The sequence below is a fragment of the Actinomyces haliotis genome, from assembly GCF_015355765.1.
Classification (GTDB): domain Bacteria; phylum Actinomycetota; class Actinomycetes; order Actinomycetales; family Actinomycetaceae; genus Actinomyces; species Actinomyces haliotis.
In genome coordinates, this window is sequence record NZ_JACWNA010000006.1 from 1 (window position 1) to 115,343 (window position 115,343).

83 protein-coding genes and 3 tRNA genes are annotated in these 115,343 nt (G+C 72.0%); 59 read left to right on the forward strand and 27 right to left on the reverse strand.

Annotated features, from left to right (window positions below; translation table 11 throughout):
* The first annotated feature begins 196 nt into the window (after positions 1-196).
* The 4 genes from IXW69_RS04490 to IXW69_RS04505 all read left to right on the forward strand — a co-directional run bounded on the left by IXW69_RS04490 (position 197) and on the right by IXW69_RS04505 (position 3,961).
* Entirely contained in the window at positions 197-583 is a 387-nt protein-coding gene (locus IXW69_RS04490; RefSeq protein WP_194785177.1) for a RidA family protein, read from the forward strand.
* A gap of 222 nt (positions 584-805) precedes the next feature.
* Positions 806-1,693: a DUF5926 family protein gene (locus IXW69_RS04495; RefSeq protein WP_194785178.1), complete on the forward strand. Its 888-nt coding sequence runs from the start codon at positions 806-808 to the stop codon at positions 1,691-1,693.
* A 220-nt stretch (positions 1,694-1,913) separates the two neighbouring features.
* Positions 1,914-2,837: an SDR family oxidoreductase gene (locus tag IXW69_RS04500; protein ID WP_194785179.1), complete on the forward strand. Its 924-nt coding sequence runs from the start codon at positions 1,914-1,916 to the stop codon at positions 2,835-2,837.
* 236 nt (positions 2,838-3,073) lie between these two features.
* Positions 3,074-3,961: a fructose bisphosphate aldolase gene (locus IXW69_RS04505; protein WP_194785180.1), complete on the forward strand. Its 888-nt coding sequence runs from the start codon at positions 3,074-3,076 to the stop codon at positions 3,959-3,961.
* A gap of 139 nt (positions 3,962-4,100) precedes the next feature.
* Here the strand turns inward: IXW69_RS04505 and IXW69_RS04510 are convergent, their stop codons facing one another.
* Together IXW69_RS04510 and IXW69_RS04515 are read right to left on the reverse strand one after the other, a co-directional pair.
* Complete coding sequence (locus IXW69_RS04510) at positions 4,101-4,757, reverse strand: MAE_28990/MAE_18760 family HEPN-like nuclease (RefSeq protein WP_194785181.1); 657 nt, start codon at positions 4,755-4,757, stop codon at positions 4,101-4,103.
* Between the two features lie 25 nt (positions 4,758-4,782).
* Positions 4,783-5,871: a DUF262 domain-containing protein gene (locus tag IXW69_RS04515; RefSeq protein WP_194785182.1), complete on the reverse strand. Its 1,089-nt coding sequence runs from the start codon at positions 5,869-5,871 to the stop codon at positions 4,783-4,785.
* A 160-nt stretch (positions 5,872-6,031) separates the two neighbouring features.
* On the opposite strand from IXW69_RS04515, the gene IXW69_RS04520 reads away from it, so the two are divergent.
* From IXW69_RS04520 to IXW69_RS04530, 3 genes are all read left to right on the forward strand, one after another.
* Positions 6,032-6,280: a hypothetical protein gene (locus IXW69_RS04520; protein WP_194785183.1), complete on the forward strand. Its 249-nt coding sequence runs from the start codon at positions 6,032-6,034 to the stop codon at positions 6,278-6,280.
* A gap of 105 nt (positions 6,281-6,385) precedes the next feature.
* A complete protein-coding gene (locus IXW69_RS04525; protein WP_194785184.1) occupies positions 6,386-6,655 on the forward strand; it encodes a phospholipase D-like domain-containing protein in 270 nt (89 codons plus the stop codon).
* A gap of 448 nt (positions 6,656-7,103) precedes the next feature.
* Complete coding sequence (locus tag IXW69_RS04530) at positions 7,104-7,862, forward strand: HNH endonuclease (protein WP_194785185.1); 759 nt, start codon at positions 7,104-7,106, stop codon at positions 7,860-7,862.
* Here IXW69_RS04530 and IXW69_RS04535 read toward each other — a convergent pair.
* Positions 7,859-8,827, reverse strand: coding sequence for a DNA cytosine methyltransferase (locus tag IXW69_RS04535; RefSeq protein WP_194785186.1), 969 nt, complete (start codon positions 8,825-8,827; stop codon positions 7,859-7,861). The two genes, IXW69_RS04530 and IXW69_RS04535, sit on opposite strands and share 4 nt — an antisense overlap.
* A gap of 1,041 nt (positions 8,828-9,868) precedes the next feature.
* Between IXW69_RS04535 and IXW69_RS11875 the strand changes: the two genes are divergently transcribed.
* A complete protein-coding gene (locus tag IXW69_RS11875; protein WP_194785187.1) occupies positions 9,869-10,546 on the forward strand; it encodes a YdhK family protein in 678 nt (225 codons plus the stop codon).
* A 225-nt stretch (positions 10,547-10,771) separates the two neighbouring features.
* Positions 10,772-11,533, forward strand: coding sequence for a glycosyltransferase (locus tag IXW69_RS04545; protein ID WP_323745183.1), 762 nt, complete (start codon positions 10,772-10,774; stop codon positions 11,531-11,533).
* 112 nt (positions 11,534-11,645) lie between these two features.
* Here IXW69_RS04545 and IXW69_RS04550 read toward each other — a convergent pair whose 3' ends face one another.
* Positions 11,646-14,414: a hypothetical protein gene (locus tag IXW69_RS04550; protein WP_194785189.1), complete on the reverse strand. Its 2,769-nt coding sequence runs from the start codon at positions 14,412-14,414 to the stop codon at positions 11,646-11,648.
* Positions 14,415-14,494: 80 nt separating this feature from the next.
* On the opposite strand from IXW69_RS04550, the gene pheA reads away from it, so the two are divergent.
* Positions 14,495-15,466 (forward strand): prephenate dehydratase, encoded by a 972-nt coding sequence (gene pheA / locus IXW69_RS04555; RefSeq protein ID WP_194785190.1) that lies wholly within the window; start codon positions 14,495-14,497, stop codon positions 15,464-15,466.
* A 172-nt stretch (positions 15,467-15,638) separates the two neighbouring features.
* Here pheA and IXW69_RS04560 read toward each other — a convergent pair whose 3' ends face one another.
* The 4 genes from IXW69_RS04560 to IXW69_RS04575 form a co-directional block, all read right to left on the reverse strand.
* Positions 15,639-17,348: an MFS transporter gene (locus tag IXW69_RS04560; protein ID WP_194785191.1), complete on the reverse strand. Its 1,710-nt coding sequence runs from the start codon at positions 17,346-17,348 to the stop codon at positions 15,639-15,641.
* Positions 17,349-17,760: 412 nt separating this feature from the next.
* Positions 17,761-18,633, reverse strand: coding sequence for an endonuclease domain-containing protein (locus tag IXW69_RS04565; RefSeq protein ID WP_194785192.1), 873 nt, complete (start codon positions 18,631-18,633; stop codon positions 17,761-17,763).
* A 679-nt stretch (positions 18,634-19,312) separates the two neighbouring features.
* Complete coding sequence (locus tag IXW69_RS04570; RefSeq protein ID WP_194785193.1) at positions 19,313-20,314, reverse strand: diacylglycerol/lipid kinase family protein; 1,002 nt, start codon at positions 20,312-20,314, stop codon at positions 19,313-19,315.
* Between the two features lie 70 nt (positions 20,315-20,384).
* Positions 20,385-21,311, reverse strand: a complete 927-nt coding sequence (locus IXW69_RS04575) for a LysR substrate-binding domain-containing protein (RefSeq protein ID WP_194785194.1) — start codon at positions 21,309-21,311, stop codon at positions 20,385-20,387.
* A gap of 278 nt (positions 21,312-21,589) precedes the next feature.
* Here IXW69_RS04575 and serS point away from each other — a divergent pair, with 278 nt between their 5' ends.
* The 12 genes from serS to IXW69_RS04635 all read left to right on the forward strand — a co-directional run bounded on the left by serS (position 21,590) and on the right by IXW69_RS04635 (position 36,135).
* Positions 21,590-22,861 (forward strand): serine--tRNA ligase, encoded by a 1,272-nt coding sequence (gene serS / locus IXW69_RS04580; protein WP_194785195.1) that lies wholly within the window; start codon positions 21,590-21,592, stop codon positions 22,859-22,861.
* Between the two features lie 29 nt (positions 22,862-22,890).
* Positions 22,891-24,012, forward strand: coding sequence for an HAD family hydrolase (locus tag IXW69_RS04585; protein WP_323745175.1), 1,122 nt, complete (start codon positions 22,891-22,893; stop codon positions 24,010-24,012).
* On the forward strand, positions 24,009-25,664 hold the full coding sequence (locus tag IXW69_RS04590; protein ID WP_194785196.1) for an ABC transporter substrate-binding protein: 1,656 nt from the start codon (positions 24,009-24,011) through the stop codon (positions 25,662-25,664). Before IXW69_RS04585 ends, IXW69_RS04590 begins: the two co-directional genes overlap by 4 nt.
* Before the next feature lie 96 nt (positions 25,665-25,760).
* Positions 25,761-27,107 (forward strand): AGE family epimerase/isomerase, encoded by a 1,347-nt coding sequence (locus tag IXW69_RS04595; protein ID WP_194785197.1) that lies wholly within the window; start codon positions 25,761-25,763, stop codon positions 27,105-27,107.
* Positions 27,108-27,155: 48 nt separating this feature from the next.
* Positions 27,156-27,241 (forward strand) — tRNA-Ser (locus tag IXW69_RS04600).
* Between the two features lie 213 nt (positions 27,242-27,454).
* Positions 27,455-29,014: an SLC13 family permease gene (locus IXW69_RS04605; RefSeq protein ID WP_194785198.1), complete on the forward strand. Its 1,560-nt coding sequence runs from the start codon at positions 27,455-27,457 to the stop codon at positions 29,012-29,014.
* 146 nt (positions 29,015-29,160) lie between these two features.
* A tRNA-Ser gene (locus tag IXW69_RS04610) sits at positions 29,161-29,247 on the forward strand.
* A gap of 275 nt (positions 29,248-29,522) precedes the next feature.
* A complete protein-coding gene (locus IXW69_RS04615) occupies positions 29,523-32,780 on the forward strand; it encodes a S8 family serine peptidase (protein ID WP_194785199.1) in 3,258 nt (1,085 codons plus the stop codon).
* A 166-nt stretch (positions 32,781-32,946) separates the two neighbouring features.
* Positions 32,947-33,022, forward strand: a tRNA-Arg gene (locus tag IXW69_RS04620).
* Between the two features lie 148 nt (positions 33,023-33,170).
* Positions 33,171-33,584, forward strand: a complete 414-nt coding sequence (locus IXW69_RS04625) for a hypothetical protein (RefSeq protein ID WP_228524788.1) — start codon at positions 33,171-33,173, stop codon at positions 33,582-33,584.
* A 209-nt stretch (positions 33,585-33,793) separates the two neighbouring features.
* Positions 33,794-34,564, forward strand: coding sequence for an aquaporin Z (gene aqpZ, locus IXW69_RS04630; RefSeq protein ID WP_194785200.1), 771 nt, complete (start codon positions 33,794-33,796; stop codon positions 34,562-34,564).
* Between the two features lie 125 nt (positions 34,565-34,689).
* Complete coding sequence (locus IXW69_RS04635; RefSeq protein WP_194785201.1) at positions 34,690-36,135, forward strand: GuaB1 family IMP dehydrogenase-related protein; 1,446 nt, start codon at positions 34,690-34,692, stop codon at positions 36,133-36,135.
* Between the two features lie 116 nt (positions 36,136-36,251).
* On the opposite strand, the gene IXW69_RS04640 is transcribed toward IXW69_RS04635, so the two are convergent.
* Entirely contained in the window at positions 36,252-37,481 is a 1,230-nt protein-coding gene (locus tag IXW69_RS04640) for a PLP-dependent transferase (RefSeq protein WP_194785202.1), read from the reverse strand.
* Positions 37,482-37,670: 189 nt separating this feature from the next.
* A complete protein-coding gene (locus tag IXW69_RS04645; protein WP_194785203.1) occupies positions 37,671-39,002 on the reverse strand; it encodes a MalY/PatB family protein in 1,332 nt (443 codons plus the stop codon).
* A gap of 609 nt (positions 39,003-39,611) precedes the next feature.
* On the opposite strand from IXW69_RS04645, the gene IXW69_RS04650 reads away from it, so the two are divergent.
* The 7 genes from IXW69_RS04650 to IXW69_RS04680 all read left to right on the forward strand — a co-directional run bounded on the left by IXW69_RS04650 (position 39,612) and on the right by IXW69_RS04680 (position 56,483).
* Positions 39,612-41,741 (forward strand): ABC transporter transmembrane domain-containing protein, encoded by a 2,130-nt coding sequence (locus IXW69_RS04650; RefSeq protein WP_194785204.1) that lies wholly within the window; start codon positions 39,612-39,614, stop codon positions 41,739-41,741.
* Positions 41,738-43,525 carry an ABC transporter ATP-binding protein gene (locus IXW69_RS04655; RefSeq protein ID WP_194785205.1) on the forward strand — a complete coding sequence of 596 codons (1,788 nt, stop codon included), beginning with the start codon at positions 41,738-41,740 and terminating at the stop codon, positions 43,523-43,525. The genes IXW69_RS04650 and IXW69_RS04655 overlap by 4 nt, the downstream gene beginning before the upstream one ends.
* A 64-nt stretch (positions 43,526-43,589) precedes the next feature.
* Entirely contained in the window at positions 43,590-44,318 is a 729-nt protein-coding gene (locus IXW69_RS04660; RefSeq protein WP_194785206.1) for a TetR/AcrR family transcriptional regulator, read from the forward strand.
* A gap of 304 nt (positions 44,319-44,622) precedes the next feature.
* Positions 44,623-47,937, forward strand: a complete 3,315-nt coding sequence (locus IXW69_RS04665) for an alpha-amylase family glycosyl hydrolase (protein ID WP_194785207.1) — start codon at positions 44,623-44,625, stop codon at positions 47,935-47,937.
* A 236-nt stretch (positions 47,938-48,173) separates the two neighbouring features.
* Positions 48,174-52,115 (forward strand): pullulanase-type alpha-1,6-glucosidase, encoded by a 3,942-nt coding sequence (gene pulA, locus IXW69_RS04670; protein WP_323745176.1) that lies wholly within the window; start codon positions 48,174-48,176, stop codon positions 52,113-52,115.
* Positions 52,116-52,470: 355 nt separating this feature from the next.
* On the forward strand, positions 52,471-55,362 hold the full coding sequence (gene pulA, locus IXW69_RS04675) for a pullulanase-type alpha-1,6-glucosidase (protein ID WP_194785208.1): 2,892 nt from the start codon (positions 52,471-52,473) through the stop codon (positions 55,360-55,362).
* A gap of 260 nt (positions 55,363-55,622) precedes the next feature.
* Entirely contained in the window at positions 55,623-56,483 is an 861-nt protein-coding gene (locus tag IXW69_RS04680; protein ID WP_194785209.1) for an SMP-30/gluconolactonase/LRE family protein, read from the forward strand.
* 87 nt (positions 56,484-56,570) lie between these two features.
* Here the strand turns inward: IXW69_RS04680 and IXW69_RS04685 are convergent, their stop codons facing one another.
* Complete coding sequence (locus IXW69_RS04685; RefSeq protein WP_194785210.1) at positions 56,571-58,010, reverse strand: replication-associated recombination protein A; 1,440 nt, start codon at positions 58,008-58,010, stop codon at positions 56,571-56,573.
* A gap of 295 nt (positions 58,011-58,305) precedes the next feature.
* Between IXW69_RS04685 and IXW69_RS04690 the strand changes: the two genes are divergently transcribed.
* From IXW69_RS04690 to IXW69_RS04700, 3 genes are all read left to right on the forward strand, one after another.
* Positions 58,306-63,534 carry a DEAD/DEAH box helicase gene (locus tag IXW69_RS04690; RefSeq protein WP_323745177.1) on the forward strand — a complete coding sequence of 1,743 codons (5,229 nt, stop codon included), beginning with the start codon at positions 58,306-58,308 and terminating at the stop codon, positions 63,532-63,534.
* A 43-nt stretch (positions 63,535-63,577) separates the two neighbouring features.
* Positions 63,578-64,255 (forward strand): membrane protein YczE, encoded by a 678-nt coding sequence (yczE, locus tag IXW69_RS04695; RefSeq protein WP_194785212.1) that lies wholly within the window; start codon positions 63,578-63,580, stop codon positions 64,253-64,255.
* 140 nt (positions 64,256-64,395) lie between these two features.
* Positions 64,396-65,232, forward strand: a complete 837-nt coding sequence (locus IXW69_RS04700) for a uracil-DNA glycosylase (protein ID WP_194785213.1) — start codon at positions 64,396-64,398, stop codon at positions 65,230-65,232.
* A gap of 161 nt (positions 65,233-65,393) precedes the next feature.
* Here the strand turns inward: IXW69_RS04700 and IXW69_RS04705 are convergent, their stop codons facing one another.
* The 4 genes from IXW69_RS04705 to IXW69_RS04720 all read right to left on the reverse strand — a co-directional run bounded on the left by IXW69_RS04705 (position 65,394) and on the right by IXW69_RS04720 (position 69,907).
* Positions 65,394-65,987: an MFS transporter gene (locus IXW69_RS04705; protein ID WP_194785214.1), complete on the reverse strand. Its 594-nt coding sequence runs from the start codon at positions 65,985-65,987 to the stop codon at positions 65,394-65,396.
* A gap of 64 nt (positions 65,988-66,051) precedes the next feature.
* Entirely contained in the window at positions 66,052-66,792 is a 741-nt protein-coding gene (locus IXW69_RS04710) for an MFS transporter (protein ID WP_194785215.1), read from the reverse strand.
* Between the two features lie 105 nt (positions 66,793-66,897).
* Positions 66,898-69,411 carry a (Fe-S)-binding protein gene (locus IXW69_RS04715; protein ID WP_194785216.1) on the reverse strand — a complete coding sequence of 838 codons (2,514 nt, stop codon included), beginning with the start codon at positions 69,409-69,411 and terminating at the stop codon, positions 66,898-66,900.
* Between the two features lie 205 nt (positions 69,412-69,616).
* Positions 69,617-69,907 carry a DUF4235 domain-containing protein gene (locus IXW69_RS04720; protein ID WP_194785217.1) on the reverse strand — a complete coding sequence of 97 codons (291 nt, stop codon included), beginning with the start codon at positions 69,905-69,907 and terminating at the stop codon, positions 69,617-69,619.
* Between the two features lie 332 nt (positions 69,908-70,239).
* Between IXW69_RS04720 and IXW69_RS04725 the strand changes: the two genes are divergently transcribed.
* The 9 genes from IXW69_RS04725 (at position 70,240) to IXW69_RS04765 (ending at position 83,057) form a co-directional block, all read left to right on the forward strand.
* Positions 70,240-71,319 carry a thiamine ABC transporter substrate-binding protein gene (locus tag IXW69_RS04725; RefSeq protein WP_194785218.1) on the forward strand — a complete coding sequence of 360 codons (1,080 nt, stop codon included), beginning with the start codon at positions 70,240-70,242 and terminating at the stop codon, positions 71,317-71,319.
* Positions 71,316-73,172, forward strand: a complete 1,857-nt coding sequence (locus tag IXW69_RS04730; RefSeq protein ID WP_194785219.1) for an ABC transporter permease — start codon at positions 71,316-71,318, stop codon at positions 73,170-73,172. The genes IXW69_RS04725 and IXW69_RS04730 overlap by 4 nt, the downstream gene beginning before the upstream one ends.
* Positions 73,169-74,365 carry an ABC transporter ATP-binding protein gene (locus IXW69_RS04735; protein ID WP_194785220.1) on the forward strand — a complete coding sequence of 399 codons (1,197 nt, stop codon included), beginning with the start codon at positions 73,169-73,171 and terminating at the stop codon, positions 74,363-74,365. Before IXW69_RS04730 ends, IXW69_RS04735 begins: the two co-directional genes overlap by 4 nt.
* A gap of 242 nt (positions 74,366-74,607) precedes the next feature.
* Entirely contained in the window at positions 74,608-75,681 is a 1,074-nt protein-coding gene (locus tag IXW69_RS04740) for an ABC transporter permease (RefSeq protein ID WP_323745178.1), read from the forward strand.
* Positions 75,678-76,664: an ABC transporter permease gene (locus IXW69_RS04745; protein WP_194785221.1), complete on the forward strand. Its 987-nt coding sequence runs from the start codon at positions 75,678-75,680 to the stop codon at positions 76,662-76,664. Before IXW69_RS04740 ends, IXW69_RS04745 begins: the two co-directional genes overlap by 4 nt.
* Before the next feature lie 100 nt (positions 76,665-76,764).
* Positions 76,765-78,438 carry an ABC transporter substrate-binding protein gene (locus tag IXW69_RS04750; protein ID WP_194785222.1) on the forward strand — a complete coding sequence of 558 codons (1,674 nt, stop codon included), beginning with the start codon at positions 76,765-76,767 and terminating at the stop codon, positions 78,436-78,438.
* The gene (locus IXW69_RS04755; RefSeq protein WP_194785223.1) at positions 78,438-80,150 is read left to right on the forward strand and encodes a dipeptide ABC transporter ATP-binding protein; all 1,713 of its coding nucleotides are present in this window, start codon (positions 78,438-78,440) and stop codon (positions 80,148-80,150) included. Before IXW69_RS04750 ends, IXW69_RS04755 begins: the two co-directional genes overlap by 1 nt.
* A 503-nt stretch (positions 80,151-80,653) precedes the next feature.
* Complete coding sequence (locus IXW69_RS04760; protein WP_194785224.1) at positions 80,654-81,934, forward strand: hypothetical protein; 1,281 nt, start codon at positions 80,654-80,656, stop codon at positions 81,932-81,934.
* Positions 81,935-82,178: 244 nt separating this feature from the next.
* Entirely contained in the window at positions 82,179-83,057 is an 879-nt protein-coding gene (locus tag IXW69_RS04765) for a glutathione S-transferase family protein (protein ID WP_194785273.1), read from the forward strand.
* 215 nt (positions 83,058-83,272) lie between these two features.
* Here IXW69_RS04765 and IXW69_RS04770 read toward each other — a convergent pair whose 3' ends face one another.
* Both IXW69_RS04770 and IXW69_RS11550 read right to left on the reverse strand, forming a co-directional pair.
* Positions 83,273-84,613, reverse strand: a complete 1,341-nt coding sequence (locus IXW69_RS04770) for a DUF4921 family protein (RefSeq protein WP_194785274.1) — start codon at positions 84,611-84,613, stop codon at positions 83,273-83,275.
* Positions 84,614-84,660: 47 nt separating this feature from the next.
* A complete protein-coding gene (locus IXW69_RS11550; RefSeq protein ID WP_228524791.1) occupies positions 84,661-84,951 on the reverse strand; it encodes an MFS transporter in 291 nt (96 codons plus the stop codon).
* A gap of 208 nt (positions 84,952-85,159) precedes the next feature.
* Here IXW69_RS11550 and IXW69_RS04780 point away from each other — a divergent pair, with 208 nt between their 5' ends.
* The 13 genes from IXW69_RS04780 to IXW69_RS04835 all read left to right on the forward strand — a co-directional run bounded on the left by IXW69_RS04780 (position 85,160) and on the right by IXW69_RS04835 (position 97,895).
* Positions 85,160-86,959 (forward strand): cation:proton antiporter domain-containing protein, encoded by a 1,800-nt coding sequence (locus IXW69_RS04780; protein ID WP_194785226.1) that lies wholly within the window; start codon positions 85,160-85,162, stop codon positions 86,957-86,959.
* 174 nt (positions 86,960-87,133) lie between these two features.
* Positions 87,134-87,346: a Na+ dependent nucleoside transporter N-terminal domain-containing protein gene (locus IXW69_RS11555; RefSeq protein ID WP_323745179.1), complete on the forward strand. Its 213-nt coding sequence runs from the start codon at positions 87,134-87,136 to the stop codon at positions 87,344-87,346.
* A gap of 30 nt (positions 87,347-87,376) precedes the next feature.
* On the forward strand, positions 87,377-88,450 hold the full coding sequence (locus IXW69_RS04785; RefSeq protein ID WP_323745180.1) for a nucleoside transporter C-terminal domain-containing protein: 1,074 nt from the start codon (positions 87,377-87,379) through the stop codon (positions 88,448-88,450).
* 17 nt (positions 88,451-88,467) lie between these two features.
* On the forward strand, positions 88,468-89,418 hold the full coding sequence (locus IXW69_RS04790; RefSeq protein WP_194785227.1) for a nucleoside hydrolase: 951 nt from the start codon (positions 88,468-88,470) through the stop codon (positions 89,416-89,418).
* A gap of 56 nt (positions 89,419-89,474) precedes the next feature.
* A complete protein-coding gene (locus IXW69_RS04795) occupies positions 89,475-93,113 on the forward strand; it encodes a DEAD/DEAH box helicase (RefSeq protein ID WP_194785228.1) in 3,639 nt (1,212 codons plus the stop codon).
* A gap of 60 nt (positions 93,114-93,173) precedes the next feature.
* Positions 93,174-93,734, forward strand: coding sequence for a GNAT family N-acetyltransferase (locus tag IXW69_RS04800; RefSeq protein ID WP_194785229.1), 561 nt, complete (start codon positions 93,174-93,176; stop codon positions 93,732-93,734).
* Positions 93,735-93,950: 216 nt separating this feature from the next.
* Complete coding sequence (locus IXW69_RS04805) at positions 93,951-94,274, forward strand: DUF4244 domain-containing protein (protein WP_228524793.1); 324 nt, start codon at positions 93,951-93,953, stop codon at positions 94,272-94,274.
* Between the two features lie 116 nt (positions 94,275-94,390).
* On the forward strand, positions 94,391-94,702 hold the full coding sequence (locus IXW69_RS04810) for a TadE family type IV pilus minor pilin (RefSeq protein ID WP_194785230.1): 312 nt from the start codon (positions 94,391-94,393) through the stop codon (positions 94,700-94,702).
* A gap of 29 nt (positions 94,703-94,731) precedes the next feature.
* Positions 94,732-95,088, forward strand: coding sequence for an Rv3654c family TadE-like protein (locus IXW69_RS04815; RefSeq protein ID WP_323745181.1), 357 nt, complete (start codon positions 94,732-94,734; stop codon positions 95,086-95,088).
* Between the two features lie 527 nt (positions 95,089-95,615).
* Positions 95,616-95,987: a thioester domain-containing protein gene (locus IXW69_RS04820; protein WP_194785231.1), complete on the forward strand. Its 372-nt coding sequence runs from the start codon at positions 95,616-95,618 to the stop codon at positions 95,985-95,987.
* Positions 95,984-96,916 carry a SpaA isopeptide-forming pilin-related protein gene (locus IXW69_RS04825; protein WP_194785232.1) on the forward strand — a complete coding sequence of 311 codons (933 nt, stop codon included), beginning with the start codon at positions 95,984-95,986 and terminating at the stop codon, positions 96,914-96,916. The genes IXW69_RS04820 and IXW69_RS04825 overlap by 4 nt, the downstream gene beginning before the upstream one ends.
* A gap of 137 nt (positions 96,917-97,053) precedes the next feature.
* Complete coding sequence (locus IXW69_RS04830; RefSeq protein ID WP_194785233.1) at positions 97,054-97,476, forward strand: TetR/AcrR family transcriptional regulator; 423 nt, start codon at positions 97,054-97,056, stop codon at positions 97,474-97,476.
* A 41-nt stretch (positions 97,477-97,517) separates the two neighbouring features.
* Entirely contained in the window at positions 97,518-97,895 is a 378-nt protein-coding gene (locus IXW69_RS04835) for a hypothetical protein (RefSeq protein ID WP_194785234.1), read from the forward strand.
* Between the two features lie 65 nt (positions 97,896-97,960).
* On the opposite strand, the gene IXW69_RS04840 is transcribed toward IXW69_RS04835, so the two are convergent.
* On the reverse strand, positions 97,961-100,657 hold the full coding sequence (locus IXW69_RS04840) for a DEAD/DEAH box helicase (RefSeq protein WP_194785235.1): 2,697 nt from the start codon (positions 100,655-100,657) through the stop codon (positions 97,961-97,963).
* 260 nt (positions 100,658-100,917) lie between these two features.
* Here IXW69_RS04840 and IXW69_RS04845 point away from each other — a divergent pair, with 260 nt between their 5' ends.
* On the forward strand, positions 100,918-101,394 hold the full coding sequence (locus tag IXW69_RS04845; protein ID WP_194785236.1) for a VOC family protein: 477 nt from the start codon (positions 100,918-100,920) through the stop codon (positions 101,392-101,394).
* Positions 101,395-101,515: 121 nt separating this feature from the next.
* Here IXW69_RS04845 and IXW69_RS04850 read toward each other — a convergent pair whose 3' ends face one another.
* Positions 101,516-102,286, reverse strand: a complete 771-nt coding sequence (locus tag IXW69_RS04850) for a DUF1801 domain-containing protein (protein WP_194785237.1) — start codon at positions 102,284-102,286, stop codon at positions 101,516-101,518.
* A gap of 245 nt (positions 102,287-102,531) precedes the next feature.
* On the opposite strand from IXW69_RS04850, the gene IXW69_RS04855 reads away from it, so the two are divergent.
* The gene (locus tag IXW69_RS04855; protein WP_194785238.1) at positions 102,532-103,032 is read left to right on the forward strand and encodes a helix-turn-helix domain-containing protein; all 501 of its coding nucleotides are present in this window, start codon (positions 102,532-102,534) and stop codon (positions 103,030-103,032) included.
* Positions 103,033-103,039: 7 nt separating this feature from the next.
* The gene (locus IXW69_RS04860; protein ID WP_194785239.1) at positions 103,040-103,618 is read left to right on the forward strand and encodes a PIN domain-containing protein; all 579 of its coding nucleotides are present in this window, start codon (positions 103,040-103,042) and stop codon (positions 103,616-103,618) included.
* 166 nt (positions 103,619-103,784) lie between these two features.
* Here IXW69_RS04860 and IXW69_RS04865 read toward each other — a convergent pair whose 3' ends face one another.
* The 3 genes from IXW69_RS04865 to IXW69_RS04875 are packed head-to-tail and all read right to left on the reverse strand — an operon-like array spanning position 103,785 to position 105,886.
* Positions 103,785-104,588 carry an SGNH/GDSL hydrolase family protein gene (locus tag IXW69_RS04865; protein ID WP_194785240.1) on the reverse strand — a complete coding sequence of 268 codons (804 nt, stop codon included), beginning with the start codon at positions 104,586-104,588 and terminating at the stop codon, positions 103,785-103,787.
* A gap of 32 nt (positions 104,589-104,620) precedes the next feature.
* On the reverse strand, positions 104,621-105,385 hold the full coding sequence (locus tag IXW69_RS04870) for a hypothetical protein (RefSeq protein ID WP_194785241.1): 765 nt from the start codon (positions 105,383-105,385) through the stop codon (positions 104,621-104,623).
* A gap of 3 nt (positions 105,386-105,388) precedes the next feature.
* Entirely contained in the window at positions 105,389-105,886 is a 498-nt protein-coding gene (locus IXW69_RS04875) for a hypothetical protein (protein WP_194785242.1), read from the reverse strand.
* A gap of 564 nt (positions 105,887-106,450) precedes the next feature.
* Between IXW69_RS04875 and IXW69_RS04880 the strand changes: the two genes are divergently transcribed.
* Together IXW69_RS04880 and IXW69_RS04885 are read left to right on the forward strand one after the other, a co-directional pair.
* The gene (locus tag IXW69_RS04880) at positions 106,451-108,382 is read left to right on the forward strand and encodes a ribonucleoside triphosphate reductase (RefSeq protein ID WP_228524795.1); all 1,932 of its coding nucleotides are present in this window, start codon (positions 106,451-106,453) and stop codon (positions 108,380-108,382) included.
* 89 nt (positions 108,383-108,471) lie between these two features.
* Positions 108,472-109,221 (forward strand): anaerobic ribonucleoside-triphosphate reductase activating protein, encoded by a 750-nt coding sequence (locus tag IXW69_RS04885; RefSeq protein ID WP_194785243.1) that lies wholly within the window; start codon positions 108,472-108,474, stop codon positions 109,219-109,221.
* Positions 109,222-109,486: 265 nt separating this feature from the next.
* Here IXW69_RS04885 and IXW69_RS04890 read toward each other — a convergent pair whose 3' ends face one another.
* From IXW69_RS04890 to IXW69_RS04910, 5 genes are all read right to left on the reverse strand, one after another.
* Entirely contained in the window at positions 109,487-110,146 is a 660-nt protein-coding gene (locus tag IXW69_RS04890; protein ID WP_194785244.1) for a malonic semialdehyde reductase, read from the reverse strand.
* Positions 110,147-110,268: 122 nt separating this feature from the next.
* Positions 110,269-112,155 carry an FUSC family protein gene (locus IXW69_RS04895; RefSeq protein WP_194785245.1) on the reverse strand — a complete coding sequence of 629 codons (1,887 nt, stop codon included), beginning with the start codon at positions 112,153-112,155 and terminating at the stop codon, positions 110,269-110,271.
* Positions 112,156-112,213: 58 nt separating this feature from the next.
* Positions 112,214-112,855, reverse strand: a complete 642-nt coding sequence (locus IXW69_RS04900) for a hypothetical protein (protein ID WP_194785246.1) — start codon at positions 112,853-112,855, stop codon at positions 112,214-112,216.
* An 84-nt stretch (positions 112,856-112,939) separates the two neighbouring features.
* Positions 112,940-114,256, reverse strand: coding sequence for a bifunctional glycosyltransferase family 2/GtrA family protein (locus IXW69_RS04905; RefSeq protein ID WP_194785247.1), 1,317 nt, complete (start codon positions 114,254-114,256; stop codon positions 112,940-112,942).
* 1 nt (position 114,257) lies between these two features.
* Positions 114,258-115,319 (reverse strand): phosphodiester glycosidase family protein, encoded by a 1,062-nt coding sequence (locus IXW69_RS04910; protein WP_194785248.1) that lies wholly within the window; start codon positions 115,317-115,319, stop codon positions 114,258-114,260.
* Positions 115,320-115,343 lie beyond the last annotated feature (24 nt).

Sequence of the window (115,343 nt, forward strand, 5' to 3'; positions counted from 1 at the left end):
CGCGCATTAGAGTGAGTCACGAGGACCTCCGTTTGAGTTGGTGTGACCGTCGACAAGCCACACCCAACGGGGGTCCTCCCCACTACGTCAACCCTTCCCAGTGTCACCAACCTGTCTGCCACCAACACCTAGGGTGGGGCCGAGCCCACGCGGGGCGCGCGGCGCCCCGGGAACCAGTCGAGCTGAAGGACCGGCCATGACCGCCACCCGCATCGCCACCGAGAACGCCCCCGCCGCCGTCGGCCCCTACTCGCAGGCCGTCGAGGCCGGCGGAACCGTCTACGTCTCCGGCCAGATCCCGCTCGTGCCGGCCACCGGTCAGATCGTCGAGGGCGGCATCGAGGCGCAGGCCGAGCAGTCCCTCAAGAACGTCGGCGCGATCCTCGAGGCCGCGGGCCTCGGCTACGGCGACGTCGTCAAGACGACCGTCCTGCTCGCCGACATCAACGACTTCGTCGCCGTCAACGAGGTCTACGCCCGCTTCTTCAGCGGCGAGGTCCTCCCTGCGCGCGCCGCCTTCGGCGTGGCCGCCCTGCCCAAGGGTGCCGGCGTCGAGATCGAGGCCGTCGCCGTCCGCTCCTGAGCCGCCCGGCGGCGGTTCGGCCGCCCCGGATGGTGCTCTGAGCGGGTCAGAGCCCGGAGGCCCGGTGCCGGCTGCACGAGGATCCGCATGACTCCGCGGATACCGCCCGGCGCGTCCGACGCTCCGGAGTCCCTGACCCGCTGAGAGCGCCAGAACGGCCGCCGCGTCGGCTCCTCCGTGGCGGCCGCAGGCGTAGCCGGGCGTGCCGGTACGCTGGCGCGCATGTCGAAGAAGAAGCGCCAGCAGCGCCGTCGTGACACCGCCGCGGACGCGGCTCCCAAGGCCCCCAAGAAGAAGCCGATCCCCTTCGTCGCCCGCCCCTTCGAGGGCCTGGCCGCGGAGGAGGACCTCGTCGCGATGGCTCAGATCATCCCGGCTGCCACCGCCCGCGTGCGCCTCGACGAGGCGCACGGCGGCCAGGAGGTCCAGATCGTCACGCTCCTGCCCGAGCTCGCGCAGGGCATGAAGCGCGCCGACGGCGAGGTCCTCGTCGCGCTGCAGACGACCATGCACTCGGGTGACGCCAGCCGCGACGTCGCCGCCGCCCTGCTCTCCACCCTCGAGCTCGAGGACGGCAAGGGCCTCATGATGGAGGGCCTGCCCGAGCCCGGCGAGCGCCTCCAGGACGTCCTCGACCCCGACTTCACGCCGCAGGTGAGCGTCCGCGAGTCCTTCGACTTCTGGCTCTCCGAGGAGCAGAAGGACGACGCGAACGCCGTCAAAGCCATCGAGGACGCCAAGGACGAGATCGCCCCGACCGTCCCCGTCCCGGGCGTCGAGCACGCCTACTGGTGCCGCATGAACGGCAAGGAGTTCGTCCGCTGGGTGCGCGGTGAGGACGAGGACGTCTTCTTCAACGCCTTCGCGAAGGTGCACGCGGCTCGTCAGTCGTCCCTCGAGGAGGGCGCGGACTTCATCGGCGCCTTCCGCGCGCTCGGCCTCGCGATCCCCGTGTGGGAGCTCAACCGCGGCACTGAGGCCGACGAGCTGACCAAGCCCCTGCAGGACCTCGGCGAGCGCCTCGACGCCGCGCTCGCCGACAACGCCCCGCTGGACGCCGCCGCCCGCCGCGCGAAGGCCGGGATCATCTCACGGCAGGTGAACCTGTGAGCGCTCGCGGCTGAGGGCACGGCGCCCTCGAACGTGGACGGTGCCCGCCGTCGGAGTCCCGACGGCGGGCACCGTCGCGCCTGGTCGGAGCCGGTTTCCGCTGCCAGCGGCATCAGGCGGCTCAGCGCGCGCCTGCTCCGCCGCACCCTTAGAGTCGAGTAGCGAGCGCTTCGCGAGCGTCGGGATCTCGACGCCGGGAGTGCCGCAGTGAGGAGGAGCCATGAGCTCGCAGGACTCGAACCACGAGACCACTGACCAGCTGACGTTCCAGAACCCCGTCACGCGATACCCCAAGATCGAGCCGCCCGAGCAGCACCAGCCCGAGCCCGGCCTCGATGCGAGGCTCGCCCCGAAGGCCGACCTCGGCGCAGAGTCGTACCGCGGCACGGGTCGTCTCCAGGGCCGCAAGGCGCTCATCACCGGAGCCGACTCCGGCATCGGCGGCGCGGTGGCGATCGCCTTCGCCCGTGAGGGTGCGGACGTCGCCCTCACCTACCTGCCCTCCGAGCAGGAGGACGCCGAGGCCGTGCGCGACGCCGTCAAGGACACCGGGCGCACGATCGTCCTCCTGCCCGGCGACCTGGCCGACCGCGAGTTCTGCGTGCAGGTGGTCGACGACGCCGCCAAGGCTCTGGGCGGTCTGGACGTCCTCGTCAACAACGCCGGACGGCAGATCGCCGTCGAGGGCGGGCTCGAGGAGCTGACGGACGAGCAGGTGGAGGACGTCTTCAACGTCAACATCCTCGCGATGTTCCGCGTGACCAGGCAGGCGCTGAAGTACCTGAAGCCGGGCTCCTCGATCGTCAACTCGACGTCGATCCAGGCCTACGACCCCTCGCCGGAGCTGCTGGACTACGCCTCGACGAAGGCCGCGATCAACAACTTCAGCAAGGGGCTGGCCGAGGAGCTGGCCCCCAAGGGCATCCGCGTCAACGCGGTGGCGCCGGGGCCGATCTGGACGCCGCTGCAGGTCTCGGACGGGCAGCCGAAGGAGGACCTGCCGGAGTTCGGGCACAGCACGGGGCTCGGCCGCGCCGGGCAGCCGACCGAGCTCGCGCCCGCGTACGTGTTCCTCGCGTCCAGCGAGTCGAGCTATGTCATCGGGGAGACGCTCCACGTCAACGGCGGTCGCGCGACGCCGTGATCAGTGAGCCGGCCGCCAGTCGGCCGTGGGGACTGAGGTGCCCGCCGTCGGAGCTCTCCGACGACGGGCACCGTCGCGTTCTGGGCGGAGCGTTCGGGCCGTCGTCGTCGAGTGGGGTCCTGGCAGGGTGACAGAACTTACCAAATGAGAATGGTTCACACCTATAGTGGTGGGTGACGGGCCGGCCAGTCCGGCCCCGCGGTCAGTACCGCGGCAGTCCCACTGAAGGAGCGACCATGAACGAGCAGCAGCTCGAGCGGATGCGGAACGGGAAGGGCTTCATCGCGGCCCTCGACCAGTCGGGCGGCTCCACCCCCAAGGCGCTCGCGGCGTACGGCGTCGGCGAGGACCGGTACTCCAGCGAGTCCGAGATGTTCGACCTCGTGCACGCCATGCGCACCCGCGTCATCACCGACCCGGCTTTCACCAAGGACCGGATCCTCGGCGCGATCCTCTTCGAGCGGACCATGAACAGCCGCGTGGAGGGCCGTCCCACCGCCGAGTACCTGTGGGAGGAGAAGGGCGTCGTCCCCTTCCTCAAGATCGACAAGGGCCTGGAGGAGGAGCGCGACCACGCCCGCCTCATGAAGCCCATTCCGGGTCTCGCGCTCACCCTCGAGGAGGCGCGCGGCAAGGGGATCTTCGGGACGAAGGAGCGCTCGGTCATTCTCGACGCCGACCCCGCCGGCGTGCGCGCCGTCGTCGACCAGCAGTTCGAGCTCGCGTGGAAGGTGGTGGGCGCCGGACTCGTGCCGATCATCGAGCCCGAGGTCGACATCCACGCGCCGCGCAAGGAGGAGGCCGAGCAGCTGATCCTGGAGGAGATCTCCCGCCACCTCAGGGCCCTGCCCGAGGGATTCGACGTCATGCTCAAGCTGACGATCCCGAGCGTCGACGGCTTCTACTCCGAGCTCATGAAGAACCCGCACGTGGTGCGGATCGTCGCCCTGTCCGGCGGCTACGAGCGCGATGACGCCGATGAGCGCCTCGCCCGCAACCCCGGACTCATCGCCAGCTTCTCGCGCGCCCTGCTCGAGGGGCTCGCCGACCAGCAGACCGACGAGCAGTTCCACCGGACGCTCGACGCCTCCATCGAGGAGATCTACCGGGCCAGCATCGTCTGACCGGTCGATCGGACCTCTGGGTGGCGCCCCGAGTCAGTGGTGCACCGCCGCACGTACGGCCGCCGTCGGGATGGGAGCCCCGGCGGCGATCGTACCTCCCCTATTCCCCCTCCCCTGTTCCCTGAAGTTAGTGATGAAATTAGGCATGAGCGACCGGAAACGAAGTTTCCAGAATGTATGATTTTTGAATCACCGCGTTTTCGATAGAGGATGTAAATGCGTCCAACATCATCAGAACCTTGTCGTAAATCTCGTCGAAATCTTCAATAGTGAGAGTCTCGTACTCTCCGTGAGCTATTGAATTACGTTTTGCCACCAAGCGCGTGTCGATTAGATTGGCCTCCGTCTGATACAACGATGAGTCCAGGCCGAGTCGATCGACGATATTTAGAAGTACACTGCTGCTGAGGTTCGACTCCGTGTCGACTAGGTTCACGTCAAGATTTACGGGAGCTGACAGTCCTGATCTGATTAGCGTCGCGAACGTTGTGTGAGGTCTCGGCGCCTTGGCTTTCGATAATTCCGTCATGCGACTCTTGAGTGCAAACCCTAAAAGGGGGTCGGAGAGATCGCAGCAGCGCAATTTCTGTTGGTTTAGGAAGTCGACGTAGTTGACGGAGATCGCCTTGATCCACCCTTCCCAGTGTGCGTACAGCAGCGCTGTGGCGGCGCGGACAGTAATCTTCTGGTGACTGCGCCTGGCGTTGTGGACGGCGAACCGGATCGTTGTCAATTCCTGCTTCCGCCAGGAAGTCTCCCGAGTAATGGCGTCAACAAAGTTCTCGGATGTGCGCAATTTAGATGACATGTCACGGCTTAAATTACTTTGACGCGAGGAGTTCTCGACCCTTGGGGATCATCATCGCGAGCCGCTGGTCCGTGGACTTTCCAGTGGCGAAACGGGTGGTCATGTCTCCCTGCATCCAAAGCTCCTTCGCGGCCTCGAGAGTGTCGGTTCTGTACGGCTGGTCTGCCTGAATAAGATAGCCAAGGCCGAGTGCGATGACTTCGTAGGCAGTATTTAAGAATCCACCTTTGAAACGCCCTGAATCGGGATACCATCGCCGAAAAATGTCAGGACTCTCAGACTGATCAAGCAGGTCGAATGTCGCTTTGAATGCCTTTTCGTAGGGTTCCCGAATCTCGTTGTAGTGCTCAGCCATGTGACGCGCGTTCTTCTCGAGCTTCTCTTGAAAGTTAGTTAATGCGCCTGGAACGTCCTCCTCTTGATGAAGCCAGAAGAATCGAAGAACAAGCTCCTCGTCATACTTGGTTGAGATATTTGAGTCAGATAGGCGCGTCGTGTTTACGAAAGGCTCGTACTTCGCCAGTTCGGACACCCAAGAAACGAAGTCGGAATTGATTGAAACTAGGGTCGCGTTACGAATTTCTTGTGGCGTGAGTGACGATCCAAAGCTATTTAGCCTCTGGAACAGGTCATACTTTGCCTCACCCTTGGATGAACGCTTGATGATCTTGATGTCGAATTTTGCTCGCTTAATGTCTCGCCGTTGTGCCGGTGTCAGACTGGGGGCATCTTCAGTCCTCCAGCGCAGTCCGTTGAGGGATGGTAGCAACTCGGTGCCGCGAAGTTGGAGAGGCGGTTCGTCGTCCAGCAAGTCCTGAAGTTGCAGTAAGGTTGAGACGCGCTGAAGGCCGTCGACCAGTTCCCAACGACCATCGTCATCTTGGGATACGAAAATAGAGGGAATGGGAATTCCTAAAAGGATACTTTCGATAAGTCGAGACTTTTGCTGATCATCCCATCGAAACAGTCTCTGAAATGCAGGCGAAATCACAAGGTCGCCTTCTTTGTAAAGGTTGGTTATTTCCCCGATGCTCATGGGGTATCCGTCGGTTTGGATGTCTTTGCGTGCCTGATCCAGCTCTTGTTCAAGTTCGTTGGTCATGGGGGCTCCTTCAGGATGAGGTATAGACGACAGCTCCAGGGTACTCCTGAACGGGGCTGTGCAGGAGACGGCAGCTCGCGTAACTCGTTATGATCAGGTTGAGGGGCGTTGCGGGCGGGGCGGTCGTCTGATTAGGGGACATGGCCGCTAGGTTTCTCGCATGGTATGGGCCCTTGAAGTCGGCACTACTGAATGGCTGCTCAGGGCTCCTTGGAACGTGAACTCGCTCGGCATAGCGATGCCGCTCGTCGCACAGATCGGCGACGCCGAGGTACCCGAACGTCTCTCGCAGCATGTCAATGCGGTGGTGGCTCGTCGTCTGGAGGGCCTCAAGGATGAGGCCGGGGTAGAGGGTGTACGGGGGATTCTGGGGGAGATTGGCGAGTCTGCGAAAACACCTGCAGGGTAGCGTGGTGAGGTTCTCGGCATCATGCCTGCGAATAGGCTCTTCGAGGAGTCGTATGTCCGCACGTGTCCGTAGCCACCGCTCAACGACGCGGCTCTCCTGACGAATGTGCGCCACGATCCGTCACTTACCGGCGAGGTTCGCGCCGAACTCGCGTCAGCAGAAGCCGTTGACCTACTCTGTGCCTTCGTGAAGTCGAGCGCGCTTCAACTCATCGACGACGAGTGCGTTGTGTTCAAGCGGCGCGGTGGCCGATTCTGTGTCATCACGACGACGTCCATCGGTGCCACCAAGCGCGATGCACTTGATCGCCTCGTTTGCGAGTTCGGTGCACAGCGAGCACATCGAATCGTGTCGGTGTTTCCCGACCAAACTTGAACAGACTGCGGGTCGCAACCGAAAGGAAGGTGGCACCTAAGCCTGACGGGAGCGATCGAACATATTCACAGAATATGAATCACGGCAGAGCTGTTCTGCTAGCTGGGCCCGGTGCGCGATCGGGAGTCCGCCGGTCATGGGGTGGTGAGGCCCTGGCGCCCTCGCAGGTAGGATGCCCAAATTGCAACCGACAAGCGGTCGGTCAACCTCTCCCATTCTCGGTCGACATGGGGTAAGATGCGCCTCGCGAGACAACGGCCCATGCCAGTAGTGGCCTGGTGAATGAGCTGATGACCTATATGAGCGATGGGGAAATATCACGGGGATATGTCTCGCGATTGGAGTGGTGATATAGGGGAGGACAACGACGAAGGTTCTGATCAGTGAGAGGTTTAGTTGGTAGGTGGTCGCGACGTTCCTCGCGGCGGATATTTGAAAGAAAAGTCTTATGGTTGATTATCCAAGCAGCGCCGTGGCGCCCGACGGAAAACTTTGGTGGGACGAGCATGATCAGAAGATCGTTCCTGGCACGAAAGGTGCGCTGCCGAGAATGGCAGCCTGGTTGCGCTGGAACGTGAAGCCCGGCGAGCGATTTAGTACGCGGGAGCTTCGGTCGGTGCTCGGTGGGATGACGCAGGAACATTTCCAGCGTCGTCAACGCGAGCTCCGTGACTATGGGTGGAAGTATCTTTCGGCGAAGGAGGATCCATCGCTTGGAGAGGAGTGTGAGCTCCTGGAATATGGATGGTGGCCTGGGGAGGGCCGACGACCTGGCCGCAGCTCCATCTCAGCGAAGCTTCGCCGTGAGGTCTTTGAACGCGATGGGCGTCGTTGCGTGATCTGTGGCCGTGCGGCGGGCGAAGAGTACGAGGATGGTGGGCGAGTTGTCTTGACCGCCGGTCATGTTGTGGCGAACTCGCACGGTGGGGTGGCGTCGCTGGACAATCTGCAGACCGAGTGCCGTCGTTGCAATGAGTCGGCCCGTGCCGACACGGGTACGCCGCTCGATCCAGCGGCAGTGCTCGAGGCTGTGCGCAATCTGAAGCGTGCCGAGAAGAGTACCTTGCTTGACTGGCTCAGCCAGGGGCAGCGGACGCGGAGCAAGCTGGATGCTGTTTACGATCAAGTAAGGCTTGGGGGACCTCAAGTTCGTACGGCCGTGGTCGACTACCTGATGGAGCTGGAAGCTCGGAGCTCGCGCGGTTAGGGACGTTGGCCCGTATCTGAGAGCTCAAATGCGTTCCGGATGTGGTTTCCCACTGCCTGGGCGACAGGCGGGGGGAAAGCATTTCCGATCTGTCGGCATGCGTTGGTCTTGCGACCTGTGATCTTCCATGAGTCGGGGAATCCCTGGATACGCGCCATCATCTTGGGTGTCAGGCGAGGTGTGCCTTCGAAGTCGGGTGCCGGGGGCTCGTCAGCAATGGTATTGCCAGTGACCCCCAACGCAGCCCATGCCTTTCGAGCACGGGTCGGCCCCAGATCCGGCCCCCCATGCCTCTTGGAGCCCCCGACGAGAGTCGGGGCGATCTTGTCGGCTCCTGCAGCCCAGGCTTCCGCGCCTGGCCAACCGGCTGCTCCCATCAGGTCGATCAGCGTTGTGCCCACGGTGGGCGTGTCCTCGGGGTGAGGCGCTGGCCAGCTGAAGTTGGCAAAGTCCATAGGCTGGAGGGCGACAAGGATGGCGCGCGGTCTGAGCTGGGGAACTCCGTAGTCGGATGCTTGGATGAGCTTCCACTCGCCCTGGTATCCGAGACTGCCGAGATGCTCGAGAATCTCGGCGCGATAGCTGTCGAACTTCGGGTCGAGTAGGCCTCGGACGTTCTCGATCATGACGCCGCGTGGCTCGAGTTCTGCGACGAGGTTGATCGCGCGGTCGAAAAGGTTTCGCTCGTCGTTCTTACCGAGCTGGCGGCCGGCGACGGAGAACGGCGGACAAGGGACGCCGCCGGCGAACAGATCCACGGCGTGTAGAGACTGATCAGGTTCCCACATGTTGAGGTCGCCCTGGATGACGTTCCAGTTGGGGCGATTGTGCCGGAGGGTGCGGCAAGCCCAGTCCTCCAACTCGACCAGAGCCTTGTGCTCGAAGCCGGCGAGCTCGAGTCCGAGAGCCTGGCCGCCTGCGCCTGCGCAGACCTCCACCGATGTGTAAGGGGTAGTCGTGCTCAAGCGATGTCTCCCCGGGTCGTTGGGCTGATGCTAATGGAGTCAACCCTGAATCTACTGGCGATCTTCCCGCTCTTCCGATCGCTGTGCGGTGATGTCTGACTCCAGCCCCGGCCCCCGGGTGTCCGATTCTGCATGACGAGGCCCGCGTGCCCGGTTGTCTCTCCGGGCCCGCGGGCCTTCGTCGCTGAGGCGACTCGCCGCGGGGCTCCCAAACCCGGCAGGTGCCTGCCTCCTTCGCCAGAGCGAGGAGCCCGGGCTCCCTAGGACCCGCGCCCTCTCGGTCCGGACAGGTCGTCGGGTTCCCCAACCCTCGCTGCCCGTTCCGTCTGGCGGCAGGAACGAGATAACCCGCCGTCCCTGGGAGGTCACCCGGAAAGAACCTGTGGGAACCGTAGGAGTGCGGCGGGACGCCGTCCGGCATCGCTCCCACGGCCAGCGCGCCGGAGGACGCGCCCTCCCCAGGGCGGGGCGACCAGGTGTGTCGCTGTGCGCGCGGGCGGACGTTGCTGGGTTGTCGAGCGTGCCCGCCCCGCCGGGACGGCTCGTGGTCAGGGGAGGAACCTGTCGCCATTGACGGGCCCTCGCCCCCAACAATGGCATGACTTGCGCCTTGTGAGGGTGACCTAGGTCATGTGTGCGGGAGCGGCCGCCCCGAATGCCAGCAACGGTGCGGCCCCGACCGCTCGAGCTCGGCGCGTCGCGTGCGGGCGCGCAATTTTCCGCGTGATTCATCGTGAAAATGTCCGTGTCAGCCTTTCCGCAGGCCCGGGGCTGGTTCGGCCTCTCTCGGGCTCTTCGAGGGCGGCTCAGTGAGCTCCTGCGAGCCTGGGACAATGGCCCCGGGTCGTCAGCTCATCCGGAATGGCTCACGTCCGTGGCGTGGCGCGGGCGTACGCCGAGATCGGCGTCGGGCTCGGCTCGCACCCGCGCCGCTCACGGCTGGGCTCGGAGATGCCCGTGCAGGCCCCGGCTTGCGGATCGTCCTCATGAGGCGCACAGTGGGGGGGCGACAGATACCCCCCACCCGTATATGGAGCTCTCATGAAGCGCACCCTGACCGCCGCTGCGGCCCTCGCCCTGTCCCTCACCCTCGCCGCCTGCTCCGGCTCCGCGACCGACGCCTCCTCCTCCGCCGCGACCGACGCCTCCTCCTCCGCGACGGCCACGCAGATGGCCACCGACATGAGCAGCACCATGGCCACCCCCATGGACGAGGAGTCCGCCCCCAGCATGTCCAGCGCCGGCGCCACGGACGGCTCCACCTCGATGTCCGGCACGGGCGAGATGGGCTCCTCCGACGGCTCCGTCCCCGCCGGCCTCGAGACGGCGACCAGCCCCACCTACCCGGTGGGCACCACGGTCACCATCACCGCCACCCACATGGACGGCATGGAGGGAGCCACCGGCACCGTCGTCGGCGCCTACACGACCACCGTCTACGCCGTGGACTACACGCCCACCACCGGGGGCGCCGAGGTCAAGGACCACAAGTGGGTCATCCAGCAGGAGATCAAGGACGCCGGCTCCCAGGACTACGCCGTCGGCGACGAGGTCACCCTCACCGCGGACCACATGGAGGGCATGGACGGAGCCAAGGCCACCATCGCCGAGGTCAGCCACGAGACCGTCTACATGGTCGACTACACGCCCACCACCGGGGGCGCCGAGGTCAAGAACCACAAGTGGGTCGTCGAGTCCGAGCTCCAGCCGGCAGCGTGATCGCACGGGTGCCGGGTACCAGGCGGGCGCCCGCCGCACCCTGCACCCGGGTGAAAGCCCCGACGCACCCGCACCGCCCCGGCCCGGCACGGTCACGTCGACCGCCTGGGCGGCTAGCCTGGGCGCGTGAACGCGTCCGACACCCCTCAGAGCGACACCCCTCAGGGCGGAGACCGGAAGCCCGGTCGGGAGCAGGCGCGGGCCTCCGAGCAGAAGGTCGCCGTCATCATTCCCGCCAAGGATGAGGCTGAGCGCATCGCCACCACCGTGCGAGCCTGCCGCGCGATCCCGCGCGTCGACCTCGTCGTCGTCGTCGACGACGGCTCGGCCGACGGGACCCAGGACCATGCGCGCGCCGCCGGCGCCGTCACCGTCCGCCACTCCGTCACCCGCGGCAAGGCCTCCGCCATGGAGACCGGCGCCAGCGTCGTCGGCATGCGCGACTACGTCGACGGCCCCTCCCGCCTCCTCCTCTTCATCGACGCCGACCTCGGCGAGTCCGCCGCCGCCTGCGCGGACCTCGTCCCGCCCGTCCTCGACGGCGCCGCCGACATGTCGATCGCCGCACCGCCCAAGCAGGCCGGTGCGGGAGGCCACGGTCGCGTCGTGCGCGCCGCCCGGACCGCCATCGCCACCGCCACCGGCTGGGCGCCTGTCGCGCCCCTGTCCGGCCAGCGCTGCCTCACCCGCGCCGCCTACGACGCCGCCGCCCCCCTCGCCCCCGGCTGGGGCGTCGAGGTCGGCCTGTCCATCGACGTCCTCGTCGCCGGCCTCGCCGTCATCGAGGTCCCCTGCGACATCACCCACCGCGTCTCCGTCAACGACTCCGCCGGCCGCATGCACCGCGCCGCCCAGTACCGCGACGTCATACGCGCCGTCACCCACCGCAGGCTCCACGGCGTGCGTGTGCGCCCCCACGTCTTCGAGGCCGCCGTCCGCGACGAGGCGCCCTTCCGCCCCTACCGCGCGGTCCCCGAGCGGGCCTGACGGGCGCCGGGCCGCTGGGACTCCTCAGCGGTTCCCCCGCGGCCCGAGCACGCCGCCGCACCCCACTGCTCACTCGCGGAGCGTCCCACGGGGGCCGTGCGGCCCCACAGGCTCAGGTGCGGGACGGGTCCGGCGTCCCGGCCAGCCGCGCGGCGCCGAGCGCCAGCAGCAGCGGCGCGGCGGCCGCGGCGGAGAGGACCGCCATCGAGCCGCCGGAGTCGTTGACGAGGACCTCGACGACGAGCAGCACCCCGAGGCTCTTGAGGACGGGAACGAACCAGCCCGGCACGAGCGCTGCCCCGCGCGGGACCGGCCCCGCCCACGGCGTTCCCCCGGGCGCCGGCTCGGTGACGGGGTCGCCTGTCTCCCGCGGCGTGGCGGCGCCGTCGGTCACGGGGCAGTGCGCCGTCGTCGGCTCCGGGCCGACGAGCGGCGCGTAGCCGGAGCGTCCCGCCCGCCAGGCGCGCAGCTCGCGTCCGAGCCACCACAGGAGCGAGCCCACGACGGCGAGCGTCGCCACGCCCGCCGCCAGGGCCAGCGGGTTCGAGATGAAGGGCGCCACCACCGCGGTCGCCTTCCGGAGGATCGTCGTGCCGGCGGTGCCGTCCTGGAGCTGCCCGATGAAGCGTCCCAGGTGCGTGCGCGAGCCGGTCGCGTGGTCGATGAGGCCGAAGAGCCCCACGGTCGCTAGGGCGATGACGGCGATGCTCAACCAGCGCTTCCAGCCGACGCGGCCGCCCGCCAGCGTCGAGGCCAGGGCGATGAGGACGGCGACGAGCGTGATCGCGCCCCCGACGTCGGCGCCGAGCGTGGGGAGCCCGTCGACGAGGAGCGCCAGCGCGCCGGGGAGGAGGACGCCGACGACAGCCGCGGTGCGCCGCGAGCGGCGAGTGCGCTGCTCCGCCACCCACGTGCCCGCCGCCGCTCCCAGACCCACCGTGAGGGCGGCGGCGGCCAGGGCGAAGGCCGTGTTCGAGACGCCGTAGAAGCGGCCCGCGAGGACGGCGTCCATGCCGAGCGTGCCGTCGAAGGCGAGGGGGGCGCCGGCGGCGGCGTCGGCGAGGATGAGGGCCGGGGTGCACAGGGCGAGCAGGAGCGCCGTGAGGGCGAGGGCGGTTGGGACCGCGCGCGGCGCTGGCGGGCGCAGGGCGTCAGGGAGCGGCGACGGCGTGGTCGTGACCTCGGTGCCCTCCTGGGCGCCGTCGGGCGCGGGGCGGAGCGCCTCGTCGGACTCGTTGGCGGGACGGCGCTCCTGACGGGCTCGAGCCGCCTCCGCCATCTCGACCCGGTGCCTGCCCACGAGCAGCCGGTCCCGCAGGGCGACGATGACGCGCGACAGCCCGTGCAGGACCCCCGCGAGGACGAGCGCCAGCGCCGCCGTCGTGCCGACCGCGACGAGGGAGGACCACGCTGAGGGGGCGTCACCCTCCGCGCCGACGCGCCACCACGGCACCACCGAGGCCAGCCACGCCCCGCCGGGCAAGGCCGCCACCGCCGTCGCGGCGAGGGCCGTGCCGTGCAGGCGGGCCCGGCCGCGGGGTCCCCGGAGGACCTGCGACGCGATGACGACGAGCGCCAGCGCGGACAGCACGATGAGCAGGGAGACCGGCAGCGTCGAGTCCTTCGAGGCTCGGGCTCGCAGGGCGTCGTCGACGAGGGCGCTCACCCGCGCGGGCACGGACGTGCTCGACGCCGAGTCCGTGCCGCTCCCGGATCGCAGCGTCCCGTCCATGCCGCGCTCCCTCAGCGCCGTCAGCCCGGAGCCACCGGTCGACGGAAGCGTGAGGGCACCGCCGGTGACCGCCGTCGGCACCTCGCTCGTGAGGTCCTGAGAGAGCGTCGCCGTGAGGTCCGTGGTCTGGACGAGACCGCGGCGGTGCGTCGAGGGGCTCGCCGGCAGTGGTGCGTCCGCGGCCGCGGAGCCGGAGGTGCCGGCCGAGCCCTCCGCCCCGTCGTCACCGCTCGTGCCGGCGGGGAGGATCGCCGCCTGGAGGCCGGCCGTGGCGGGGTCGGCGAGGGAGACGACGATGACTCTCGCGTCGTCGGGCAGCTCGCCGAGGGCCGCGAGGACCGCGTGCGCCGAGGCGGCCGCGGTCGGCAGCGCGTCGGCGTCGGCGGAGCCGGACCCCGCCGCGGAGGAGGCGCTCGCCGTCGGGCTCGCCTCGGCGGTCGCGTTCGCCGAGGCCAGGGCGGAGGAGACCGAGCTGTCAGTGAGGTCGACGACGGTGAGCGCCGGGAAGCCGGAGGCGGAGAGCGCCCCGAGGGTCGCCTCCTCGCGCGGCGCCGTGCCGGTCGAGCCTGTGAGGGCGAGGACGGCGCCCCGACCGACGGCCGCGTAGCCGACACCCGCCGCGGTGAGGGCGTCGGCCAGCGCACCGGGCTCCGCCCCGTAGCCGGCGGCCTGCGACTCGTCGGCGGCCTCACGCCACGAGGAGGGCCAGCCGCAGGTGGCGGAGGCGTCGTCGGAGGCGGGCAGGGCCCGTGTGCGCGCGCCGGCGCCCAGGGTCAGCCAGGCGTCGGCGGGGCAGGTGCGTGTGCCGGCGGTGCGCTGGACGAGGTTGACGGGGACCTGCGACGAGGAGACCTCGAGCAGAATGCGGGCGTCGGCGTCGCCGGACTCGGCCGCGTCGACGAGGTCCGCCCAGGACAGCCCCGTGGTCGCGAGGACGACGAGCGGGGAGCGCGAGGCGCTCGCGGACGACGCCGTCGTGCTCGTGAGGCGCTGCGCCGTCGTGCCCGTCGTCGTGGCGGCGTGAGCGGGCTCGGCCCAGGCGGTGCCGACCATCGCCGCCACCATCCCGATGACGGTGAGCAGCACGATGACGTAGACGACGACCCGCACGAGGTGCTTCTGCCTGCCGCGGCGAGGATCCTGGCTCACGCGCCCAGGCTACCGGTGGGGTGCGAGGGGAGGCTGAGACGCACGGCGGGGTCGGACGGCCCGCCCAGTACGCTCGCCGCATGACGTCGCAGAGCTCGCCGACCGCGCAGGCCGCGCCCACCTGGTCCTTCCTCGGCCCCGCCGGCACCTTCACCGAGATGGCCCTGCGGCAGGTCGCCCCCGACGACGTCGTCCTCGACCCGTGCCAGGACGTGCCCACCGCCCTCGACCGCGTGCGCGACCGCACCGCCGACGCTGCCGTCGTGCCCATCGAGAACTCCGTCGAGGGCGGGGTCAACGCCACCCTCGACAACCTCGTCGTCGGCGCGCCCCTCGTCATCGCCGCCGAGATGGCCGTCCCGATCACCTTCGTCCTCGCCGGGCGCGAGGGCGCCGCGCTCGCCGACGTCACCGGCATCTCCACCCACCCGCACGCCTGGGCGCAGTGCCGCGGCTGGGTCCACCAGCACCTCCCTGAGGCCTCGTACGTCGCCGGCACCTCCACCTCCGCGCCCGCCAAGGCGCTCGCCGCCGCCGAGGACCCGGGCCGCCTCGACTACCAAGCCGTGCTCTGCAACCCGCTCGCCGCCGAGCAGTACGGCCTCACCGTCATCGCCGGGGGAGTGGCCGACAACCCCGGCGCCGTCACCCGCTTCGTCAAGGTGACCCGTCCGGGCGCCGTCGGGCCGTCCACCGGGGCGGACAAGACGACGCTCCTCGTCCAGGCCCCCGCCGAGCGCGCCGGCGCCCTGCTCACGATGCTCCAGCAGTTCGCGACGCGCGGCGTCAACCTCACGCGCATCGAGTCCCGCCCCACCGGGGACGCCCTGGGCCGGTACCGCTTCTCCATCGACGTCGAGGGGCACATCCGCGACGAGCGGGTTCAGGCGGCCTTCATCGGGCTGCACCGCACCTGCCCCTTCGTGCGCTTCCTCGGCTCCTACCCGCGGCTCGACGGCGCCCAGGTGGTCGTCCCCGCGGGAACGAGCGACAAGGACTTCATCGTGGCCCGCTCGTGGGTCGACGACGTCCTCGGCGGCCGCACGCTCTGAGGCGCGCACCCTGCCAGGAGCCCGCCAGCGCGTCCGCCGAGTCTGACGGTTTCCGGTCCGGACCGACGGCGTACCCGTCAGTCTCGGCGGGAAGGCGCGGGCCTCGGTGGGCGGCTTCGGCGGGAAAGCGCGGCTCGCAGCGGGTGGGCTCTGACTGGGCAGGGCGGTCGGGTCACGCGGCGGCGTCGCCGTCCTGCTCGGCGGAGACCCAGCGACGGCGCGGCAGGCGCGTCGTCGCCAGCACCCCCAGCGCGAGGAAGGCCGTCCCCACCCACAGGGGCGTGCGCGACCCGCGCGTGAAGTCCGCGCCGAGAACCTCCGCCACCTCCGGCCGTGCCGACGCCGGGATCGCCGCAGCCTCCCCCTGACCCGAGCGGACCGCGTCGATCACGGACCCGGCCGACGGCGCCAGAGCAGCCTCGATCCCCGCGGCGGCCCGCTCGGGAATCCCCGTGCTCGCCAGCGACCCCGACGCCGCGGAGGCCACCGAGCTCGCCAGGACCGTCGCGATGACGGCCACCCCCAGTGCCGAGCCGAGCTGGCGGACGGTCGACTGCGTCGCCGAGCCCTGGCCGGACCTCTCGGTCGGGACGTCCACGAGGACCGTGCCCGTCAGCTGGGCCGAGGCCATGCCGAGCCCGACGCCGTAGACGACGAGCGGGACGACCACCCGCCACAGTCCGCCGTCGGCCTGGATGAGGACCGCCAGCAGCGCCACGCCCGCCGTCTCGAGGACGAGGCCCGTGGTGGCGACGGTCGCCGGCGTCGTCGCCCGGGCGAAGGGACCGGCCGCACCGCCGGAGGCGAAGGCACCCAGGGCCATCGCGGCGAGCACCCAGCCCGCACCGATCGGGCTGAGGGCGCGCACGTTCTGGAGGTAGAGCGGCAGCACGAAGAGCAGCCCGAACTCGCCCATCGCGACAACGAGCGCCGCCACGTTGCCCCAGGCGAAGGACGGCAGGCGGAACAGGGACATGTCGAGCAGGACCTCGGCGCCCGCGGCGAGGCGCCGCAGCTCCAGGACGACGAAGGCTACGAGGGTGACGCCGCCCAGGACCAGGCCCAGTCCGGCGGGCGACACGGGCCAGTCGTGCGCCCACCCGGAGGCCAGCGGAGCCCACCAGCCCAGGGAGCGGCCCTCGATGAGCCCGAGGACGACGCCGCCCATGCCGATCGCGGACAGAGCCAGGCCACCGCCGTCGAAGCCTCGACGGGCCGCCTCCTCGCCGCGCGTCTGGGGCACCCACATCCGGGTTCCGACGGCGAGCAGCGCGGCGATCGGCAAGTTGATCCCGAAGACCCACCGCCAGGAGAAGGAGGTGGTGAGCCAGCCGCCGAGCAGCGGGCCGACGGCGGCGGCGCCGGAGATGGTGGCGCCCCAGACGCCGAAGGCGCTGGCGCGCTCGCGCCCGCGGAAGGTCGCGTTGACGGTGGACAGGGTGGAGGGCAGGACGAAGGCTCCGCCCAGGCCCTGGACGGCGCGGGCGACGATGAGTGTGACGGCGCCGCCGGCGAGTCCAGCCATGACGGATCCCGCGGTGAAGAGCGCGAGCCCGATGGTGAGGGTGGTGCGCCGTCCCCAGCGGTCCCCGAGGTCGCCGGTGGTGATGAGGAGGGCGGCGAAGATGAGGTTGTAGAGGGTGGTGACCCACTGGGCCTCGGTGTAGGTCAGGGGCAGGGAGGTCATCATCGTCGGGAGGGCGACGTTGACGATGGTGCCATCGATGACGATGAGCGAGACGGAGCCGGCGAGGACGCCGAGGGCCTTCCAGCGGTTGGGGGAGGGGGTGTCGTGAGGAGGCGTGCGCGTGGTCGCTTCCGTCCTCGGTCGTGACTGCGTGCTCACGGTGCCTCCCGCGTGCGGGATGGTCGTATCTGACATGATGTCAGTAAGGATATGACGCGGCGTCGCGAAAAGACCCGGACAGTTCACCCGGATCCGTCATCACCCCCCCCGCGAGAGGGGCATGACCGCCGAATCTGACGGTTTCCGCTCGACGTCGCCGTCCTAGCCGTCAGCCTCGGTGGGAAACCGACGTCCGCGGCTGGTGCGGAGCCGGATGCGCAGAGTCGGATGTGCGCGACGCCGTGGTTGGCGCTTCAGCCACGAGTGCCGGTGCCGGCACGGGCATTGGTATCGCACCGCTCCACACTGACGGTTTCCGGCCGACGGTGACGGTGTAGCCGGCAGTCTCGGCTGGAAACCGTCAGTCTCGGTGTCGCGGGTGTGGAGAGGAGCGCGGGAGCGGGGCTGGGGCCGAGCCTGCGTGGGCGCAGGAGTGGGCGTGAGCCGCCTACTCCCACAGGCCGCGGACTGACGGCGACCGGCGCAGCCGCCCCTCCCCGCCCAGCGCGGCTCGCAGACGTCGCAGCACGGCGTCCGGGTCCCGCAGCTCCCGCCACTCGACCCGCAGGACCCGCCAACCGTGCCGTCGCAGCACCATCTCGCGCGCCTTCTCGGCGCGAAGGTCCGCCCGTGAGGTGTACTTCGCGTACCCATCGAACTCCACGCCCAGCATGGCGTCCGGCCACGCGAGGTCGAGGTAGGCGTGGGTCCCGGAGCGGACGTCGTGAACGTGCTCCTGCTCCGTCGGTGACGGCAGCGCGCCCGCGGCCACGATCCACCGCAGGACGCTCTCGCCTGGTGACTCCGACCACGGACTCATGAGCGCGAGTGCTGCCCGAGCCCGCCGCACGCCTCGACGTGACCCCATGCTGGCGAGCCGTGCCGTGAGCTCCTCGCGCAGCTTCTCGGGGTCGCGGCCAAGGCACGCTCCCAGCCGGCGGCTCGGCGCGCACAGGGCCCTCATGCCGCCATCCAGCACGCAGACGGACTCGCGCACCGGAAGGTCGAGGGCGCAGTCCAGCATGGTGCGCTCGAGCGTGGTCACGCGCAGGCCGGAGACCATCGTTGTCTCGTCGTCGGCGAGGTCGCGATGTCGGCGGACGATGCTCGCGCCACGGCCCTTGAGCCGGCGGTCTCCCGCAGCGTATGAGACCCGCGGGAGGGGAGTCCGTGGGCGTGGGGCACGCGCCCGAGAGATGACCTGGACGTCCGGCTCCTGCTCCCAGCAGGGCAGTCCGTGGACGATCGCCGCGCACTCGTGGGACAGGGCCGGCGTCGACGGGCTCGCGAGAAGGGCTCCTGCGCACCTGGCAAGTGTCACCTCTCGCTTCTGCTCCCAAGGCTCGAGCCCTGACGTCGGTAGCAGGTAGACGCCGCGCGCGATCCGGAGCTCACCCGGGCGGCAGCCGCGATCCGAGTGGGACGAGGCGGCAGCGAGGCGCAGGCGCGGGAGCGGAGGGGGCTCTGGGTAGTCACTCACGGGCTCAGAGTGAGCGGGGTGGGGGTTGGCGCGTGGTCCGTGGTGGCCGGGTTGTGGAGCGGGGCGTCACGGGCTGGCCTGTGGAGCACGGCCCTGAGCAGCTGCGTCGACGTCGTCGGTGCTCTGGCGCCGCCCGCTGGCCTCGCCCGTGTCGCCTCGCTCGAGTCTGACGGTTCCCTGTCGGCGACGACGTCGCTGCTGTCAGTCTCGGCGGGAAAGTGACCTTGTACGTGGGTGCGGCACGGTTGGACGGGCGTGACGTCGTCGTCGGTGGCGCCCAGGCGCTGGCCTCGCCTCGCCCGTGTCGCCTCGCTCGAGTCTGACGGTTCCCGGTCCGCGATGACGGCGGTGACGACGGTCCCGGTGGGAAACCGTCAGACTCGGCGTTGGCTGGGGTGCTGGGGTGCTGGGATGCTGGGGTGGCGCTGCTCGGCGGGCGCAGGCGTCGATCGCACCCAGCCGGCTGGGCGCGAGCGGGCCGGCTCGTCGCTGCGGGCGCAGCGGTGCAGGGCAGCCCGCGTCAGGCGGGCCTGCGCACCAGCAGCGCGCCGGCGTCCAGCCGCACGCGCACGTCCCGCGTCGGCGGAAGCAGGTCGCCGTCGACCTCCACCATCGCCGGGGTGTCCAGCCGCACCCGTGCCTCGACGCCGCGGCGCAGACGCACCCGCCCGAGCGAGCGCTCCGGGCGCGAGTACGTGGCGGCGAAGGGAGGCAGCACCTGACGCGCCAGCGAGGTCCAGCCCGCCAGCCCGGCGACCGTGTCGATCGCCGCGAGATCCATGACGCCGTCGTCCATCGTGGCCGAGCGCATGAGCGTGATCCCGCCCGGCAGGCGTCCGCCGTTGGCGAGCAGGAGCGTGCGCGCGGTGAGCAGCTCGGTGGTGCGCTCACCGTCGGTGCCGGTGAGGTCGAGGGTCATCCCGAGCCGCGGCGACCACAGGTTCGCCATCGCGGCGACCGCGTAGGCGCCCCACTTGATGCGCGCCTTGAGCCGCGGCCGCGTCGAGGCGACGAGCCCGGCGTCGAAACCGATGCCGGTGACGATGATGCAGGCGTGCTCCGCCCCGAGCGTCGGCCGCGCCCATCCTCCCGGGGGTGTGCGCACAGCGGCGAGGGCCTCCGGGTCGGGCGCGCCCGAGCTCACCCAGGCCAGGTCCGCGGGTCGGGCCTCCCCGTGCGCCGCGGCATGGATGAGCGCGTCGAGGTCTCGCACGGGCAGTCCGAGGTTCCTCGCGGCCAGGTTGGCGGTGCCCAGCGGCAGGACGCCCATCTCGATGCCGGTTCCGGCCAGGGCCGCGGCGACGGCGCGCACGGTGCCGTCGCCGCCTACGGCGACGACGAGCTGCGCCCCGGAGGCGACGGCGAGGCGCGCCTGGGTGGGGCCCGGCTCGGCGAGGCTCGTCTCGAGCAGGTGCGTGCGGTAGCCGGCGCCGGTGAGCTTCCGCTCGACGCGCTCGAGCACCTGCGGGGTCACCGAGCGCTTGGCCGGGTTGACGACGACGCAGGCGAGCGGGCGGGGCATGCCGCCAGGGTAGGGGAGCGGTGGGTCCCCGTCAGCGCTTCCGGCAGCGTCTGCGGCCGGGGGGAAGTCCTCAGGCGAGCGGGAGCATCGGCAGGCCGGCGCCGCGCGCGAGCTCCGTGATGACGCTCGCGAGGTGCTGGAAGTCGCCGGTGCGCGAGGAGGAGCTGCGGTGGACGAGGCCGATGCGGCGGACGGCGGCGTTGTCGGCGAAGTGGGCGACGCCGTGCTCGTCGTCGTTGAGCAGGCCCAGCGCGCCCTCGGGGATGACCGTGACGCCGGCGCCGTGGGCGACCATGCGCACGACCGTGGACAGCGTCGTCGCGACGGCGACCGGCGGGTTGGTGCCGTAGCGCTGGCAGAGGGCGAGGGTCTGGTCGCGCAGGCAGTTGCCCTCGTCGAGGAGGAGGAGCTTCTCGTCGTCGAGCTCGGCGGGGCTGACGTCGCTGCGGCCGGCCCAGGGGTGGTCCTTGGGGGTGAGGACGACGAGCGGCTCGTCGTACATGGGGACGGCGGCGGCGCGGTGGAGGTCGACGTCGATGGCGATGACGGCGGCGTCGAGGCGGCCCTGGTTGAGCAGGTCGAGGACGTCGTTCGTGACGAGCTCGCGCAGCTCGGGCTGGAGCTGGGGGAGCTCGCGCGGCAGGCCGTCGAGCACGATGGGCGCGAGGTAGGGGGCGAGCGTCGGGATGAGGCCGAGGCGCATGGTGCCCGTGAGGGCGGCGCCCTGGTTGTTGACGGCCTCGGAGAAGGACTCGGCGGCGAGGACGGCCTCGCGGGCGTAGGGCAGGAGGGTCTCGCCGAGCGGCGTGACGAGGACGCGGCGCGTCGTGCGCTCGACCAGCTCACCGCCGACGCGCTTCTCGAGGGCGGTGATGGCCTGCGACAGGCTGGGCTGGCTGACGCCCAGGTTGGAGGCGGCCTCCCCGAAGTGCTGGTGGTCGCAGAGGGCGACGAAGGCCCGCAGCTGCGAGAACGAGGGCAGTGAGGAGGTAGGCATGAGAGGAGGTTCCCTGGTGAGGCCCCGGCCCCGCGCGGCTCGCGGGGCGCATGATGAGCGCTATATGGGTTCTGACTATAGGTCGTCGCAGTTCGAAAAGGAACTTCCGGTCATTACCTGATCATCACGATGTGTCCCAGAAGGAAGGGCTCTCGGCCCGGGTGGAGCCGGTCCCGGCCCGTCGTGGGCCGTGTGACACCGCACGCACGCCGCTCGACGGCGTCCACGCCCGCGAGCGGCGCCGCCCGCGGCCGCAGCGCGTCGCTAGACTCACCGGCATGATCGATCTCCGTGACCTCCGCGAGAACCCCGAGACCTACCGCGCCAGCCAGCGCGCCCGCGGCGCCGACGAGACCCTCGTCGACCGCATCATCGAGGCCGACGAGTCCCGCCGCGCCGACCTCGGCGCCTTCGAGTCCCTGCGCGCCGAGCAGAAGACCGTCTCGAAGTCCGTCGGCAAGGCCTCCCCGGAGGACCGCCCCGCCGTCCTCGCCCAGGCCAAGGAGCTCGCCGAGCAGGTCAAGGCCGCGGAGAACCGCGCCAAGGGCTCGGAGGCGACCCTCGACGAGCTCGCCCACCAGTTCCAGAACCTCATCGTCGGAGCCCCCTCCGGTGGCGAGGAGGACTTCGTCGTCCTGCGCCACGAGGGGCCCGAGATCCGCGACTTCGCCGCCGAGGGCTTCGAGCCGGCGGACCACCTCGCCCTCGGTGAGGGCCTCGACATCATCGACACCAAGCGCGGCGCCAAGGTCTCCGGGGCCCGCTTCTACTACCTCAAGGGCTGGGGCATGCGCCTCGAGCTCGCCCTCATGACGGCGGCGCTGGACAAGGCCGCCGAGCACGGCTTCACCCCGATGATCACGCCGACGCTCGTCTCCCCGCAGATCATGTCCGGCACCGGCTTCCTCGGCCTGCACGCCGACGAGATCTACTACCTGCCCACCGACGACCTCTATCTCACCGGCACCAGCGAGGTCGCCCTGGCCGGCTACCACAGCGACGAGATCCTCGACCTCACTGACGGCCCCAAGCGCTACATGGGCTGGTCCACCTGCTACCGCCGTGAGGCCGGCGCCGCCGGCAAGGACACCCGCGGCATCATCCGCGTCCACCAGTTCAACAAGGCCGAGATGTTCGCCTACGTCCGTCCCGAGGACGCCGAGGCCGAGCACCAGCGCCTGCTCGCGATGGAGGAGGAGATGCTCCACCTGGTGAACCTCCCCTACCGCGTCATCGACACCGCTGCCGGGGACCTGGGCTCCTCCGCCGCCCGCAAGTTCGACTGCGAGGCGTGGCTGCCCACCCAGGAGCGCTTCATGGAGGTCACCTCCACCTCCAACTGCACCACCTACCAGGCGCGCCGCCTGTCCATCCGCGAGAAGCGCGACGGCAAGACCTCACCGGTCGCCACCCTCAACGGCACGCTCGCCACGACCCGCTGGATCGTCGCCCTCCTGGAGAACAACCAGCAGGCCGACGGCTCCGTCGTCGTGCCCGAGGGCCTGCGCCCCTACATGGGCGGCCTCGAGGTCATCGAGCCCGTCGCCTGAGCACCCACCCCGAGCGGATCAGCGCGCCCGTGACCCCCGACGCCACCCCCGACGACGACCGCCTCCCGGTCGGGACGAGCCCCGTCTTCGGCGGCCCGACCCCCGACGACGGGGACGGCCGCCAGGCGGGGCGCGCCACCCGCGCCTCGGAGACCGTCGTCGCCGGGCCCGCCGGCACCGGCTCGGGCGCGCTGCCCGAGGGGGCGCTGGGCGGCTCGCCGGAGTACGTCGACGGCGGGTGGCCGGCCCGGCTCGGCCACGACGACTACCACGCCCTCGTCCGCGAGCGCGTCGCCGACCTCGACCGCCTCGACCCGGAGCGCGAGCGCCTCGTCCCGGGGCCCCGCCTCCTCGTCGCCCTCGACGTCGACGGCACCATCCTCGACATGGCCGGGCGGGTCTCCGAGCGCGTCATGGCGGCCGTCGCCCGGCTGCGCACCTACGGCGCCCAGGTCGTCATCTCCACCGGACGCGGCATCGAGGCGGCTCTGCCGGTCGCCCGCCACGTCGGCCTCACGGACGGCTGGATGATCTGCGCCAACGGTGCCCTCACGCTCCGGATGGATCCTGACGCCCCGGGCGGCTACGAGGTCGTCGAGTCCCTCACCTTCGACCCGGCGCCCGCCATCGACCTGCTCCACACGGCCCTGCCGGACGCCATCCTTGCCACTGAGGACCTCGAGCACGGCTTTCGCGGGTCGCGGCGCTTCCCCGAGGGCGAGCTCATCGAGGCCCAGACCGTGGTCGGGCTCGAGGAGCTGAGGGCAGAGCCCGTCACTCGCATCATCCTGCGCGCCCCCGGCGTCCCCGTCGAGGAGTTCACGGCCGCCGTCGACGCCGCCGGCCTCGAGGGCGTCGAGTACGCCATCGGCTGGACCGCCTGGCTCGACGTCGCTCCCGGCGGCGTCACCAAGGCCAGCGCCCTGGAGTCCCTCGCCGCACGCGTCGGCTCGGACTCCTCCCGTGCCGTCGCCGTCGGCGACGGCACCAACGACGTCGCCATGCTCACCTGGGCCGGCGTCGGGGCCGTCATGGGCTCCGCCCCGCAGGAGGTCAAGGACGTCGGAGACCTCGTCACCGCGGACGTGTGGCGCGACGGCTGCGCCGCCGTCCTCGACGCCATCATCGAGAGGACGCGAGACCTCGCATGACCCCTACCTCCTCCGGCTCTCTCACCCCCACCCGCACGCGGCTGCGTCGCGCCGGCGCGCTCGCCGCCGCCCTCGCGCTGGCCGGGAGCGGCCTCGTCGCCTGCTCCGGCTCGGCCCCCTCCGGTGACGCCACCGCAACGATCACCGGCTGCGCCGACCTCGACGGCGTCTCCGGCGTGTCCGGTCAGAAGGTCACCGTCGCCACCTCCTTCACCGGGGTCGAGGCGCAGCGCTTCGACCAGTCGCTCACCCGCTTCGAGTCCTGCACCGGTATCGACGTCGTCCAGAAGGGCTCCGACTCCCTCGAGTCCGACATGCGCGCCCTCGTCGAGCAGGTCGACGCCACCGGTACCGCCACGGCGGGTGCCAGCGCCACGAGCACCGCGGCGGCCACGACCGCCGACGCCGGAGCCGACGTCGCCGTCCTCCCGCAGCCCGGGCTGGTGGAGGACATGGCCGACGCCGGTCTCCTCAAGGCCCTGCCGAACTCCGTCAACGCCAACATCGAGGCCGGCTGGGACCGCTCCTGGGCGGAGGTCGGCACCGTCGACGGCACCGCGTACGCCATCCCGCTCCAGACCAGCGTCAAGTCGATGGTCTGGTACTCGCCGACCGCCTTCAAGGCCGCGGGGTACCAGGTTCCCACCACCTGGGCCGACCTCGTCGCCCTCACCGACAAGGTCGTCGCCGACCACCCCGACGGCTCCGTCACCCCGTGGTGCCTGGGGCTCGCCGACGGCAGCTCCACCGGCTGGGCCATGAGCGACTGGCTCGAGGACACCATCCTGTCCACCGAGGGCCCGGGCGCCTACGACAAGTGGGCCTCCCACGAGGTCGCCCTCGACGACACCACCGGCGTCAAGGCCCTCGACGCCGTCGGCTCCCTCGTCCTCGCCGACGGGCACGTCGACGGCGGACGCGAGGGCGCCGTCAAGGCCACCGTGAACGACGCCGCCGCGGACCTCGTCGTGGGCAAGTGCCTCATGCTGCACGGTTCTTCCTCCCTCGAGACGCTCCTGCCCGACGGCACGTCCGTCACGGACGCCGAGGGCGCGGGCGCGGTCGACGTCGGGGCCTCCGGCGAGACGGCCGCCTCCGGGACCCCGACGGCGGGCACCGACGCCTCGGCAACCGGCACCGCCTCCGCCACGTCGACCTCCGGTCCCGTCTCCACCGGTGACGCCGTGTCCGCCTTCAGCCTGCCCAGCGACGACGAGACCACCTCCCCGCTGCTCGTCGGCGGCGACTACGCGGTGGCCCTGCGCGGCTCCTCGGCCGACGAGAAGGCCGTCGAGGCCGTCCTCGACTACCTCTCGAGCACCGAGTGGTCCCAGACCCGCGTTCGACTCGGTGGCGTCGCCACCGCCAACCGCGGCGTCGACGCCTCCACGATCCGGTCCGCCGTCAGCCGGCAGGCCACCGAGCAGCTTCAGTCGCGCCAGTCCGTCATCCGCATGGACGCCTCCGACTCGATGCCCTCGCAGGTCGGCACCGACGCCCTGTGGGGAGCCCTCATGAAGTACGTCAACGGCGAGCTCAGCTCGAACCAGGCGCTCGCCGAGGCGGAGGACGCCTGGCCGAAGGACGACGCCGGCGTCACCTCGAGCGACGGCGCCGAGTCGACCGCGACGCCCAGCGCCGAGGAGCACTGAGTCGTCGCCGGTCCAGCCCACCCGGTCCAGTCGCCCCGTGCGGTAGCCTGCGGCCACGGGCGACGGGGCACCGCCGTCGCCGTCGAGGAGGACACCATGGGGCTGGGCTGGATCGGCGCCCCCGAGCACAACCGCTGGCTGTCCGACGAGACGCACGCGCTCCTGCGCTACGCACGCGCCGCCACCGTGCCCGCGGGATTCGGCTGGATCGGTGAGGACGGCGTCGTCGACGAGTCCCATCCCGTCGAGCTGTGGATCACCGGCCGCATGACCTTCGCCTTCTCCCTCGGCGTCCTCATGGGGATCCCCGGCTGCCGCCGCTACGCCGACCACGGGGTCCGGGCCCTCAGCACCGCCCTGCGCGACCACGAGCACGGCGGCTGGTTCTCCGCGATCCGGCACGAGCTCGACGCCGACGACCACGGCGTCCCCGCCGACCCCGACGGCCGCAAGGAGTGCTACCAGCACGCCTTCGTCCTCCTCGCCGCCGCCACGGCCACCGCCGCGAACCGGCCCGGCGCCACCGAGCTCCTCCGCGACGCCATCGAGTGCCAGGACCGGTACTGGTGGGACGAGGACTTCGGCATGCCGATCGAGTCCTACTCCGCGGACCTCACCGACCCCGAGGACTACCGCGGCATCAACGCCGCCATGCACACCGTCGAGGCCTACCTCGCCACCGCCGACGTCACCGGCGACGAGCGCTGGCTCGCCCGCGCCGTCCAGGTCATCGACTTCGCCGTCAACGTCCAGGCCCGCGCCAACGGCTGGCGGATCCCCGAGCACTACGACACCTCCTGGCGGCCCCTCCTCGACTACAACCGCGACCAGCCGGCCCACCCCTTCCGCCCCTACGGCGTCACCCCCGGGCACGGCCTGGAGTGGTCCCGCCTCACCGTCCAGGTGCGCGCTTCCCTCCTCGCCCGCGGCCTGCCCACCCCCGACTGGATGCTCGACGCCGCCGAGGAGCTCTTCGACCGCGCCCGCACCGACGGCTGGCGGGTCGACGGCGGTCCCGGCTTCGTCTACACGACGGGTTACGACGGCGAGCCCATCGTCCACGAGCGCATGCACTGGGTGGTCTGCGAGGGCGTGAGCGCCGCCGCCGCGATCCGGCGCGCCCTCCTCGACGACGGCCGCGGCGAGATCGAGGTCGAGCACTACGAGCACTGCTACCGCTCCTGGCTCGACTACGCCGAGCAGTACCTCATCGCCGAGCCCGGCACGTGGTGGCACGAGCTGGACCAGGGCAACGCGCCGTCGAGCCGCACCTGGGCCGGGCACCCCGACGTCTACCACGCGCTCCAGGCGACGCTCATGTCGCGGCTGCCCGTCGCGCCCGCGATCGGGCAGGCGCTGGCCGAGGGACGGCTCGACGACCCCGCCGCGCCGCTGCGCCCCCGCAGCGAGGCGCGCCGCCGCGGGCTGTTCGGGCGCGGCTGAGCGGGCGTCCCTGTACCGGCGCCTCCGGTGGTAAGGTTTTCCGCGCATGGAGAGGTGGCAGAGCGGCCGAATGCGGTGGTCTTGAAAACCGCTGTGCGCCTGGCGCACCGGGGGTTCGAATCCCTCCCTCTCCGCCGCTGACGGGGTCCCCGTCCTCCTCCGGGAGGGCGGGGACCCCGTTCGACGTCTGACTTCCATGTCGGTTCAGTCGTTCTCAGGACAAAGGTCCTGACCCGCGTTACCGTGACCTGGATCGCATCTTCGCCGATGACGTCGCGGTCCCGCCGCGACTGGCGAGGGAGGTCGCGCGCGCACCCCGGCGCGCCCTTGACGACGTGAGGTCCCCCATGAGCACACCCGTTCTCCACCAGCCCTCCAGCCTCTCCGAGGGGCAGCGCGCCACGCCGCCCTCGACCGGCGAGCGCCGACGCCGCGCCGTCGGGCTCGCCGTCGGCGTCGTCCTCGCCGTCGCCGCGTACCTCGCCATGCCGGCCGACGCCCTCAGCACCGTCACCGCCGTCGCCGCCCCCGAGGAGTCCGCCTCCATGACGGAGTCCGGCCTGCGCCTCACCGCCGCCGTCGCCATCCTCATGGGCGCCTGGTGGATGACCGAGGCCATCCCCCTGGCCGCGACCGCGCTCGTTCCCCTCGTCCTCTTCCCGGTGCTCGGCGCCGACACCTTCAAGGACACGGCGGCCCCCTACGCCTCGGGCACGATCTTCCTGTTCATGGGCGGGTTCATGCTGGCCCTCGCGATGCAGCGCTGGAACCTGCACCGGCGCATCGCCCTGCTCACCGTGCTCGCCGTCGGCACCCGGCCCAAGATGCTCGTGCTGGGCTTCATGCTCGCCACCGGCTTCATCTCCATGTGGGTGTCGAACACCGCGACCGCCGTCATGATGCTGCCCATCGGCACCTCGATCCTCGTCCTGACCGGACAGCTCGAGGATGAGAAGGACGGGACACAGACGCGCTTCGCCACCGCGCTCATGCTCGGCATCGCCTACGCCGCCTCCATCGGCTCCCTCGGCACGATCATCGGCACGCCGCCCAACACGCTCCTCATCGCCTACCTCAAGGAGACCTTCGACATCACCATCGGCTTCGGCCAGTGGATGATGGTGGGCGTCCCGCTCGCGCTCGTGTTCCTCCTCGTGTGCTGGTGGCTGCTCACCAGCGTCCTGTTCAAGCCCGAGATGGAGGAGATCCCCGGCGGCAAGGAGGTGATCCGGGAGGAGCTGCGCAAGCTGGGGCCCTGGAACGGTGGGGAGATCGCCGTCGCCGTCATCTTCCTCGCCGCCGCGCTGTCCTGGTCCCTCGCCCCGACCCTCCTGCCGGACTCCGGGCTCACTGACGAGACCATCGCGATGATCGTGGCCCTCATGCTCTTCCTCGTCCCCGCGCCCGGCCGCGGCGGCGTCCGCCTGCTCGACTGGGCCACCGCGAAGGACCTGCCCTGGGACGTCCTCCTCCTCTTCGGCGGTGGCCTCGCCCTCTCCTCGGAGTTCTCCAAGCAGGGCCTGTCCCTCTGGATCGGTGAGATGGCCAAGGGCCTGTCCGTCCTGCCCGTCGTGCTCGTCGTCGTCGCCGTGGCCGCGATGGTCATCTTCCTCACCGAGCTCACCTCGAACACGGCGACGGCGGCCGCCTTCCTGCCGATCATGGGCGGCGTCGCCGTGGGCATCGGGATCGACCCCCTGCTCCTCGTGGTCCCCGTAGCGCTCGCGGCCACCTGCGCCTTCATGCTGCCGGTCGCCACGCCCCCCAACGCGATCGCCTTCGGTTCGGGCTACGTCTCGATGGGGTCGATGGTCAGGGCGGGCATCTGGCTCAACCTCATCGGGATCGTCCTCATCGGGCTCACCGTCTTCCTGCTCGGCGTGCCCGTGCTCGGTATCAGCCTCTGAGCGGCCCGTCTGGGGCGGCGGCGCCGCGTCACTCGGGAGACGGAGCGCGGCTCTGGCTGCGTCCGTCCCGGGGGCGCCGCGCCGTCGCCGACCTTTTGCCTCGCGGCCTCGCGCTGGGGTAACCTGCGCAGGCCGACAAGGCGTCTGGAGACGTCGCATAGTGGCCTAGTGCGCTTTCCTGCTAAGAAAGTTGGGGATAAAACCCCTCGGGAGTTCGAATCTCCCCGTCTCCGCTGGATGACCCCGGAACCGTCCAGGTTCCGGGGTTCTTCGCGTCCGGGGACGGCAGGGCGGGTAGTACGGCGGAACCGGCCGTCGCCGGGCCACGGACCTGGGGTGACGTCCCGCACGGTCTGCATGCGGATCCGCCGGGATGCATGAGGTCACAACCCCGTAACGTCACGGACGGATAACGTCTCCTGCGATCGGGAGCACCCCGCCCCGTCATCCCCTGCCCGGAGCGCCACGTCGACGTGCGACCCGGGCGTCCGTCTCACAGGAGGACACCGTGCGCCTGCACATCCCAGCACGGCGTGGGCTCGCCGTCGGCGCCGCCGCCATCACCCTGGCGGCGCTCGTCGCGCCCACAGCCGCGGCCGCGCCGACCACCACGTCGGACACCGACCCGTCGGCCAAGATCACGACGAGCCTCACGCTCTCCGACGGCAGCAAGGCCGAGAACGTCCCGAACCGCTGGTTCGTCGAGCTCTCCTCGCCGTCCGAGTCCGAGGGCACGCCGGCGTCGACCATCAAGCACGAGCAGAACGAGCTCAAGGACGCCCTCAAGGACGCTGACATCGACGCGACCGTCACGCACGCATACGGCGAGCTGTGGAACGGTGTCTCCCTGTCCGTCTCCGACGACGACGTCGACGAGCTCGCGGCCCTCCCCGAGGTCCAGTCCGTCCAGCCCGTCGTCGTCATCCCCGATTCCAAGGACGTCGTCGCCGACGACGGCGTCACCGCCGCCGAGCAGGTCGAGGGCGTCTCCGCCCCCCAGATGGTGAACGCTCTCGACATGACCGGCGCCGGCGTCGCCCAGTCCCAGCTCGGCCTCACCGGCAAGGGCGTCAAGATCGGCATCATCGACTCCGGCATCGACTACGACCACAAGGAGTTCGGCGGCTCCGGTGTCTCCGGGCCCGAGCCCTCGAACCCGAGCTGGGACGGCTCGACCGTTTTCCCGACCTCCAAGGTCAAGTGGGGCTACGACTTCGTCGGCAACGCCTACGGCGACAAGTCCCTCCCCGAGGGCCAGGTCTACACCGCCCACCCCGACGCCTTCCCGGACGACTGCGGCGGCCACGGCACGCACGTCGCCGGTATCGCCGCCGCGGACGGCGCCGAGGGCACCGACGAGATCCGGGGCGTCGCCCCCGACGCCGAGCTCGGCGCCTACCGCGTCTTCGGCTGCGAGGGCTCCACCTCCTCCGACGTCATGGCCGCCGCCATGCAGATGGCCGCCGACCAGGGCATGGATGTCGTCAACATGTCCATCGGCGCCGACTACGTCGTCTTCTCGGGCTACCCGACCGCCGTCTCCGCTGACGCCATGGCTGACAGGGGCATCGTCGTCACCGTCGCCCAGGGCAACATCGGCGACAAGGGCCGCTGGACGATGGGCGCCCCCGGCTCCTCCAACAAGGTCATCACCGTCGGCAGCGTCGACAACGTCATCGAGACGAACTACTACCTCACGGTGAGCACCAACGAGGGCGGCAAGTACGCCTACGCCACGGCCTCCGGCTCCACCGCCGACGTCGTCCGCGACGACGCCGCCCAGTTCCCGCTCGTCGCCGCCGGCGACCCCGCCACCGACCCCGCCGCCGCCGAGCTGTGCGACCCCGTCGCCGACGGCTCCTTCACCGGCAAGACCGTCATCGTCCGTCGAGGCGACTGCACCTTCCGCCAGAAGGTCCTCAACGCCCAGGCCGCCGGCGCCACGGGCGTCATCATCGACAACAACACCGACGGCGTCATCTCCACCGACCTCTCCGGCACCGACGGCCAGACGATCTCCATCCCCGTCGCCTCCATCTCCCAGGCCGACGGCGACGCCATCCGCGCCGCCCTCACCGACAGCTCGACGCTGACCTTCACCACCGAGCACACCGAGTTCCCGGTCGCCACCGCCGGCAAGGTCTCCGACTACTCCAGCTGGGGCCTCAACTCCGACCTCAACCTCAAGCCCGACGTCGCCGCCCCCGGCGGCCTCATCTGGTCGACCTGGCCCCTCGACCACGGCGGCCCGTACAAGACCATCTCCGGCACCTCGATGGCCACCCCGTACACCGCCGGCTCCATCGCGCTCATCCTCCAGGCCCACCCGGAGATCAAGGACCTCCAGGGGACGGCCGCCAAGGACGCCGTCGCCTGGCGCCTGCACTCCACGGCGACGCCGCTCGCCTGGACCGGCGGCGACGACGCCTCCAAGCTCGAGCCCCTCGCCCGCGAGGGCACCGGCCTCATCGCAGTCGACAAGGCGATCGAGGCCACCACCGAGGCCTCCCCGAGCGTCCTCAACCTCGGCGAGTCGAAGAACGGCCCGACGACGACCTCGGTCACCATCACCAACCACGGCGCCAAGCAGACGACCTACGACCTCGCGCACACCGACGCCGTGACGGTCACCGGCGTCTCCGCCACCCCGACCGAGGGCACGACCGCCCCGGCGACCGTCTCCACCGACGGCACCTCCGTCACCGTCAAGGCCGGCGCCACCGCGACCGTGAAGATCACCATCACCGCCCCCGAGGGCGTCACCGACGGCGACTTCTACTCCGGCTGGGTCACCCTGACCCCGCACACCAACCCGTCCAACATGGACGAGGTCGGCGACGTCATCCGCATCCCGTACTCCGGCGTCGGAGGCAACCTCGCCAGGGCCGACGTCTTCGGCGTCCAGTCCGGCTTCGGGCCCTACCTCGCCGACCTCAAGGGCGACCAGATCGACCCGACCTCCTACGTCTACGGCGACTCCGCCATGGACGACCAGGGCGCCTACGAGGACCTCCCCGTGCTCCGCTTCGGCTACGACATCCCGATCCAGAAGTCCCGGCTCTCCGTGTCCAAGGTCAACGAGGACGGCTCGCTCGGCGAGTCCCTCGGCCTGGTCGACTTCTCCGACGACTGGCACGCCCGCACCGAGACGAGCTACTACCTCTGGCACGGCTCCTACACCAAGGGGGGCAAGACCCTGCAGGCGCCGTCGGGCCGCTACGCCCTCACCCTGGAGGCCCTGCCCGTCGGCGGCACGGCGTCGGTCGACTCCGACTGGGCGACCTGGACCTCGCAGCCCTTCTCGCTGACGTGGAAGACCGACGGGTACCTGCCCCAGTCCCAGCTCAAGGTGACGAGCCCCAAGGGCGCCGAGGCGCTCACCGATGACAACATCTTCACGGACGCCACCGTGCAGGGGGCTGACGCCACCTACCGGGTCGACCTCGGCGGCACCTACAAGGCGAGCTCCGTCCAGCTGACGCAGAGCCTGAGCGAGCTCGACAACCGGGTCTCGTCGGTCACGGTCTACGCCTCGACGAACGGGAAGACCTACAAGCGGGTCATCGCCGCGGACCTGCCGACGGTGGACGACAACGGGCCGGACGACTCCGAGTCCGATCCCTTCGTCATCACCTTCAACAAGCCCGTCAGGGCCAGCTCCCTCAAGATCGTCGCCAGCAACGACTCTGACGGCGCCACGGCGACCTCGATCGCCGAGCTGCGCGTCGCCGGGACCGCGGTCAAGCACGGCAAGAGCGGCAAGTGAGCGCGCGCTGAGCCGTCAGTGAGAGCCCGGGACGGGCAGGTTCGGCCTGCCCGTCCCGGGCTCACGCTCGGTAGCGCCCCCCGGCCCGCTGTGCTGAGCCTCACGGGATCTCGATTTGGCGGCGGATCCGGCCGCGAGTAGGGTTCCTGTTTGTCGGCAACGACATGCGCCAGTAGCTCAATGGATAGAGCATCTGACTACGGATCAGAAGGTTGGGGGTTCGAGTCCCTTCTGGCGCACCAACGCCCCGTCATCGGCTGAACAGTCGGTTGCGGGGCGTTTTCCATGCTAGGGGGCGGTTCACAGCGAGGCGGGCCAGCCGCGAGGGCTGCTCCTCCGCCGTCGGGCCACGGCGCCCGGCCGGGAGCGCCGGTGCGGGACAATGACGCCATGCGCGACATCACCAAGGACACCCGCCTGTGCATCTCCCTGTCGGCGCGTCCGACGAACATCGGCACCCGCTTCCACAACTACCTCTACGAGAAGCTCGACCTCGACTTCGTCTACAAGGCCTTCAGCGCGACCGACATCCGTGACGCCATCGCCGGCGTGCGCGGCCTGTCCATCCGCGGCTGCTCCGTCTCCATGCCGTGGAAGGAGGACGTCATCGCCCTCGTCGACGAGATGGCCCCCTCCGCCAACGCCATCAGCTCGGTCAACACGATCGTCAACGACGACGGCCGCCTCACCGCCTACAACACCGACTTCATCGCCCTCCAGGCCACCGAGCAGTTCGCCCTCTACACGGGAGTGCGTCCCACGCCGGAGCAGGTGGCCGAGGCCTCGGCCTACTCGCGCGCCTGAGCGCACCCACCGGCCGCGAGGTGCCGCCGAAGTGTTATCGGCCCCCCCCCTGCGTCGGGGGCCCGTACTCATAGGTTCGGGGTGCACGATGCGGAGGGACGCGATCGGGATGCCGTGGTCCCCGGCGCCCCCTCGGGACGCTGCCAGGCATCCCGATCGCCGTGTCCGCGCCCGACCTGAGGCGCGCTCCTCCACGTGAAAGGCCTTCCATGGCACCCCTGTCCAAGCGCCTCGGCGCCGAGTTCCTCGGCACCTTCTGGCTCGTGTTCGCCGGCTGCGGCTCCGCCGTCCTGGCCGCCACCGCCACCACCGACGCCGGCTTCCCCGTCGGCATCGGCTACGTCGGCGTCGCCCTCACCTTCGGCCTGTCCGTCGTCACGATGGCCTACGCCGTCGGCTCGATCTCCGGCGGCCACTTCAACCCCGCCGTCACCCTCGGCCTGGCCGTCGCCGGCCGCTTCGAGTGGAAGGACGTCCTTCCCTACTGGTGCACCCAGATCGTGTCCGGCCTCGTCGGCGGCGGCGTCCTGTACGCCATCGCCTCCGGCACCGACACCTTCGACGTCGCCAAGAACGGCTTCGCCGCCAACGGCTACGGCGCCCACTCGCCGTCCGGCTACGGCCTCGGCGCCGCCTTCCTGTGCGAGGTCGTCATGACCTTCATCTTCCTCATCGTCATCATCGGCACGACCGACTCCCGGGCGAACGCGGGCTTCGCCCCGCTCGCCATCGGCCTCACCCTCACGATGATCCACCTGGTCTCCATCCCGGTCACCAACACCTCCGTCAACCCGGCCCGCTCCATCGCCGTCGCCTTCGAGGCCGGCAACGGCGCGGTCGGCCAGCTCTGGCTCTTCATCGTCGCCCCGCTCATCGGTGCGGCCATCGCCGGCGCCGCCTACGCCTTCCTCGTCGGCAAGGACCCGGAGCAGTCGCCGGTCAAGCCGGTCGCCGAGGCCCAGGAGATCGACAACGTCTGACGCGAGCCAGCGTCGGCGCGGGTCTCCTGCACCACAGCACCGCCGCGTCGTTCGCCTCCCCGAGCAGGAGAGGCGGGCGCCGTCGTCGTCGGGGAGGGGCTTGCGGGCGCCGGTAGGCTTCCACGGTGAAGTTCCTCAACGGCCTGCAGCCCACCTTCGACCTGACCTACGACGACGTCTTCATGGTCCCGTCGCGGTCCGCCGTCGGCTCCCGCACCGGCGTCGACCTCACCACTGACGACGCCACCGGCACCACGATCCCGCTCGTCGTCGCCAACATGACCGCCGTCGCCGGCAAGCGCATGGCGGAGACCGTCGCACGCCGCGGCGGGATCACGATCATCCCGCAGGACATCCCCGTCGACGTCGTCATCGACACCGTCGCCAAGGTCAAGGCCGCGTCCCTCGTCTACGACACCCCCGTCACCGTCAAGCCGCACCACACCTGCGGCTACGCGCTCGGCCTCATCCCCAAGCGCGCCCACGGCGCCGCCGTCGTCGTCGACCCGGACACGAACCGCCCCGTCGGCATGGTCGACCTCTCCGACGTCACGGACGTCGACCGCTTCACCCAGGTCCGCGAGGTGATGAGCACCGAGCTGCTCACCCTTCCCGAGGGCGTCGACCCGCGCGAGGCCTTCGACCGCCTCCGCGCCGCCCGCCGCAAGCTCGCCCCCGTCGTCGACGCCGACGGCCGCCTCGTGGGTCTCCTCACCCGTTCCGGCGCCGTCCGCTCCACCATCTACACGTCCGCCACCGACGCCGACGGGCGCCTGCGCGTCGGCGCCGCCATCGGTATGAACGGCGACCCGGCCGGCAAGGCCGCCGAGCTCGTCGCCGCCGGTGTCGACGTCATCGTCGTCGACACCGCCCACGGTCACCAGGAGCGCATGATCGAGGCCGTCCGCGCCGTGCGCGCCGCCCTCCCCGACGGCTTCCCGATCGCCGCCGGCAACGTCGTCTCCGCCGACGGCGTCACCGACCTCGTCGAGGCCGGCGCCAGCATCGTCAAGGTGGGCGTCGGCCCGGGCGCCATGTGCACGACCCGCATGCAGACCGGCGTGGGCCGCCCGCAGTTCTCCGCCGTCCTCGAGTGCTCCGCGCAGGCCGCCCGCCTCGGCGCGCACGTCTGGGCCGACGGCGGGGTGCGCCACCCGCGCGACGTCGCCCTCGCGCTCGCGGCCGGCGCCTCCAACGTCATGATCGGCTCCTGGTTCGCCGGCACGCACGAGTCCCCGGGGGACATGCAGTACGACGCCGACGGCCGCGCCTACAAGGAGTCCTTCGGCATGGCCTCGATGCGCGCCGTGCGCAGCCGCACCGAGGGGGAGGACGCCTTCGACCGCGCGCGCAAGGCCCTCTTCGAGGAGGGCATCAGCGCCGGACGCATGTACATCGACCCGGCGCGCCCCGGCGTCGAGGACCTCATCGACTCGATCATCTCCGGCGTGCGCAGCTCCTTCACCTACGCCGGCGCCGGTGACATCCCGGCCTTCCGCGAGCGGGCGGTCGTCGGGCTGCAGTCCGCCTCCGGCTACCGCGAGGGCGCACCGGTGCCAGTCAGCTGGTGACGTGTCCACGAGGGCGCGTCAGAACGCTGGTCGGGGCGCCTCTGCGTTTGGCGAGGGTGTGCCGACAGGGCTCTGACGCGCCCTCGTGGACAGCGTCCGGCCGTGCGCGGCCGGGCTCAGGCGGCGCCGGTCTCGAGGGCCTGGCGCAGGTCCTCGACGAGGTCCTGGGCGGTCTCGATCCCGACGCTGAGGCGCAGGAGCCGGTCCGTGAGGCCGTACTTCTCGCGGGTCTCCGGCGGCACGTCCGCGTGGGTCTGCACGCTCGGGCAGGTGACGAGCGACTCGACGCCGCCGAGGGACTCGGCGAAGGTGAAGACCCGCACGGACTCGAGGAAGACCGCGATGTCGACGTCCTCGGCCAGGTCGAAGGAGATCATCCCGGACTTGCCCGGGTAGAGGAGGCGGGTGACGTGCTCGCTCGCCTCGAGGAACGCGGCGACCTTCTTCGCGTTGGCCTCGTGACGCTCCATGCGCAGCGCGAGGGTCTTCATGCCGCGCAGCAGCAGGAAGGAGCTGAAGGGGTCGAGCGTCGCGCCGGTCGTGTTGATCCGGTACTGGAGCCGCTCGCCCAGGGCCGGGTCCGAGACCACGATCGTCCCGGCGGAGACGTCGTTGTGCCCGCCCAGGTACTTCGTGCCCGAGGCCAGGGAGACGTCCGCCCCGTGCTCGAGAGGGCGCAGGTTGACCGGCGTGTAGAAGGTGTTGTCGACGGCGAGGAGCGCCCCGGCGGCGTGCGCGAGCTCGGCGACGGCGTCGACGTCGAAGGTCGCCATCATCGGGTTCGTCGGGGTCTCGATGAGGACGAGGGAGGCGGGGGACTGCAGAGCCGTCCGCAGCTCGTCCTCGCCGAAGACGAAGTCGACGTCGTAGGAGCCCTCCGCCTTGAGGACCTGCAGGTAGCGGAAGCTTCCGCCGTAGAGGTCCTCCAGGGCGACGATCCGCGAGCCGTGCGGGGCGAGGGCCTCGACGACGAGCTGGACGGCGGCCATGCCGGTCGCGGTCGCGAAGCCTGCGACACCGCCGTCGAGCCGGGCGAGCGCGTCCTGGAGGACGTCGCGCGTCGGGGTCGAGGTGCGGGCGTAGTCGTAGCCGGTGGACTGGCGCAGCCCCGGGTGACCGAAGGCGGTCGAGAGGTGGATCGGCGTCGTGATCGCGCCGGTGGTGGGGTCGGTGAGGGTGCCGACGTGGGACAGGACGGTCTCGATGCCCCACTGCGGGGACTCGTCCGACCAGGAGGGGTGGTGGTGCACCGGGACGGCACGGATCGCGGAGCGGTCGTCGTAGGCGGGGATCGCCGCCTCGGGGGAGTCGGGACAGGCGGGGACGGGGTTCTCGTGCGTGGTCATCGTGTGCTCCTGAACGTGTCGTGCGGTGCCAGTGGGGTGGTGGGGAGGGGACGGGGACGGGGTGTCGGAGGACCGGCGTGCGGTCGGGCTGACGGCTCGGTCGGCTCAGCGCGTGGATGTCCCGATCTCGAGGTCGGGAGGTCCCGATCTCGTGGTGCGGGGGCGGCTGCCCCACGTCAGGCGCCGACGTCAGGCGGCGGGGACGGCCGCGGCGCAGGCCCCGCCGGCGCGGGTCTGGTTCGCCTGGCGCGCCAGCAGGGCCTCGACGCCGGCGGCGAGCCGGTCGAGGGCCTCGTCGAGCGTGGCGCGGGGGCAGGCGACGTTGATGCGCGTGAAGCCCTCACCGCCGACCCCGAAGATCGCGCCGTCGTCGAGCCACAGCCCGGCCTCCTCGAGGATGAAGGAGTCGAGCTCGCAGTAGTCCAGGCCGGCGTCGTCGAGCAGCCCCGAGCAGTCGAGCCACAGGAGGTAGGTGCCCTCGCAGGGTGCGACCTCGATGCCGGGCACCGAGGCGAGTCGCTCCTCGACGTGGGCGCGCGCGGCGGCGACGTGCTCGCGCAGCTCATCGAGCCAGGCGTCGCCGGACTCGTAGGCGGCGCGGCAGGCGACCAGGCCCAGGGCGTTGGGCTGGGAGTAGCCGAAGCGGTTGACCTCGGCCCGGAAGCGGGCGCGCAGGCCGTCGTCGGCGATGAGGATGTTGGCGTTCTGCAGGCCGGCCAGGTTGAAGGCCTTCGACGGCGAGGTGCAGCTGATCGTGCGCGCCAGCGCGTCCTCGCTCACGGAGGCGAAGGGCGTCGTCCGGTGGCCCGGGAGGGCGAGGTCCGCGTGGATCTCGTCGGCGACGACGATGACGTCGTGACGGCGGGCGATCTCCGCCAGCTCGGTCAGCTCCTCGCGGGTCCACACGCGCCCGACGGGGTTGTGCGGGTTGCACAGGAGGAGGACCTTCGCGTCGGTGCGCTCGAGGGTCTCCTCGAGGGCGGCGGTGTCGCGACGGTAGACGCCCTCCGAGTCGCGGGTCAGCGGGGCGGCGGCGACGACGCGGTCGTTGTCCTCGACGACCTCGCGGAAGGGGTAGTAGACGGGCTCCTCGATGACGACGGCGTCGCCGGGCTCCGTGTAGGCGCGGACGGCGAGGGCGAGGGCGGGGACGACGCCGGGGGTGACGACGTTCCACCCCGGGTCGATCTCCCAGTCGTAGCGGCGGGCGAACCAGCCTGAGAGCGCGGCGTCGTAGGCGCCGTCGGGGTCGGAGTAGCCGAAGATCCCGTGACGCACCCGCCACAGCAGGGTCGAGGTGACGCCGGGCGCCGTCTGGTGGTCCATGTCCGCGACCCACAGGGGCAGGACGCCCTCAGGACGGCCGCGCTGCGCGGTGAAGTCCCACTTGAGGGAGGCGGTGCCGCGGCGGTCGTGGACGAGGTCGAACTGCGAGAAGTCGCTCGCGCCGCGGGAGCCGATGAGCGGGGTCCCGACGGGACAGTAGGGGTCGACGACGGAGTCGAAGGTGATCGAGGGCATGGCTGGTCCTTTGCCTCCAGGCGTGGTGCCTGGTGGGCGGCCGGGCGCGCGTGCGGGTCGGCTCCGGGCACCTCGTGGGGTCCGGACGGCGACGCGGGAAGGGATGCTGCGCGCGTGGGTGACGGTGGTGTCGACGCGGGACGTCGGGTGGGTCCTGCGGAGCCTGCGAGCGGCGGGCTACCGGGCGCTCTGCTCTGACCGTTTCGGGGCTACAGCGACGGCTGGCGCTGTCAGCACATGCACATTCGACGCATGACCAGGGCACGCAGCAGCGCGGTGCGGGTCGTGGGCGTCGAGGCGATCATGGGGTGAGGGTAAGCCCGACCAAGCGGTCGGCGTCAAGACGCGTCCGGCCGGTGGCCCGCCCCCCGCGCGTGCCTCTTGCCGCACCCGAGAGGCTTCGCTTATGGTGACACCATGTTCATCACGCTCGTCATCGATAAGTGACCGGCGCTCCGGTCCCCGCCGGAGCCGCCACCCGCCCGTCACGCACCTGAACGGCCACTGCCCGTTCTCTCAAGGCGCCTGACGGAGGTCATTCCCGCACCGCGCACGCTCGATCCCCGCTCGCGTCGCGCCGGTGCCCCACGCTGACGAGACGAGACACCCATGACCGCGCGCACCTCTGCGCACCCTGCCGCCTCCGTGCCCGACGACGGGCCGCGCCTGGCCCGCCACCCGCACCGCTGGCCCTCCTTCCTCACCATCACACCCGCCCCGCGCCCCGCCCTCACCGGCGACTTCGCCGAGCGCCCCGGCGCCTGGGTGCGCGCGCTCCTGCGCGGCTCCTGGCTGCCGCTGACCATCGCCGCCGTCCTGTCGAGCCTGTCCTACCTGGCGGCCGGCCTCATCTCCCCGGTCATCGGCGCCGTCGTCGACCACGGTCTCGATCACGGGCTGTCCACTGACCTCCTACCCGGGCTCCTCGCGCTCGCGGGCCTCGGGATCGGTGGTGGGATCATCGGCGGCCTCACCGAGATGTTCTCCATGGGCGCCTGGGCCACCGGCTGGCAGCCGAGCGCCCGCGGCGCCGCGCACCGCCTCGGCGACAGGCCCCGCGCCGTCACCCGCCAGATCGCCTCGGGCGACGTCGTCTCCACCGTCACCGCGGACTCCGACTCCATCGGCGCCCTCATGTACTTCGTCGCCAACGTCGTCGGAGCGCTCGTGTCCACCGTCGTCGTCGGCGTCCTCATGCTGCGCATGGACGCCGGGCTCGGACTGCTCGTCCTCCTCGGCCTGCCCGTCGTGCTCCTCCTCGTCGGCGCGCTCCTCAAGCCGCTCAACAAGCGCATGAGCGTCCAGCGCGAGGAGCAGGGGCGGCTCACGACCGTCACCACCGACGTCGTCGCCGGGCTGCGCGTCCTGCGCGGCATCGGCGGCGAGGACGTCTACTCCGCCCGCTACGCCGAGCAGTCAGCCAAGGTCCGCGACGCCGGCATCAAGGTCGCCTCCACCCAGGCGCTCCTCGCCGCGATCCGTGCCGGCGCCCCGATGATCCTCACCGCGGCCGTCGTCGGCGCCACCGCCCAGGCCGCCTTCTCCGGGCGCATCACCGTCGGCGACTTCGTCACCTTCTACGGCTACACCACCTACCTCATCTGGCCCCTCGGGTCGCTCGCCGACCTCATGCAGTTCATGACGCGCGCGTGGGTCGGGGCGAAGAAGGTGACTCGCGTGGCCGCCGTCGAGCCCCTCACCACCGACGACGCCGTCGACCCCTCCGCCGTCATCGACGCGCGCGGCGACCTCGTCGACGCCACCAGCGGGGTGCGCCTGCGCGGCGGCGCCATGACGGCGTTGGTGTGCGCGGTCCCCGGCGCCTCCGCGGCCCTCGCCGAGCGGCTCGGGCGGCCCGACGACGTCGCCGCGGTGACGCTCGGCGGCACCGACCTCCGCCGCGTCCCGGTGAGCACGGTGCGGCGGACCGTCGTCGTCTCCGGCGCGCACGCCGAGGCCTTCGCCGGGCCGCTCGCCGCCGAGGTCCTCGGCGACGACGTTCCCCTGGCCGAGACGCGCGTGCTGCCCGAGCTCCTCCGCACGCACGCCGGCCCCCTGCGCCCCGACGCCACCCGCGCCGACGTGGCGCTCACCGCCGAGCAGGAGGCGGCGGCCTCGCACGCCCTCGAGGTGGCCGTGGCCGGCGACGTCGTCGACTCGCTCGGGGGCCTGGGCGGCCAGCTCACCGAGAAGGCGCGCAATCTCTCCGGCGGACAGCGCCAGCGCCTCGCCCTGGCGCGCGCGGTCGCCCGCCGCGCACCCGTGCTCGTCCTGGTGGAGCCGACGAGCGCGCTCGACTCCCACACCGAGGACCTCGTCGCCCAGCGGCTGCGCGCCGAGCGGGCCGGGGCCACGACCGTCGTCGTCACGCCCTCGCCGCTGCTGCTCTCCCGCTGCGACGAGGTGGTCCTGCTCGCCACCGAGGGCGAGGGGCCGGACGCGTCCGTCCGCGAGCTCGCCCGGGGCAGCCACCACGAGCTCTCCGCGCTCGCGGCCTACCGGGCCGTCGTCGAGCGCGGGGCCGACGCCACCGAGGCGGGTCAGGAGACCGCACAGGACACCGCCCAGGCCGTCGCACCCGCCCCCTCGCCGAGGTCGGTCGTTACCCGTGCCGAGGTCGGCTCACGGTCCACGGGCGACCGACCTCGGCGCGCGGATCAACCGACCTCGACGGTAATAGCGTCCGACCTCGGCGGGAACGGTGAGCGGGAGCAGATGCCGAAGGAGACCGACCGATGAGCGCCGTCCGTCTGCCCGTCGCCAGCTCCGCCCAGGTCCGACGCCGCTTCGGCACCCTCCTGGCCGACCACAAGCTCGCCTTCGCCCTCGTCACCGTCACCCAGCTCGCCGCAGCGGTCGCCTCCGTCGCGATCCCTCGGCTCCTCGGGTCGATGGTCGACCTCGTCGAGACCGCCGGCCGCTCAGGCCTGTCCCACGCGGCCGCCTCCGGTCGCCTCCACGGCCTCATCGCCGTCGTCATCGCGCTCGCCTCCCTCAACGCCCTCCTCACGGGCGCGGGGGAGTACCTCGCCCGCATCCTCGGCGAACGGGTGTTCGCCGAGCTGCGCGAGCGCCTCGTCGGCGCCGCCATGCACCTGCCGCTGAGCGTCGTCGAGTCCGCCGGCACCGGCGACCTCCTCGGCCGCACGAGCCACGACCTGGAGTCCATCCGCTTCGTCGTCCAGCGCGGCGTCTCCCAGATCCTCGTCATCGTCCTCACCATCGTCTCGGTGACGGTCGCGGCCCTCGTGACCTCGCCGCTCCTCGGCGTCTGCATGCTGACGAGCGCGGTCATCGCCGTGCCCGTCGGCCGCTGGTACCTGCGCCACGTCGTTCCCGGGTACAAGGCGATGAACGCCCTGTGGGCCGAGGTCGACGGCGTCGTCGCCGAGACCGCCGACCAGGCCGACACCGTCGACGCCCAGGCCCTCGGCGCGCGCCGCAACCGAGTCCTCGACCGCGCCCTGCGCGAGGTCTGGGCCACGGAGCAGTACACGCTGTTCCTGCGCTGCGTCCTCATCAGCGGGCTCGGCGTCGCCGTCATGCTGCCCCTCATCACCACGGTGCTATGGGGCGGGTGGCTCGTCGGGCACGGCACCGTCACCCTCGGCGCCGTCACCGCCGTCGCCCTCTACGCGGTCCAGCTGCGCGGGCCAGTCAGCGACGTCACCTTCTGGCTCGACTCCCTCCAGTCGGCGTCGGCGGCGCTCGCCCGCATCGTCGGGGTCGAGCTCGTGGAGCCGGACCGAGAGGCCGTCACCGACGCCGTCGTCCCTGACCCGCCGCGCGTCCGCGGCGTCTCCTACGCCTACCGCGAGGGGCACGACGTCCTCCACGACGTCGACCTCGAGATCGTGCCGGGGGAGAGACTCGTCCTCGTCGGGCCGTCCGGCTCGGGGAAGTCGACGCTCGGGCGGATGCTCGCCGGCGTCCACCCGCCCACGCGCGGCCGCGTCACCGTGGGCCACGGCGGTCCCGACGGCGAGGGCACCGACCTCACGGCGCTGACCGAGTCGGCCCTGCACCGCGAGGTCGCCCTCGTCACCCAGGAGCACCACGTCTTCGCCTGCTCCCTCGCCGACAACCTGCGCATCGCGCGGGCCGACGCCACCGACGCCGAGATCGCGCAGGCCCTCGACGTCGTCGGCGCCGGGCCGTGGGTCGCCGGGCTCTCCGACGGGCTCGCCACGCTCGTCGGCGCCGGCGGGGTCGTGCTCGACCCGGGGCAGGCGCAGCAGGTCGCGCTCGCCCGCATCGTCCTCACGGACCCCGCCACCCTCATCCTCGACGAGGCGACGAGCCTCCTCGACCCCGCCGTCGCGCGCTCGGCCGAGCGCGCCATCGACGCCGTCCTCGCGGACCGCACCGTCATCGCCATCGCGCACCGCCTCGACACGGCGGTGGTGGCGGACCGGGTCGCCGTCGTCATCGACGGGCGGATCGTGGAGCTGGGGCCGCACGACGAGCTGGTGGCCGCGGGTGGCGAGTACACGAAGCTCTGGGAGGCCTGGAGCAGCCGCTGAGCCTGGCGTGCTCATGTGGCGGCGAACCTGAACGTCGGGTGTGAGAGCGGGCTACGGTACTTGCATGCCCAAGGACCCTGAGGACCTCCTCGCCGCCGTGGGGGCCCGCATCTCCGGCCGCCGTGCCGCGGTGCGTCGCGTCATCGCCGGAACTCCCAGTGAGAAGCGCGCCCAGACCCAGGCGGCGCTCCTGGCCGCCGGCCGCGACGTCGTGGCCGAGAAGGGGATCGGCGCCATGAGCGTCGGCGACCTGTGCGGCCGCGCCGGCTTCACCCGGGGCGCCTTCTACTCGAACTTCACGGACATGGACCACTTCGTCCACCGCCTCGCGGAGGTGCAGTGGAACCAGATGGCCGACTTCGTCCACGACCTGGTCGCCTCCGCCATCGACGAAGGGACGCACCGCGCCGAGTCGCACACCGACGAGGAGGTCACCGACGCCGTCGCCGACCTCGCCGACCGCTTCCTCGCCTCCCTCCCCATGAGCCGCGACTTCTACCTCCTCCAGGAGGAGTTCGCCGCCTACGTCATCCGCGACGAGGAGCACGCCCCGAGCCTCGGCGCCGCCTACGCCTGCTTCACGGCCTCCCTCACCGAGATCCTCGTCGCCGGCCTGGGTGCCCTCGGCCGCGAGTGCCTCCTCAGCCCCGAGGACACGACCGAGATCATCTCCGCGGCGGCCGAGCGCTCCATGCGCATGGCCCTCATGAACGGCGACGACGTCCTCACCGGGCTCCTCGACAGGACCCTGCCCGAGCTCCTCGCGCGCCTGTCCGTCCCGACCGCCGACTGAGCGCAGCCTTCGAGCCCCACGGGCTCCCCGAGGCCGCTGGCCCGACGTCGTTCGCGCGCCCCGTGGGAGGGTGCCGCCCCACTCACGTCCGGGGCTCGCCCATGCCCTCTGCTCCTGCCCGTCCGCCTCGCGACGCCGGGCGCTCATCGTCGCGCGCACCCGCAAGGCATCTGTACGGCTTGCAGGTCTTGCAGCCGTCGAGACGGAACCGTAACCTTCGTCTCATCCCATCCTGGCGCGGAACGACCCGCGTACCTCCGGGTTCCCACAGGCCCGGAGCGGAAGCGCAGACGAAGGAGTCTCCATGCGCTTGCACCTCTTGCACGCCGTCCCAGCGGCGTCGGGACACCGCACCGATGGCGCCCGCCCGAGCAGCGCCCGCGCGCCCCGCACCCGCACCCGCCGCGCCACCGGCGTCGTCGCCGCCGCGGCCCTCGCCCTCACGGGCACGGCCGCCGCCGGCCTCGGCTCCACAGCGAGCGCCGCCGACGCCGCCTCGCCGAGCTCCGTCACCGTCGTCGGCTCCCTGCAGGACGAGCTCGGCTGCGACGCCGACTGGGCCCCCGCCTGCACCACCACGGCGCTCACGGACCCCGACGGCGACGGCACCTGGACCTACACCGCGACCGTCCCCGCCGGCTCCTACGAGGTGAAGGCCGCCCTCAACGGCACCTGGGACGTCTCCTACGGCAAGGACGGCGCCGAGGGCGGGGACAACATCCCGCTCGTCCTCCAGCAGCCCGCCTCCCTCACCTTCGCCTGGAACCAGGACACCCACCGTCTCGCCCTCGCGAGCGACGACCTCGCTGGCTCCTACACGGCCTCCGACGACTCCCTCGTCTCCGCCCCCGTCCGCCAGGGTGGGAACGAGCAGTTCTACTTCATCATGACGGACCGCTTCGCCAACGGGGACACCTCCAACGACACCGGCGGCCTCACAGGCGGCCGCAGCGTCACCGGTCTCGACCCCACCGACGAGGGCTACTACCACGGCGGCGACATCCAGGGGATCATCGACCACCTCGACTACATCCAGTCCCTCGGCACCACCGCCGTGTGGCTCACCCCCTCCTTCACGAACAAGCCCACGCAGGGCGAGGGCGCCAACGAGTCCGCCGGCTACCACGGCTACTGGGTCACCGACTTCACGAGCATCGATCCCCACCTCGGCGGCAACGCCGCCCTCGCCAAGCTGCGCGACGCGCTCCACGCCCGCGGGATGAAGCTCTACCTCGACATCATCACCAACCACACCGCGGACCTCATCGACTACGAGGAGGGCCAGTACTCCTACGTCGACACGGCCACCAAGCCCTACACGGACGCCGCCGGGAACACGATCGACATCTCGGCCCTCGCCAACAAGGACGGCTTCCCGACCCTGTCCGCGACGAGCTCCTTCCCGTACACGCCCGTCCGCAAGGGCACCGTCATCCCCGACGCCCTCAACGACGTCACGCTGTACCACAACCGCGGCAACTCGACGTGGACGGGCGAGTCCGTCACGATGGGCGACTTCGACGGGCTCGACGACCTCATGACGGAGAACCCGAAGGTCGAGAAGACCTTCGAGAACGTCTACGAGACGTGGATGGACTTCGGCGTCGACGGCTTCCGCATCGACACCGTCAAGCACGTCAACTTCGACTTCTGGAAGACGTGGACGACCGCAGTCGACGCCCACGCCGCCCAGACCAACCCCGACTTCTTCACCTTCGGCGAGGTCTACGACGCCGACGCTACGAAGACGAGCCCCTACGTCCGCCAGACGGGCATGGACGCCACCCTCGACTTCGCCTTCCAGGCCGGCGCGCTCAACTACGTCAAGGGCTACACCGCCGGCGGGCTGTCCCAGCTCTTCGCCTCCGACGACTACTACACGACCGTCCACTCGAGCGTGTACGCCGAGCCAACCTTCCTCGGCAACCACGACATGGGCCGCCTCGGCTACCTCCTCAACGGCGGCACCGGCTCCGCGGAGACCCTCAGGCGTGACGAGCTCGCCCACGAGCTCATGTTCCTCACCCGCGGCCAGCCCGTCGTCTACTACGGCGACGAGCAGGGCTTCGCCGGCTCCGGCGGTGACAAGGCCTCACGTCAGGACATGTTCGGCACCCAGGTGAGCGCCTTCGGCACCGAGCAGCTCGTCGACGGCACCACCGAGGGGACCTCCGACCACTACGACACCTCCTCGGCGCTCTACCAGCGGATCTCCGGGCTCGCGACGCTGCGCCGCAGTAGCAAGGCCCTGTCGACCGGGTCCCAGATCGAGCTCCACGCCGACGACGGCGCCGGCGTCTACGCCTTCGCCCGCGTCGACCGCGACGAGAAGGTCGAGCACCTCGTCGCCCTCAACAACGCGACCGAGGACCGCGCCGCCACCTTCACGACACTCACCCCCGGTTCGACCTACACGCCTCTGTACGGCACGCAGACCCCCGTCACCGCCGACGGCGACGGCACCGTCACGCTCACCGTGCCCGCCCTGTCCGCCGTCGTCCTCAAGGCCGACCGCACCGTGGTGGCGAGTGACGCCAACGCCCCCACGATCAGCCTGGACCTCGCCGACGGCTCCAGCCTCTCGGGCACGGCCGCCGCCGTCTCCGCGACGACCGCCTCCCACCGCTGGGCCGAGACCACCTTCTCCTACCGGCCCCTCGGCTCGACTGAGTGGACGACCATCGGCACCGCCGAGGACGACACCCCGCGCGTCTTCGCCGACGTCTCCGGCCTCGCCGACGGCACCGTCCTCGAGGTCCGCGCCGTCACCACCGACGCCGCCGGGAACCGCGCCGCGGACTCCGCCCTCGCCGTCGTCGGCGCGGACCTGAGCGGTCAGGTCTCCACCACCAGCGACACCACCGGCCTGGTGACCGTGCCCGGGAGCCACAACGCGGCCATGGGGTGCGCCAGCGACTGGATGCCCGCCTGCACCCAGGCGGCCCTCACCCTCGACCCCGCCACCGGCCTGTACACCGGGACCTTCACGATCCCGGCCGGCACCTACGAGTGGAAGGTCGCCGTCGGCGGCTCCTGGGACGAGAACTACGGCGCCCACGGCGTCGCGGGCGGCGACAACATGACCTACACGACGACGGGCGGCCAGGTGGCCTTCACCTACGACCCGACGACGCACAAGGCCTGGACCTCCCTCGACGGCGCGAGCACCGAGCCGACCGCTACGCCCAGCGCGACGGCGTCGGCCGAGCCCAGCGGGGAGCCCAGCTCCACGCCGACGGCGACGCCCACCCGCTCCGGCAGCGTCATCGATCCCGAGCCGACGGCGAGCCCGACGGCTTCCCCGACGACCGAGCCGAGCGCCCCGGCGAGCGCGTCGGCCATCCCCACGGCGAGCCCGTCCGCCTCGAGTCGGCCCACGGCGTCCGCGAGCGCGACCGCCACGCCGAGTCGGGGATCCGCGCACCCGGGCAAGGGACACGGCTCGACGCACTCCGGGAAGGGGCACGGCTCGACGCACTCCGGGAAGGGGCACGGTCACCAGCCCGGCGGCCCTGGCCGGGGCAGGGGCCGCGTCCCCGGCCCCTGGGGATGGTCCGGCTCCCAGGCGCGCAGCACCGCCTGGCCCGGCCTGCACCTGGGCTGGAGCTCCCGCCCCTGAACCCAACCGACCGCCGCTGACCGGCCGCTGACCGGTCGGCGACGACCTGCCGCCACCGACCCGGCGCCGACCCGCCTCCCGCGGGCGCCGCCGCCAGCGCCCCGCCGCTCGCCGACCGCACGGCCGTCGAAGGGCGGGGCCGCCGGGCCGCCGCCCGGCATCGTCGTCCGGGCCCCCGGCACACCGCCGGGTGTCCGCCCGGTACCCCACCTCCCAGCACAGACGAAGGAGTCCCCGTGTCCACCCACCTGCGCACCACCAGGGCGCCCGGCCGCGGCAGGCGCCGCCTCGCGAGCGTGCTCGCGGCCGCCGCGCTCGCCCTCACCGGAACGAGCCTGGCCGCCGCGGTCGCCCCCGCCGCCGCCGACGACGCGACCCCGGCAGCCACTGCGACCGCCGAGGCCACGCGGACGGCCGTCGCCGAAGCAGCGGACGCCGCCGCGGACTTCGCCGTCACCGTCCCCGGCAGCCACAACACGGAGATGGGCTGCGGCTCCGACTGGGACGTCTCCTGCACCCGGGCCGCCCTCACCTACGACCAGGCCTCCGGCCTCTTCACCGGCACCTTCGACCTGCCCGCCGGCACCTACGAGTACAAGGTCGCCGTCGGCGGGACCTGGGACGAGAGCTACGGCGCTGACGGCGTCTCCGGCGGGGACAACATCAGCTACACGACCACCGGCGGCAAGGTCACCTTCCTCTACGACCCCGTCAGCCACGTCTCCTGGACCAACGCCTCCGAGCCGATCATCACGCTCGCCGGCTCCTTCCAGGCCGCCCTCGGCTGCGGCTCCGACTGGGCCCCCGACTGCCTCGCCGCCGCCATGCGACCCCAGGGCGACGGCACCTGGACCTTCACCACGAACAAGATCCCGACCGGCTCCTACCAGGTCAAGGTCTCCGAGTCCCTTTCCTGGGACGTCAACTACGGCGTCGACGGCAAGGCCGGCGGCGACAACTACTCCTTCTCGGCGACCGCCGGCAAGGACGTCACCTTCACCTACACGCGCGACACCCACGTCCTCACCATCGCCGTGACCGACCCGCAGGCCGCCGGCGTCGGCGAGCAGGACGCCTACTGGATCGACGCGACTACCCTCGCGTGGCCTACCTCCCTCCTGCCCTCCGGCGTCTCCCGCACCGACCTCGTCGCCGACGACGGCGCCCCGGCGGCGGACGCCCCCGTCTCCTACGCGCTCGTCACCAGCCACGACGCCACCGCCGCCCTCACCGACGGCGCCGTCACCGGCGGCACCGAGACCGCCCTCCGCGTGGCCGGGAACCTCCCCGACGACGTCCTCACCGCCCACCCGAACCTCAAGGGCTACGTCGCCCTCAGCCTCGAGTCGGCCGACGGCGCCGCCGCCCTCAGCCACGACGAGGTCGTCACCGCCCTCGAGGGGCAGGTCGACGTCGTCCAGCGCGGGACCGGCACCGCCGGCGCCGAGACGACCGTCTCCGCCTTCACCGGCGTCCAGACCGCCATCGCCGTCGACTCGCTCTACGGTCAGGCCGCCCAGAAGGGCGACCTCGGCGCCACCTTCGAGACCGGCCTCCTGCGCTCCCTCGCCGTCTGGGCCCCCACCGCCCAGAAGGTCACCCTGCTCACCTGGGCCACCGGCGACCCCACCGGCTCCGTCCCCGAGGTCTCCGGCGACGCGGTCCGCCACGACGCCGTCCGCGGCGACGACGGCCGCTGGGTCGTCGACAACGCCGACGGCGCCATCACGGCCGGCTCCCAGTACCTCTGGGAGGTCACCGTCTACGCGCCGAGCACCGGGAAGATCGTGACCAACACGGTCACCGACCCCTACTCGCTGGCTCTCACGCTCGACTCGACGCGTTCCGTCGCCGTCGACCTCTCCAACGCTGCCCTCGCCCCGCAGCAGTGGGCGACGACGGTCTCCCCGAAGGTCGCTAACAACGCCTCGCGCACCATCTACGAGCTCCACGTCCGCGACTTCTCCGCCTCCGACAAGACCGTCCCGGCTGACGAGCGCGGCACCTACCTCGCCTTCACCGAGAAGTCCTCCGACGGCATGAAGCACCTCGCCCAGCTGGCGAAGTCGGGCGTCGACACCGTCCACCTCCTGCCGACCTTCGACATCGCCTCGATCGAGGAGGACCGCTCCAAGCAGGTCACCGCGACCGTCCCGGACGCCGGTGCGGCGAGCGAGGAGCAGCAGGCCGCCGTCGCCTCGACGGCGGAGACCGACGCCTACAACTGGGGGTACGACCCCTGGCACTACACGACGCCCGAGGGCTCCTACGCCACCGACGGCAACCAGGACGGCGGCGCCCGCACCTACCAGTTCCGAGAGATGGTCGGGGCGCTCCACGCCACCGGCCTCCAGGTCGTCCTCGACGAGGTCTTCAACCACACCGCCGCCGCCGGCCAGGCCGACAAGTCGGTCCTCGACAAGATCGTCCCCGGCTACTACCAGCGCCTCGACGCCACGGGCGCCGTCCAGACCTCGACGTGCTGCTCGAACACGGCCACCGAGAACGCCATGGCCGCCCGCCTCATGATCGACTCCGTCGTCACCTGGGCCCGCGACTACCACGTCGACGGCTTCCGCTTCGACCTCATGGGCTACCACTCCGTGGCGACCATGAAGGCCCTGCGCGCCGCCCTCGACTCCCTCACCGTCTCCAAGGACGGCGTCAACGGCAAGGCGATCTACCTCTACGGCGAGGGCTGGGACATGGGCGAGATCGCCAACAACGCCCTGTTCACCACCGCCACCCAGGGGCAGCTCGACGGCACCGGCATCGGCACCTTCAACGACCGCCTGCGCGACGCCGTCCACGGCGGCGGCCCCTTCGACTCCGACCACCGCACCTACCAGGGCTTCGGCACCGGCCAGTACACCGACCCCAACGGCCTGTCCGACCGCACCGACGCCGAGGAGCTCGCCAACCTCCAGCACAACACCGACCTGGTGAAGCTGGGGCTGGCCGGCAACCTCAAGAGCTACTCCTTCACCACCTCCGACGGGACGATCAAGAAGGGCTCCGAGATCGACTACAACGGGGCGGCGGCCGGCTACGCCTCCAGCCCCGAGGAGACGATCAACTACGTCGACGCGCACGACAACGAGACCCTCTACGACCTCGGGATCTACAAGCTCCCGACCTCGACCTCCATGGCGGACCGGATCCGCATGAACACGCTCTCGCTCGCCACCGTGGCCCTCGGTCAGTCCCCGTCCTTCTGGGCGGCCGGCACCGAGATGCTGCGCAGCAAGTCGCTCGACCGCGACTCGTACAACTCCGGCGACTGGTTCAACGCCATCGACTGGTCCGGTCAGACCAACGGCTACGCCAAGGGCCTGCCCATGGCCTCCTCGAACTCCTCGAAGTGGGAGATCATGAAGCCGCTCCTGGAGAACGGGGCCCTCAAGCCCGCTGCCTCCGACATCGCGACCGCTGACACCCAGGCCGAGACGCTCCTGCGCCTGCGCAAGTCGACGCCGCTGTTCTCCCTCGGTACGGCCGCGCTCATCCAGTCGAAGGTCTCCTTCCCGGACTCCGGCACGAACTCGACCCCGGGCGTCATCGACATGCTCATCGACGACACCGCCGCTAACGCCGACGGCTCGGTGACCGACGTCGACAAGAAGCTCGACGGCGTCCTCGTCGTCTTCAACGCCTCCAACAAGGCGACGACGCAGACGATCAGCTCGATCAAGGGCCGCGACTTCGCGCTCTCCTCGATCCAGGCGGACGGCTCCGACTCGACCGTCAAGGGCGTCACCTACGACGCGGCGACCGGTGCGGTCACCGTCCCGGCGCGCACCGTCGCGGTCCTCACCGACCCGCAGGGCGGCGCCGGTGACCAGCCGACCGCTCAGCCGACCGAGCAGCCGACCGAGCAGCCGACGGCCCAGCCGACGGCGGCCCCGACGGCTGAGCCGAGCGCTGAGCCCACTGGCCAGCCGACGGCGTCGGCCTCCGTCGCCCCCACGGCCACGGCCTCCGCGAGCCCGACGGCCAAGACGACCGCGACCGCGGGGGCCACGGCCAAGGCGACGAAGGGCCACGGCAAGGCGAAGGGGCACCAGACGCCGAAGCCCGGCAAGGGTCACCAGAAGCCCAAGCCCGGCAAGGTCCGCCCCTGGAACGCCTGGAACCCGTCGCACCACGGCGTCCCCGGCCCCTGGTGGTCCGGCCGCTGAGAGGTTGAGCTGCGCCGGCTGCGCCGTCCGCTCAGCCCTCGCGCTACCCCGGCTGCGCCGTTCGCTCGCCCTCGCACCCGCACCCATGCCTTGCACCCTGTGCGCGCCCCTGACACGTCTCGATGGCGCGCACAGGGTGCGAAGGCGTGCGGTGGGTGCGAGGAGGCGCGGGGGTGCGAGGAGGTGCGGGGGATGCCGAGCGAATACGCACCGGCCGCACGGCGCGACGCGCAGCGCTGTCGGCACCGGCTGTCCGACCTCCGCACGTCCCCCCCGCGCCGACCACGACGGACCCCCACCACGGGGCCGGCGTCGTGGGAGAGTTGACCCCGAGCAACCAGGAAGGTGGCCGACCATGACCACGCCCACCCGCACCAGCGCGAGCACCCCCTCCGGGCACTCCGCCGGCACGCCGTCCCAGCCGCCCGCCCACCACGAGGCCCCCGCCCTCGTCGCCGTCCCCGGCTTCGGAGGAGCACACGCCTACTGGGTCGACGAGACCACCCTCGCCTGGCCCTCCGACCTCCTGCCCCGCGGCGTCGCGCGCGCCGACTGCGTCGGTCCCGACGGCGGGCGCCCCCTCCGCGCCCCCGACGTCGGCTTCGGCCTCGTCGTCAGCCCTGACGGCCAGGCGCGCCTCGAGAACGGGATCATCCACCGCGGTGAGCGTGGCTACGAGGTGCCCCTCGGCGTCGTCGGAGAGCTCGAGCCCTCCCTCGTCGCCGCCCACCCCCAGCTCGCCGGCTACCTCGCCCTCACCACCGCCGACGAGTACGGCGGCCCCCGCCTCGCCCGCGAGGACGTCGAGGACCTCATGCGCTGCCGCCTCAGCGTCGTCCAGCGCTCCGACGCCGCCACCGGCGGCTGGATCACCGCCTTCACCGGCGTCCAGACCTGGCCCCTCATCGACCGGCTCTGGGGCGAGCGCGCCGCCGTCCGCGACGGCTCCGCCCCCCTCGGCGTCACCTTCCACGAGCACACCGCCCCCCAGGGCGGCACCGCCCCGCGCACCCCCTCCTTCGCCGTGTGGGCCCCCACCGCCCGCGACGTCACCCTCCTCAGCTGGGAGACCGGCGACCCCACCGGATCCGTCCCCACCGTCGACGGCGAGCCCACCCGGTCCCGGGCCGAGCGGCGCGACGACGGCCGCTGGGAGGTCCCCGACGGCGTCGTCGGCTCCGGCGCCCAGTACCTCTGGGAGATCGAGGTCCTCCTCCACACCACCGGCGAGATCGTCACCAACCGCGTGACCGACCCGTACTCTCTCGCCCTCACCGTCGACTCGACGCGCTCCGTCGCCGTCGACCTCGACCAGCACGCCCTCAAGCCCGCGGCCTGGACCGAGAACCTGGCCCCCGACGTCGTCTCCGACGCCGCCCGGAGCATCTACGAGCTCCACGTCCGCGACTTCTCCGCCGCCGACACCACCGTCCCGGAGGAGCTGCGCGGCACCTACGCCGCCTTCGGGCTCGACTCCGCGGGCACCCGCCACCTGCGCCGCCTCGCCGCGGTCGGCATCGACACCCTCCACCTCCTGCCGGTCTTTGACTTCGCGACCGTCCCCGAGGACCGGGCCCGCCAGCGCGTCCCCGAGATCCCCGAGGGGACCTCGCCCGCCTCGCGCCGCCCGCAGGCCGCCGTCGCCGCCGTCGCCGACGAGGACGCCTTCAACTGGGGCTACGACCCCTTCCACTACCAGGCGCCCGAGGGCTCCTACGCCACCGACGGGCACCAGGACGGCGGCGCCCGCACGGCCGAGTTCCGCGGGATGGTCGGAGCCCTGCACGGCATGGGGCTCCAGGTCGTCCTCGACCAGGTCTACAACCACACCTCGGCCGCAGGCCAGGACCCCCAGTCCGTCCTCGACCGCATCGTCCCCGGCTACTACCACCGGCGCGACGCTGCGGGCGACATCGAGATGAGCACCTGCTGCAACAACGTCGCCACCGAGCACGCCATGGCCGAGCGGCTCATGATCGACTCCTGCGTCAGCTGGGTGCAGCGGTACCACGTCGACGGCTTCCGCTTCGACCTCATGGGCTACCACTCCGTCGACACGATGAACCGGCTCCGCGAGGCGCTCGACGCCGTCGCCGAGGAAGCCGTCGGCCACCCGGTCTTCCTCTACGGCGAGGGCTGGAACATGGGCGAGGTCGCGAACAATGCCCTCTTCACCCAGGCGATCCAGGGGCAGCTCGGCGGCACCGGCGTCGGCACCTTCAACGACCGCGTCCGCGACGCCGTGCACGGCGGCACCCACTTCGACGCCGACCCGCGCACCGCTCAGGGCCTCGGCACCGGCGAGCTCACCGACCCCAACGGCCGCGACGATCGCGACGAGGGCTCCCTGCGCGCCGACCTGGCCTGGCGCACCGACCTCGTGCGCCTCTCCCTGGCCGGGAACCTGCGCGACATGGTCCTGCGCACCGCCGACGGCGAGCACCGCCGCGGCGAGGAGATCCGCTACGGCGACCAGGCCGCCGCCTACGGCACGGAGCCCGTCGAGTCCATCGCCTACGTCGACGCCCACGACGACGAGACCCTCTTCGACCGCCTCACCTACAAGCTGCCGATCGGCACGTCGATGGCGGACCGCGTCCGCATGAACACGGTCTGCCTCGCCTGCGTCACCCTCGGGCAGACGCCGTCCTTCTGGGCGGCCGGCACCGAGATGCTGCGCAGCAAGTCCCTCGACACCGACTCCTACAACTCCGGCGACTGGTTCAACGCCATCGACTGGACCGGGCAGGACAACGGCTGGGGCAGGGGCCTGCCACCCGCGAACCGTAACTTCGACCAGTGGATCTTCCAGGCCGAGCTCCTCTCCCACGAGGAGCTGCGCCCCGACGCCCACGACATCGCCACCGCCACCGAGGCCGCCCTCGACCTCCTCCGGCTGCGCCGCTCCAGCCCCCTGTTCACGCTGGGGTCCGCCGAGCTCGTCCTCGAGCGCGTCTCCTTCCCCGTGGGCGGGGACCAGGCGCAGCCCGGCGTCATCCTCATGGTCGTCGACGACGGCGCCGGTGAGGCCGACCTCGACCCGGCCCTCGACGGGCTCGTCATCGTCATCAACGCGACCCCGAACGAGGTGGAGCAGCAGTGCGACGACCTCGTGGGCCGCTTCCTCGAGCTGAGCGACGTGCAGGCCGAGGGCTCCGACGAGGTGGTCCGCCGCACGACCTTCGACCGGGCGACGGGCACCGTGCGCGTGCCCGCGAGGACCGTCGCCGTGCTCGTCGAGCACTGACGGGCTGCGGCAGGAGCCGTCCGACACCCGCCTCTCCCAGCGCTCGTGCTCCACTTCTCGCGCTTTGGACCACCGCGCTGAATCTGGACCTCCGCAGCCAGTGGCTCCGGTGGTCCAGACCCAGCCACGTGGTCCACTTTCACGTCGGTGGTCCAAGCGACGGCGGCCGACGGCGCGCCCCTCCACCGAGGTCGGTCGGTCTCCGCGTCGAGGTCGGTCGTTGTCCCCGTCGAGGTCGGTTGGATCCGTAGGCTGCTCCCATGAAGGCAGAGCGCGTCTCAGACTCGATCACGTACCACGGCGAGGGTCCCTGCTGGTGGGAGGCCACCGGCCGTCTGCGCCTCGTCGACATGCTCGCCGGCGTCGTCGTCGAGCTCGACGACGACGTCCGACCCACTCGCCTCGACGTGCCCTCCGCCGTCGCCTCCGTCATCCGGCCGCGCGTCGGCGGCGGCGCGATCGTGGCCACCGAGCACGGGGTGGCCCTGGGCCGAGCGGAGGACCTCTCCGACCTGCTCGAGGTCACCACCCTTCTCACCGACCCGGGCATCCGCACCAACGAGGGCGGCTGCGACCCCGAGGGCCGGTTCTGGGTCGGCACCATGGCCTACGACCAGGCGGAGGGCGCCGCCGTCGTCTACCGCTGGGACGGTCCGGACGCGAAGCCCGTCACCGCGTGGGGCGGCGCCACCATCTGCAACGGCCTTGGCTTCAGCCCGGACGGGACGCACGCCTACTGGACGGACACCCCGACGGGCACCATCACGCTCCTCGACTACGACGCCGACTCCGGGCTCGTCAGCCCGCGCCCCTTTGTGACGATCGATCCTGAGGACGGGCACCCGGACGGACTCACGGTCGACGCCGAGGGCGGCGTGTGGACCGCGCTCAACGGTGGCTCAGCCGTGCGCCGCTACGCCCCCGACGGCACCCTCGACGCCGTCGTCGAGCTGCCGGTGCGGCAGGTGACGGCCTGCTCCTTCGGGGAGTCCGGCCTCGGGACGCTGTTCGTGACGACGTCTCGCGAGAACCTGCCCGACGACGTCGAGCCGGCGGCCGGCTCCGTGTACGCCGTCGACGCCGGGGTGCGGGGGACGGCGCCCCTGCCGTTCCGGGGCTGAGCGCGCGGCCGAGGCGCCGTCACGTGAGCGAACAAGACCTCCCTGGACGAGCACGACGCCGGCGGCGCCCCGCTCGACCAGGGAGGTCTAGCTCGTGGCTCCGGGGCGCTGAGTCGGTGCGTCCCCCGCGGCCTCTGCCCGCTTGCGCTCGCGCAGCTCCTCCCAGTAGGCGAGGCGCTCGCGGACGAGGTGCTCGTGTCCGAGGTCCGTCGGCTCGTAGAAGCGCTCCCGCTCCTCCGGGGCCGGGTAGCCCACAGGCATGTAGTCCGCGCCGGAGAAGCCGTCCTCGGTGTCCGGGTCGTACTGGTAGCCGGCGCCGTAGCCGAGGTCCTTCATGAGGCGCGTCGGGGCGTTGAGAATGTGGGCCGGCGGCATGAGGGAGCCCGTGCGCTGCGCCGCCTTCCACGCCCGGTTGAAGCCCCGGTACACGCTGATCGACTTCGGCGCGGTGGCCAGGTAGACGACCGCCTGAGCGATCGCGAGCTCGCCCTCAGGGTGCCCGAGCCGCTCGAAGGTCTCCCACGCGTTGAGGGCCACCTGCAGTGCCGCCGGGTCCGCCACGCCGACGTCCTCGCTGGCGAAGCGCACGACGCGTCGGGCGATGAAGAGCGGGTCCTCCCCGCCCAATAGCATCCGGGAGAGCCAGTAGAGGGCGGCGTCAGGGTCGCTCCCGCGCATGGACTTGTGGAGCGCGGAGATGAGGTTGTAGTGCTCCTCAGAGGTCTTGTCGTACAGCGGCGCCCGCGAGGCGACGACGGCGGTGAGCGCCTCCGCGTCGAGCAGCCCGGGCGCGCTGCCCGGGGCGGCCCCTCCCGCGTCAGGTGAAGGCTGCAGACCGCCAGGCGCCGTGGCCTCGAGGACCTGCTCGACCATGCCCAGCAGGTAGCGTCCGTCGCCGTCGGCCATGGCGAGCAGGGCCGCGCGGCCGTCTGCGGTGAGCGGCAGGGAACGCCCGGTGAGCGCCTCGGCGCGCTCGAGCAGCTCGGCGAGGGCGTCGTCGTCGAGCCGGCCGAGGACGAGCACCTGGCATCGCGACAGGAGCGCCCCGTTGAGCTCGAAGGAGGGGTTCTCCGTCGTCGCGCCGACGAGCACGACCGTCCCGTCCTCGACGTAGGGCAGGAAGGAGTCCTGCTGGGCGCGGTTGAAGCGGTGGATCTCGTCGACGAAGAGCAGCGTGCCCTGGCCGATCTCCCGGCGTCGGGCGGCGGTGGCGAAGACCTTGCGCAGGTCCGCGACGCCGGAGAAGGTGGCGCTCACCTGCTCGAAGACGAGGCCCGTGCGCTCGGCCAGGAGACGGGCGATCGTCGTCTTCCCGCAGCCTGGCGGGCCCCACAGGATGATCGAGGAGAGCCGGCCGCGCGCCACCATCCGGCCCAGCGGGGCGTCGTCGGCGAGCAGGTGCGACTGGCCGACGACCTCCTCGAGGCTGCGGGGGCGCAGCCGGTCCGCGAGAGGGCGTGTCGGGTCGTCGACGACGGCGCCGCCGTCCTCGGCGGCCGCGTCGAAGAGGCTGGGGGAGGAGGTCATGCCCCCACGCTACGGCGGAGGTACGACGTCATGGCGGTGGGTGCGTGGCTGCCCCCCCGGAGCGGCGGGAGCCACGCTCCGGTTACGGACCACCGAGCGCGGTCTGGACCACCTGGGACGACGTCGTGGGTGGTCCAGATTGAGCGAGGTGGTCCAGACGCGGGCTGGTGGTCTAAAGAGGTCGGGCGGGAGGGGCGGCTGCCGGCCGCGCCCCCGACCGACCTCGGCGAGGGAAGTGCGCCGCGGACGTGGGCCGGGGCGCGTTCGTGTCGGACCGTGCGGTCATACTGGCGCCGTGACTGAGGGGATCGAGCGGCGCGACGGGGCCGACCAGCCGGCGGACTTCGCACCCGCGACGAGGGCCTGGTTCTCGCGCGCCTTCTCCGGCCCCACCACGGTCCAGACCCGTGCCTGGGAGGTTATTGGTCGCGGCGAGAACGCGCTCGTCATCGCGCCGACGGGCTCTGGCAAGACCCTCGCGGCCTTCCTCTCCGCGATCGACCGGCTCGGGCGTGGAGGGACGGCGTCCGGCGGTGCGGCCGGGGCCGATGACGCCGCACCGTCCGCTGGTGCCTCCGGATCCGGGTCTGGTCGCAAGAAGGGCCCGGCGCGCGGAGTCCGCGTCCTCTACGTCTCCCCGCTCAAGGCCCTCGGCGCCGACGTCGAGCGCAACCTCCGCCGTCCGCTCGCCGGAATCGCCGAGGCCGCCGCCGAGCTCGGCGAGCGCTGGGCCCCGGTCAGCGTCGGCGTCCGCTCCGGGGACACTCCCGCGCGCGAGCGCCGCCGCCTCGCCGCCCACCCGCCGGAGGTCCTCATCACGACACCCGAGTCGCTCTACCTCATGCTCACCAGCAAGGCACGGGAGAGCCTGCGCACCGTCGAGACCGTCATCGTCGACGAGATCCACTCCTTCGCCGGGGAGAAGCGCGGCACGCACCTCGCCCTCTCCCTCGAGCGCCTCGACGACCTGCTCGCCAGTCCCGCGCAGCGCGTCGGCCTGTCCGCCACCGTCTCGCCGCGCGAGGAGATCGCCCGCTTCCTCGGTGGCACGCACCCCGTCACGATCGTCGCCGACGACGCTCGGACCCTGCCCGAGCTGCGCGTCGCCGTCCCCGTGGACGACATGGCCCACGTCCCCGCCACCGAGGACCGCCGCACCCGCATGGACCGGGCGCTCGCGGCTCCCGTCCGGCAGGGACGCTCCCGCGACGTCGCGCCCGCACGCCCAGGGCGCGGCGACGGCGCGAGCGCGTGGCGCTCCGACAAGGCGCTGAGGCGGCACATGGCCGGCGGCGGAGGTGCTGCAGGTGCGGGACGCGCGGCGGGCGCCGTGGCCGGGCGGGCCGCCGCTGCCTCCCACGTGACCGCGTCGATCTGGCCGCACATCGAGGAGGCCGTCCTCGACGAGGTCCTCGCCCACCGCACCACCATCGTCTTCGTCAACTCCCGCGGCGTGTGCGAGCGCCTCACCGCCCACCTCAACGAGGCCTACGCGATCCGCCTCGCCCAGGCCGCCCGGCCCCTCGACGTCGACGGCGGGGCTGGGGCTGACGGCGCTGGCCCCGCGTTTCCGCCGTCGGCCGAAGGCCCGGCGCTGCCCGCCTTGGCCGGCGGACCCGCGTTTCCGCCGTCGGCCGGCGGCTCCGCCGAGGACCCCTGGGCGGTCGACCCCGCCCTCCACCGCGAGTCCTGGGAGATGGGGGACAACGCCCACGCACAGGCCCTCCCGCCCGAGGCCCCCGTCATCGCCCGCGCCCACCACGGCTCCGTCTCCAAGGAGCAGCGTCTCGAGGTCGAGCGGCTCCTCAAGGCCGGGGAGCTGCGCTGCGTCGTCGCCACCGCCTCCCTCGAGCTCGGCATCGACATGGGCTCCGTCGACCTCGTCCTCCAGGTCGCCCCGCCGCCGTCAGTCGCCTCCGCCCTCCAGCGCGTCGGCCGCGCCGACCACCGCGTGGGAGGCCGCCCCACCGGCACCCTCTACCCGGTCCAGCGCACCCAGCTCGTCGACGCTGCCGTGGTCTGCGAGGGCGTGCGGGCCGGCCGCATCGAGGAGACTGTCCTCGTCACCAACGCCCTCGACGTCCTCGCGCAGCAGACGGTCGCCGCAGCGTCCATGGGGGACCTCGGCGTCGAGGACTGGTACGCGACCGTCCGTCGCGCCGCCCCCTACCGCGACCTGCCGCGCCGCGCCTACGAGTCCGTCCTCGAGCTCCTCGACGGCGCCTACGCCACCGCCGAGCTCACCGACTTCGCCCCGCGCCTCACCTGGGACCGCGGGTCGGGCACGCTTGCCGCACGTCCCGGCGCCCAGCGCCTCGCCGTCGGAGCCTCCGGCACCATCCCCGACCGCGGTATGTTCCCCGTCGTCCTGCCGGAGGGCGAGGCCGACGCCGGGCGCCGCCGAGTCGGCGAGCTCGACGAGGAGATGGTCAACGAGACCGCCGTCGGCGACGTCATCACGCTCGGCACCTCCTCGTGGCGGGTCCGCGAGATCACGGGGGACCGCGTCATCGTCGACGCCGCCCCGGGCCGCTCCTCGCGCCTGCCCTTCTGGCACGGCGAGGGCCCCGGGCGGCCCGCCGCGACCGGCGCCGCCAAGGGCGCCTTCCTGCGGGAGGTCTCCGCGGACCTGCCGGAGCTGCAGGCTGTACCCAGTCCGGGCGGCGAGGAGGTCCCTGGACCGCTGACCGACCGTCTCACCGAGGACGGCCTCGACGCCGCCGCCCGCCGTAACCTCACCGCCCTCCTGCGCGAGCAGCGCGCCGCCACCGGAGTCGTGCCGAGCGACCGCACCCTCGTCCTCGAGCGCACCCAGGACGAGGACGGCTCGTGGCGACTCATCCTCCACAGCCCCTGGGGCCGGCGCGTCCACGAGCCCTGGGCCATGGCCATCCGCGAGCGGGCCCGGACGCTGCTCGGCATCGAGCCCCAGATGGTGGTCGCCGACGACGGGATCGTCCTGCAGCTCCCCATGACCGAGGAAACCCCGCCCGGGCTCGAGCTCGTCGTCCTCGACGGCGACGAGGTCACCCGCCTCGTGACCGCGAGGATCGGGGAGACGGCGCTCTTCGCCGCGCGCTTCCGCGAGTGCGCCGCCCGCGCGCTCCTCATGCCCGCCGCACAGCCCGGCCGCCGCACGCCGCTCTGGCTCCAGCGGCTCAAGGCCGGCCAGCTCCTCGAGGCATCGCGTCAGCTCGAGTCCTTCCCGGTCTCCGTGGAGGCCGCCCGCGAGTGCCTCCAGGACGTGTACGACCTGCCCGTCCTCGCCGCGCTGCTGCGTCGGATCGCGGCGGGGGAGGTGCGCGTCGTCGACGTCACCACCGAGTCACCGTCCCCCTTCGCCGGGCCCCTCGTCTTCGGCTACACCGCGTCGCTGCTCTACCAGGGGGACCTGCCGCACGCCGAGCGCACCGCCCACCTCCTTTCGCTCGACCCCGACGTCCTCGCCGAGCTCATGGGAGACGACGGCGTCGCCGGGCTCCTCGACGACGACGTCCTCGCCCAGGTGGAGGCCGAGCTGCAGCGCCTCGCGCCGGAGCGTCGGGCACGGGCGGACGGTGAGGGCGTGGCCGACCTGCTGCGCGAGCTCGGCCCGCTCAGCGTCGAGGAGGTCGTCGAGCGGTGCGCGGCGGACGGCGAGGAGGACGCCGCGGCCGCGCTCGACGAGCTCGCTGCGCACCACCGGGCCCTGCAGGTCAACGTCGGCGGCACGCAGCGGTGGGCGCGCGTCGAGGACGCCCCCGACCTCCACGAGGGTCTCGGCACCGCCGTCCCCGACTGGGCCCTGGAGCGCGACGCCGGCACCGTCCTCCGCGTCCGTGAGGGTGCCCGGTCCCCGCTCGGCAGCCTCGTCCTGCGCCTTGTCCGCTCCCACGCCGGTCTCACCGCTGGCGACGTCGCCGACCGTCTCGGCCTCGGCATGGCCACCGCCCGCGAGACCCTCGTGAGGCTCGCCGACGACGATGACGTCCTGCGCCTCGGCGGGCAGAGCGAGCGCTGGATGGCGCCCGCCGTCCTGCGGCGCGTCCGCAACCGCTCCCTCGCCCGTGCGCGCTCGGCGATCGAGCCCGTCCCGGCCGAGACCCTGCAGGCCCTCGTGCTGGAGCGGGCCGGTCTCGACGAGCCGCGGTCGGGTGCCGAGGGCCTGGCCGAGGTGCTCGCCGAGCTCGAGGGCGTCTGGCTCCCCGCCCCGCTCTGGGAGGAGGTCGTCCTGCCCGCGCGGGTCGACGGCTACCGGCCCGCCATGCTCGACGAGCTCCTCGCCTCCGGCGACGTGCTGTGGGTGGGGCGCAGCCGGCGGGAGGACACAGACGGGGCCCCGGAGGCTGCGGCGTCGACGTCGGGTCCAGCCGGGAGGCCAGCGGCCTCAGCCGGAGCCGCAGGGACCGGTTCGGGATCGCCCGCCGCCCCCGACGAGATCGCCTTCCTCCCCTCCGACTCGCCCTTCGCTCCCCTCGACGCGGGCCCCGCGGACACGACCGACCCGAACGCCCTGTGGGACCTCGCCCTCGACGGCGGCGCGACCGCCGCCTCCTTCGAGCCCGTCCGCCGTGCCCTGCACCCGACGTCGCGCGTCACCGCCCAGCCCGCGCGCCGCGTCCGCTCGCGGCGTGGGCGGAGCCGATACGGCTCGCTCACCGGGGGCCGCTCCCTCGCCTCGGCGCTCCGTGACGAGGCAGCGCGGGCAGGCCAGAGCGAGTCGGCGCGAGGCGGCCGGGACGTGACGGCGCTGGGAGGCACGGCGGGCTCTGCCGTCGTCGCAACGGCGTCGGTCACCGCGCCCCTCACGGGCTCAGCCCCCGGCTGGCGCCGCCTCGAGCCCTCCGACGTCACCCCCGAGGAGGACGCCCTCGCCCTCGTCGAGTCCCTCCTCGAGCGTTACGCCGTCGTCTCCCGCGAGGTCGCCCTGGCGGCCGGGGTCCCCGGCGGCCTCGGTCCGCTCGTCCCCGTGCTTCGACGCATGGAGGACACCGGTCTGCTCCTGCGCGGCCGCTTCGTCGCCGGTCTCGGTCCCTCACAGGTGGCCGAGCGGGAGACCGTCGACCTTCTGCGCGAGCGCCCGAACCGCTCCGCCGGCGTCGCCCTCGCCGCGGGTTCGCGCCCCGTCGTCGTCGACCTCAAGGACCCCGCCTGCCTGGTCGGGCGCGCCGTCCCGTGGCCTGAGCCCGCCCTGCCCGAGGGGATCAGCGACCGCGAGCGCGAGGACACTGGCGCGCCCGCACGCCGCCAGGGAGCCTCCGTCGTCCTGCTCGAGGGCCGACCGGTCCTCCACGCCACCGAGAGGCTGCGCGCCCTCACGTCCTACACCGCCGACCGCGCCGTCCTCGAGGCCGCGCTCACGGCACTCGTCCAGCACGAGCGTGAGCTCATGGGACGCGAGGAGCGCCCGCCCAGGCGCGTCGTCGAGAACCTGGGCGGCGTGCCCGCCCTCGACCGCGGGGTTTCCGCGCTGCTCGCCCAGGCCGGCCTCGAGCGCGAGCCCCGCGGCATGGTGCTCCGGCCCGACCCCTACGGCCGCCGCTGAGACGGGTCATCCCGCCCCAGGTCCCGGCGCGCATCATGGCGCCGTGCCCGCTCTCGCCGACCTCAACCCGATCGACCAGCTCCGCGCCGGCCGGCTTCCGCGCCGCCTCGTCCAGCTCGTGGCCGGCCTGTGGCTCTTCGGTGCTTCCGAGGCGCTTATGGTCGCCACGCGCCTTGGCAACGCACCGTGGGACGTCTTCCACCAGGGCGTCGCGCTCCACACCGGCGTCAGCATGGGAACGGTCGTCATCCTCACCGGCGTCGTCGTCCTGCTCCTGTGGATCCCGCTGCGCCAGTGGCCGGGCCTCGGAACCGTCGCCAACACCGTGCTGATCGGGATCGCGCTCGACGCGACCCTCGCCCTCCTGCCGCCCGTCCACGGCCTCGGGGCGCGCGGTGGGCTGCTCGCCACCGGGATCGTCCTCAACGGGCTCGCGGGCGGCCTCTACATCGGCAGCCAGCTCGGCCCCGGACCGCGCGACGGCCTCATGACGGGGCTCAACCTCCGCACCGGCGTCTCCCTGCGGCTGGCGCGGACCAGCGTCGAGGTGCTCGTCCTCGTCGTCGGGTGGCTGCTCGGCGGCACGCTCGGGATCGGCACCGTGCTCTACGCGCTCCTCATCGGGCCGCTCACACAGGCCTTCCTCGGCCCGTGCGTCGTGCCGCTGTCCACGAAGGCCGCCCCCACAGTTGCGCCCGTCCGGGGTGACGACCCGTTCTGAGGCCGACGCGCCGGAGGATGGTGCCCTCAGCGGGTCAGAGCTTCTGCGTCGCGCGCCGGCAATGCTCTGACCTGCACAGACATTCTCTGGCACAAGGTCGCGGGCGGCTCTGACCCGCTCGGGGCACCAGAATGACCGATATGGCAGACCCGCACCCGATCACCGGACAGCTCTTCGAGTCCCCGGTCCCGCCCGGCACCGGCTGGCCCGGCGACCCCGCGACGGCCAGTACCCCGGTGGCGCGCACCCCGGCCGGCGTCGCCCGGCTCGCCCGCACCCGCGACCTCGCCGAGCTCGACGCCCGGATCAGCGTGTGCCGCGCCTGCCCGCGTCTCGTCTCCTGGCGCGAGGAGGTCGCCACGACCGGACGCCGCGCCGCCTTCGCCGACCAGCCCTACTGGGGACGTCCCGCCTTCTCCCTCGGTCCCGCGGACGCCCCGATCTACCTCATGGGACTCGCGCCCGCCGCCAACGGCTCCAACCGCACCGGGCGCGTCTTCACCGGTGACAGGTCCTCCGACTGGCTGTGGGCCGGGCTCCACCGAGCCGGCCTCGCCAGCCGCGGCACCTCCGAGGCTGCCGGCGACGGCACCGCCCCGATCAACGTCCGCATCGGCGGGGCCGTGCGCTGCGCCCCGCCCGGCAACCAGCCGTCCACGGCGGAGAAGACGACCTGCCGCCCGTGGATCACCCGCGAGCTCGAGCTCCTCCCGGACCTGCGCGTCATCCTCGCCCTCGGCGGCATCGCGTGGACCACGGCCCTCCAGGTGGCGCGCGCCTCCGGCTGGACCGTGCCCCGCCCCGCGCCGCGCTTCGGGCACGGCGCCGAGGCGATGCTCGCGCGCCCGGACGGCACCCCGGTGACGCTGCTCGGCAGCTACCACACGAGTCAGTACAACACCTCGACCGGCGTCATGACCGTCGAGATGCTCGACTCCGTCCTCGCCCGGGCCAAGGAGCTCGCCGGGCTCGGCTGAGGGACGGGAGGCTGTCCACCAGGACGCGGCAGAGGGTGGCACACGAGCCGAAACGGATGCCGCCCCGGCCTGAGACGGCGGAATGGTGCGGGAATCGTCTGGCAGCCACTCCGCTGCGCGAGTCCTGACGCTCCCGCATGGACAGCATCGCGAGCTCGTCCTCAGGCCTCGGCACCGCCGTCGAGGATCTCGTGGACGTCCGGGAGGCGCGGTGCGGCGGTGGCGCGCCGGATCGGCGTCATGGCGATCAGGCCGATGGCGAGCGCCGTCGCGGCGAAGCCTGCGAGCGTGAGGAACCCTCCGTGGGAGCCCATGACGTCGACCATCCGCCCGGTCACGAGGTTCGACAGCGCCATGCCGATGACGAACATGGCTCCGAGCATCGCCATCGCCTCCGTGAAGCGGGACGCCGGCGTCATGCGGATGAGGAGCTGGTTGACGTTCACGACGGTCGGTGCCTGCGCGAGCCCCGCGACGAAGAGGACCGCGGCGGCGGTGACGAGGTGGTGCGTGAGGAGCAGCATCGAGGAGCCGACCGTCACGATGACCATGCCGACGTAGAAGCGCAGCCACAGCGGGCTCGTCCACGTCCGTGCGCCGTAGCCGATCGCCCCGAGCATGGAGGCGCCGGAGAACGCGGCGATGACTAAGCCGGCGTTCCCGGGCAGGCCGAGCTCCGTGGCCAGGGCGACGACGGAGACGTTCGTCGAGGCGACGAAGGCGCCGTAGGCGATCTGGATCGCGAGGAGCGACACGAAACCGAGGGTGAGGAGGGGCTCCTTCGTGCGCGGCTCGGCGGCCAGCCCCGGGAGGGAGACGTCATCCGGCGCGACGGCGGCGGCGGCCGGGGCCTGGCCGGGCGGCCGCCGCGGCTCCCGCCGCCTGGGAGGCGGCCCGACGACGCGCCCGTCTCTCAGCGCGACGGCGCCGCCTGGGGCTCTCGGCGGGCCCGGCGGCGGGCGGCTCGATCGAGCCGTCGAGGAGGAATCCCCAGGCGGCGACGAGGATCGTGACGATGGCAGCGACCATCGGCGAGAGCATGGCGACGCTCGTGGCGAGGACGGTCCCGAGCGGGTTGCCGATGACCCACATCATCTCCTCGAGCGTGCTCGTCAGCGACAGGGCGGAGTTGAGAGAGCCCGGTCGATCGCGCAGCACGTAGGTCCACCGGCCGCGGACCATCGAGGAGTACGGCACGCTCGTGCCCAGCAGGACGGCGCCGACGACCATGATCCAGGGCGCCCAGTGCAGCCGCATCGCGGCGGACATGAAGATGATGGAGAAGATCCAGAACGCGGACAGCGGCAGGCCGACGCGACGCTGCCCGTGGCTGTCGATGAGTCGTCCGACGACGGGCCCGGTGAGCGCGGAGGTGACGGCCATGACGGCGGAGACGACGCCGGCCAGCGTGTAGGAGCCGTAGCCGTCGCGGATCCCGACGAGCAGGCCCATGCCGAGCAGCGGGTAGGGGAACTGCCCGATGACGCCGGTGACGGCGGACCGGGCCGCGTGCGGGATCCGCAGCAGGGACGCGTAGACACCGAGGCCGCTGTCCGCCACGAGGACTCCTCGTCGAGGTCGGGGAAGGGGTGGCACCACCGTAACCAACCGATCAGTGATATGGAATGGTCCCGGTGGGTGGTGCGCCGCACCCCGGGGCGTCGCTCAGGTGAGCGCGGGCTCGGGCTCCTCGGCCCCGGCCTGGCCGGGGCCGTCCTGCCCGCGTCGGACCGCCTCAAGCATGAGGGTCGCGACGTCGGCGACCCGCACGTCCGCGCCCTCGGAGGCGACGCCGTCGGAGAGCATCGTCGTGCAGAAGGGGCAGGCGGTCGCGATGACCTGCGCGCCGGTCCCGATTGCCTCGCGGGAGCGCTCGACGGCGATGCGCGTCCCGATCGACTCCTCCATGAAGGCGCGCGCCCCGCCGCCGCCGCAGCAGAAGGCCCGCTCGTGGTTGCGGGGCATCTCGACGGCGTCGGCGCCGGTGGCCTCGATGAGCTCGCGCGGCGCGTTGTAGACCTGGTTGTGGCGGCCCAGGTAGCAGGCGTCGTGGTAGGTGACCTGCGGAAGCTCGGGCCGCTGCTCCGCGGCGACGGGCTTGAGCCTGCCCTCGCGGACGAGGCGGCTCAGCAGCTGCGTGTAGTGGATGACCTCGTAGTGGCCGCCGGTCTGCGGGTACTCGCGGGCGAGCGTGTTGAAGCAGTGCGCGCAGGACACGACGATCCGCTGGACCCTCGCCTCGTTGAGGGTCTCGACGTTCTGCCCGGCGAGCATCTGAAAGAGGATCTCGTTGCCGGCGCGGCGGGCCGGGTCGCCCGTGCAGGACTCGGCGTCCCCGAGCACCGCGAAGGACACCCCGGCCACGTGCAGGAGCTCGGCGACGGCGCGCGTCGTCTTCTTCGCGCGGTCCTCGTAGGCGCCGGCGCAGCCGACCCAGAACAGGTAGTCGACCTCTGAGGCGTCCTCGACGTCGACGCCGATGACGGGCACCTCGAAGTCGAGGCCCTTCGCCCAGTCCATGCGCTTGCGCGGCGCGAGGCCCCACGGGTTCCCCTTGGACTCCATCTTGCGGAACATCTGCCCGAGCTCCTTGGGGAACGCGGACTCCATGAGGACCTGCTGACGGCGGACGTCGACGATGTGGTCGACGTGCTCGATGTCCACGGGGCACTGGTCGACGCAGGCGCCGCAGGTCGTGCACGACCACAGGACGTCCGCGGGGATGACGTCGCCGGCCAGCGGCGCGGGGCGGGTGGCGACGCCGGTCTCCGAGGGCGCTGCCTTGGCGGCCAGGAGCGCGCCGAGGACGTCGCCGGTGTGCGCGGTGCCCGTGACGAGCCCGGAGCGGGTGTCGGCGAGGAGGTCGCCGTGGTCGGTGGCCTGGGCGTCCGTGACCTCCTCGGGGGCGATCCCGAGGGTGCCGGCGGCGGCGAGGTACGGGGCGACGGCGCCGTGGTGGTCTCGCACCGCCTCGACGAAGAGCTTGGGGGACAAGGGCTTGCCGGTGTTCCACGCGGGGCAGAGGTCCTGGCAGCGGCCGCACTCGGTGCAGGTGGAGAAGTCGAGCAGGCCCTTCCACGAGAAGTCCTGGACGCGTCCGATGCCGAGCGTCACCTCGCGCTCCTCCTCGTCGGCCTTCTCCATGGCGGCGTCGAGGTCGTCCATGGTCGCGGCCGTGAGGGCGACGGGGGCGCCGTCGGCACCCTCGAACTCGAGCGGCAGGAGCGGGCCGAGGGCCTTCGCCCCGGTGCGGGCTGCGGGCACGTTCTCCCTGAGGCGCTCGGCGACGGCGGCCGGCTCCTCGCCGGTGCACCGCGCGATGGTGGCCGGGTCCGCCGTCGTCCCCGCCATGTCGCGGCGGGCGTAGACGTTGACGATGGCGAGGAAGCGGTGCCAGGCCACCCCCATCGAGGGCTGCAGGCCGACCACCATCATCCAGGTCATCGAGATGACGATCTTGAGCGTCGCGATGACGTAGACGGCGCCGGTGATCGCGCCCGCGGACAGGTGCGTGAGGGCCGGACCGGTCCAGGCGGTGAGCGGGAACTGCGTCCACGTGCCGAGCGGGTCGCCGGCCTTGACGAGGGCGGCGTGCTCGAGCATGCGCAGGGCCAGGACGCAGAGGACGACGCCAAGGATGACGGCCTCGACGAAGCGGGCCTGGGCGTTCGTGGAGCCAGCGAAGCGGGAGGAGCGGGTGCGCGTGCCGCCCTCGCTCGTCGCGTCGAAGGGCGGCTCGGTCGCGCCGTCGCGGCGGTTGCGGGTGCGCACGGCGATGAGGCCGATGATCCCTGCGGTCGAGGTCCAGGCGATTCCCTCGACGACCCACGCCCACCAGGCCTGGTGCCCGAGCCACGGGAGCTGGTAGCCGGAGCCGGAGAGGACCTGCCCGTAGCCGGTGACGAGAGTGAGGAAGAGGAGCGGGAAGCTCACCATGACGAGCCAGTGGGCCACGCGGATCCACGGCCGGTTCCTGAACGCGCTGTGCCCGAGGACCTCGGAGACGAGGAGCCACAGGCGGCGGCCGACGGGGCGGGTGCGCTCGCGGCCCGCGGCTCGTCCGAGGCGCATCCTCGCGACGATCTGGCTACAGGCTCGCGCGAAGAGACCGACGCCGATGAGGGTGACGGCGACGACGATGACGGTGCACACGAGCTTGAGGACTTGCAGGGACGTCATGCCGGAAGCCTAGCCGTGTGCCGCGACGGCCCTCTCCCGGGTGCCGCGCCGCGAACCTGACCTGTGGTCCCCGCCAGCTGGTGACGTCGCCCCTGAGACCCGCAGCAAGGGCGTGGGTCTCAGGGGCGACGGGGCGAGGTCGGCGCCTCGGGGGCGCTGCGCGATCGCCTGGGGGCGCTGCGCGCGAGCGCGAGCGAGGGGCTGCTCAGCCCTTCACCTCGAGCTTCTTGTCCTCGAGCGGGTTCTCGATCTCGCGGCCTCCGTACCACTTCGCTGCCTGACGCAGCGTGAGCTGGCGGGTCAACGTCATGGCGGCGCCGGAGATGACCGCGAAGGCGATGACCTCGGCGAGCTGGTACGTGAGGAGCTGCTCCTCCTGCTCCGGGGCCTCGTGGCCCGTGACGAGCTTCCAGCCGATCTTGACGGCCTTCTCGGCGACGACGCCGGACACGAGGGTGGTGATGGCCGAGGTGGCCTTCCAACCGAGGTCTGCCATGGTGTGCTCCGTTCCTTCGGTGCGCGGCGGGGCCGCGAGGGGGCGACGGCGTGCGCGCCGCGGGATGCGACGGTGCCGTTCCGTACAGGCACATCCTGCCCCACCGGCGCGGATACCGCGACGGCGCCGCTCCCGGACGCCCCAGCTACACTGGCCTCACCACGACAGGGGAGCGCCCCACCGGACCCCGCGGGACGGGCGCTGAGAGTGCGGGAGACCGCAGACCCTCGAACCTGCTCCGGCTCGTACCGGCGAAGGAAGTCGAGCTTCTCCCCGCGCGTCCGCCGCCCCGCGGGCGCCCGGGCCCTCCTGACCACGTCTAGGAGGATCGGATGTCCACCACCATCACCCGCCGCTCGATGCTCGCCGGCTCCGCCGCCACCGCCGTCGGCCTCGCGCTCGCGGCCTGCGGCTCCGGATCGTCGAGCTCATCGTCGGGCGCCTCGGCGAGCCCGTCCGGCACCGTCACCCTCGTCACCCACGACTCCTTCAACCTCCCCAAGGAGATCGAGTCCCAGTTCCAGGCGGACACGGGCTGCTCGCTCACCGTCGTGACCATGGGCGACGGCGGCGAGCTCGTCAACAAGCTCGTCCTCACCAAGGACGCCCCCCAGGGCGACGTCGTCTTCGGCGTCGACAACTCCTTCGCCTCCCGCGTCCTGTCCGAGGGCGTCATCGACACCTCCCAGACCGTCAGCCTGCCCAAGGGCGCCGACCAGTACCTCGTCGACGGCGAGAAGGCCCTCGCCCCCATCGACTTCGGCGAGGTCTGCGTCAACGTCGACTCCGACTGGTTCAGCAAGAAGGGCCTGGCCGCCCCGACCTCCTTCGAGGACCTCATCAAGTCCGACTACAAGGACCTCTTCGTCGCCATCAACCCCTCGACCTCCTCGACGGGTCTCGCCTTCCTCCTGGCCACGATCGGCCACTTCGGCGAGGACGGCTTCGCGGACTACTGGAAGAAGCTCGTCGCCAACGGCACGAAGATCGACTCCGGCTGGACCGACGCCTACGAGACGGACTTCTCCGCGGGCGAGGGCAAGGGCGCCTACCCGATCGTCGTCTCGTACTCCTCCTCCCCGGCCTCCACGGTCTCCTCGGACGGCAAGAGCTCGTCGACGGCGTCCGTGCTGTCCACCGCGACCCGTCAGGTCGAGTACGCGGGCGTCCTCGCCGGCGCCTCGAACCCGGCGGGCGGCAAGGCCTTCGTCGAGTGGATGCTCACGAAGAAGGTCCAGTCCGCCATCCCGGACTCGATGTACATGTACCCGGTCAACCCGGACGCGACCCTCTCCGACGCCATGAAGAAGTTCGGCGCCACGTCCGACGACCCGATCGTCGTCAAGGCGGACGACATCACCAAGAACCGGGAGTCCTGGCTGCAGACCTGGACCGAGGCCGTCGGCAAGTGACGCCGAGGAGGACGGGACGCGGGCGTCCCGACCTCGAGGTCACGACGTCCCGATCTCTTGGCCAGGAGGTCCCGATCTCGCGGGGGGCTCGCCGGGCGTCGGGGACGCGCGGGCCGCGGACCGGCTGGGGCGAGTGGATCGGCTGGACGGTCGCCGTCGCCGTCCCGCTCGTCTTCCTCGGCCTGCTCTTCGCCTGGCCCGTCCTCACCCTCGTCGGCCGCGGCCTCGCCCCCGACGGCGCCCTCGACCTCTCCGGCTTCGGCGAGGTCCTCACCCGCGCCCGCACCTGGCGGATCATCCGCCAGACCCTCGTCCAGGCGACCCTCGGCACCCTCGGCTGCGTGCTCCTCGGCGTGCCCGGAGCCCTCGTCCTCTACCGCCGACGCTTCCCCGGTCACGACCTCCTGCGCGGCGTCGTCATCGTCCCCTTCGTCCTGCCCAGCGTCGTCGTCGGCGTCGCCTTCCACGCCCTCGTCACCACCGGCGGACCCCTCGGCGCCCTCCACCTCGACGGCACGACGACGACCGTCGTCGCCGCCCTCGTCTTCTTCAACTACGGGCTCGTCGTGCGCACCGTCGGCACCATGTGGTCCCGCCTCGACCCCCGCGCCGTCGAGGCCGCCCGAGCCCTGGGAGCCTCGCCGTGGCGGGCCTTCCGCACCGTCACCCTGCCGAGCCTCATGCCCGCCATCGCCTCGGCCGCCTCCCTGACCTTCCTCTTCTGCGCCACCGCCTACGGCGTCATCCTCGTCCTCGGCGGCACCGGGATCGGCACCATCGAGACCGAGATCTACGTGCTCACCGCCCAGTACCTCGACCTGCGCGGTGCCGCGGTCCTCTCGATCCTCCAGCTCCTCGTCATCGCGGCCGTCCTGTGGGTCGCCGAGCGCGCCCGGGCCGCCAGCCAGGCGAGCCTGCGCCTGCGCCTCGACGTGCCCGCCACCCGGCTGCGCGCCGCCGACCTCCCGGCGCTCCTGCTCACCCTCGCCGTCGTAGTCGGGCTGCTGGTCGGGCCGATCGTCGTCCTCGTGCTGCGCTCGCTGCGGCGAGCGGGGGAGTGGACCCTCGCGAACTACCGCGACCTCGGCACGACGGGTGGCTCGAACGCCCTCATCGTCACGGTGTGGCAGGCCGCCGGGAACTCGCTCAAGGTGGCGCTCGTGGCGGCGGCGATCGCCCTCGCCATCGGCGCGGCCGTCTCCCTCATCGTCTCGCGCCGCCCGCGCGGCCGCTGGGCCCGCCGCGGCGTCGCGCTCCTCGACTCCCTCTTCATGCTGCCGCTGGGCGTCTCCGCGGTCACCGTCGGCTTCGGCTTCCTCATCACCCTCTCGCGCCCGCCCCTGTCCCTGACCCGCTCGTGGTGGATCCTGCCGCTGGCCCAGGCGGTCGTCGCCGTGCCCCTCGTGGCACGTACCCTCCTTCCCGCGCTGCGCGCCATCGACCCACGCCAGCGCGAGGCCGCCGCGGCCCTCGGAGCCGGGCCGGGGCGCGTCCTCGCCACCGTCGACGGGCCCCACCTCCTGCGTGCGGGGGGACTCGCCGCGGGCTTCGCGCTCGCCACGAGCCTCGGCGAGTTCGGCGCCACGAGCTTCCTCGCCCGCCCCCAGGAGCCGACCCTCCCGGTGGTCCTCTACCGCCTCATCGGCTCGCCCGGCGCCCAGAACCAGGGGATGGGCCTGGCCGCCGGCGTCGTCCTCGCGCTCGGCACCGCCGCCATCATGCTGGCCTGCGAGTGGGCGCAGACCGCCTGGCTGCGCTCCGAGGACGACCGTGCCAGGTCCCCTCGTGCCGCCCGGCGCTCCCACCCGGGCCGGCCGCGTGCCGTCGCCCCCGACAGGAAGGCCGCCTCATGAGCACCGCACCCACCGCGTCCTCGTCCGCTCCTGCGCCCACGGTGTCCGCGGCCGCCGACCAGGCCGGCTCCGGCCTCGAGGCCCGCGGCCTCAGCGTGGTCTACCCCGGCACCCGCGGCTCCGGCCCCGTCGCGGCCGTTGACGACGTCGACCTGCGGCTGCGTCGCGGCGAGGTCGTCGCGCTGCTCGGCGCCTCGGGCTCGGGCAAGTCCTCCCTCCTGCGGGCCGTCGTCGGCCTCGAGGACGTCGCGGGCGGCACCCTCACCTGGGACGGCGAGGACGTCGTCCGCGTCCCCGTCCACGAGCGGGGCTTCGGGCTCATGTTCCAGGAGGGTCAGCTCTTCCCCTTCCGCGACGTCGCCGGCAACGTCGCCTACGGCCTGCCGGGACGCCCCCGCGCCGAGCGCGAGCGCACCGTCGCCGAGGTGCTCGAGCTCGTCGGCCTGCCCGGCTACGAGCACCGCGCCGTCACCACCCTCTCCGGCGGGCAGGCGCAGCGCGTCGCCCTGGCCCGGGCACTCGCCCCGAGCCCCCGGCTGCTCCTCCTCGACGAGCCCCTCTCCGCCCTCGACCGCGCCCTGCGCGAGCAGCTCGCCGTCGACCTGCGCCGCATCCTCACGGCCCAGGGCACGACCGCCCTCTACGTCACCCACGACCAGGACGAGGCGATGACGGTCGCGGACCGCGTCGGCGTCATGAGCGCCGGCCGCCTGGTGCGGATCGGCACGCCGGACGAGCTCTGGGCCGACCCCGGCACCCGCGAGGTCGCCGAGTTCCTCGGCTTCGGTCCCGTCCTCACCGCCGACGACGTCGCAGCGCTCGGCTGGTCCGGGCTGCTGACGAAGGAGGGCGGTGAGTCAGGAGGTTCCACGGAGGGGGAGCGGCTGCTCGCCCTCGCCCCGGGCGCGCTGAACGTCCTCGCGTCTGGGGACGCTGCCGCAGCAGCGCCCGACGCCGTCCCCTCGGCCTCGCGCGCCGTCGACCCCGCTGCTCTCACGACCACGGGCCGCGTCACCGCCCTGCGCGTGCGCCGCGGCGAGCGCCAGGCCGAGGTCGCCCTCGATCTCCCGGGCGCCGAGGAGCCCGTCAACGCCGTCGTCGAGCTCAGCGCCGGCGCGGGATCCGGCCCCGCCGTCGGGGACGGGCTGCGCCTCCAGCTCGACCTCGCCCGGACCGCCGTCGTGCGCCCCTGAGCCGGCGCCTATTCCCGCTCGCCGCGCGCTGAGAAGATCGTCTCAGATCACGGGGCGGTCTCGTCCGCCTGGCGAAGCTGCTGCTAGCGTCATCGGAGGTGCACCGCCCGGTGCCCACCACCCAGGGAAGAGGTCCCGGTCGTATGGCCAAGCGAATGTGTTGCTGCTGCTGTCGTTGATGACAGCGTCCGACCCATTCCCTTGTGAGCGCGCCGCGCTCGCCCGACCCGTGAGGTGCCGCCGTGGCCCAGTCCTCCCCGGACAGACCCAACCCCTTCTCCGACGCGACCGACGCCCCTGAGCGCGCCGTCGCCGCCTCCACCGTCCCCGGCGAGGGCACCCTGCTGGCTGAGGCGGCCTCCGATCCCGCCGTCGGCACCGACGCTCCCGGCGCCGAGGCCGAGACCGCAGCCGACGCGGACCGCGTGCACGGCGCCGACCGCCCCACCGGCTGGCGCAACGTCGTGCGCCGACTGCGCCGCGACCGCTGGGCCGTCCTCGGCGGCTTCATCATCGTCATCACGACCCTCGTCGCGATCCTGGCCCCCTTCATCACGAAGGGCCTCGGCGTCGACCCCTACAGCTACCACCTCGACACGCTCGACCCCTCCGGCGTCCCCTCGGGCCCGGTGGGCGGCATCAGCGGCGCCCACTGGTTCGGCGTCGAGCCGCAGACCGGCCGCGACCTCTTCGCCATCGTCGTCGAGGGCACCCGGACGTCCTTCTCGATCGGCATGGGCGCCACCATCCTCTCGATGGTCATCGCCATCCTCCTGGGCCTGTCCGCCGGCTACTTCGGAGGCTGGTGGGACTCCCTCATCTCCCGTCTCACCGACGTCACCCTCGGCTTCCCGCACCTCGTCTTCATGATCGCGATCTCGGCGATCATCCCCGCCTCCGCACCGCGCGTCCTCGTCATGATCCTCATCATCGGGATCCTCGGATGGCCCTCCACCGCGCGCGTCCTGCGCAGCCGGACCTTCGTCGGCGCCTCCCGGGCCATGGGCGCCGGCGGCGCCCACGTCCTGTGGACGCAGATCCTCCCGAACCTCGTCGCCACCATCATCGTGTTCACGACGATCTCCATCCCCGGGAAGATCACCGCGGAGGCCGCCCTGTCCTTCCTCGGCGTCGGCGTCACCGCCCCGACCCCGTCGTGGGGCCGCTCCATCGGCAACGCCGTCACCTGGGTGAGCACCGACCCCTGGTACCTGCTCTTCCCCGGTCTCGCCCTCTTCCTCGTCACCCTCGCCTTCAACCTCTTCGGTGACGGCCTGCGCGACGCCCTCGATCCCAGGACCGGTGAGAACCGATGAACCGCGCGCGCTTCCTCCTCTCCAGGCTCGGCCAGACCCTCCTCGTCCTGGTCGTCATCGCCTTCATCACCTTCGCGATCTTCTCGCTGTGGCCCTCCAACCCGGCGGCCCTCGCCTGCGGCAAGCCCTGCACGGCGGAGAACCTCCAGCGCGCCAGCGAGTTCATGGGCTACTCCGACCCCTGGTACGTCCAGTTCTGGCACTACCTCGTCGGCATCGTCGCGGGACGCACCTACGGCTCCGGCACCGGTGCCATCGTCTGCTCCGCCCCCTGCCTCGGCTACTCCTTCCGCCTGTCGACGCCGGTCACCGAGCTCATCACGAGCCGCCTGCCCGTCACCGCCTCCATCGCGATCGGCGCCGCCATCCTCTGGCTCGTCACGGGCGTCGCCGCCGGCGTCGTCTCCGCCCTCAAGCGCGGCAGCAGGCTGGACCGCGCCATCATGACAGCGACGGTCTTCGGGGTATCCGCGCCCTCCTACCTCCTGGGACTGCTCGGCATCCTCCTGTTCGGCTTCACGCTCGACATGGTGCCCGTCTCCGGATACGTGCCCCTCACCCAGAGCCCCGTCGACTGGGCCTGGCACCTGGTCCTTCCCTGGTGCGTCCTCGCGCTCATCTCCGCGGCCGTCTACGCCCGCATGGTGCGCGGCGAGATGCTCGAGAACATGGGCGAGGACTACGTCCGAACCGCCCGCGCCGTCGGCCTGCCCGAGAAGCGCGTCATCGGCCGGCACGTCATGCGCAACATCTCCCTGCCGGTCATCACCTACTTCGCCCTCGACCTGGGCGGGATGCTCGGCGGTGCCGTCATCACCGAGCGCGTCTTCTCCATGCAGGGCCTCGGCGCCCTTCTCATGGACGCCGTCAACACCACGGACGTACCCGTCGTCATGGGCGTCACCCTCGTCGCCGCCGCCTTCGTCATCGTCGCCAACCTCCTCGTCGACGCCTTCGCGGCCGTCATCGACCCCCGCGTCTGAGCGGCCCGGAGCCGACGACGGCGCGCCCGTCCTCCCACCACACACAACTACCTCGATCCGGCGCTCCCGCCGCACCGCACCACCACCGAAGGAACACACCATGGCACTCCTGCCCGACGTCTCCCGCCGCACCGCCCTCACGGGCGCCGGCGTCTCCGCCCTCGCCCTCGTCCTGGCCGCCTGCGGCGCCAACGAGAAGTCTTCCTCGGCCTCGGCCTCCGGCACCGCCGTCGCCTCCGCCACCAAGGGCGGCACGCTGTACGTGCTGTCCGCGGACTCCGACATCAACTGGGACCCCGCCAAGAGCCAGTCGCTCGCCGTCACGTCGCTCGCGCTCATGCACCGCCGCCTCACCACCTGGAAGCTCACCCCGGGAAAGGACCCCGAGGTCGTCCCCGACCTCGCCACCGACACCGGCACCGTCTCCGACGACGGTCTCACCTGGACCTACACGCTCAAGGACGGCCTCACCCTCTCCGACGGCACCCCGATCACCGCCGCCCTCATCAAGCACGGCCTCGAGCGCTCCTTCTCCTCCTCGCTGTCCGGCGGCCTCAGCTACCACAAGTCCCTCCTGGCCAACACCGACGGATACGAGGGCCCCTACGACGGCAAGCACCTGGACTCCATCGAGGCCAAGGACGACAAGACCATCGTCTTCACGCTCAAGAAGCCCTACGGCGACTGGCCCTGGATCGCCTCCCTGCCGGCCTTCGCCCCCGTCCCCGAGAACGACGACCCGGAGTCCTTCTCCGACAAGCCCGTCGCCTCCGGCCCGTACAAGCTCAAGGAGGCCAAGCAGGGCGTCTCCGTCACGCTCGAGCGCAACGACAAGTGGAGCGCCGACACCGACGACGTGCGCACCGCCCTGCCCGACTCGATCGTCTTCTCCCTCGGCCAGGACGAGGACACCATCTCCCAGCGCCTCATCGCCGACTCCGGCGACGACCAGCACGCCTTCACCGCCGGCCTGCTCACGGCCTCCAAGCTCGCCCAGGTCAACGCCGACAAGAACGTCGCCTCCCGCATGGTGACCTCCGACCCCGGTCCGCTCCTCTACCTCGCGATCAACACCGAGCGAGTCACCGACGTCGACGTCCGCAAGGCCATCGCCTACGCGGTCGACAAGACCGCGGCCCAGAAGGCGCTCGGCGGCGAGCTCGGCGCCGGCATCGCGACCACCTACATCACGCCCGGCATCCCCGGTCGCGAGGAGTACGACCTCTACCCGACCGACGTCGACAAGGCCAAGGAGCTCCTCAAGGGCAAGGACGTGCCCGAGCTCGTCCTCCTCACCCAGAACAACGAGGCCCGCCAGGCGATCTCCGAGGCCGTCCAGCAGTCCCTGGTCGACGCCGGCTTCAAGATCCGCCTCGACCCGCAGTCCACGGACGCCTACCAGGAGCGCGCCACGCACGGCGACGGCTCCACCTACGACCTCACGGTCGTCTCCTGGAACCCGGACTACCCGAGCGCCAACGCGAACATCCAGCCCCTGTACGCCTCCTCCGAGATCGGCAACGGCGGGTACAACGTCTCGCGCTACTCCAACGCCGAGGTCGACGCCGCCATCGAGGCGGCCACCGCGGAGACGGACGCGACCAAGGCGCAGCAGATGTGGGCCGCCCTCGACAAGCAGATCGCCGAGGACGTCCCCAGCGTCCCGCTCCTCAACCGCCGCAACTCCTTCCTGCACGGCTCCAAGGTCGGCGGCTTCTTCGTCAACCCCTTCCCGGCGTACCCGGACTACCTCGTCCTCGGGGTGACCGACTGATGCCGGGGGAGGAGACCCGGGAGCGCACCGGCGCCCTGTCCCTGCGCGGCCTCACCGTCGCCTTCGACGGCTCGCCGGAGCCCGCCAGCCACGGCATCGACCTCGACCTCGTGCCGGGGCGCGTCCTCGCGCTCGTCGGCGAGTCCGGGTCGGGCAAGTCGGTCACGGCCCTCGGCTCCCTGGGCCTCCTCCCCGGCAGCGCCACCGTCACCGGCTCTGCCCTCGTCCGCACGGGAGCGGGCGAGACGGCCGAGGAGGTCGAGCTCGTCGGCGCCGAGCGCGCGGTCCTCGACGACGTTCGCGGCCGACTCGTCGGCACGATCTTCCAGGAGCCGACGACGGCGCTCGACCCGCTCGAGACCATCGCCTCCCAGATCGGCGAGGCCGTCCGCGCCCACGCCACCGGCCGCGGGGCGCGCCGCGCGGTGGAGGCCCGCGTCCTCGAGCTGCTCGGGCGCGTGGGCCTGGGGGACGAGGAGCAGGTGGCGCGCATCGCCCGCTCCTACCCGCACCAGCTCTCCGGCGGGCAGCTCCAGCGCGCCTGCACGGCCCTCGCCATGGCCTGCGACCCGCCGGTCCTCATCGCCGACGAGCCGACCACGGCCCTCGACGTCACCGTCCAGGCCGGCATCCTCGACCTGCTGCGCTCCCTGACGACCGAGCGGGGCGTCGCCGTGCTCCTCATCACCCACGACATGGGCGTCGTCGCGGACGTCGCCGACGACGTGGCCGTCATGCGTCACGGCGAGATCGTCGAGCGCGGCGACGTCCGCAGCGTCTTCGCCCGCCCGCAGCACCCCTACACGCGCGAGCTCCTCGCCGCCGTGCCGCGCCTCGACTCGTTGCGCGGCGGCGTCGAGGTCACCGAGCGCCAGGCGCACGCCGACGACGCCGGGGCGGGCCCGGAGAACGTCGTCGAGGTGAGCGACCTCGACGTCGTCTACCGCAACGGCCGCCGCTCCGTGCACGCCGTGCGCGGGGTCAGCCTGTCGATCGCACCGGGGGAGGTCCTGGGCCTCGTCGGCGAGTCCGGCTCCGGCAAGTCCACCATCGCCGGCACCCTCACGGGCCTCGTGCCGATCGCCTCGGGCTCGGTGCGCGTGTGCGGCGTCGAGGTCAAGGGCGCCCGGCGCCGCGCCCTCGAGCCGGCCCGCCGCGCCACCGGCGTCGTCTACCAGAACCCGGCGAGCTCGCTGAACCCGCGCCGCACCGTCGGCTCCTCGATCGCCGAGCCGATGGTCGTCCACGGCGGCTTCGAGGGCGCGGCCCGGCGCACTCGCGTCCGCGAGCTGCTCGAGGCCGTGCGTCTGCCCGTGGCCATGGCGGACCGCTACCCGCACGAGATGAGCGGCGGCCAGCGCCAGAGGGTCGCCATCGCGCGCGCCCTGGCCCTGGACCCGCGCCTCGTCATCGCGGACGAGCCGACGAGCGCCCTCGACGTCTCGGTCCAGGCGGTCGTCCTCGACCTGCTGCGCCAGCTCCAGTCCGAGCTCGGCTTCGCCTGCCTCTTCGTGTCCCACGACCTCGCCGTCGTCGACTCGGTCGCCGCGCGCACGGTCGTCCTCTCGCAGGGGCGCGTCGTCGAGCAGGGACCGACGACGCAGGTCCTCGCCCACCCCGAGGAGGAGTACACGCGCCGGCTCGTCTCCGCCGTCCCCGTCCCGGACCCGGACGTGCAGGCCGAGAGGCGCCGCAGCCGCCTGGCCGCCTGAGGCGGAGCGCGAGCGGGGCGTCGTCGGTGAGGAGCCGACGGCGCCCCGCCGTCGTGCGCAGGCGCGGCGTTCCGCGCCGGGGACGGCTCGGCTCCGGTTCCGCCGGGTTGCGGGTCCAGGAGGGTGATCGTGCGCGGACGGGTGACGGCCGTGCCGTCAGTGACGCTCGATGTTGCGAGTGAGTGGCGGAATGACGGCGATGGTCACGGTTGGGGATCGTCCCGGTGCGCAGGCGCTCCCGGGCGGGAGCCGGGCGCTGCGGGTGAGAGCGGATCGCGTGTGAACCCTCGCACATGTGAACCGTATGGACGGTGACATTATCGCCTTTCTAATGACGCTCACTCATAGGTGTCGTCATCGTTGGTCAGCGTAGGCAGCCGTCCGCGCGACCACGCATCGCGTCCCCTCGAGCTCCGGGACGCCTGACGTACGCACTCCTGAAAGGACCAGGCCCTGACCGCGCCCTCGAGCAGGGCTTCGACGCCTACGCCCACGAGGTCGGTGTGCCCGAGCACGACCTCGCCGACCAGCGCCGCATCGTCGCCCTCTACCTCGGGCAGATGGAGGAGGCCGCCGCGTTCCACGAGGACTGGCTCACGACGCCGCCCGACCCCGACCGCGCCTGCGAGACCCACCGGACCATCGACGAGGCCGCCGAGGCGCACGACTGGGAGCGGGCCGTCCGCTACGCCGTCCCCGTCCTCGACGGCACCTGGACCTGCGAGGACCAGCCCGCCAACGTCGAGGCCATGACCCTCGTCCCCATGCTCCTGTCCGGACGCCCCGAGCGCGCCTGGTCCATGCAGCTGGACGCCTACCTCACCCACCGGCGGGACGGCGCCGAGCGGGGCTGGCTGCGCGAGCACCTCGCCTTCCTCGCCCTGTCCGGGCGCGTCGACCGCGGCCTGCGTATCCTGCGTCGTCACGCCGGGGCCACCGCCGAGTGCGGCGTCGCAGCGGACCTCCTCGAGCTCCTCACCGGCAGCGTCATGATCCTGCGGGCCGCCGTGCGCGCCGGCCGCGGCGCCGAGAGCCTCGGCGCCGCGATGCCGCGAGCCACCCTCGGGCTCTCCGGCCACCACGTCGAGGCGACCGACTCGATCTTCGAGGCGCTCGAGATCACCACGCTGTGGCTCGACGCCGTGTGCGACGCCTTCGACGAGCGCAACGGCAACCGCGCCGTCGGCGACGCCACCCGCCGCTACCTCGACCTCGAGCCCGTCGCCGAGCCGGTGCCAGGTCCTGTCGTCCACCTTCTGCGCGAGCCCGAGCCGCTCCCCGCGGCCCTGGCCAGCACCCGGCTCGAGGAGGCGCCCGCCCCCGCCGAGACACGCGCCGGCACCTACGGACGGGCCCTCGCCGGCGGACCCGTCGCCGAGGTCGAGCTGCAGCGCCGCGAGGAGTGGATCAACGAGGTCCTCGACTCCGCCGGGCCCGCCCGCGCCGTCGTCGCCGCCCGCGAGCTCGCCGAGGACCTCCGCCAGGCTGGCCGCAATGGAGGCCCTCGCCCTCATCGAGCTCGGCCTCGACATCGCCGCCGGGCACGGCGCGCGCCGCGGTGCCGGCCGGGCCGACCTCCTGGGACGCGAGCGGTACCTGCGCCGCGCCGCCCGCTCCCGCCTCGCCTTCGAGTCAGCCGCTGTGCGGCGCGGCCAGGCCGACGCCGCGGACCAGCTCCTCGAGCTCGCCGAGGAGAGCGTGAAGGCGCTCGGGCGGCTCGGAGACGCCTCCCTCGTCGCCGCACAGCGCGAGGCGCTGGAGGCCGATCGGGCCTGGGTCGCTGAGCGTACCGGGCGGGCCCAGCGCTGAGGCCGTCCGGGAGCGCCGGGCCAGGGCCTCGGCGGGCACCCGCCGCACCGGCGACGTCGCCGCGGTCGGCCCGGGGGCTGCCCCGCGACGCGGTTCGCCCCGCGACGAAGTACCTGACGACGGACTGAGCGCGAGGCACCATAGGCGCGAGCGCCCTGCGCCTCGATGACGCGGGCCACCGCCGTCAACCCTGACACGACCACCGACCCGGAGGGCCAGATGCCGCTCGCCCACTCGCACCGATTCACCGACGGGGACCTTGAGCCCGCCGCCGGCCGCTACCGCCTCATCGCCTCGGGCTCGTGCCCGTGGTGCCGCCGCGTCCTCATCGCGCGGCGCCTCCTCGGCCTCGTCGACGCCATCCCCGTGTCCTGGTCCTACGGAAAGGGCGCGGACGGCTTCTGGGAGCTCACCGACGAGACCGGCGAGCCCGGCGTCGACCCCGCCCTCCACGCCCGGTCCCTCGCCGAGGTCTACGAGGGCGTTGACGGCTACACGCCTCCGCCCACCGTCCCCACACTCGTGGACACGCAGACCGGCGAGGTCGTCTCCGACGACTCCGGGTCCCTCCTCTTCGACCTCGCCACCGCCTGGTGGGACCTCCACCGCGAGGGCGCCCCGGACCTCTACCCCCTGGACCGCCGCAACTCGACCGACGCCTGGGACGAGTGGCTCACCCAGCACGTCAACGGCCCCTACTCGCGCGCCACGCACTCGGAGGACGAGGAGGTCGCCGCCGAGGCCGCCAACACCGTCCTGCTCGCCTTTGACGTCATCGACACCGTCCTGGCCCGCGCCACCCACATGGAGGCGTCCCGCGAGGGAGCCCTCACGATCCAGGACGTGCCGCCGCTGTCAGCCGTCGTCTCCGTCGAGCAGTTCCTCTGCGGCGCGCAGCCGACGGGCTCCGACATCCGCCTGTTCACCTTCGTCCAGGCCTACGAGTACGGCGGCCGCGCCGGCTTCCCGGGCGGCGTGGCCCCCTCGATCAGCTTCTGGCCCGCCCTGGCCCGCTGGTTCCGGGCGCTCGAGTCCCGGTCCGGCTGGGTCGGCCCCGAGGAGCGCAGTGCCCTCGGCATCGGCGAGCAGGACGCCTGAGAGCGGGCCCTCCCGCCCGGATCACGACGAACGACGCCCCCGGGCACCCGCAGCAGCGGGACCGGGGGCGTCGTCGTGCGTGGAGGTGGTCAGTTCTCGTGCGTTCTGCCGCGAGCGGCCGCGAGGCCCCGCGCCATCACGCGGATCCTCGGCGGCTCGATAGTGGTCGGCACCCAGAAGTCACGAGAACTGACCACGCTCCCGCGGAGTCGCCGTCAACGGGACAGGACCGGGTTGTAGAGCAGCCTGTTCGGCGTCGTCGGGCACTCGTCGCCCACGGCCATCGGCGCGATGAGGCGGTCCGCGCGGAGGTCCTCCAACCGATCCACCAGCCGCTCGCGCAGGCTCCACGGGTCGATCGTGTTGAGGTAGACCTTCGTGCCGCCCTCGAAGCCCGCGAGCGTCGAGACGCGCCACTTGAGCGTGATGTGCCACGGCATCGGCTGGTCCACGTCGAGCGGCTTGTGATGCCACTCCTCGTTGCTCGGCACGCCCACGCCCGTCGCCGCGTGCAGGGCGTGGACGAGGTCGGAGACGGCGTCGACCTCCTCGCGGGACTGCAGCCACGGCTCCGCCGACGCGGAGGTCGAGTACACCTCGAGCGTCGGGTAGCGGTGCCCGAAGCCGGCGAAGGCCACCGCGTGCTCGTTCGAGGCGACGAGCAGCCCGCGGTAGGCGGCGTAGTCGACCCCCATCTCGTTGTAGAGGTTGGGGTTCTGGCGCACCCGCAGCAGCTCCAGCTCGGCGTTGACGCCCCGCTCGTCGATCCCGACCAGCTGCTTGTGGAGGTGGTCGAAGGAGGCTCCGGCGGGACGCAGCCAGTTCTGGAAGACGGCCACGTACCGCACCCACCGGTTCTGCAGGTAGAGGTCGTGCATGGCGTGGACCGCCAGGCGCGTGTAGGCCCGGTGCTCCTCGACCGTCAGCGTGCCCGCCCCAGCCAGGCCCGAGGTGTCCGTCGCATCGTCGGTGTAGTGGCGCCGACCGACGATGACGTCGTGGCCGCCGGCGAAGAAGGCGGCGAGGTACTCGCGGCGGGTGGCCTCGTCCATGGAGCCGAGTGACTCCGGGTCCGCGCCGGAGGCCTTGAGCTTCGTACGGGCGATGGCCTCCACGTGGGCCCGGCCCGCCGGGTCCGCCAGGTAGGCCTCCATGCGCTCGCGGGCGGCGTCGGGGATCTCGTAGCCGTGGTTCGCGTGCCAGTACGAGTAGGAGAGGATCTCAAAGAGGTTGGGGACGCGGCGGAACTCGGCGACGGTGTCGAAGAGCTCGGCGGCGGGCAGGGCGTCGATCCGCTCGAAGGTCCCGTTCCCGGCGTCGACCACGCGTGACTTCTCCGGTGGGGTGTCCAGGTACCGGGCCGAGCAGAAGGCGCAGGTCTCCTCGCGGTCCCCGGCCCGCAGGTCGCGCACCTCGGTGACGGGGTGCGAGATGGGGCGGTTCCCGCGGCCGGGCACGGTCCACACCTCGGTGCCGGTGAAGGGGCTGATCTGCTTGACGGTCCCGTCGGCCAGCCGGGTGAGAGGCTCGGCCGAGGGGGCGTAGGGCTGGAGGATCGGCATGGGGGCATTGTCCCCCGGAGAGGTCCGCGTGGGGCGCCGGCTCAGCGGACGCTGCGGATCTGGGTCACGCACACCGCCCCCAGGACGCACACGGCGGCGGCCCCGGACCACGTCTGGGTGAGGGCCAGCGCGCAGGCGGCCGCGCCGGTGACGAGAGCGGCGACGACGAAGGGCTTGCGCCGCCCGACGCGGTCGGACCAGATGCCGCCGACCATCGTGGAGACGACGACGGTGACGGCGTAGAAGCCGGTGAGGGTGAGGGACCAGGAGCGCGGCGGCATCGTCGTCGGCGCGCCGGGGGAGACGGTCCCACGGGCTGTCAGCGTTGGCATGCGGGGAGCGTAGGTCCGCCCCGGAGCGGCGACGAACCGGACGGACGGTCCGTCCGCGTCGACGCCCAACCGTGACCGGAACGACCCGTCCAGCGGCCCTTCGTGCCACTGCGCCGCAAGGATCGGCCGGTACGCTCCCGACCGGCGCCACCGGCGCCCCCACGGTGGGATTCCCACCACCGTGACCCGAGACCGGAAGGAGGAGACCGTGGCGCACGCCTTCATCTCCCTCCTGTGCATCGTGGCGGTCGCGCTCGTCTCCCCGCTCATCAGCTGGGTCATCCCCAAGCGCCTCGTCCCCGAGACCGTCCTGCTCATCGCCGGCGGCATCCTCATCGGCCCGAGCGGCCTGGACGTCGCGCACGTCGGCCAGGACATCGAGTTCCTCAAGGAGCTCGGCGTCGCCTTCCTCTTCCTCATGGCCGGCTACGAGATCGACGTCAACGAGCTGCGCGGCGCCGGCGGACGGCACGCGATCGTCGCCTGGGGCGGCTCCCTCGTGCTCGCCTTCGCCACGGTCGCCCTCGTCGGGGTCACGGGCGGCGTTCTGTCCGCCAACGGTATCGCCATCGCCATCGCCATGACGTCGACGGCGATCGGCACGATCCTGCCGATCCTGCGCGAGCGCGAGCTGCTGCCGACGGCGGTGGGCGCGGCGATCCTCAACCACGGCGCCGTCGGCGAGGTCGGCCCCGTCATCCTCATGGCGCTGCTCCTGGGGACGCGCTCCACCTGGCAGGAGATGCTCATCCTCCTGGCCTTCCTCGCGATCGCCCTGTGGATCGTGGCCTTCACGGACCGCGTCAAGCGCTGGGGGCGCAAGCTCGTCGACGCGATCCGTCTGGGCGGGTCGACGACGGCCCAGACGACCGTCCGCGTCACCGTCCTCCTCCTCGTGGGGCTGTGCACCGTGGCGGAGGTCTTCGACCTCGACGTCGTCCTGGGCGCCTTCGCGGCGGGCTTCATCCTGCGCTACGCGCTGCCCGACGGGAACCGGGAGTTCGAGGAGAAGCTCGACGGTCTCGCCTACGGCTTCTTCGTCCCGATCTTCTTCGTGACCTCCGGCATGGGCATCACGCTCGACCTGAGCGCGTCGGCGCTCATCAGCCTGGGCGCCTTCCTCGTCCTGCTCGTCCTCACGCGGGGGCTGCCCGTGTGGCTCGCGGCCCGCCTCGAGCGCCGGCGTGACGGCTCACGGGCGTACTCGATGCGCCAGAGCCTGCAGATCGCGGTCTACTCGACGACGGCGCTGCCGATCATCGTCGCCGTCACCCAGGTCGCCACCAACGCCGGCGCCATGTCCGACTCCTTCGCCTCGACGCTCGTCCTCGCCGGGGCGCTCAGCGTCCTCGTCATGCCGACCCTCGGCCTGCTCCTGTCCGACAAGTCCGACCACGCGCCGGCCGTCGAGGCGCTCGGGGTCGTCCAGGGACCCGTCGACGCCGAGGGGCGCGGTGCTGACGACCACGCGGCCGCCTCGGGCAGGCTCGACGAGGGGCCCGGCGAGCTCCTCCACTCCGAGCCGCGCCGTCCGGCCGGCCTCGAGGAGGCGCCGTCCCCGGCGAGCCCGGCCCAGGCCCGCGAGGGCTCGGCGGCCGCGCCCATGCCCGACTCGGACCTGCGAGGCCCCGGACGCCTCGGCCCGCGATCGGCGTCCTCGCCGGCGCAGCCGGTGCGACGAGGGCGCGACGCCGGCTTCCACCACCACGGGCTGTCCGAGGCGGAGGCCCGGCGCCTGGCTGAGCGGCTCACCCAGATCGAGGAGGAGCGGGCGCAGTGGCGCGAGCAGATGCGCCGGCAGATGCGCCTCGACCACGAGGAGTCCCAGCAGCGCCGCGCGGTCCTGCGCGCCCAGGCGCGCGAGCACCGGCGCGAGGAGCGGGCCGAGATGAGGGCGCTGCGCGAGCAGGCCGCCCGGGCCCGCCGCGAGGAGGGGGCTCGCGTCAAGGCGGAGCAGGAGGTGACCGGCCGCCTGCGCCGCATGGCCTCCCGCCGCGAGAGGCGCTGAGGCCCTGCGGTCCCGAGGCCCTGACGTCTCGACGGGGCGCGGGCGACCCGGGCTGCGACGGAGCGCCCGGCCGCGCTGGGACGGCTCGTCGAGACGCTCGGGCTCGTGGTGTCATGGTGCCGTCACGCGCGCCGACCCCGCGGCGCGCACGGTCCTGACACCTGAGGTGGTCCCGTGTACCTCGCTCTCAACGTCCTCGGCCTGCTCGTCTTCCTGGCGCTCGGCTGGCTCTTCTCCCACGACCGGTCCGGAATCCGCTGGCGCTCCGTCGCCGTCCTCACCGTCCTCAACCTGCTCATCGCCTGGGGGCTGACGAGCTTCGCCTGGGGCCGCGCCATCGTCCGCGGCGCGGCCGCAGGATTCGGCGAGCTCGTCTCCGTCGCCTAGGAGGGCATCAACTTCGCGCTGGCGAACTGGGTGGGGGTCAACGGCGTCGACCCGGAGCCCGTCAACTTCGTCGTCTCCGCGCTCCTGGCGATCCTTCTCATCGTGCCGGTCTTCGACACCCTCACCTACCTGGGGATCCTGCCGTGGATCATCCGCTGGATCGGACGGGGACTGTCCGCCGTCACGGGCCAGCCGCGCTTCGAGGCCTTCTACGCGATCGAGATGATGTTCCTGGGCAACACGGAGGCCGTGGCCGTCTCCAAGCTCCAGCTCCAGCGTATGTCGCCCGCACGGGACGTCGTCATCGCGATGATGACGATGAGCTGCGTGTCCGCGCCGATCCTCGCCTCCTACATGCAGATGGTGCCCGCCGAGTTCGTCCTCACCGCCGTCCCGGTCAACTGCCTCAACGCCCTCATCGTGGCCGGGATGCTGTACCCGGTGGAGGTCGCCGCTCAGGACGACGTCGTCATCACCTACGGCGGCCCCGAGGCGGAGGTCGCCGGCTCCGAGGCGACCGCCGAGGTCTCGCAGGACCACGAGGACGACGCGACGGGGCTCCTCGCCCGCCTGCGCCGTCGCCGCGCCGGGCGTCCGGCGCGCGAGCCCTACTTCTCCTTCCTCGGCGACTCGATCCTCGCCGCCGGGAAGCTCATCCTCATCATCACCGCCACCGTCATCACCTTCGTCGCGCTCGCGGCCCTCATCGACAAGATCCTCGGCGCGATCTGGTCGCCCCTGTCCCTGGAGAAGATCGTCGGCGTCGTCCTCTACGTCCCGGCGCTGCTCCTGGGCCTGGACCCGTCCTCCGCCTGGGACATGTCGCAGGTCATGGGGCTCAAGCTCGTCACCAACGAGTTCGTGGCCATGGGCGAGGTCTCCGGGCCCATGTCCGGCTACGCCGCGCACATGCGCGCCGTCCTCACCGTCTTCCTCACCTCCTTTGCGAACCTCGGTACGCTCGGGATGATCATCGGCTCCTTCAAGGGGATCGTGGACAAGGAGCGCAACGACCTCATCTCGCGCAACGTGGGTCGCATGCTGCTCTCCGGCGTCCTCGTCTCCCTCATGTCGGCTGCTACGGTCGGCCTGTTCGTCTGGTGAGCCGGAAGGAGCCCTCCATGACCCGCAAGATGATCCTCGACCTCGACACCGGGATCGACGACGGCCTCGCCATCGCCTACGCGGTCGCCAGCCCCGAGGTGGAGCTCGTCGGCGTCACCACGACCTACGGCAACGTCACCGTGGACACCGCGGCCCGTAACAGCCTCGCCGTCCTGGAGGCCCTCGGCGCGGGCGACGTCCCCGTCCACGTGGGGCTCGCGCACTCGCGCACCTCCGCCTCCTTCGCGCCCTCCGAGCACGTGATGCGGATCCACGGTCGCAACGGCCTGGGGGAGGCCGACTTCCCCGAGCCCGCCGGGCGGCCCACGGACCGCGACGCCGTCGACGTCATCATCGGGGCCGCCCACGAGTGGGGCGAGGACCTCCTCTACGTCCCCACCGGCTCCTCGACGAACGTCGCCGCCGCTCTCGAGAAGGACCCCTCCATCAAGGACCTCATGGGGCCGATCACCATGATGGGCGGCGCGCTCACCGTCGAGGGGAACGTCACCGCCTGCGCCGAGGCGAACGTCGCCCACGACCCCGAGGCCACGGACCTCCTCCTGCGCTCGGGCGCACCGGTCGTCATGGTGGGCCTCGACGTCACCCACCAGACGCTCCTTACCAAGGTCGAGACGAGCGCCTGGCGCGAGACCGGGACGGAGGCCGGCCGCCTCTATGCGGAGATGACGGACTACTACATCGACTTCGAGACCCAGGCCGTCGCCATCCCCGGCTGCGCCCTGCACGATCCGCTCGCCGTCGCCGTCTCCATCGACCCGAGCCTCGTCACCCTGCTGCCGATCAACCTGCAGGTGGACCTCGCCGGCCCCACCAGGGGACGCACGATCGGGCGGCTCGACGGGCTCTCCGACCCGGTGAAGTCCGCGCGGGTCGCCGTCGAGGTGGACACCGAGCGGTTCCTCGGCGAGTTCACGCGGCGCCTCGGCGGGCTGCTCGCGCGCTGAGCCGGCTACGGTCAGCGGCGCGGGAACGCGTCGTACCCAGTCCTTAGGCTGCCCTCATGGCCCGCGAGATCACCGAGGAGGACTGGCCCGCCCGCGTCACCGATCACCAGATCATCGAGCGCGTCGGCGGCCAGGCCTTCCTGCGCGGGCGCCGCTACGCCGACGAGGGCCGCGTCCTCGCCCTGTCCGTCTCCGGCGGCGGGGACATCCTCATGGCGCAGGTGCGCGGCGCGGGCGGCCGCTCCTACCAGTCGATGCTCTACGCCCGCCGCCACGGGGACCGCACCACCTGGACCGGCTCCTGCTCCTGCCCCGTCAGCAGCGACTGCAAGCACACCGCCGCGGTCCTCCTCGCCGCCCGCGCCGCGGCCCTCGCCGGCCAGGACGACGGTCCGGCGGACTGGGAGAAGGAGCTCGCCGGGCTCCTGCGCGTCTCCGAGCCGGACACCCGCGCCATGGCTCTCGAGGTCGCCGAGATCCCTCGCCCCGGCTGGCCCGGGGACTCCGGCCTCACCCTCCTGCCGCTCGTCGAGGGCAAGCGCGGCTGGAACCGCCAGGGCGCGGCCTGGAACCAGGTCCTCGGCGGCTCGCTGCGCGGCGAGGTCTCTGACGACGTCCTGCGCGCCGTCCAGGAGATCGGCCGCATGGCCCCCAACGGCTTCTACTACGCGGAGGACCGCGTCGCCCTCGATGAGACCCCGCACCGGGTCTGGGAGGTGCTGCGCCGTGGCGTCGCCGCCGGGCTCGTCCTCACCACGGCCCAGAAGGGCGGCGCGGCCGTCCGCATCGAGTCCGGGCTTCGCGCCGGCGTGCGCCTCGTGCGCACCGGTGAGGGCGGTGCCGGGGACCTCGCGATCGAGCCGATGATCGAGCTCGACGGCGTGCCCGGCGTCCCCGTCGGACCCCGCGGGGAGGCGCCCCAGCTCAAGCGCGTCGGAGGGCCGGTCCACGGCTTCTACACGTGGTGCCCGGACAGCTCGCTCCTCCTCATGCCCGTCGAGCCGGCTCCCGACGAGGTGCTCGCCCGCGTCCTCTCCGGCGCGGCCCGGCCGATCGTCGTCCCCGAGGTCGACGTCGAGCGATTCCAGTCCGAGCAGCTCGAGGTGCTCTCCCGGGCCGTCCCCGTCCTCGAGGTCGACGCCGGCCTCGCCGTGCCCGAGCCGACCACCCTGCGCGCCGTCCTGCGGATCACCGTGGACGGGGAGACGCACGCCTCGAGCACCTCCTGGTGGATGCGCTACGTGACCGCCGACGGCGAGGTTCGGCGCGAGGAGGAGGTCGGCGACCTCGACGGTGAGGGCACCGGCGGCTTCCGGCCGCTGCCCGGGGCCGGTGGCAGTCGTGGCGGTGCTGCGGACGCCGCGCTCGCGGACCCGGGCACGCCCCGTGACCTCGCGGGAGAGCGGCGCCTCGCCCGCGACGTCATCACCATCCTCGTCCCGCTCGCCGCCCAGCACGGCGTCATGTGGAACCGCCGCCGCCTCACTGGCATCGCCACCGCCAAGCTCATCGCCCGCACCGTGCCCGTCCTCGAACGCCTGGGCGCCTTCGACGTCGAGCTCCTCGGCGACGTGCCCTCCTACCGCGAGGCCGAGGAGACGCCGCTCATCGTCACCGACGTCGCCGAGGACCGCGACGGGCGGCCCGACTGGTTCTCCCTGCAGGTGCGCGTGCGCGTCGGCGAGGACGACGTCCCTCTCGAGCGACTCATGCAGGCCGTCGCCACCAACACCTCCGAGGTCATGCTCGACTCCGGCGCGTGGGTCAACGTCGACCGCCCCGAGCTCATCGCCCTCGCCCGCCTCATGGAGGAGGGGCGCGACCTCGAGGATCCCACCGCCAAGGGCACGGGCTCCATGCAGGTGACGCCCTTCCAGGCGGGCTACTACCAGGAGCTCGTGCGCCTGGGCGTCGTCGGGGAGCAGACCCGGCGCTGGCGCGAGGGCGTCGGACGCCTGCTGGAGCTGACGGGCGGGGACGGTGCCTCACGCGGGGACGTGTCGGCGGCCGGTGGCTCCGTCGGCTCCGCCGAAGGCGGTTCGCGGGCCGATGAGTGCACCGACGGCGTCGGCTCCGAGCAGGCCGACGGCGTCGAGGCCAACGACCCTCATGACCCGACGGCGGTCCCCGCACCCGCGGGGCTCCTCGCCGAGCTGCGCCCCTACCAGCTCGACGGCTACCGCTGGCTCCACCTCCTGCGCTCCACGGGACTCGGCGGCGTCCTCGCCGACGACATGGGCCTGGGCAAGACCGTCCAGGTCCTCGCCGAGGTGCAGCGCATGGTCGAGGAGCGCGCTGCGGGGACCCACGGGCCCGACGGATCCAGTGAGCACGAGCCTCCGGTCCTCGTCATCGCACCGACCAGCGTCGTCGGCTCCTGGGTGGAGCAGGCCGCGTGCTTCACGCCCGGCCTGCGCGTCGCCGCCGTCACCCGCACCTCCGCCAAGCGCCGCCGCGCGCTCGCGGACGTCGCCGCGGAGGCCGACGTCGTGGTCACGAGCTACACGATCGCCCGCCTCGACGAGGAGGAGATGACCGGCGTCGACTGGTCCTGGGTGGTGCTCGACGAGGCCCAGTTCGTCAAGAACCACACCTCCGCGACCTACCGGGCCGTGCGGCGTCTGCGCACGCCGTCGACCGTCGCCATCACGGGCACGCCCATGGAGAACTCGCTCATGGACCTGTGGTCGATCATGTCGATCGCGGCCCCGGGGCTCCTGCCCGGACCCGAGCGCTTCACCGCCGTCTACCGGCGACCCATCGACCGGGGGTCGGCCGCGGCTCTGACCGCGCTGCGCGCCCGGGTCCACCCCTTCATGCTGCGCCGCACCAAGGACCAGGTCGCCGGGGACCTCCCGGAGAAGACCGAGCAGGTGCTCGCCGTCGAGCTCACCCCGGCCCACCGTCGCGCCTACGAGCAGCGGCTCAGCCGGGAGCGGCAGAAGGTCATGGGGCTCCTCGAGGACGACTCGACGCAGGCCCGGTTCATCGCGCTCAAGTCGCTCACCACGCTGCGTCTCATGGCCCTCGACCCGGCCCTCGTCATGGACGCGGACGGCGACGCCACTGACGGCGTCGGCGGGGCAGACGGGAACGGGGCCGGGGCTCCGATGCGTGAGGGTGCGGGCGCGGGTGGGCGCCGTCGGAAGCCCACCGCCAAGGTCCAGGTGCTTCTCGACCAGCTCAGACCCGTCGTCGCTGAGGGGCACAAGGCCCTCGTCTTCAGCCAGTTCACCCGGTACCTGTCCGGCGTGCGCGAGGAGCTCGACGCCGCCGGCATGCGCACCGCCTACCTCGATGGGACCACCTCCAACCGGCAGGCCGTTATCGACTCCTTCCGCTCTGGGGAGGCCGACCTCTTCCTCATCTCCCTCAAGGCCGGCGGCTTCGGCCTCACGCTCACCGAGGCGGACTACGTCTTCCTCCTGGACCCGTGGTGGAACCCGCAGGCCGAGGAGCAGGCGGTCGACCGCGCCCACCGCATCGGTCAGGACAAGCCCGTCATGGTCTACCGGCTGGTCTCCGAGGGGACCATCGAGGAGAAGGTCATGGCCCTCAAGGAGAAGAAGGCCGAGCTCTTTGAGCGGGTCGTCGAGGGCTCCGACGACGACGCCCACGCCGTCGCGGCCGCGGGTGGCTCGCGCAGCCGGGCCCAGCTGACCGCGCGGGAGATCCGCGAGCTCCTCGGCGGCTGACGCCGTCCGTGCACCGGGAGCTGGTCGCACCCTCGAAGGGCGGCGTGCCACACTGCTTCCATGAGGATCCGGCAGGCGCAGCCCGACGACGTCGACGTCCTGAGCGAGCTGTCGAGGCGGACGTTCACCCAGACCTTCGGGCACCTGTACCGTCCGGAGGACCTCGCGTTCCACCTCGAGCACACCTGCTCGGTCGAGGCCCTCGCGCCGCTGCTGGCCGACTCGGCCCACCGCTGCTGGCTCGCCGTAGAGGACGACGGGACGCAGGAGGGCGTGAACGGGAGCCTCGGAGGCGTCGTCGGCTACGTGCTCGCCGGACCGGGCAGCCTGCCGCACGACGGCCTGCACCCGGAGGACGGCGAGATCAAGCGGCTGTACCTGCTTCAGGGGTTCCAGGGCAGCGGGCGCGGTGCGGCGCTCATGCGCACCGCCGTGGACTGGCTCCTCGAGGGTGGCCCGCGGGTGCTGTGGCTCAGCGTGTGGTCCGAGAACGACGGCGCCCAGCGCTTTTACCGGCGCTTCGGCTTCGAGCGGGCCGGTGAGTACCTCTACCCGGTCGGCGAGCACCGCGACCACGAGCTCATCTTCCGCAGGACAGCCGGGGCGACCGCCCTCGGCTGAGGCGGTGCGCCCGGACGCCACAGGGCCCACCGTGACGGGGGCGTCCCCAGGGGTGCCGTCCCCTTGAGCGGGAGAGGTCCCTCGTCCCGGAACCTGGGTCCGCGGGCACGGTGCCCGCGACGTCCCCGCACCTGGAACCCGGCCGGCGACCGGTGGGATCAGCCTTCCGTGCGCCCCGGCTCGGGCGTGGGACGTCCTGCTCCACGAGGAGGAACCATGTCCCCTGCACTCTCCGCGTCCCGACGGGCGCTCGACACGGCGCGCACGTCCTGGCTGCTCGCGCACCCCGCCGCGGGCGGTGAGATGTCGCGTCACCTCAGCTCCGGGGCGGGCTCGTCGGCGCTGGCGGGACGGACCGGGCTCACCGCCCCGGACGGCACCGCCGACCCGGCCGGTGAGGCCGGCATGGCGACCGCCGAGTACGCCATCGGCACCCTCGCCGCAGCGGCCTTCGCCGGACTGCTGCTCGCGATCATGCGCTCGGGCTCGCTGACCGGCATGCTCCAGTCCGTCATCGAGTCGGCCCTCTCGGTCGGCTGACGGCCGTGCGCCCTCAACGCGGCGGCCCGGGCGGCGACGCCCCGGGTCCCATGACGCCGCGAGGCCGGGTGCACGGTCCGGTGCGGCGGTGGCGAGGGCTGGGCGAGGAGGTCGGCATGGTGACGGCGGAGACTGCGGTCGCCATGCCGGCCGTCGTCCTCGTCCTCCTGCTCGTCCTGTCCGGGGTGAGCGCGGGCGTCACGCAGCTGCGCGTCACGGACGCGGCCCGTGGCGCGGCACGGGCCGCCGCGATCGGTGAGGACCCGGTGGCCGTCGGAGAGCGTCTCGGCGGTGGGGTGACGCTCACCGTCGAGCGGGGTGAGCTCACGTGCGTGAGCGCGAGCCGGCGCGTCGCCGGACCTCTCGGCGCCGCGGGTGTCACCGCCAGGAGCCGGGTGTGCGCCTACACCGAGCCGGGGGAGGGGTGAGGGCCGTGGCGGGGAGCGTGGGGAGGTCCGTGGCCCTGCGTTCCGAGACCGGGTCCGGGACGGTGCTCATGACGGGCATCATCTCCGCGCTGCTCATCATGGCGCTCGCGATCTCGGCTCTCATCGGAGCCCAGGCCGCGGTGGGAAAGGCGCGTGGTGCCGCCGATCTCGCCGCCCTCGGTGGGGCGACGGCACTGACCTCGGTCGTCGCTCCGGACGACCCGTGTGCTGTGGCCGAACGGGTCGCCCGGGCGGACGGCGCTGCGGTGCGCTCGTGCGAGGTCTCCGGTGAGGACGTGACCATCTCGGTGGGCGTCGAGGTCCGCGTGCTCGGCGTCGGGCGGGTCGCGGTGGGGATCGCTCGGGCGGGACCGGTCGACCGCTGAGGTCCCAGCGCGAGCCCGGACATCACCGTCGCCGCCGCGCGGGCGCACCGAGTCCGCCGGGGCGAGAGCCCTGGGGGCGCGTGTCCGTGAGACGAGGGCGCCGCCGCCTCCATCTTGACGCCCTGGCGATCCGTGTCGTCGAGGACTGGGCCTGGGCTCCTCCTCGACGATCGATGGTGGGCGAGGGGCCCGGGGTCCTGACCGTCACTTCATTCTCCCCCTCCAGGTGGCGGAAGGGATGATCGGAAGGGGTGTCAAGACATGACAGGACTGGTGCGGTGGCGGGTGAGCAGACGGGTGTTTGATCGGGTGTGCCTATGGCGTCGCGATCACCACTTTTGCCTGCAATAGAGGGCAAAAGTATGTGCTAATCATATTTATCACGAATTGCAGGCACTTCTCCTCGTAAGCGTTTCCCAGCGACGGCCCAACCTACTGTTCAGCCGATTCGCGGGGCGGTCTCTCCTTCTGGCCGCGAGCCGACGACGCGAGCCAGCCCCATCGTGCAGACCCCACAAGGAGTCCCTGTGTCCACCGGCTCCCCACGGCGGCGAGGCGGCGCCCCGGCGCTCGCGGTCGTTCTCGCGCTCGCCATGGCCGTTCTCGGCCTCGGCGCCTTCATCGCCTCGTCGGCGCACGCCGCCGGCGAGTACACCGCCCAGGAGACGGGTGAGACCCGGTTCGCGATCCTCGGTCCCGGAGTCGAGTCCGGAGTGGTCGCCTACTGCCTCGAGCAGTCGTTCGCGATGCCCCCGACCACCGCGGACTCGAACCTCACCTACACGCGTGTCCCGGGCTCGAGCTACGCGTCCCTCACGGGCGCGCAGAAGGCCAAGATCGCCACGATCCTCTACAACGGGTACTCGATGGACAAGGGGGTCTCCAGGCGGCGGGCGTGACGGGCCTCGACGCGGCCACGTTCCAGACCGCCACGCAGGACGCCATCTGGGCCGTGACCAACCCGGACAGGATCGACTCCAACCTCACGATGGACACCTTCTCGGTGCTCGGCAAGGTCTACCACTACCTTCTCGACGGCACGACGTACACGGGCCTCGATGGTCACTCGGTCGCTCCTGCCGCTGTTCCGGCTGGGACCATTGTGGAGCTCGACGTCTACACGACGACGGATGTCGCGAGCGGCAACGACCCGTACCAGCCGCTCGTCGCGGCTCAGCTGATCACCTCGGCCACGCCCGCCCCGGCGACGACCCCGACCGCTGTTGACACGAGCGCGGCCGCCGCGCCGTCGGCGACGCCGACTCACGCCGCCGCGACCCACACCGTCGCCATCTCCAAGGTCGCCGTCGCTGGGGGCTCCGGGCTGCCCGGCGCCAAGATCGCCGTGACCTCGGCCGACGGCACCGTCGTCGCCGACGGCACCGTCGTCGCCGACGGCTCCTGGACCTCGAAGGCTGACGCCGTCCACATGCTCGCGCTGGCCGAGGGCGACTACGTCTTCCACGAGGACGCTGCCCCTGCCGGCTACGAGAAGGTCAACGACATCTCCTTCCACGTCGACGCCAACGGTACGGTCACGGTGGCCAAGGCCAACGGCGCTGAGGCCTCCGTCTCCGGCTACACGCTCGAGGTCGTCGACCAGGCCGTGCCCTCCACCCCGGCAACGCCGGCCACTCCGGCTCCGGCACCACCGGCACCTCGGGTTGCGGCTACACCTCAGGCTCGGGCTACACCTCGAGCACCGGCAGCCTCGCGCACACCGGTCTCAACGACGCCATCGCCCCGATCGCCCTGGGCGCCCTCGCCCTCGGCGTCGGCACCCTGGCCGTCTCCCGTCGTCGCAGCGAGCAGCACTGAACGCTCCTGAGCCGATGCACGCGGCGCCGCTCACCTGAGCGGCTGACGCCACCGGTCCCCTGTCCCCGCCACGAGCGGAGGCGGGGGACCGTCGCGTCTTGACGCAGATACTTGAACGTCCGTTCTGGAACGAGTATTCTTCAACGCATGGGACGACCCAGACAGTTCAGCGAGACCGATGCCGTCGCCGCGGCCGCGGCGGTTCTCGCCCGCCGTGGCTTCGCCGGTACGAGCGTCGACGACCTCGTGCGCGCCACCGGCGTCAACCGCGCCAGCCTCTACGGGGTCTTCGGCTCCAAGGACGGCCTCTTCCGCCGCTGCCTCGCCGTCGCCCTCGACGCTCTCGACGACGCTCCGGGTCGTAGTGAGCCCACGGCCGACGCCGGTCCTGCCTCCGTTCCCGACCGTCGCACGGCGCTCGACCTCGTCCTCGTCGCCCTCATGGAGCTCGCGCCGGATGACCTGGTCCTCGCCACCGAGCTCACCTCACGCCTCCGAGCCGCCGGCGTCACCGCCGCGGACCTCGGCGCTCGCGCGCTCGAGCGCGCCAGCGCCGTCAACCACGCCTGACTCCTGCCCGCCACCACCCCACGACCCACGAGGAGAACCCGATGAGCACCTCACGCAACACCGTCACGCTCGAGCCTGCCGGGGAGCCGATCCACCTCGTCGTCGAGCCGCGCGGCATGGACAAGGTCTGGTCCTTCCGCACCGAGCTGCGCATCCCGCTCGAGCACGTCCGCGGCGCCACCTACGACCCCGGCCTCAAGCGCGAGTCGAAGGGACTGCGTGGCCCCGGCCTCGGCATGCCGAACAAGCTCGCCGGTACCTTCCACACCGACGGCACCAAGCAGTTCTGGAACATCTCCGGCTTCGAGAACGTCCTCGTCATCACCCTCGAGGACGAGGAGTTCACCGCCCTGTACCTCTCGGTCGTCGACCCCGAGGGCCTCGCTCGCGTCATCAACGCGGTGCTCGCGCGAACCTGAGGTCGACTGGCTGCGACCTCGATTCGGCACGGCGACGGCCGCAGGGGCGACCGCGCGTCGGCGCCTCAGGTGGTGGGGTCCTCCGTCTGCGCACCCACGGGTGACGTGCCCGGATCGTCGTCCGACGCCGTCCCCGGCGCGCCGTCCGGCGCCGCTGCGAGCAGCAGCCTCAGCAGGAGGATCGCCCCGGCCTTATCCAAGGGCTCGTTGTTGTTGCCGCACTTCGGCGACTGCACGCAGCTCGGGCAGCCGGTCGTGCATGCGCAGCCCTCGATGACGGCGAGCGTCGCCGCCAGCCACTCGTGCCCCGCCCGATAGCCGCGCTCCGCGAAGCCCGCGCCACCGGCGTGGCCGTCGTGGACGAAGACCGTCGGCGTCATCGTCTGCGGGTGCACCGCGATCGACAGACCGCCGATGTCCCACCGGTCGCATGTCGCCAGCAGCGGCAGCATCCCGATCGACGCGTGCTCGGCGGCGTGCAGGGCGCCCGGCAGCATCGCGGGCGTGATCCCCGCGGCCTCCGTGACGTGCGCGGGCACCGTCCACCACACCGCCGCCGTCGGCAGGACGTGCTCGGGCATGGCGAGCTGGTGCTGGGAGACGACCTCCATCCCCGGCACCGCGAGCTTCGCGTAGCTGATGACCTGGCTCGTCACCTCGACCGAGCCGAAGGACCACGTGATCCCGTCCGCCCAGGCCTGCGTCTCCCGCTCCGCGATGATGCGGACGCTCGACTGCTCCTTGGTGCGCGTGCGGTAGCCGACCGCCGCCTTCTCCGTGACGATCGCCGCCTCGTCCGTGAGCTTGTCGACGACGTAGGTGCGCCCCTGGTGGATGTAGACGGCGCCCTCGTGCACCGTCGAGTCCACCGCGGCGCCGTCGACCGTGCCGACGACGGTCCCGGTCGCGCCGTCGACGACGGGCATCTCGGGCGGGCCGTCCCCGCGCAGGCTCGTGAGGTCCTGGGGACGGCCCGGCAGGTTGACGTTCCAGAACCAGCCCGAGGGGCGGCGCCGCAGCGCCCCGCGTGCCTCGAGGTCCTCCAGGAAGGAGGCGTCGGGCAGCCCGAAGAGCGGCAGGTCCTCCTCGCGCAGCGGCGACTCCGAGGCCGCCGCGCACAGGTGCGGGGCCAGGACGTAGGGGTTCGACGGATCGAAGACCGTGGCCTCCGGGGCTGCGAAGACGTCCTCGGGATGGTGGACGAGGTAGGCATCGAGCGGGTTGTCGGAGGCGATGAGGACAGCGACGCCGCGGCTGCCCGCGCGCCCGGCTCGCCCCGCCTGCTGACCGAGCGAGACGCGCGTGCCCGGCCAGCCGGCGATGATGACCGCGTCCAGGCCCGTGACGTCGATGCCGAGCTCGAGGGCGTTCGTCGTGGCGAGCGCGCGCAGGCGCCCGCGTCGCAGGTCCCGCTCCAGCGCCCGGCGCTCCTCGGGCAGGTAGCCGCCGCGGTAGGCCATGACCGTGTTGATGAGCTCGGGCATCGACATGCCGAGGGTCTGGCGGGCCCGCTCGGCGACGATCTCCGCGCTCCGGCGCGAGCGCACAAAGACGAGGGCTCGCGCTCCGACGCTCATGAGGTCGACGAGGAGCTCGGCCGCCTCGATGACCGCGGCTCGACGCGCGGACGGGTCCTCGATCGGGTCGTTCGAGTCCGGGCCCGTGGGCGTGCCGGGCGTGGCGGCCGTGGGTGCACCCTCGGGCTCCCGTCCCGGGAGGGTGCCTGTGCCGGTCGCTCCGGCGGCGCCGTCGGCCGCGGCCTTGAGGGCGAGCGCCTCGGGCGAGTTCTCCCAGGCGATCCACGGGTCCCGCAGCGCCGGCTGCCACAGCGCGAGCGTCCGCTCACCGGCCGGCGCCCCGTCCTCCGTCACGGCGACGACGTCGTCGGGCTCCACCCCGATGAGGCGCGCGGCCGTGAGGGCCGGCTCGGCCGCCGTCGCCGACGCGCACAGCACCACCGGCTCCGGGCCGTCCGGACGCAGCCGGCGCACGAGCCGCAGGAGCCGACGCAGGACGAGGGCCACGTGCGCACCCAGGATCCCGCGATAGGCGTGGCACTCGTCGACGACGACGTAGCGCAGACTCCGCAGGAAGCGTGTCCACCGCTCATGGCCGGGCAGGAGCGAGAAGTGCAGGAAGTCCGGGTTGGTGAGGACGACGTCGGCGTGGGCGCGCGCCCAGTCGCGCTCGGGGAGCGGGGTGTCGCCGTCGCAGGTGCCCGTGCGCAGCGTGCGGACCTGCTCGCCGGGCACGCCGGCGGCGCGCTGGACGGACTCGACGGCGGTCGTGATCCGCTCGAGGGCGGCGGCCTGGTCCGCCGCGAGGGCCTTCGTGGGGGAGAGGTAGAGGGTGGTCGGGCGCTTGCCGTAGGAGGAGATGCGGTTGGCACGGCCGGCGGCGTCGGTGGCGCGCTGCGCGGCGAGGACGTCGGAGAGCGCCGGTAGCCACGCCGCGAGTGACTTGCCGGAGCCGGTCCCGGTGGAGATGACGGTGTGGCGGCCTGAGTGGACGGCGTCGGCCGCCGCCTCTTGATGCGTCCAGGGGAGAGTGACGCCGAGGCTTTGATACGCGGCGACGAGGTCCGGGTCGGCCCACGCGGGCCACGAGCCGTGGGCGCCGGGGCGTGCGGGGGTGCGCTGGAGGTGGACGAGGCGGCCGTCACGCGCACCGATGGACTCGAGGAGCTCGGTGAGGTCGCGCGCGGGGGCGTGCGAGCCCGACCCGCCCGGCGTGGGCGTGGGGGAGGTGGGCTCGTCAGTCATGGGCACAGTCTGCCGCGCGGCTACGACGCGGAAAGTGGTCAGAACTCGTGACTTTCACGGGCCAGGCGCGCAGCGCACGCCAGTGATCGGTGGAATATCAACGGTCGTTCCCGGTCTGATGAGGGTGCAGCTCCAAGAGTCACGAGAACGCGCCACGTCTGACCGTCATGGGGCCGCAGTGCGCGCTCGGCCCGAAGCGATGATCGTGGTCGAGGGGCGTCGCCGCGTTGATGTTGTACCCGGCTCGTACCCTGTGCGCCATGGTCATGGTCAACGGTGACGGCACCTACGCACCGAGCCCTGCGATCTCCCAGCTCGTCAACTTCGACCCGTCAGCGTTCCCCGACGCCCGCGACTACCTCGACGCCGCCTGGGAGGTCCTCGCCGACGCGGGCAACATCCGCATGCCGCTCGGGGAGTACCCGCACTCACCGCACTACGGCTGGGTCGAGGACTGCTTCGGCGTCGGCTGGCAGCTCATGCTCACCGACCCCGGTCGCGACCCGCCCTTCACGCCCGGGAGCTCCTTCGTCGTGCGCTGCCCCGACCAGGCGACCATCGACCAGGTCTGGGACGCCCTTTCCGCGGACCCGGGGGCGGAGGCCTGCGGCTGGCTCAAGAACCGCTTCGGGATCTCCTGGCAGGTGCTCCCGGAGAACATGGGGGAACTCATGGCCCGGCCAGGCGCGCACGAGCACATGATGACGATGAGGAAGATCATCATCGACGAGCTCTGAGGCCTTCGGTCGGGTCCTGTGCACCGCGTCCGGCACAGGACGGCCCCCGTGGCGCGACGCGCGCGTCGTGGCACGGTTGGGACAGCGACGGTGCCCGGCACGGCCTGCGAGCAGTCAGGACCTACGCGGTCATGACGGCGACCATCCGGCGCAGGACGTCCTCCGGCAGCTCTCCGTCGAGCGGCAGCCACAGCGTACCCTTGCCGTGGACCCACGGTTCGAGCTCTGCCCGCAGCTGCGTGTTCTCCTCGGTGTCCTTGGGCAGCGGGTACATCCCGAGGTGGCCCTTCCACCCGGACACGAAGACGCGTGCCGCCTTGCTCCGCCCCGGCATCCGGTACCCGATGAGTCCGTAGGAGACGACCTCCTCCGCCTCCGGCGCCACGTCGCGGACCAGCTCCCGGAGCCTGTCGACGCCGGGCCGCGCCGCGAGCGGGACGGAGGCGAGGTAGTCGGCGACGGTCCGCAGCTCCACCCGCGCGAGCGATCCCTTCCGCGGCGACTCGGGGTCCTCGCCCCGCACCGAGCGGACGACGAGCTCGCGCAGCACCTCGGGATCGGCGTTGGACAGGCGGGTGAGGTAGAGGCACGACTTCCCCGCCCTGTGCCTGCCGAGGCGACCCGTGAGGTACTCGTCGGCGAGGACGGCGGGGGAGAGGTAGACGGTGAGGGCCGCCTTGCGAGGGCTGAAGGCCGCGACCGGCTCGATGCCCGTGGTGCCGCCGTCGGTCTCGTACGGCTGCTGACCGAAGCCGATGATGCTCGGACCCCACATGACGGGGTCGGCGCCGGTGACCTCGCGCATCATGGCGATGACCTCGGCCGCCTCCCGCGCGCGCCGCTCTGGGACCGTAGTGAGGAAGTCGTCGACCGGGACGCTCGTGCGCTCCATGGGCGCAGGCTAGCGGGCCGCCTGGGTGATTGGTTGGGTGCAGCGCGGGTGCGGGGTGTGCGTGCTGCCCGCGACGAGCCTGACCCTCCCGGATGAGGTTGCCGCCGACGGCGTCGTGCTCGTCCAGGAACGTCGGGCTCGTGCTCTCAGAGTTGCAGGAGGTCGGCGAGGGCCCGCGCCCGAGCGTAGTGATCACCACGGTGCGAGGTGTTTCGAGTTTTTCGAATAGGGGATATCGTCGGTGCATGACAACCACCGCGGCCGAGATCCCGTCGACGGTTCTCCCTCCCGAGGACCTCGAACCCATGCTCGACTTGTCGCGCTTTCTTGCACGCACCGATGGGCCCGCAGCTCTCGTCGGGCCCGACGGCCAGGTCGTGGACCTGCCGGCGCAGGTGTTCGACGTCGTCGTCGATGTCGTGCGGGCGATGGAGCGAGGCAAGGCGATCACGATCGCTCCCGTCGACCAGATGCTCACGACCCAGGAAGCAGCCGACTTCCTCGGCGTGAGTCGCCCGACCGTCGTCAAGCTCCTGGAGTCAGGTCGGATTCCATTCACGCAACCTGGCGTCGGCAGGCACCGTCGTGTCCGTCTTGAGGACGTCGTCGAGTACCAGCGGCAGGCGGCGGCAGAGCGTTCCTCCATCCTCAGCGAGATGACCGCTGACGCCGTGAGCGCGGGTCTGTACGACGGGCCCGCGGACTATGCGGCCGCGCTCGGCCGTGCTCGCCGCACGCGGGGCTGACGGAGTCATGGCCCGCTTCTCCGCGCTCCTGGACGCCTGCGTTCTCGTGCCCGTCGCACTCGCGGACACGCTTCTGCGGGTCGCGGAGCTGGGCCTTTACCGTCCGCTGTGGAGCTCGAGAATCCTGGACGAGACCGTGGTAGCGATCGAGGAGGTACACGTTGACCTTCCGGCTGGGGCTGCGCTGCGCCGCGTCGAGCTCATGGACAAGGCCTTTAAGGACGCCTCAGTGGGCGGGTGGGAGACTCTCGTTCCCGCCATTAACCTCCCGGATCCCGACGACGCCCACGTCCTCGCTGCCGCCGTCGCCGGGCGCGCTGACGTCATCGTCACAGCGAATCTCAAGGATTTTCCCGAGGCGGTTCTCAACCCGTTGTCGATTGAGGCGATCGGACCGGACGAGTTCCTGCTCGACCAGCTGGACCTTGCCCCGGATCTTGTGCTCAAGGCCGTGCAACGGCAGGCGGCGGACTGTCGACGGCCGCCGATCGACCTGAGCGAGCTTCTGGTGCATCTCGCACAGTGCGGCGTTCCGATGTTCGCTGAGGCCGCGCGTGCGCGTCAGTGGCGGCTCGGCGACGCGTAGGTGGCATGGTCTCGGCGCCTCGCCGTCCGACGCAGGTCGGCTCGTGTCGACGCACCATCGATGCTGCTTGCCTCGGGATACCCCACGAGCAAGACGTCCTCGGACCAAGCCGGCGTTCATGGCCTTCATGGCATCGTGCTCCTCCAGGAACGTCGGGCTCGTGCTCTCAGAGTTGCAGGAGCTCGGCGAGCGCGCGCCCGACGGCTGCCATCCCGACGGCGTTGGGGTGGAAGGAGCCTCCGACGGCGTTCATGCCCTCGAGCACGCCGCTCACCCAGGCCTCGGACGAGCCGAGCTCGTGCCCACGCCCGAGCTCTGAGGCGGCCAGCAGCTCGACGCCGGTCTCGTCGGCCGCGCGCCCGAACGCCTCCTCGACGGCGGCCTGGAGTGCGCGGAGCGTCGTGAGCACGTCGTCGTCGAAGGGGACGTCCCGACCGGCACGCGTGGCGGGTCCGAAGAGCGGCAGGTAGTCGACGAGCACGATGCGCGCTCGCGGTGCCCGGTCGTCGATGCGGGTGACGACGTCGATGAGGCCCGCTGCGGTGGCTGAGATCGCGGCGTCGTCCACCGCCGGGGCCGCGGCGGACCCCGTGGTGGACTCCGTGGTGGACTCCGTGACGGAGGCGAGCGTCGAGTCGGGGTCGGCGCCCGCTGCTGCTGAGAAGACCGCGCCGATGTAGCCGAGGTCGTTGCCGCCTGCGGTGAGCGTGACGACGTCGGCGTCGGCGGGAAGGCCCTCGATCTGCGGTGCGACGAGGGTGCCGTCCCACGTCTGCTGCGACTCGGTGAGGATCGTCGCCGTCGTCGCGCCGGAGACTGACAGATCAGTGAGGTCCGCGCCGAGGATCCGTGCGGCGACGTGGGCGTAGTTGGCGCCGGAGCGCATGGCCGACCGGTCGAGGACGGGCGTGATACCGGGGCCGGCCGCGTAGGAGCTGCCGAGGGCGGCGAGGCGGAGGGATGGTGTCACGCCGCGATCCTCGCACCGGGTTGGTACTTGCCTCAGTTCGTCAACGCCTTCTTGATTTGGTCCTCAAGTGAGTCCCGCGAGCAGTTCTTGTCTCCATCTGCCTGTTTCAATGCACTCAGTTTGAGATCCAGGTTCTTCTTGGGCACCCAGATTCGCCCGACCTCCTCCTCCTTGCCCGCCGCGATAAAGGCCATGGTTGCGACGTTGACCAGGTTGCTCCGAGTCACGACCACGGCTTTCGTGTTCGCGATGAGGGCGACGAGGTGGTCGAGCGCAACCCGGGTGGACGGGGGAAGTCTGCGTGGCTCCCAGTCTTCGTGGGTGCCGGGGCGGAGGTGGTAGATCATATCCCGCGAGAGCATGCCGAGGCGCTTCTCTTTGCCGTCCTTGTTCCTGCCGTACAGCGTGGCCTTGGGGTGGTCATAGTCGTCGGGCGTCACGAACGCGCTGGCGAGCGGGTCGCTCCAGAGCAGCTGGAGGTCTCGGCCTTGCGGAGACTGGTACGGGTAGAGCTCGAGCTGCAGTACCCGGTGAGGTAGAGCCTCCTGACGTTGCAGGATCCACTCAGAGTCCTCGCCTCTGCCAAAGGTAGATTCCCTGATCTTGTCGCCGTCCTGCACAACATGGCCTGAGATGTGCTTCGCGTACCAGCCGCCACGGTTCCCCGCGAGGGGTTTTGGGTCATCCCTCGGGGTCGCGGTGCACCATGGGAACTCAACGCCGCACTCGTAGCCGTGTGTGGACTCGTTCTGATCTCTCTGCTTGCGGGCTGTCGTACGAGTAAGCATCTGCGCCATCGCCTATTGATCTTGACGCCAAGAGGTGAGGGCTTCCGGGCGATCATCGCTGCCTGGAAGTAGGTGTGCCAGCTCCTCAGGTGGCTGCTGTCCGGGATTGAGACCGAGGATGATGAGCGCCGGGGTGTCGAGGTCGCCGTGCCACGGCTGCGGGGTCACCGGCACCCACGCCTGCTCCCGGACGACGTCGTTCCCGTCGTCGTGGAGCGTGCCGACGTTGGCGACGCAGCTCGCGAGCACCCGGTCGAGGTCTGCCCAGGCGGGAAGGGAATCGCCGCGTCTTGAGACCTTGTCGAACCAGTCCCGATCGCAGGGGTGGGTGGTCGACAGGAGCTCGCGACTGGTCCAATTCTTGGTGCCATCAATCCGGTCTGCGAGTGCCTCGGCGTCGAGACCCTGGTAGGGAGAGTCGTACTTCTGCCAGAACTTCTGGAGCTCATTCGCCGGTGCCTTGTGCTCCGGCTGAACCTCCTGGCCTGTCTGGTTCCCGCTGCTGCTCATGGCTTGTCTCCCTCGAACTGGTTGGTGCGGTTACACCGCCGTCGCGCCCCACTCTCGAAGGAGCATAGAAGTAGCCGCCGGGGGGATGTACCTGATTTCAGCGGGTGCGCCTCGCTGCGCCGGACTATCGATGCCGGTGGTCTCCGGCGCCCGCCACGAGCAAGACGTCCTCGGGCCAAGTCGGCGCCGATGGCGCCGTGCTCGTCCGAGGATGTCTTGCTCGTGCCTTGTGGGGGGCAGAAGCGTCAACTTGCCCGCGCCCCGTGCCGCCCGCGACACGCCGTGCGCCGAACCGGGCACCACCTCCGGGCACCGTGTGCACCGCGCCTCGCCACCCGCCCTGCCTCCCCGCGATCACGCCCGAAACTCGCCCCTCCCCGCACGCCACCCGCCACCCCCAACCACAACATCTAGTGGTCGGTTCGGAATCAACCACCGGATGATGTGGGTATCAGAGTTATTCGGTTGTACTGTCGGACCCGGCGCCGCCGCCCCGGGTCGCTCCCGGAGGATGCGCGGCGGCGCCACCGCCCAGCGCGCATCCCGCTCCAAGGAACCCGAACCATGGAGAACCCCGTGACTGACCCGACCCTCATCGCCCCTGGCTCCGCCGACTCCGCCGTCGCCCACGGCTCACGCCCCCAGGTCGACGCCGTCGCCACCATCACTGAGTACCTCGACCGCTCCGACTGGCGCGTCAACGCCAACGCCAACCAGGGCTACTCCCTCGGCGGGATGATCCTCAACACCTCCGGCAAGGTCATCGCCAACTACTGGCTCTCCCAGATCTACAGCCAGGAGGCCGGCGACGCCCACCGCTCCGGCGACCTCCACATCCACGACCTCGACATGTTCTCCGGCTACTGCGCCGGCTGGTCGCTCAAGTCGCTCCTCCAGCAAGGCTTCAACGGCATCCCCGGCAAGATCGCCTGCCGCCCGCCGCGCCACTTCTCCAGCGCCGTCGGCCAGATCGTCAACTTCCTCGGCACCCTCCAGAACGAGTGGGCCGGCGCCCAGGCCTTCAGCTCCTTCGACACCTACATGGCGCCCTTCGTCCGCCTCGACCACATGGACTACGACGACGTCCTCCAGTGCATGCAGGAGCTCATCTTCAACCTCAACGTCCCCAGCCGCTGGGGCACCCAGACCCCCTTCACCAATCTCACCTTCGACTGGACCTGCCCCGCCGACCTCGCCGACGAGCACCCCCTCATCGCCGACGAGCTCTGCGACTTCACCTACGGCGACCTCGCGGACGAGATGGCCATGATCAACCGGGCCTTCATGGAGGTCATGACCACCGGCGACGCCGACGGCCGCGTCTTCACCTTCCCCATCCCCACCTACAACATCACCAAGGACTTCGACTGGAAGTCCGAGAACGCCGACCGCCTCTTCACCATGACCGCGAAGTACGGCCTGCCCTACTTCCAGAACTTCATCAACTCCGAGCTCGACCCCGGCATGATCCGCTCGATGTGCTGCCGCCTCCAGCTCGACCTGCGCGAGCTCCTCAAGCGCGGCAACGGGCTCTTCGGCTCCGCCGAGCAGACCGGGAGCGTCGGCGTCGTCACCGTCAACATGGCGCGCCTCGGTTACCTCCACGCCGGCGACGAGGCCGGGCTGGTCGCGGCGCTGGACCGCCTCCTCGGCCTCGGCCGTGACACCCTTGAGCTCAAGCGCCAGGTCATCCAGCACCACATCGACGCCGGCCTCTTCCCCTTCACGCAGCGCTGGCTCGGCACCCTCGACAACCACTTCTCCACCCTCGGCGTCAACGGCATGAACGAGATGGTCCGCAACTTCAGCCGCTTCGACGCCGACGGCGGCTACGACCTCACCGACCCTCGCGGCCACGCCATGTGCGTGCGGATCCTCGACCACGTCCGCGACAAGATGGTCGAGTTCCAGGAGGTCACCGGCCACCTTTACAACCTCGAGGCCACCCCCGCCGAGGGCACGACGTACCGCTTCGCCAAGGAGGACCGCAAGCGCTTCCCGGACATCCTCCAGGCCGGCACGGACGCCAACCCGTACTACACGAACTCCTCCCAGATCCCGGTCGGCTTCACCGACGACCCCTTCGAGGCTCAGGAGATGCAGGAGGAGCTCCAGACCAAGTACACCGGCGGCACCGTCCTCCACCTGTACATGAACGAGCGGATCTCCTCGGCGCAGGCGTGCAAGGAGCTCGTGCGCCGCAGCCTCACCGCCTTCCGCGCCCCGTACATCACCATCACGCCGACCTTCTCCATCTGCCCCGTGCACGGCTACCTGGCCGGCGAGCACATGACCTGCGAGAAGTGCGCCGAGCTCCACCCCGACGCCGAGCCCGTCGAGTGCGAGGTGTGGACCCGAGTCATGGGCTACTTCCGTCCGGTCAAGTCCTTCAACATCGGCAAGAAGGGCGAGTACATGGAGCGGCAGATGTTCACCGAGTCCGCCGCCGGCGGGCACGGCGACGCCGTCTCCCGCCTCACCGCCACCGTCGCCTGACGGACCGGACTGTCAGGCCGCCGACGGCGGGGCACGAGCTCCGCCGTCGCGCCTGGCTGAGACTGCTCGTCGCCCGCCTGAGGAGCCTTATGACCGCCACCGACCCCGCCGTCGAGATGGGCGCCCGCCCCGCCGACTCGCTGCAGATCGCCGGGCTCGTGCCCATGTCCACCGTCGACTGGCCCGACCACCTCTGCGCCACCGTGTTCCTCCAGGGCTGCCCCTGGAACTGCTTCTACTGCCACAACCAGGACCTCATCCCGACCCGCACGCCGGGCACGGTCTCCTGGGACGAGGTGCGCTCGCTCCTGCGCCGACGCCGCGGCCTGCTCGACGGTGTCGTGCTCACGGGCGGGGAGGCGCTGCGCCAGGACGCGCTCGCCGACGCCGCCGCCGAGGTCAAGGAGATGGGCTTCGCGGTCGGGCTGCACACGGCTGGCGCCTACCCGGGGCGTCTGCGGGACCTGCTCGCCGCGGGGCTCGTCGACTGGGTAGGGCTCGACGCCAAGGCGCTGCCTGAGCACTACGAGGAGGTCGTCGGTCGCGGCGGGGCCGCGGTGCGGGCGCAGGAGAGCCTCGAGGTGGCGTTGGCCTCCGGGGTCGACCTCGAGGTGCGCACCACCGTCATCCCCGGCGACGTCACCGCCCGCGACGCGGTGGAGGTGGCGCGGCGCGTGCACGAGGCGGGTGCCAGGGTCTACGCGCTCCAGCAGGCGCGCGCCGAGGGCACGAACGGCGAGTTCGCGGTGGTCGCGCCCGGCTGGGACGCGCAGTGCGAGCGCATGGCCGCGCAGATCGAGACCCTCGGGTGGGACAGGTTCACGTACCGGCCTGCGTGATGGTGCCCTGAGCGGGTCAGAGATCGGGGCGGCCTTGTCGCAGAGAACGTCTGCGCAGGTCAGGGGCGTGCACGGGACCGTGCGGGTAGGGTGCTGAGGCTCTGACCCGCTGAGAGCGTCACGAGATGGCGTTCGCTCTGTCCAGAAGGGCGCGTCGGGACCTGCCGCTCGAGCGGGCCGCGCGCGTCGCTGCAGGTCAGAGCGTTGGCCGCTCCCGTTGCGCTCCCGGTCGGCTGTCTTGAGGCGCCCTGGTGGACAGCCGGGCTCAGACGACCCGGTAGACCTCGTCGAAGGGGAGCCGCTCGTTGCGCACCTGGAAGGCGTCCGCGGCCGGGTGTCCCACGTTGATGACGACCAGCACCTCGACGTCCTGGTCGGGGAAGAACGCCGCGGCCAGCTCGCCGCCCCGGTCCCCGTTCATCGGGCCGGCGGCGAGCCCGACCGCGCGGATGGCCTGGATGAGGAAGCCGACCTGCACCGTTGCGCTGGTTCGCGCCCACGCCGCCGTCCCCTCCGCACCGCCCTCGGCGAGCAGTGCCCGGTAGCGCGCCCCGCGCGGGTGGACCCGCTCGAGCGTCTCCGTGAGCGCCCGGTCCGCCGCGCACACGAGGGTGAGCGGCGCACCGGCGGACTGCTCCCTGTGCCCTCGCGGCAGGCAGGGCGGTAGACGGGCCCGAGCCTCCTCGCTGCGGACCGCGACCACCCGGAGCGGCTGCGCGTTGACGGCCGTCGGCGCCCACTTCGCGAGCTCGTGGATCGCTCGCAGCACCTCGTCCGTGACGGCCTCGTCGGTGAAGGCGTAGGCCGTGCGCGCTCCGCCGAAGAGCAGCTGCGCGTCCGGCTCCGTGAGGGCGCACTCGTTCGGGACGGGTGCGGGCACGGAAGGGTGATGGATGGTGTCAAGGGGCTCGCTCGGAGAGGCCATGCACCTATTCTCACGCGTTCGACCGTGAAAACCCGGGGGGCCGTGGCCCTCGTGCCCGCGTGGGCGCCGGGCCGCCCGTAGTTCTCCGGGTTCGTGCGCCGGCAGCGGGCGGCTACCGAGCCTCAGGAGGTCATGCTGTCCGTGTCCGTGTCCGTGTCCGTGTCCGTGTCCGTGTCCGTGTCCGTGTCCGTGCCCGCCGCGCCGGAGTCGGCGACGAAGGCGAGGTTGATGAGCCGCACCCGGGCGGCGAGGTCCACGGGGTCGATGTTCTGGGAGGAGATCGGCGGCAGCCCGGCGACGATCATCGCCAGCTGCTCGTACGCCTCCGCGGCGGCCTCCCGACCGGAGCCCGGTTGACGCCAGGCGGCCGCGACGACGTCGTATCCCAGGGAGGACACGGCCCGCTGGAGGCGGGTCCACGGCTCGAGGGCGGCGGGCGCGTCCGGCTTCTGCCCAGCGAGGATGACCCCGGCCCGGCCGAGCTCGAAGAGGAGGTGCCGGCGGTGGTCGCGGACGGGGTCGTGGCGTGGAGCCCGCTCACCCCGAGTGAGGACCCGGCCCACGGGGCCGTGCTCGGAGCGGCCGGAGGCGAGGTCCTCGAGCACCTCGAGGAGGGCGCGCAGCGTGAGCCGGTACTGCTGGCGCACGAGCAGGACGGGCGCGCGCCGCCCCACGAGCCACACGATGAGGACCGCGGAGCCCGCCCCGATGATCGTCTCGAGGACGCGGTCCCGCGCGAGGACCTCGATCTGGGCGATCGAGGTCGTCGGGGTGAGCATGAGGGCGAAGACCGACACGAAGACAACGCCGACGGCGTAGTTCCGCGTCACGAACGCCTCGAGCCCGTAGATCGCGAGGATGACGATCGCGAGCCGCACCCACGGCCCCGGGGCGAGGGACACGATGCCGAGGTACAGCGCGACGCCGACGGCGGTGCCGAGGATGCGGTGCGCGGCGCGGATCGTGAGGTCGGCGCGCGAGGCCCCCATGTGCAGAATGATGAGCGAGGCGAGGATCGACCAGTACGGGTGGCCGACGGGGGACAGATACGCCAGGGACGAGGCGAGGAGCACGGCGAGGGCGGCACGGGTCGCCACGAGCGTCGGCCGCGAGCCGCGCGTGAGGGCGGTGCGCAGGAGGTACCCGGCCGAGGGCTGCCCCATCGGCACGAGGTCGGAGTGCTCGGCGACATCGGCGGGCTCGGAGGGGAAGGCCTGCTCCTGCAGCCTCGCGACGAGCCTCAGGTGCGCGCAGTGGAGGCGCCGCTCGAGCCCCTGGAGGGTCCGGCTGCGCGGGACGGTGCCCGGCGTGCGGCCGGTGCGCAAAACGTGCCAGGCGCCGTCGACGGCGTTCCAGGCGCGGGCGCGGCGGGTGCTGAGCCGCTCGACGGCCGCGGCGTCCCCGGGGTCGGGGGGATCGAGCTCACAGAAGGCCTCGACGGCGGCCTCGGCGTCCTCGACCGCCTGCCGCTCGGGGCCGTGGGCGTCGAGGCTGAGGATGAGGAAGGAGGTGGCGGTCGCGAGGGCCCAGGCCATCGCGGTGATCGGCAGGAGCGAGCCCATCGTGAAGCCGTGGGAGGCCATGTAGGTGCCGAAGGCACCTGCGAAGACCGTGTTGATGGGGCCGGGCGGGCCGGTGACGAGCGCGTGCCACGACCACACGACGACGAGGGTGATCGCCGTCATGACGGGCGGGATGAGCCAGGGCCACGGCGCGATGGCCATGCCGATCGCCTGGCACAGCAGGGTGGCCGCTCCGACGACGAGGCAGCGTCGGATGCGCCTGGGCGCGGGCGACTCGCGGCCCACGTTCGCGGCCATGGCGCCGAGCAGCCCGAGCGCGCCCTTCGAGGGGCCCAGGATGAGTGAGGTGAGGACGAGGCCGGTTGCGACGGCGGCCACCCAGCCGACGGCGCGGCGTGCGCGGCCCGGTGCGGGCTGGAGCGTGATGAGGCTGCGGCCGAGACGGCTCGCCCCCTGCGTGCCCGTGCTCAGTGCCGTCGACCTCATGCTCTGAGGATAGGACCTGCGCCTGACACGCTCCGGGGCACGATGACCGCCCGACCTCTCAGCCCCGACGGCGCCCCGTGGTACGGGCGAGCCAGCGGAGCAGGTAGGTGAGGGCCAGGAAGGCGACGGCGACGGCGGCGACGACGCCCCACCAGTCGGCGCGGGCGGGGTCCAGGAAGGGGTACATGGGGGCGCCGAAGGTTCGGGCGTCCCACGCGTAGAGCAAGAGGTAGGGGACGAGGACCGCCGCCCAGGTAAGCGGCACCCACCAGGCCAGGCGCCGGTGCGAGCGCCCGACGAGCAGCCAGTCCAGCAGCATGGCCGCGGGCAGCGCGGCGTGGGCGATCCTCCCCGCCGTGTCGGGGTAGGAGTGCCCCAGGAGGGTCGCGAAGATGATCCCGGTGAACACGGTCATCGAGGTGGCGAGCCCCCGGAACCAGGAGCGCCGTCCCTCGAAGCGGTAGGGGCCCGAGCGCACGAGCAGCGGTCGGACGACGGCGCCGACGTTGACCACCAGGACGGCGATCGTCGACTCGATGGTGAAGTAGCGCAGCTGGTCGAGGACGAGCGCGGTGGACCGGCCCGAGAGCATGAGCCAGGTGGCCCAGCCGGCCGCGAGGGCCAGGAGGAGCCGCCACACCCAGGCGACGCCGGTCCTCCAGTCGTCGGGGCTGGTGGCGCGGGCGTCGGAGGAGGTCACGCGGCGAGGCTACGCGGCGCGGGGCCGGTGGACTCCCTTGTCCACCAGCCCCCGCTGCTTCTTGCTCCCCGCCCGGGCACGCGCTCAGCGCCTCTCGCGGAACACGACCCGACGCTGCACGGAGTAGCTCACGAGGTAGAGCAGCGTGTCCCCGATGACCTTCGCGATCCCCAGCGGGATCCCGACGCCGGTGAGCAGCGCCAGCAGGACGTAGCTCGCCGCCATGATCCCGACCGCCAGGGCCACGTACCGCGCCGCGGTCCGGCGCATCGTCCCGGGCGCCGCCCGGAAGACCCTTCGGTTCATGAAGAAGTTCGCGGTGCTGGAGACGAGCCGGGCCCCGATCACCGAGGCGAGCAGGTTCCCGGTGAGCGCGTGGATGAGCATGACGCCCACCCAGTCGATGACGAAGCTCGCCAGGCTCGCCCCCATGAAGCGCAGGAGCGGGGCGTAGATGCGCGCCGAGTCAACGATCGGCCGGAAGTGCGAGGAACCGTTGCCTGGCTCGTAGACCGTCTCGATGCCGACCTGCTCGACCTCCATCCCCAGCTCGCTCGCGCGCAGCAGGGCCGAGAGCTCGTACTCGTAGCGGTCGCCGGGGACCCGCAGCATCCAGCCGTAGCCGCCAGCCGGGTAGCCGCGCAGGCCCGTCTGGGTGTCGCGCAGCCGCCAGCCGGTGGCGCCGCGGAAGAGGAGCGCCGTGAGGTCGTTGCCGATCCGGCTGCGCGCGGGCACGGGGCCGGTGAACTCGCGAACGCCGAGCGTCATGCGGCCGGTCTCGCGGACGCGCGCGGCGACGGCGGCGACGTCGTGGGGCGTGTGCTGCCCGTCGGCGTCGGCGCAGACGACGTCGGCCTGGGGCCAGCGCTCGCGGGCGGCGGCGAGACCCGTGCGCAGCGCCTCGCCCTTGCCGGCGTTGACCGGGTAGCCGATGACGTGGGCGCCGGCGTTCGCGGCGTCGGCGAAGACCTGCGTGTAGGCCGTGCCGGAGCCGTCGTCGACGACGAGGACCTGCGAGCCGGGCAGGGCGCCGAGGAGGTCCTCGGCGAGGTCGCCGAGGCGGTCGTCGGGCTGGTAGGCGGGCACGAGGACGACGAGGCGCGTCGGCCGGGCCTGCGTGGCGGTGGCCGTCCGGCTCGCCCTCGTCGGCGCGGTCGCCGTGGCAGGGGCTGCGGGCCACGTGGCCGGGCCCGCCGTTCCCGCAGCGACGTCCCGCGCGGTCTCGCGGGCGACGTCGTCGGCGGTCGTGGCGGTGTCGTCCGCGACCGGCCTGAAGGCGCCGGTGGCGCGGCTGACCGTGCGTCTCGGCGTCGAGCCGGACACGAGCGGCCCGGTCTCCGGGGCCAGGACGCGGCGGCGCGTCGGGTAGGAGCCGGTGGTCTGGCGGGTCGCGGGGCTCATCTCAGGCTCCGTTCTTGACGTATAAGATGTCGGAGGTCGCGCGCTCCCCGCCGTTGGACGGCTGGTTGATGATCGAGCCGTTGAAGTACATGGCGCTCGATCCGCCACCGTCGATGTTGTAGGCGCACTGGCAGCCCAGGCCGAGCATGATGGTGGCGAGCTCGGTCATGGTGACGCCCTTGGAGTAACCCTCGTTGCGGCCGTCGACGACGACGACGAACACGTAGTGGTCCGTGCCGATGTAGCCCAGCGCCGTGCGGGGCTGGTCGCCCTGGATGGAGTGGTTGCCGACGTTCGTGTCGACCTCGACCTCGACGTCGTCGATGCCGTCCAGGACCGCGGAGTCCTTGACGAGGGCCGGCCCGAAGGAGGCCGTGTTCCACACGCCGGCGTCGACGAGCTTCTGGGCGGTCGTGGAGGTCTCGTCGTAGACCTCGACGCGGCCGTCGGTGTAGAAGGCGATGCCGTCGCGCACGCCGTCGTCGCGGTAGACGGTGCCGTTGCGGATGAGGATGCCGTCGGAGCGGAAGCCGTAGTAGTCGCCGTTGATGGCGAAGACGGCGTCGTTGTCCTCGGCGATGACGGAAGGCTTGGCGGTGATGTTCTCGCCGAACTCGTTGTTCGCGAAGGCGCTGCGGACGGTGGTGGCGTCGGCGAGCTGGATGTCCGCCGTGTAGTAGGTGACCGTGTCCGAGCCGGAGCCGGTGGAGACCTGCTTGATCGTGATCGACGTGTTCGACGAGGTGTAGGTGTTGTCGCCGATCTGGACGTCGGTGGCGGCGCTGGCCGTGGCCGTCGAGGAGACGGAGGCGTTCTTGGCCTCGTAGGCGGCGGTGTCGGTGACCTCGACGTGGTCGATGACGAAGCGGTTGAGGGCCCACGCGGAGCCCCCGGCGGCGGTGAGGCCGAGGACGCCCGCGCCGCCGAGGATGAACTTGCGGCGCGTGTGGCGGCGCGGCTTCCCGGCCTGCTCGGTGATCGTCTGGTCGGTGCCTGCGGCGCCGGACCCGGCGGGGGCCGTGCCGGGGGCCGGGGAACCGGCCGGGGTGTGCGTGCGTGTCATGGCTCAAGGCTCGGGCGCTCGTGT

Coding starts and splice junctions, on each gene's coding strand:
- IXW69_RS04490 (WP_194785177.1), top strand. CDS start 197: ATGACCGCCACCCGCATCGCCACCGAGAACGCCCCCGCCGCCGTCGGC.
- IXW69_RS04495 (WP_194785178.1), top strand. CDS start 806: ATGTCGAAGAAGAAGCGCCAGCAGCGCCGTCGTGACACCGCCGCGGAC.
- IXW69_RS04500 (WP_194785179.1), top strand. CDS start 1,914: ATGAGCTCGCAGGACTCGAACCACGAGACCACTGACCAGCTGACGTTC.
- IXW69_RS04505 (WP_194785180.1), top strand. CDS start 3,074: ATGAACGAGCAGCAGCTCGAGCGGATGCGGAACGGGAAGGGCTTCATC.
- IXW69_RS04515 (WP_194785182.1), bottom strand. CDS start 5,871: ATGACCAACGAACTTGAACAAGAGCTGGATCAGGCACGCAAAGACATC.
- IXW69_RS04520 (WP_194785183.1), top strand. CDS start 6,032: ATGGTATGGGCCCTTGAAGTCGGCACTACTGAATGGCTGCTCAGGGCT.
- IXW69_RS04530 (WP_194785185.1), top strand. CDS start 7,104: ATGGTTGATTATCCAAGCAGCGCCGTGGCGCCCGACGGAAAACTTTGG.
- IXW69_RS11875 (WP_194785187.1), top strand. CDS start 9,869: ATGAAGCGCACCCTGACCGCCGCTGCGGCCCTCGCCCTGTCCCTCACC.
- pheA (WP_194785190.1), top strand. CDS start 14,495: ATGACGTCGCAGAGCTCGCCGACCGCGCAGGCCGCGCCCACCTGGTCC.
- IXW69_RS04560 (WP_194785191.1), bottom strand. CDS start 17,348: ATGTCAGATACGACCATCCCGCACGCGGGAGGCACCGTGAGCACGCAG.
- IXW69_RS04570 (WP_194785193.1), bottom strand. CDS start 20,314: ATGCCCCGCCCGCTCGCCTGCGTCGTCGTCAACCCGGCCAAGCGCTCG.
- IXW69_RS04575 (WP_194785194.1), bottom strand. CDS start 21,311: ATGCCTACCTCCTCACTGCCCTCGTTCTCGCAGCTGCGGGCCTTCGTC.
- serS (WP_194785195.1), top strand. CDS start 21,590: ATGATCGATCTCCGTGACCTCCGCGAGAACCCCGAGACCTACCGCGCC.
- IXW69_RS04590 (WP_194785196.1), top strand. CDS start 24,009: ATGACCCCTACCTCCTCCGGCTCTCTCACCCCCACCCGCACGCGGCTG.
- IXW69_RS04595 (WP_194785197.1), top strand. CDS start 25,761: ATGGGGCTGGGCTGGATCGGCGCCCCCGAGCACAACCGCTGGCTGTCC.
- IXW69_RS04605 (WP_194785198.1), top strand. CDS start 27,455: ATGAGCACACCCGTTCTCCACCAGCCCTCCAGCCTCTCCGAGGGGCAG.
- IXW69_RS04625 (WP_228524788.1), top strand. CDS start 33,171: ATGCGCGACATCACCAAGGACACCCGCCTGTGCATCTCCCTGTCGGCG.
- aqpZ (WP_194785200.1), top strand. CDS start 33,794: ATGGCACCCCTGTCCAAGCGCCTCGGCGCCGAGTTCCTCGGCACCTTC.
- IXW69_RS04640 (WP_194785202.1), bottom strand. CDS start 37,481: ATGACCACGCACGAGAACCCCGTCCCCGCCTGTCCCGACTCCCCCGAG.
- IXW69_RS04645 (WP_194785203.1), bottom strand. CDS start 39,002: ATGCCCTCGATCACCTTCGACTCCGTCGTCGACCCCTACTGTCCCGTC.
- IXW69_RS04650 (WP_194785204.1), top strand. CDS start 39,612: ATGACCGCGCGCACCTCTGCGCACCCTGCCGCCTCCGTGCCCGACGAC.
- IXW69_RS04655 (WP_194785205.1), top strand. CDS start 41,738: ATGAGCGCCGTCCGTCTGCCCGTCGCCAGCTCCGCCCAGGTCCGACGC.
- IXW69_RS04660 (WP_194785206.1), top strand. CDS start 43,590: ATGCCCAAGGACCCTGAGGACCTCCTCGCCGCCGTGGGGGCCCGCATC.
- IXW69_RS04665 (WP_194785207.1), top strand. CDS start 44,623: ATGCGCTTGCACCTCTTGCACGCCGTCCCAGCGGCGTCGGGACACCGC.
- pulA (WP_194785208.1), top strand. CDS start 52,471: ATGACCACGCCCACCCGCACCAGCGCGAGCACCCCCTCCGGGCACTCC.
- IXW69_RS04680 (WP_194785209.1), top strand. CDS start 55,623: ATGAAGGCAGAGCGCGTCTCAGACTCGATCACGTACCACGGCGAGGGT.
- IXW69_RS04685 (WP_194785210.1), bottom strand. CDS start 58,010: ATGACCTCCTCCCCCAGCCTCTTCGACGCGGCCGCCGAGGACGGCGGC.
- IXW69_RS04700 (WP_194785213.1), top strand. CDS start 64,396: ATGGCAGACCCGCACCCGATCACCGGACAGCTCTTCGAGTCCCCGGTC.
- IXW69_RS04715 (WP_194785216.1), bottom strand. CDS start 69,411: ATGACGTCCCTGCAAGTCCTCAAGCTCGTGTGCACCGTCATCGTCGTC.
- IXW69_RS04720 (WP_194785217.1), bottom strand. CDS start 69,907: ATGGCAGACCTCGGTTGGAAGGCCACCTCGGCCATCACCACCCTCGTG.
- IXW69_RS04725 (WP_194785218.1), top strand. CDS start 70,240: ATGTCCACCACCATCACCCGCCGCTCGATGCTCGCCGGCTCCGCCGCC.
- IXW69_RS04735 (WP_194785220.1), top strand. CDS start 73,169: ATGAGCACCGCACCCACCGCGTCCTCGTCCGCTCCTGCGCCCACGGTG.
- IXW69_RS04745 (WP_194785221.1), top strand. CDS start 75,678: ATGAACCGCGCGCGCTTCCTCCTCTCCAGGCTCGGCCAGACCCTCCTC.
- IXW69_RS04750 (WP_194785222.1), top strand. CDS start 76,765: ATGGCACTCCTGCCCGACGTCTCCCGCCGCACCGCCCTCACGGGCGCC.
- IXW69_RS04755 (WP_194785223.1), top strand. CDS start 78,438: ATGCCGGGGGAGGAGACCCGGGAGCGCACCGGCGCCCTGTCCCTGCGC.
- IXW69_RS04765 (WP_194785273.1), top strand. CDS start 82,179: ATGCCGCTCGCCCACTCGCACCGATTCACCGACGGGGACCTTGAGCCC.
- IXW69_RS11550 (WP_228524791.1), bottom strand. CDS start 84,951: ATGCCAACGCTGACAGCCCGTGGGACCGTCTCCCCCGGCGCGCCGACG.
- IXW69_RS04790 (WP_194785227.1), top strand. CDS start 88,468: ATGACCCGCAAGATGATCCTCGACCTCGACACCGGGATCGACGACGGC.
- IXW69_RS04795 (WP_194785228.1), top strand. CDS start 89,475: ATGGCCCGCGAGATCACCGAGGAGGACTGGCCCGCCCGCGTCACCGAT.
- IXW69_RS04800 (WP_194785229.1), top strand. CDS start 93,174: ATGAGGATCCGGCAGGCGCAGCCCGACGACGTCGACGTCCTGAGCGAG.
- IXW69_RS04805 (WP_228524793.1), top strand. CDS start 93,951: ATGTCCCCTGCACTCTCCGCGTCCCGACGGGCGCTCGACACGGCGCGC.
- IXW69_RS04810 (WP_194785230.1), top strand. CDS start 94,391: ATGGTGACGGCGGAGACTGCGGTCGCCATGCCGGCCGTCGTCCTCGTC.
- IXW69_RS04830 (WP_194785233.1), top strand. CDS start 97,054: ATGGGACGACCCAGACAGTTCAGCGAGACCGATGCCGTCGCCGCGGCC.
- IXW69_RS04835 (WP_194785234.1), top strand. CDS start 97,518: ATGAGCACCTCACGCAACACCGTCACGCTCGAGCCTGCCGGGGAGCCG.
- IXW69_RS04840 (WP_194785235.1), bottom strand. CDS start 100,657: ATGACTGACGAGCCCACCTCCCCCACGCCCACGCCGGGCGGGTCGGGC.
- IXW69_RS04845 (WP_194785236.1), top strand. CDS start 100,918: ATGGTCATGGTCAACGGTGACGGCACCTACGCACCGAGCCCTGCGATC.
- IXW69_RS04850 (WP_194785237.1), bottom strand. CDS start 102,286: ATGGAGCGCACGAGCGTCCCGGTCGACGACTTCCTCACTACGGTCCCA.
- IXW69_RS04855 (WP_194785238.1), top strand. CDS start 102,532: ATGACAACCACCGCGGCCGAGATCCCGTCGACGGTTCTCCCTCCCGAG.
- IXW69_RS04860 (WP_194785239.1), top strand. CDS start 103,040: ATGGCCCGCTTCTCCGCGCTCCTGGACGCCTGCGTTCTCGTGCCCGTC.
- IXW69_RS04870 (WP_194785241.1), bottom strand. CDS start 105,385: ATGGCGCAGATGCTTACTCGTACGACAGCCCGCAAGCAGAGAGATCAG.
- IXW69_RS04875 (WP_194785242.1), bottom strand. CDS start 105,886: ATGAGCAGCAGCGGGAACCAGACAGGCCAGGAGGTTCAGCCGGAGCAC.
- IXW69_RS04880 (WP_228524795.1), top strand. CDS start 106,451: ATGGAGAACCCCGTGACTGACCCGACCCTCATCGCCCCTGGCTCCGCC.
- IXW69_RS04885 (WP_194785243.1), top strand. CDS start 108,472: ATGACCGCCACCGACCCCGCCGTCGAGATGGGCGCCCGCCCCGCCGAC.
- IXW69_RS04890 (WP_194785244.1), bottom strand. CDS start 110,146: ATGGCCTCTCCGAGCGAGCCCCTTGACACCATCCATCACCCTTCCGTG.
- IXW69_RS04895 (WP_194785245.1), bottom strand. CDS start 112,155: ATGAGGTCGACGGCACTGAGCACGGGCACGCAGGGGGCGAGCCGTCTC.
- IXW69_RS04905 (WP_194785247.1), bottom strand. CDS start 114,256: ATGAGCCCCGCGACCCGCCAGACCACCGGCTCCTACCCGACGCGCCGC.
- IXW69_RS04910 (WP_194785248.1), bottom strand. CDS start 115,319: ATGACACGCACGCACACCCCGGCCGGTTCCCCGGCCCCCGGCACGGCC.